This window comes from Burkholderia sp. Leaf177, assembly GCF_001424345.1.
Classification (GTDB): Bacteria; Pseudomonadota; Gammaproteobacteria; order Burkholderiales; family Burkholderiaceae; genus Caballeronia.
Genome location: NZ_LMPF01000025.1, coordinates 286504 through 401846 on the forward strand (window position 1 = coordinate 286504; position 115343 = coordinate 401846).

General features: G+C 60.0%; 91 protein-coding genes and 2 pseudogenes (2 of these 93 only partly in view). 39 read left to right on the plus strand and 54 right to left on the minus strand.

Annotation, left to right across the window (positions count from 1 at the left end):
* The 3 genes from kaiC to ASG35_RS27980 form a co-directional block, all read left to right on the plus strand.
* Nucleotides 1-1415 carry the 3' portion of a circadian clock protein KaiC gene (gene kaiC / locus ASG35_RS27970; RefSeq protein ID WP_056365408.1) on the plus strand. 268 nt of this gene lie to the left of the window's left edge, so only the last 1415 of its 1683 coding nucleotides appear in the window; its start codon lies beyond the left edge, outside the window; the stop codon is at nt 1413-1415.
* A 112-nt stretch (nt 1416-1527) separates the two neighbouring features.
* Nucleotides 1528-1878, plus strand: a complete 351-nt coding sequence (locus ASG35_RS27975) for a circadian clock KaiB family protein (protein WP_082508646.1) — start codon at nt 1528-1530, stop codon at nt 1876-1878.
* A gap of 5 nt (nt 1879-1883) precedes the next feature.
* A complete protein-coding gene (locus ASG35_RS27980; RefSeq protein WP_056365411.1) occupies nt 1884-3545 on the plus strand; it encodes a PAS domain-containing sensor histidine kinase in 1662 nt (553 codons plus the stop codon).
* Nucleotides 3546-3549: 4 nt separating this feature from the next.
* On the opposite strand, the gene ASG35_RS27985 is transcribed toward ASG35_RS27980, so the two are convergent.
* The 3 genes from ASG35_RS27985 to ASG35_RS27995 all read right to left on the minus strand — a co-directional run bounded on the left by ASG35_RS27985 (nt 3550) and on the right by ASG35_RS27995 (nt 10386).
* On the minus strand, nt 3550-4431 hold the full coding sequence (locus ASG35_RS27985; protein WP_156393394.1) for a hypothetical protein: 882 nt from the start codon (nt 4429-4431) through the stop codon (nt 3550-3552).
* 289 nt (nt 4432-4720) lie between these two features.
* Nucleotides 4721-5779, minus strand: a complete 1059-nt coding sequence (locus tag ASG35_RS27990) for a helix-turn-helix domain-containing protein (protein ID WP_056365417.1) — start codon at nt 5777-5779, stop codon at nt 4721-4723.
* Nucleotides 5780-6045: 266 nt separating this feature from the next.
* Entirely contained in the window at nt 6046-10386 is a 4341-nt protein-coding gene (locus ASG35_RS27995; protein WP_056365419.1) for a DEAD/DEAH box helicase, read from the minus strand.
* Between the two features lie 205 nt (nt 10387-10591).
* Here ASG35_RS27995 and ASG35_RS28000 point away from each other — a divergent pair, with 205 nt between their 5' ends.
* The 4 genes from ASG35_RS28000 to ASG35_RS28015 all read left to right on the plus strand — a co-directional run bounded on the left by ASG35_RS28000 (nt 10592) and on the right by ASG35_RS28015 (nt 14779).
* Nucleotides 10592-11587, plus strand: a complete 996-nt coding sequence (locus ASG35_RS28000; RefSeq protein WP_056366097.1) for a 2-keto-3-deoxygluconate permease — start codon at nt 10592-10594, stop codon at nt 11585-11587.
* A complete protein-coding gene (locus ASG35_RS28005; RefSeq protein ID WP_056365423.1) occupies nt 11584-12864 on the plus strand; it encodes a four-carbon acid sugar kinase family protein in 1281 nt (426 codons plus the stop codon). Before ASG35_RS28000 ends, ASG35_RS28005 begins: the two co-directional genes overlap by 4 nt.
* An 80-nt stretch (nt 12865-12944) precedes the next feature.
* On the plus strand, nt 12945-13946 hold the full coding sequence (gene pdxA, locus ASG35_RS28010) for a 4-hydroxythreonine-4-phosphate dehydrogenase PdxA (RefSeq protein WP_056365425.1): 1002 nt from the start codon (nt 12945-12947) through the stop codon (nt 13944-13946).
* A gap of 59 nt (nt 13947-14005) precedes the next feature.
* Nucleotides 14006-14779: a DeoR/GlpR family DNA-binding transcription regulator gene (locus ASG35_RS28015; protein ID WP_056365429.1), complete on the plus strand. Its 774-nt coding sequence runs from the start codon at nt 14006-14008 to the stop codon at nt 14777-14779.
* Nucleotides 14780-14894: 115 nt separating this feature from the next.
* Here the strand turns inward: ASG35_RS28015 and ASG35_RS28020 are convergent, their stop codons facing one another.
* From ASG35_RS28020 to ASG35_RS28075, 12 genes are all read right to left on the minus strand, one after another.
* Nucleotides 14895-18554, minus strand: coding sequence for an ImcF-related family protein (locus ASG35_RS28020; RefSeq protein WP_056365430.1), 3660 nt, complete (start codon nt 18552-18554; stop codon nt 14895-14897).
* Nucleotides 18555-18619: 65 nt separating this feature from the next.
* Nucleotides 18620-20002, minus strand: coding sequence for a hypothetical protein (locus ASG35_RS28025; protein ID WP_056365432.1), 1383 nt, complete (start codon nt 20000-20002; stop codon nt 18620-18622).
* Nucleotides 19999-20256, minus strand: a complete 258-nt coding sequence (locus ASG35_RS28030; RefSeq protein WP_056365434.1) for a PAAR domain-containing protein — start codon at nt 20254-20256, stop codon at nt 19999-20001. Before ASG35_RS28030 ends, ASG35_RS28025 begins: the two co-directional genes overlap by 4 nt.
* A 37-nt stretch (nt 20257-20293) precedes the next feature.
* Nucleotides 20294-21016, minus strand: a complete 723-nt coding sequence (locus ASG35_RS28035) for a T6SS immunity protein Tli3 family protein (RefSeq protein ID WP_156393396.1) — start codon at nt 21014-21016, stop codon at nt 20294-20296.
* A 17-nt stretch (nt 21017-21033) separates the two neighbouring features.
* Nucleotides 21034-21756 carry a T6SS immunity protein Tli3 family protein gene (locus ASG35_RS28040; protein ID WP_156393398.1) on the minus strand — a complete coding sequence of 241 codons (723 nt, stop codon included), beginning with the start codon at nt 21754-21756 and terminating at the stop codon, nt 21034-21036.
* A gap of 17 nt (nt 21757-21773) precedes the next feature.
* A complete protein-coding gene (locus ASG35_RS28045) occupies nt 21774-22505 on the minus strand; it encodes a T6SS immunity protein Tli3 family protein (RefSeq protein WP_156393400.1) in 732 nt (243 codons plus the stop codon).
* Nucleotides 22502-24469, minus strand: a complete 1968-nt coding sequence (locus tag ASG35_RS28050) for a T6SS effector phospholipase Tle3 domain-containing protein (RefSeq protein WP_056365446.1) — start codon at nt 24467-24469, stop codon at nt 22502-22504. Before ASG35_RS28050 ends, ASG35_RS28045 begins: the two co-directional genes overlap by 4 nt.
* Nucleotide 24470: 1 nt before the next feature.
* A complete protein-coding gene (locus tag ASG35_RS28055; RefSeq protein ID WP_082508647.1) occupies nt 24471-26948 on the minus strand; it encodes a type VI secretion system Vgr family protein in 2478 nt (825 codons plus the stop codon).
* 376 nt (nt 26949-27324) lie between these two features.
* Nucleotides 27325-28641 carry an RNA polymerase sigma factor gene (locus ASG35_RS28060; RefSeq protein WP_056366100.1) on the minus strand — a complete coding sequence of 439 codons (1317 nt, stop codon included), beginning with the start codon at nt 28639-28641 and terminating at the stop codon, nt 27325-27327.
* Nucleotides 28638-29045: a VOC family protein gene (locus ASG35_RS28065; RefSeq protein ID WP_056365449.1), complete on the minus strand. Its 408-nt coding sequence runs from the start codon at nt 29043-29045 to the stop codon at nt 28638-28640. The genes ASG35_RS28060 and ASG35_RS28065 overlap by 4 nt, the downstream gene beginning before the upstream one ends.
* 38 nt (nt 29046-29083) lie before the next feature.
* A complete protein-coding gene (locus tag ASG35_RS28070) occupies nt 29084-29497 on the minus strand; it encodes a YciI family protein (RefSeq protein ID WP_056365451.1) in 414 nt (137 codons plus the stop codon).
* A 127-nt stretch (nt 29498-29624) separates the two neighbouring features.
* Entirely contained in the window at nt 29625-29972 is a 348-nt protein-coding gene (locus tag ASG35_RS28075) for a YciI family protein (RefSeq protein ID WP_056365453.1), read from the minus strand.
* A 178-nt stretch (nt 29973-30150) separates the two neighbouring features.
* Between ASG35_RS28075 and ASG35_RS28080 the strand changes: the two genes are divergently transcribed.
* From ASG35_RS28080 to ASG35_RS28115, 8 genes are all read left to right on the plus strand, one after another.
* Nucleotides 30151-30582 carry a YqaA family protein gene (locus tag ASG35_RS28080; protein WP_056365456.1) on the plus strand — a complete coding sequence of 144 codons (432 nt, stop codon included), beginning with the start codon at nt 30151-30153 and terminating at the stop codon, nt 30580-30582.
* 459 nt (nt 30583-31041) lie between these two features.
* Nucleotides 31042-31497, plus strand: coding sequence for a cellulose biosynthesis protein BcsD (bcsD, locus tag ASG35_RS28085; protein ID WP_056365458.1), 456 nt, complete (start codon nt 31042-31044; stop codon nt 31495-31497).
* Between the two features lie 196 nt (nt 31498-31693).
* Nucleotides 31694-32620 (plus strand): cellulose biosynthesis protein BcsP, encoded by a 927-nt coding sequence (gene bcsP / locus ASG35_RS28090; protein ID WP_056365463.1) that lies wholly within the window; start codon nt 31694-31696, stop codon nt 32618-32620.
* On the plus strand, nt 32617-33405 hold the full coding sequence (gene bcsQ / locus ASG35_RS28095; RefSeq protein ID WP_056366104.1) for a cellulose biosynthesis protein BcsQ: 789 nt from the start codon (nt 32617-32619) through the stop codon (nt 33403-33405). Before bcsP ends, bcsQ begins: the two co-directional genes overlap by 4 nt.
* The gene (bcsA, locus tag ASG35_RS28100; RefSeq protein ID WP_056365467.1) at nt 33402-35612 is read left to right on the plus strand and encodes a UDP-forming cellulose synthase catalytic subunit; all 2211 of its coding nucleotides are present in this window, start codon (nt 33402-33404) and stop codon (nt 35610-35612) included. The genes bcsQ and bcsA overlap by 4 nt, the downstream gene beginning before the upstream one ends.
* Nucleotide 35613: 1 nt before the next feature.
* Entirely contained in the window at nt 35614-38193 is a 2580-nt protein-coding gene (bcsB, locus tag ASG35_RS28105; protein WP_082508648.1) for a cellulose biosynthesis cyclic di-GMP-binding regulatory protein BcsB, read from the plus strand.
* 1 nt (nt 38194) lies between these two features.
* Nucleotides 38195-39382, plus strand: coding sequence for a cellulose synthase complex periplasmic endoglucanase BcsZ (gene bcsZ / locus ASG35_RS28110; RefSeq protein WP_056365470.1), 1188 nt, complete (start codon nt 38195-38197; stop codon nt 39380-39382).
* A complete protein-coding gene (locus ASG35_RS28115; RefSeq protein ID WP_056366109.1) occupies nt 39376-44208 on the plus strand; it encodes a cellulose biosynthesis protein BcsC in 4833 nt (1610 codons plus the stop codon). The genes bcsZ and ASG35_RS28115 overlap by 7 nt, the downstream gene beginning before the upstream one ends.
* Before the next feature lie 233 nt (nt 44209-44441).
* Here ASG35_RS28115 and ASG35_RS32355 read toward each other — a convergent pair.
* The 4 genes and pseudogenes from ASG35_RS32355 to ASG35_RS32370 form a co-directional block, all read right to left on the minus strand.
* A partial coding sequence (locus ASG35_RS32355) for a YceI family protein (RefSeq protein ID WP_235527747.1) occupies nt 44442-44699 on the minus strand: 258 nt, incomplete at its 5' end.
* A gap of 1 nt (nt 44700) precedes the next feature.
* Nucleotides 44701-45134: pseudogene (locus tag ASG35_RS32360) on the minus strand (YceI family protein); the annotation flags it as partial.
* Between the two features lie 30 nt (nt 45135-45164).
* Nucleotides 45165-45557 (minus strand): YceI family protein (locus tag ASG35_RS32365; RefSeq protein ID WP_235527748.1); only part of this gene is annotated, 393 nt, incomplete at its 5' end.
* Nucleotide 45558: 1 nt separating this feature from the next.
* Nucleotides 45559-45825, minus strand: a pseudogene (locus ASG35_RS32370) (YceI family protein); the annotation flags it as partial.
* Nucleotides 45826-46186: 361 nt separating this feature from the next.
* Here ASG35_RS32370 and ASG35_RS28130 point away from each other — a divergent pair.
* A complete protein-coding gene (locus ASG35_RS28130) occupies nt 46187-46369 on the plus strand; it encodes a hypothetical protein (protein ID WP_156393402.1) in 183 nt (60 codons plus the stop codon).
* A gap of 52 nt (nt 46370-46421) precedes the next feature.
* Here the strand turns inward: ASG35_RS28130 and ASG35_RS28135 are convergent, their stop codons facing one another.
* The 7 genes from ASG35_RS28135 to norR all read right to left on the minus strand — a co-directional run bounded on the left by ASG35_RS28135 (nt 46422) and on the right by norR (nt 53502).
* On the minus strand, nt 46422-47228 hold the full coding sequence (locus ASG35_RS28135; protein WP_056365476.1) for a c-type cytochrome: 807 nt from the start codon (nt 47226-47228) through the stop codon (nt 46422-46424).
* The gene (locus ASG35_RS28140; protein ID WP_056365479.1) at nt 47225-48853 is read right to left on the minus strand and encodes a b(o/a)3-type cytochrome-c oxidase subunit 1; all 1629 of its coding nucleotides are present in this window, start codon (nt 48851-48853) and stop codon (nt 47225-47227) included. Before ASG35_RS28140 ends, ASG35_RS28135 begins: the two co-directional genes overlap by 4 nt.
* A complete protein-coding gene (locus ASG35_RS28145; RefSeq protein WP_056365482.1) occupies nt 48843-49412 on the minus strand; it encodes a cytochrome c oxidase subunit II in 570 nt (189 codons plus the stop codon). The genes ASG35_RS28140 and ASG35_RS28145 overlap by 11 nt, the downstream gene beginning before the upstream one ends.
* Entirely contained in the window at nt 49409-49567 is a 159-nt protein-coding gene (locus ASG35_RS32010) for a hypothetical protein (protein ID WP_156393404.1), read from the minus strand. Before ASG35_RS32010 ends, ASG35_RS28145 begins: the two co-directional genes overlap by 4 nt.
* A 7-nt stretch (nt 49568-49574) precedes the next feature.
* Nucleotides 49575-50789: a cytochrome c gene (locus tag ASG35_RS28150; protein ID WP_082508649.1), complete on the minus strand. Its 1215-nt coding sequence runs from the start codon at nt 50787-50789 to the stop codon at nt 49575-49577.
* Between the two features lie 36 nt (nt 50790-50825).
* Entirely contained in the window at nt 50826-51440 is a 615-nt protein-coding gene (locus tag ASG35_RS28155; protein WP_056366112.1) for a c-type cytochrome, read from the minus strand.
* A gap of 472 nt (nt 51441-51912) precedes the next feature.
* Nucleotides 51913-53502, minus strand: coding sequence for a nitric oxide reductase transcriptional regulator NorR (norR, locus tag ASG35_RS28160; RefSeq protein WP_056365488.1), 1590 nt, complete (start codon nt 53500-53502; stop codon nt 51913-51915).
* 115 nt (nt 53503-53617) lie between these two features.
* Here norR and hmpA point away from each other — a divergent pair, with 115 nt between their 5' ends.
* The gene (hmpA, locus tag ASG35_RS28165) at nt 53618-54799 is read left to right on the plus strand and encodes an NO-inducible flavohemoprotein (protein WP_056365491.1); all 1182 of its coding nucleotides are present in this window, start codon (nt 53618-53620) and stop codon (nt 54797-54799) included.
* Between the two features lie 160 nt (nt 54800-54959).
* On the opposite strand, the gene ASG35_RS28170 is transcribed toward hmpA, so the two are convergent.
* Nucleotides 54960-55301, minus strand: a complete 342-nt coding sequence (locus tag ASG35_RS28170) for a DUF4148 domain-containing protein (RefSeq protein WP_056365494.1) — start codon at nt 55299-55301, stop codon at nt 54960-54962.
* A 351-nt stretch (nt 55302-55652) separates the two neighbouring features.
* Between ASG35_RS28170 and ASG35_RS28175 the strand changes: the two genes are divergently transcribed.
* The 3 genes from ASG35_RS28175 to ASG35_RS28185 are packed head-to-tail and all read left to right on the plus strand — an operon-like array spanning nt 55653 to nt 59630.
* Complete coding sequence (locus ASG35_RS28175) at nt 55653-56108, plus strand: (2Fe-2S)-binding protein (RefSeq protein WP_056365497.1); 456 nt, start codon at nt 55653-55655, stop codon at nt 56106-56108.
* A 1-nt stretch (nt 56109) separates the two neighbouring features.
* Nucleotides 56110-58344, plus strand: coding sequence for a xanthine dehydrogenase family protein molybdopterin-binding subunit (locus ASG35_RS28180; RefSeq protein ID WP_056365499.1), 2235 nt, complete (start codon nt 56110-56112; stop codon nt 58342-58344).
* 11 nt (nt 58345-58355) lie between these two features.
* Complete coding sequence (locus ASG35_RS28185) at nt 58356-59630, plus strand: cytochrome c (protein ID WP_056365502.1); 1275 nt, start codon at nt 58356-58358, stop codon at nt 59628-59630.
* A 48-nt stretch (nt 59631-59678) separates the two neighbouring features.
* On the opposite strand, the gene msrA is transcribed toward ASG35_RS28185, so the two are convergent.
* Both msrA and ASG35_RS28195 read right to left on the minus strand, forming a co-directional pair.
* Nucleotides 59679-60410, minus strand: coding sequence for a peptide-methionine (S)-S-oxide reductase MsrA (gene msrA / locus ASG35_RS28190; RefSeq protein WP_056365505.1), 732 nt, complete (start codon nt 60408-60410; stop codon nt 59679-59681).
* A 156-nt stretch (nt 60411-60566) separates the two neighbouring features.
* Complete coding sequence (locus tag ASG35_RS28195) at nt 60567-61805, minus strand: ArgE/DapE family deacylase (RefSeq protein WP_056365508.1); 1239 nt, start codon at nt 61803-61805, stop codon at nt 60567-60569.
* Between the two features lie 281 nt (nt 61806-62086).
* Here ASG35_RS28195 and kynU point away from each other — a divergent pair, with 281 nt between their 5' ends.
* The 4 genes from kynU (at nt 62087) to ASG35_RS28215 (ending at nt 66321) form a co-directional block, all read left to right on the plus strand.
* Nucleotides 62087-63349, plus strand: coding sequence for a kynureninase (gene kynU, locus ASG35_RS28200; RefSeq protein ID WP_056365510.1), 1263 nt, complete (start codon nt 62087-62089; stop codon nt 63347-63349).
* 62 nt (nt 63350-63411) lie between these two features.
* Complete coding sequence (kynA, locus tag ASG35_RS28205; RefSeq protein WP_235527769.1) at nt 63412-64260, plus strand: tryptophan 2,3-dioxygenase; 849 nt, start codon at nt 63412-63414, stop codon at nt 64258-64260.
* Between the two features lie 81 nt (nt 64261-64341).
* Nucleotides 64342-65184, plus strand: coding sequence for a class I SAM-dependent methyltransferase (locus ASG35_RS28210; protein WP_156393405.1), 843 nt, complete (start codon nt 64342-64344; stop codon nt 65182-65184).
* Nucleotides 65185-65325: 141 nt separating this feature from the next.
* Complete coding sequence (locus tag ASG35_RS28215) at nt 65326-66321, plus strand: MBL fold metallo-hydrolase (protein WP_235527749.1); 996 nt, start codon at nt 65326-65328, stop codon at nt 66319-66321.
* A 14-nt stretch (nt 66322-66335) separates the two neighbouring features.
* On the opposite strand, the gene ASG35_RS28220 is transcribed toward ASG35_RS28215, so the two are convergent.
* Together ASG35_RS28220 and ASG35_RS28225 are read right to left on the minus strand one after the other, a co-directional pair.
* Complete coding sequence (locus ASG35_RS28220) at nt 66336-67028, minus strand: Pr6Pr family membrane protein (protein ID WP_056365520.1); 693 nt, start codon at nt 67026-67028, stop codon at nt 66336-66338.
* 61 nt (nt 67029-67089) lie between these two features.
* Nucleotides 67090-67341: a DUF1488 domain-containing protein gene (locus ASG35_RS28225; protein ID WP_056365523.1), complete on the minus strand. Its 252-nt coding sequence runs from the start codon at nt 67339-67341 to the stop codon at nt 67090-67092.
* Between the two features lie 170 nt (nt 67342-67511).
* Here ASG35_RS28225 and ASG35_RS28230 point away from each other — a divergent pair, with 170 nt between their 5' ends.
* Nucleotides 67512-68927, plus strand: coding sequence for an MFS transporter (locus ASG35_RS28230; protein WP_056365527.1), 1416 nt, complete (start codon nt 67512-67514; stop codon nt 68925-68927).
* A gap of 9 nt (nt 68928-68936) precedes the next feature.
* Here ASG35_RS28230 and ASG35_RS28235 read toward each other — a convergent pair whose 3' ends face one another.
* Both ASG35_RS28235 and ASG35_RS28240 read right to left on the minus strand, forming a co-directional pair.
* Nucleotides 68937-70058, minus strand: a complete 1122-nt coding sequence (locus ASG35_RS28235) for a succinylglutamate desuccinylase/aspartoacylase family protein (protein WP_056365530.1) — start codon at nt 70056-70058, stop codon at nt 68937-68939.
* Between the two features lie 65 nt (nt 70059-70123).
* A complete protein-coding gene (locus tag ASG35_RS28240) occupies nt 70124-70909 on the minus strand; it encodes a transporter substrate-binding domain-containing protein (protein ID WP_056365533.1) in 786 nt (261 codons plus the stop codon).
* Between the two features lie 138 nt (nt 70910-71047).
* Here ASG35_RS28240 and ASG35_RS28245 point away from each other — a divergent pair, with 138 nt between their 5' ends.
* Together ASG35_RS28245 and ASG35_RS28250 are read left to right on the plus strand one after the other, a co-directional pair.
* Nucleotides 71048-71962 carry a LysR substrate-binding domain-containing protein gene (locus ASG35_RS28245; protein WP_235527750.1) on the plus strand — a complete coding sequence of 305 codons (915 nt, stop codon included), beginning with the start codon at nt 71048-71050 and terminating at the stop codon, nt 71960-71962.
* Nucleotides 71963-72029: 67 nt separating this feature from the next.
* Nucleotides 72030-72614, plus strand: a complete 585-nt coding sequence (locus ASG35_RS28250) for a MarR family winged helix-turn-helix transcriptional regulator (protein WP_056365539.1) — start codon at nt 72030-72032, stop codon at nt 72612-72614.
* An 18-nt stretch (nt 72615-72632) separates the two neighbouring features.
* Here the strand turns inward: ASG35_RS28250 and ASG35_RS28255 are convergent, their stop codons facing one another.
* From ASG35_RS28255 to ASG35_RS28265, 3 genes are all read right to left on the minus strand, one after another.
* Nucleotides 72633-73658 (minus strand): aldo/keto reductase, encoded by a 1026-nt coding sequence (locus ASG35_RS28255; RefSeq protein ID WP_056365542.1) that lies wholly within the window; start codon nt 73656-73658, stop codon nt 72633-72635.
* Nucleotides 73659-73727: 69 nt separating this feature from the next.
* Nucleotides 73728-74582 carry an oxidoreductase gene (locus ASG35_RS28260; RefSeq protein WP_056365545.1) on the minus strand — a complete coding sequence of 285 codons (855 nt, stop codon included), beginning with the start codon at nt 74580-74582 and terminating at the stop codon, nt 73728-73730.
* 286 nt (nt 74583-74868) lie between these two features.
* A complete protein-coding gene (locus ASG35_RS28265) occupies nt 74869-75678 on the minus strand; it encodes an EAL domain-containing protein (RefSeq protein ID WP_082508650.1) in 810 nt (269 codons plus the stop codon).
* 671 nt (nt 75679-76349) lie between these two features.
* Between ASG35_RS28265 and ASG35_RS28270 the strand changes: the two genes are divergently transcribed.
* Both ASG35_RS28270 and ASG35_RS28275 read left to right on the plus strand, forming a co-directional pair.
* The gene (locus ASG35_RS28270) at nt 76350-77414 is read left to right on the plus strand and encodes a hypothetical protein (protein ID WP_156393409.1); all 1065 of its coding nucleotides are present in this window, start codon (nt 76350-76352) and stop codon (nt 77412-77414) included.
* Between the two features lie 130 nt (nt 77415-77544).
* Complete coding sequence (locus ASG35_RS28275; protein ID WP_056365551.1) at nt 77545-77760, plus strand: DUF2945 domain-containing protein; 216 nt, start codon at nt 77545-77547, stop codon at nt 77758-77760.
* A 31-nt stretch (nt 77761-77791) separates the two neighbouring features.
* On the opposite strand, the gene ASG35_RS28280 is transcribed toward ASG35_RS28275, so the two are convergent.
* The 9 genes from ASG35_RS28280 to ASG35_RS28320 all read right to left on the minus strand — a co-directional run bounded on the left by ASG35_RS28280 (nt 77792) and on the right by ASG35_RS28320 (nt 87891).
* A complete protein-coding gene (locus ASG35_RS28280) occupies nt 77792-79405 on the minus strand; it encodes an ABC transporter ATP-binding protein (protein ID WP_056365555.1) in 1614 nt (537 codons plus the stop codon).
* Nucleotides 79402-80523 (minus strand): ABC transporter permease, encoded by a 1122-nt coding sequence (locus tag ASG35_RS28285; RefSeq protein ID WP_056365558.1) that lies wholly within the window; start codon nt 80521-80523, stop codon nt 79402-79404. The genes ASG35_RS28280 and ASG35_RS28285 overlap by 4 nt, the downstream gene beginning before the upstream one ends.
* Nucleotides 80477-81526 carry a microcin C ABC transporter permease YejB gene (locus ASG35_RS28290; protein WP_056365560.1) on the minus strand — a complete coding sequence of 350 codons (1050 nt, stop codon included), beginning with the start codon at nt 81524-81526 and terminating at the stop codon, nt 80477-80479. Before ASG35_RS28290 ends, ASG35_RS28285 begins: the two co-directional genes overlap by 47 nt.
* Before the next feature lie 7 nt (nt 81527-81533).
* The gene (locus ASG35_RS28295; RefSeq protein ID WP_082508651.1) at nt 81534-83372 is read right to left on the minus strand and encodes an extracellular solute-binding protein; all 1839 of its coding nucleotides are present in this window, start codon (nt 83370-83372) and stop codon (nt 81534-81536) included.
* Nucleotides 83365-84123, minus strand: coding sequence for an energy transducer TonB (locus ASG35_RS28300; protein ID WP_056365563.1), 759 nt, complete (start codon nt 84121-84123; stop codon nt 83365-83367). Before ASG35_RS28300 ends, ASG35_RS28295 begins: the two co-directional genes overlap by 8 nt.
* Before the next feature lie 13 nt (nt 84124-84136).
* Complete coding sequence (locus ASG35_RS28305; RefSeq protein WP_056365566.1) at nt 84137-85789, minus strand: peptide ABC transporter substrate-binding protein; 1653 nt, start codon at nt 85787-85789, stop codon at nt 84137-84139.
* A 156-nt stretch (nt 85790-85945) separates the two neighbouring features.
* Nucleotides 85946-86728, minus strand: a complete 783-nt coding sequence (locus ASG35_RS28310; RefSeq protein WP_056365569.1) for an energy transducer TonB — start codon at nt 86726-86728, stop codon at nt 85946-85948.
* The gene (locus tag ASG35_RS28315) at nt 86725-87147 is read right to left on the minus strand and encodes an ExbD/TolR family protein (protein ID WP_056365572.1); all 423 of its coding nucleotides are present in this window, start codon (nt 87145-87147) and stop codon (nt 86725-86727) included. The genes ASG35_RS28310 and ASG35_RS28315 overlap by 4 nt, the downstream gene beginning before the upstream one ends.
* Before the next feature lie 90 nt (nt 87148-87237).
* Entirely contained in the window at nt 87238-87891 is a 654-nt protein-coding gene (locus ASG35_RS28320; protein WP_056365575.1) for a MotA/TolQ/ExbB proton channel family protein, read from the minus strand.
* 1018 nt (nt 87892-88909) lie between these two features.
* Here ASG35_RS28320 and ASG35_RS28330 point away from each other — a divergent pair.
* Together ASG35_RS28330 and ASG35_RS28335 are read left to right on the plus strand one after the other, a co-directional pair.
* The gene (locus tag ASG35_RS28330) at nt 88910-91618 is read left to right on the plus strand and encodes a TonB-dependent receptor plug domain-containing protein (RefSeq protein WP_056365580.1); all 2709 of its coding nucleotides are present in this window, start codon (nt 88910-88912) and stop codon (nt 91616-91618) included.
* A gap of 356 nt (nt 91619-91974) precedes the next feature.
* Nucleotides 91975-93903 carry a hypothetical protein gene (locus ASG35_RS28335; protein ID WP_056365581.1) on the plus strand — a complete coding sequence of 643 codons (1929 nt, stop codon included), beginning with the start codon at nt 91975-91977 and terminating at the stop codon, nt 93901-93903.
* 15 nt (nt 93904-93918) lie between these two features.
* Here ASG35_RS28335 and ASG35_RS28340 read toward each other — a convergent pair whose 3' ends face one another.
* From ASG35_RS28340 to ASG35_RS28350, 3 genes are all read right to left on the minus strand, one after another.
* Nucleotides 93919-94986 carry a hypothetical protein gene (locus tag ASG35_RS28340; RefSeq protein WP_056365588.1) on the minus strand — a complete coding sequence of 356 codons (1068 nt, stop codon included), beginning with the start codon at nt 94984-94986 and terminating at the stop codon, nt 93919-93921.
* A 106-nt stretch (nt 94987-95092) separates the two neighbouring features.
* Nucleotides 95093-95377 (minus strand): DUF4148 domain-containing protein, encoded by a 285-nt coding sequence (locus ASG35_RS28345; RefSeq protein WP_268761143.1) that lies wholly within the window; start codon nt 95375-95377, stop codon nt 95093-95095.
* 74 nt (nt 95378-95451) lie between these two features.
* Nucleotides 95452-96135 (minus strand): DJ-1/PfpI family protein, encoded by a 684-nt coding sequence (locus tag ASG35_RS28350; protein ID WP_056365597.1) that lies wholly within the window; start codon nt 96133-96135, stop codon nt 95452-95454.
* Nucleotides 96136-96268: 133 nt separating this feature from the next.
* Here ASG35_RS28350 and ASG35_RS28355 point away from each other — a divergent pair, with 133 nt between their 5' ends.
* The 4 genes from ASG35_RS28355 (at nt 96269) to ASG35_RS28370 (ending at nt 102820) form a co-directional block, all read left to right on the plus strand.
* Nucleotides 96269-97273: a GlxA family transcriptional regulator gene (locus tag ASG35_RS28355; protein ID WP_200945792.1), complete on the plus strand. Its 1005-nt coding sequence runs from the start codon at nt 96269-96271 to the stop codon at nt 97271-97273.
* A 120-nt stretch (nt 97274-97393) separates the two neighbouring features.
* Entirely contained in the window at nt 97394-98620 is a 1227-nt protein-coding gene (locus ASG35_RS28360) for an MFS transporter (RefSeq protein WP_056365599.1), read from the plus strand.
* Between the two features lie 356 nt (nt 98621-98976).
* Complete coding sequence (locus ASG35_RS28365) at nt 98977-101898, plus strand: sensor domain-containing phosphodiesterase (RefSeq protein WP_056365602.1); 2922 nt, start codon at nt 98977-98979, stop codon at nt 101896-101898.
* 4 nt (nt 101899-101902) lie between these two features.
* Nucleotides 101903-102820, plus strand: a complete 918-nt coding sequence (locus tag ASG35_RS28370; RefSeq protein ID WP_082508652.1) for an aldo/keto reductase — start codon at nt 101903-101905, stop codon at nt 102818-102820.
* A 20-nt stretch (nt 102821-102840) separates the two neighbouring features.
* Here ASG35_RS28370 and ASG35_RS28375 read toward each other — a convergent pair whose 3' ends face one another.
* Together ASG35_RS28375 and ASG35_RS28380 are read right to left on the minus strand one after the other, a co-directional pair.
* Nucleotides 102841-104667 (minus strand): FUSC family protein, encoded by a 1827-nt coding sequence (locus tag ASG35_RS28375; RefSeq protein ID WP_056365605.1) that lies wholly within the window; start codon nt 104665-104667, stop codon nt 102841-102843.
* 224 nt (nt 104668-104891) lie between these two features.
* Nucleotides 104892-105329, minus strand: coding sequence for a hypothetical protein (locus ASG35_RS28380; protein ID WP_156393411.1), 438 nt, complete (start codon nt 105327-105329; stop codon nt 104892-104894).
* Nucleotides 105330-105649: 320 nt separating this feature from the next.
* Here ASG35_RS28380 and ASG35_RS28385 point away from each other — a divergent pair, with 320 nt between their 5' ends.
* Entirely contained in the window at nt 105650-106012 is a 363-nt protein-coding gene (locus ASG35_RS28385; protein ID WP_056366125.1) for a glyoxalase superfamily protein, read from the plus strand.
* A 55-nt stretch (nt 106013-106067) separates the two neighbouring features.
* On the opposite strand, the gene ASG35_RS28390 is transcribed toward ASG35_RS28385, so the two are convergent.
* A complete protein-coding gene (locus ASG35_RS28390) occupies nt 106068-107174 on the minus strand; it encodes a catalase family protein (protein WP_056365610.1) in 1107 nt (368 codons plus the stop codon).
* A gap of 599 nt (nt 107175-107773) precedes the next feature.
* Here ASG35_RS28390 and ASG35_RS28395 point away from each other — a divergent pair.
* Entirely contained in the window at nt 107774-109879 is a 2106-nt protein-coding gene (locus ASG35_RS28395) for a phosphocholine-specific phospholipase C (RefSeq protein ID WP_056365613.1), read from the plus strand.
* Nucleotides 109880-110213: 334 nt separating this feature from the next.
* Here the strand turns inward: ASG35_RS28395 and ASG35_RS28400 are convergent, their stop codons facing one another.
* Nucleotides 110214-111974: a hypothetical protein gene (locus ASG35_RS28400; RefSeq protein WP_235527751.1), complete on the minus strand. Its 1761-nt coding sequence runs from the start codon at nt 111972-111974 to the stop codon at nt 110214-110216.
* Between ASG35_RS28400 and ASG35_RS32375 the strand changes: the two genes are divergently transcribed.
* Both ASG35_RS32375 and ASG35_RS28405 read left to right on the plus strand, forming a co-directional pair.
* Nucleotides 111967-112230, plus strand: a complete 264-nt coding sequence (locus tag ASG35_RS32375) for a hypothetical protein (protein WP_235527752.1) — start codon at nt 111967-111969, stop codon at nt 112228-112230. The genes ASG35_RS28400 and ASG35_RS32375 overlap by 8 nt on opposite strands.
* 854 nt (nt 112231-113084) lie before the next feature.
* Complete coding sequence (locus ASG35_RS28405; protein ID WP_056365619.1) at nt 113085-113936, plus strand: PA4780 family RIO1-like protein kinase; 852 nt, start codon at nt 113085-113087, stop codon at nt 113934-113936.
* On the opposite strand, the gene ASG35_RS28410 is transcribed toward ASG35_RS28405, so the two are convergent.
* Both ASG35_RS28410 and ASG35_RS28415 read right to left on the minus strand, forming a co-directional pair.
* A complete protein-coding gene (locus tag ASG35_RS28410) occupies nt 113937-114794 on the minus strand; it encodes an NAD-dependent protein deacetylase (RefSeq protein ID WP_056365622.1) in 858 nt (285 codons plus the stop codon).
* A 203-nt stretch (nt 114795-114997) separates the two neighbouring features.
* Nucleotides 114998-115343, minus strand: the final stretch of a protein-coding gene (locus ASG35_RS28415; RefSeq protein WP_056365625.1) for an MFS transporter. 929 nt of this gene lie beyond the right edge of the window; only the last 346 of its 1275 coding nucleotides appear in the window; its start codon lies off the right edge, out of view; its stop codon occupies nt 114998-115000.

A 115343-nucleotide genomic window follows, 5' to 3' on the forward strand; every position in this document is an offset into this window, starting at 1 on the left:
AACTTGCCATCGATCACGTCAGGATCGACCCGACTGTCATCGAGGAAACCGGCGAATACGATCTGGAAGGCCTGTTCGTGCGCCTCGATTTCGCCATCAGGAGCGTGAACGCCAAGCGAGTCGTGCTCGACACACTCGAAGCGCTGTTTGCAACCTTTCCGAACCCGGACTTGCTGCGCGCGGAATTGCGGCGCCTGTTCGACTGGCTGAAGGAACGCGGTGTCACGGCAATCGTCACGGCGGAACGCGGCGCGGGCGGCCCGGGCCAGCTTACGCGCCATGGCATCGAAGAATACGTGTCCGACTGCGTGATCCTGCTCGACAACCGCGTTGAAAACCAGGTCAGCACGCGGCGCTTGAGGATCGTCAAATATCGCGGGTCGGCGCACGGGACGAACGAATACCCCTTTCTCATCGATACCACCGGCATCAGCGTCCTGCCCATCACATCGGCGGGTCTGTCGCACATCACGTCGAACGAAACCACGTCCACGGGAATCGACGATCTCGACGCCATGCTGGGCGCCGGCGGCTATTTCGTCGGGTCGAGCGTGCTCGTATCGGGGCTCGCCGGAACCGGCAAGACGACCTTCGCAGCCAAGTTCGTGGAAGCACGCTGCGCGCTCGGCGAGCGAACGCTTTGGTTCGCGTTCGAGGAATCGCCGGAGCAGATCGCGCGGAACATGCGCTCGGTGGGCGTGGAACTTGCGCAATACCTGGGAGGTTTGCTCAGGATCGAATCGACGCGACCCAGCTTTTTCGGCCTCGAAATGCATCTGGCGCGCATGGCCCGGGAAATCGGCGAGTTCAAACCGACTGCCGTAGTTATCGATCCGATCTCGTCGCTGCGCGGCGTTGAATCCGAGGTGCACGCCACGTTGCTGCGGCTCGTGGACCTGCTGAAGGCGCATGGCATCACCGCAGTCTTTACCAGTTTGACGAGCACCGATCAGGCATCGAGCATCAATGACCGCAGCATTTCGTCGCTGATGGACACATGGATTTCGCTGTCGCATGTGGAAACGAACGGCGAGCGCAACCGGCTCGTGTACGTGCTGAAATCGCGCGGCATGGATCACTCCAATCAGGTACGCGAATATGAAATCAGCAAGGAAGGAATCGCCATGGTGCCGGCCTACGTGGGCGCGCGCGGCGTGCTGACCGGATCGGCGCGGCTCGCGCAGGAAGTGCAGGAACGCGATGAACTCGTCGCGCGGGAAGAAGCCGTGCAGCAGAAAATGCGCGAGCTTGCACGGCGGCGCAAGGTGGTCGAGTTGCAAGTTGCTGAACTGCAATCGACGCTGGAAGCAGAAGCCACCGACCTCGAGGCATTGATCGCGCAACGCGACGAACACCAACGCACCCGCGACGCTGACCGCGTCGACATGGCTCGCATCAGGCGGTCAAAACAATGACCAGTCACAAATCGTATTTGCTCTGCTTGCCCGGGCCGTTCAGGAAAATCATCGGGGTTCGTTTCGATTTTGAAGCCGCACTCGCCGGGCGCTTTCGCTCCGGGATTCAATCATGAGCGCCCAACCCGTGGACGTGGACAGCGGGCTTTCGTCGCAGGAGCAGCCTTCTGATCTGCTCGTGCTGCGGCTCTACGTAACCGGAAACACGCACAGGTCCACGCGCGCCGTGGAAAACGCCCGGCGCCTGCTCGAAAGCGTGGCGGCAGGACGCTTCAAGCTTGAAGTCATCGATATCTATTTGCATCCTGAAGCTGCCATCGCCGCGCAGATCATCGCTGCACCGACGCTGGTGAAGCTCAATCCCGGACCGCTGCGGCGAGTGATCGGCGACTTGTCGGATTCGGACAAGGTTATCGCCGCGCTCGGCCTGAACGCGCTCGAACGCTTTTTCTCCAAACCCTGACGCGCATGCCAGATCAATTCCGCGACCCGTCTGTCCTGTCGTCACTGGAAACCGCGTCCATCGATGAACTGCGCGAGCGGCTGCGCGAAGCGGAGGACACGCTCGACGCCATTCGCAGCGGCGCGGTGGATGCGGTCGTGGTGGGCAGCAACGAAGACAGCCGCATCTACACGCTCGAAAGCGCGGACCGGCCGTATCGCGTGCTGGTCGAGCAGATGCAGGAAGGTGCGGTCATGCTCTCCAGCGACGGCACGATCCTCTACGCGAACGAACGCGCCGTGCAGTTGCTCGACCGCGAAGTGGCGCATGTCGTCGGCCGGGCGTTCAGCGCGTTCGTGCTCGAAGGACAACATGATCGCCTGGCCGAACTGCTGCACGAGAGTGCGACTGGCACCGCGCGCGATGAACTCACGCTGTTGTCCGCAGGCAGCGAGACGCCGGTGTATTGCAGCTTCAAGGCGCTCGATGCCGAACGCAATCGCGACCGCCTTATCTGCGGCGTGATTTCCGATCTGTCGCAGCAACGGCAAATGGAAGCGCGTTTGCATCAGGCGCAGAAGATGGAAGCAGTCGGCCAGTTGACAGGCGGGCTCGCGCACGACTTCAACAACTTGCTGCAAGCCATTCACGGCAACCTGGAACTGATCAAGCGCATGCCGGCCGACTCCGGGCGCGTGCTCGGCTGGACCGGCAACGCCATGCGCGCGGTCAGCCGCGGCGCCAAGCTGACCGCGCAATTGCTCGCGTTTTCCCGCTCGCAGAAACTCGAACTGAAGGCTGTGGCCGTGGCGCAACTCGTGCACGGCATGGCGGATCTTTTCGATCGCACGCTGGGGGCATCGGTCGATTTGCGGTTGGAACTCACCGACGAAACCGCGCTCGTGATCGCCGATGCAACCCAGCTCGAACTCGCGCTCCTCAACCTCGCGATCAACGCACGCGATGCCATGCCATCGGGCGGCGTGCTGCGCATCGGCTCGGTATCGAGGACGATTACGGACGACGCCGATCTCGAAGATGGCGACTACGTGGAACTCAGCGTGACCGATACGGGCACTGGCATGCCCGCCGATATCGCCTCGCGTGCTTTCGAGCCGTTTTTCACGACGAAGGAACTCGGCGCGGGTACCGGTCTCGGACTCGCCCAGGTGTACGGAATCTGCCGGCAGGCAGGCGGCCATGCGCGCATCGAGAGCAGTCCGCAGGGCACGCGCGTGTCGCTGTTTCTGCGCCGTTCGCCGGAAGTGCCGGCATCGCAGGATCCATCCGCGATACTGGTGGTCAGCGCGAACAAAAAAAGCGCGCCGTACATCCTGGTGGTCGACGACGATCCCGATGTGCGCGCGTTCATGGTCGAAACGCTGGTTTCGCTGGGGTATCGGGTGGAATCGGCGGCGAGCGGCCGCGCGGCGCTGCACATGATGGCCGAAACGCAGCCCGACTTGCTGGTGCTCGATTTCGCGATGCCGCATCTCGACGGCGCCGCGGTCGCGAAGCTCGCGCGCTCGAACGGTCATGCAATGCCGATCGTGTTTGCGAGCGGCTACGCAGACAGCTCGGCGCTCGATGCCGCGATGGGCACGAACATATCGCTGTTGCGCAAACCGTTTTCGATCGCGCGCTTGTCGGCGGCGGTCGCAGCGGCTTTATCGGCGGAAGAGCAATAAAGCCTTACCAGCGGCGCGAGGCCGAAGGCGAAGGCTGGCCCGCTTTCGCGAGCACGGGTGCAAGCGTTTCTTCGGCCGGAACCTCGCCCCGTCGCCGCGTCTGCTCGGACTCTTCGGCAAGCCGGTTCGTTTCCCAGTCGCGTTGCCACGCCTCGACTTCCTGACGCCGTTCGATTGCGAGCCGCGCGTCCTCTTCCTCGTCGATCCACGCGGAGAACGTGGAGAACGCACGCTGCACTTCTTCGTATTGATCGGCCGGACCGGAAACCGTGAACAGCAAACGCTCGCCGTGTCCTGGATGAGCCCAGTAAAACGCGATCTCGTGTTCGGTCGCGGCGACGGCTTTTGTGTAAGGCACGACGTACGGACTCGATGCAGTTTTAGCTGGCGATACCGGCGCGAAATCGCTCCAGCGCATCATCTCTTCTTTGGACGCTTCGAACTTGGGCGCTTCCGGTTCGACGTCGCGCGGCGTCCGTTCTTTCGTCACGATCTTGACCGGCCATTCGAAGCTCCCTGAACGCAGGCGCTGGAATTCGCCGGGGGCATCGCTGGAAATGAATTCCTTCGATACCCGGTTCACGTTCAGCGTGCGCGAAGCCAGTCGCAGCACCAGATCGACGCCGCCGCCGATCATGCGGATACGGCGTTCGTCGGCCCGGATCTCGGCCACGCATCGCGACGACACCGGCGACTCGCGCCGGTCGTCCATATATCCATGGACCCAGAGCAACGCCAGCACGAGCAACGAAACCGCGACCGCGACATCGGTCTGCGGCGCGAGTACGAGCCCGGCAAAAAGCATGACGATGGACACAGCGAACGCGCTGATCTTGATCACCCGCCCAAAAGCGGTCTCAGCATGGAAGAAAGCAAGCAACCACATGATTTTCCCGGATCTTTTTCTTTGTTTTAACTTTATCTCGCGGCCGGCATGCGCGAAGGTCTGATTCGCCCGGCTTGCGAAATGCACGATGCCTCGCATAACACTCGATAAAACAAGGAAACGCTGCGGAAACCCCCGTTACCGCAGCGCCCCTTTCTCCCACACACGACCCCACAAGTTTCAGCAATGATGCGCGCGGCGCAAAGCATCGCCCTCTCAAAACGTCCGCCTTTTCCGCCCATTCCGTTTGCGACATTCAATGCACGCTTACAAGATATTGCAGGCCCGATCACGCCCGCAGTTCGCGCACGCGCGCAGCCGTTTCCGCCCCAATGCTGCGGGCATTGCGCACCAGGCGCGAATTTGCCGCTGTGCGCAGACTCGTCACGCCGCTGGCAAAACGCCGGGCGCGTGCTTCCGTCGGCGTGCAGCCAAAGCGTTCCTTGAATGCGCGGTTGAACGTCGATTCGCTCATGAAGCCGACCGCGCACGCAATCGCGCCGATCAGGTCGCGCGTATGCATCGGCGATTCGAGGCGGCGCATGGCTTCATCGAGCCGGCGCGCGCGAACGTATTCGGCCACGCCGCCCATCGGCTCGAAGACTTCGTACAAGGCCGTGCGCGATACCTTCAACGTTTCCCGCAAGCGCGCCGGCCCGATACCAGGATCGGCGAGATTGCCTTCTATATAACTAAGCGCTTGCGCACGGACCATCGGCGTCAGGCGCGGATCGCCCGATTCCTCGCGGCGCTCGGCGCGGCGCAGCACGCACGCGGCCAGGAAATCGAGCGTGGCTTCGCCGGCGACGCCGGATTCTTCGTCGTCCATCGATGTCGCCACGTTTGCAAGACTGCGCATGTGCGCGGCGACCAGCCGCCCGATGGGATCCGTCGCTTCCCACGACAAACCGTGCATTTGCAGCAGGCCGCCTGTACGCCGGTCGATCGCCTGACGCGGAATCATCAGCGTCAGCATGGGTGCGTCGCGGCTGACGCCGGTGTTTTCGACCGCCAGGTCGCGCACGACCACGGAGCCGAGCGACACCTCGTGTGTATCGCGGCCGAACGTGGACATCAACCTGCCGTCGAGCAGGCAATGAACGAGATAGTGGTCAACACCAGATGTCGCGATCTTGCGCTTCGTGCGCTGGAACGCGACTTCGCCGTGCGTGATGTGAGAAGTCAGCAGCATGCCGCCCAGCGCCCAGCTTTCCTGGCTCGCCCGGAACGGCGCGGACGAGTTCCTGGGGCGCTGGATCTCGAACATGGCGTCGAGCCCTTCGCGCCAGATTTCCTCGGCATCGTTTTCCGCGAATTCGGCGCTGTCGAACTTGAGGATCAATGGCATCGCTTTACTCTGCCCTTTTCAATAAACCGCGCTAATTTTCGAATTGTCTTTCGAGTCGAATTTATATACTCGAATGATGTCGATTTCGAAATAAAGCTGATTACCGGATGTTTCCCTTCATTCAGGATCGTTACTTGGGAACTCTGGACTTAATATCGGCTTTCATTCGTCGAACTTTAGCGCTCGTTTAAAACGGCGCGACGACGGAAACGCCACGCGGCGTGGCGCCTGGAAAATGCAGGAGAATAAATCAGGGCCGAATCTGGTCAGCGTCCAGATAAAACCGGCACTCGATCAAAACTGCGCCGCACGAGATGCCAGCGGACGCGTTCTTGCGATTCTTTATCGAGTTCCGTCAGAAAGCGCGTTTTCCCCGCGATAACAGCGCCCACCGGCACGCCATCACAATAAAGCACGCGATTACCCGGTATTGCGGGGACTTTTTCTCCCGGCAATAACGTTCCCGCCAGATTCAGCGGATCGACAGCGCTGATTGCGATCAAGCTGTTATCAGCGGGACGGTTGCGCATGTCGCGCAGAAGCGGCACGGCTTCGGGCAATGCGAACTGCTCGCCCGACAATCCGGCTACAAACCGTCCGCCGCGGATTTCGCCGCGTGCTTCCAGCCGATGAAAGACGCGCAGCAAGTCGCGCCACGGCGGCAGCCAGTCGGCTTCGCGTTCCAGCAGGCGCCAGAAAACGACGCCGTATCGGCGCAGCAAGGTCATGGCGACGTGTTCCAGGGCATCGGCCGGAGCGCCTTCGGTTTGCGCGCGGCGCAGCAACGCCCAGCGGCCGGCGTCGTCCATTCCGCCTATAAAACGCCCGCCGCGCCTTGGCCGGCGGCTGCCGAATGCGTTGCGCCGGGAAGCCGGCGCGAGCAACGCGCGCAGGCCCGCGAAGCTATCGGCGTTGACTAGTCCCATCGATACCAGTTCGCCCAGCGCCGTTTCAAGCTCGGTATCGAGCAGACGCACGTCGGCGCGCAGTTCGTCGAAGAACATCGCGCCGTGCGTGGTCAGGGCGTCGAACACCATTTGTGCGCGCGAAGACGGCTCGGGCGGCTGAGCCGGCTGCATCAGCGCGTTCCACGCGGGCAAATTGCGCCGCGGTAATAACACGATTGGCGTGGTGCGCACCGGGCCGCCGGAACTGCGCGAGCGCGCGCCCGCCCTGCTCCAGACGACCTTGCCGGCGCGGCAGATATCGTCGAGCGTGGACATTGAATATTCGCCGAGCCGCGCGGGCAGGATTTCGTCTTCCCACGCCACCGCCGGCGCTTCGTAACCCTCGAGCTGCTCGATGACCGCCATCAGCGCGTCATGACCATCCGCGTGCGGATCGGCCTTGGAATCCGCGCTCAAATGCTGCCAGTCGAACTGGAAGCGCATGAAGTCCTGCAACTCGACTGGTTCGATTTCGCGGCGCAAACGGCGCACGGTGTATCGATGAATACGGGCAAGAAGATGTCGTTCGCACCATTCTTCTTCCAGCGCGCCCGGGCTGAAGCGGCCGCGCATGACGTAACCCTCGGCTTCGAGGCGCGTTAGCGCGAGCGCCACGGAAGACGCCGGGACCACCAACGCGCGCGCGATTGCCGATACAGGCAACGGCCCGAAACCGCTCAACCGGGCGCGCACGATTTCTACCAGGGCATCGTCTTCGTTCCACGCTTCGTCGAAACCTGCGAGCGGCTTTAAAAGTGGCTGCATGCGTGCAACCGGATGGATGGCGCGCACACACGTGAGGCGTTCGAGCGGCACCCACAAACCTTCATTCGATGCCACCAGCAAACGCGTCGCGCGTCCCGAATTCGCCAACGCGGCGAGCCATTCGGGCCAGCGGTCATTGGCTTGCGCCTCGGCGTCGGTCATGCAGGCGAGCGTTGACAACGCTTCGTGCATTTCGTCGGCGTTACGCACCGACGGCCACGCTTCCTCGCGCACGCCCGCGATGGCGTCGGCGTCGAGCGCGCCGAGATCATCGGCGGATTCCGGGTCGGTCCAGCGCCGCGCCAAAACCGCTTGCGTGCGGCGTTCCTCGATGGGGGCATCGTCGAGAAAAGCGTAGGGACGCGCCGATAAAACCTCCGCCGCCAACGGCGACGGCGCCGGCAGATCGCGCGTGACCAGCTTGATATCGCCACTTTCCATTCGGCGCAACAGCGCGAGCCACGCGTCGCAATCCATGGCGTCGTGCAGACAGTCATCGATAGTCTGGTCCACCAGCGGATGACGCGGCACCTCGCGCTCGCCCACCACGTTTTCGACGCACGCAACCTGATCCGGGAACACGGCCGCCAGCAGGTCCTCGCTTTTCATGCGCTGCAATTGCGGTGCGACGCGCCGTCCTCCGGCATAACGCGGCAAGGCGAGCGCGTTGGTCGCGTTCCAGCGCCATCGCACGCCGAAAAGCGGCGCGTCGAGCAAGGCCTGGATCAGCACGTGTTCTGCCGTTGCCGAGCGGAGGTAACGCCAGACTTCATCGAGCGGAAAACTGTGACTGCCCGTCAGCGACAGAACAATCGCGTCTTCAGTCGCCGCGGCCTGCAACTCGAAGTTGAACGTGCGGCAAAAGCGCTTTCTCAGCGCCAGGCCCCACGCGCGATTGACGCGGCTGCCGAACGGCGTGTGAATGACGAGCTGCGTGCCGCCGGAGGCGTCGAAAAAACGCTCCATCACGAGCGTATCCTGCGTTGGCAAGACGGAAAGCGCAGCACGCGAGCGCGCCAGATATTCAACGATCTGCCGCGCGGCGGGTTCGCCAATACCGGTGGTTTCATCGAGTTTCGCGATCGTTTCGTCGACCGTGAATGCACCGAGCCACGCGTCCACATGCTGATGCAAACGCGCGATCGCAGCTGATAATTCGTCGCTGCGGCCGGGCGCCTCGCCGAGCCAGAACGGAATGTTCGGCGGCTGGCCGTGCGCATCTTCCACCCGCACCCGGCCGCCCTCCACGCGCATGATCTTGTACGACGCATTGCCAAGCTGGAACACATCGCCGGCAAGGCTTTCGACTGCAAAATCCTCGTTGACCGTGCCGATCTGCAAACCTTGCGGTTCGAGCAGGACGGCAAAGTCGGCATTGTCCGGAATGGCGCCGCCCGATGTCACAGCGGTCAGTCGCCCGCCGCGCCGGCCTCGCAGCGTGTGCGTCACCGCATCCCGATGCACATAAGCACCGCGCACGCCGGTTCTTCCCGTATAGCCTTCGGCGAGCATCCGCAAAACCGCGTCGTATGGCGCGCGTTCGAGCGCGGCGTACGGCATCGCGCGGCGCACGAGCGCGAACAGCGCGTCCTCGTGCCATTCGCGGCTCGCCACTTCGGCCGCGATCTGCTGCGCGAGGACATCGAGTGGCGCGTTCGGAATGTGCAGTGCGTCCAGTTCACCGCGCGCGACGCAATCGAGCAACGCCGCGCATTCGATCAGATCGTCGCGCGATTCGGGAAAGAGCCGCCCTTTCGGCGTGCCGCCGACCTGATGCCCCGAGCGCCCGACGCGCTGCAAAAAGCCGCCGATCGATCCCGGCGAACCAAGCTGGCAAACAAGCTCCACGTCGCCAATATCGATGCCCAGTTCCAGCGACGCTGTCGCGATCAGCACCTGCAATTCCCCGCGTTTGAGACGCTGTTCGGCGTCGAGCCGCTGCTCTTTTGCAAGACTGCCGTGATGCGCGGCGACCGCGGACTTGCCGAGGCGTTCCGTGAGATGGCGCGCGACGCGCTCGGCCATGCGACGCGTGTTCACAAACACGAGCGTGGTGCTGTGCATAGCGACCAGTTCGGCGAGCCGGTCATAGACACGCTCGCGCACATCGTTGGACATGATCGCGTCGAGCGGCACGGGTGGCAGTTCGAGCGCGAGATCGCGTGTGCGGATATGGCCGACATCGACGATCGAACACGGACGGTTGCCGGTCAGGAACTGCGCCACCCGTTCTATTGGCTTTTGCGTCGCCGATAACCCCACGCGCACCGGCGTTTCCTGAAGCCGTGCCAGACACAACGCGTCTAGCCGTTCGAGGCTGAGCGAGAGATGCGCGCCGCGTTTGTTCCCGGCGACGGCATGGATTTCATCGATGATCACCGTGCGCACGGTGGACAACATCGCGCGGCCGGAATCGGAACTCAGCAGCACATAAAGCGATTCCGGCGTGGTGACGAGAATATGCGGCGGACGCTTTTTAACGGCGTTGCGCTCCTTTTGCGTGGTGTCGCCGGTGCGCACGGCGGCACGGATTTCAACGGGCGGCAATCCGAGCCGCTCGAGTTCGGCCGAAACGCCGGCGAGCGGTTCTTCAAGGTTGACGCGAATATCGTTGGATAGCGCCTTCAATGGCGAGACGTAGACCACGCTGGTTTCATCGGGCAACGGCTGCTTCACGCTTTCATGCACAAGCTGGTCGATAGCCGCGAGAAACGCCGTCAGCGTCTTGCCCGAACCCGTGGGCGCTGCGACGAGCGTCGAACGGCCGGCTTTGAGCAACGGCCAGGCGCGCGCCTGCGCTTCGGTGGGCGCGGCGAAATGCTGGTCGAACCAGTTCACGACGGCGGGATGGAAGCCATCGAACGGTTTTGATATCGACTTTCTGGTTGCGGTCATTCGCCTAGTTTATTAGCGGCCGGGAAAACGCGTTCGCTGTCCATCGCTTGATTGAAGATGATCGAAACGATCAATCGAATGCGCGATTTGCGCATCTTGAAAATACGGACTACACTCCAACTTGATCATTCCAATCATTTATGTGATCGATTCGAGCATTCGACTCGAAGTCGCCCCTCAGACAGGCATCAAACCGGAGACCCGCATGGCCCAATTACCTATCAAGCGCTCGATCGAGCGCGTTCCTGGCGGCATGATGATCGTGCCCTTGCTGATTGGATCGCTGATCGCGACCTTTCTGCCCGGCATGCCGAAGTTCTTCGGCTCCTTCACGAACGCGCTCTTCACGGGCGCGTTGCCTATTCTTGCCGTGTTTTATGTGTGTATGGGCGCGAGCATCGATGTCAAGGCCACGCCGTATCTCGTCAAGAAAGGCGGCGCGCTGTTCGCAGCGAAGATCGGCTCGGCGATCGTGGTCGGGATCGTGCTCGGGCATTTTCTGGGCGAGCAACCGGTGTCATCGGGGATCTTCGCGGGAATTTCGACGCTGGCCGTGGTCGCTGCAATGAACGATACCAACGGCGGCCTCTACATGGCGCTGATGGGCCAATACGGCCGTTCGGAAGACGTGGGCGCGTACACGATCATGTCGCTGGAATCGGGCCCTTTCCTCACGATGGTCACGCTCGGCGTGGCAGGGTTGTCGGCGTTTCCGTGGCCGACGCTCGTGGGCAGTATCCTGCCGCTGGCGGTCGGCATGCTGCTGGGTAATCTGGACCGAGAAATGCGCGACTTTCTCGCGCGCGCCGTGCCCGTGATGATTCCGTTTTTCGCTCTGGCGCTCGGCGCGAGCCTCGACTTGCATAAAGTCTGGCAAGCCGGCTTGCTCGGCATCGGCCTTGGACTGGCTGTGGTGATCGTGACGGGCATTCCGCTTTATTTCACCGATCGCATGACGGGCGGAACTGGCGTGGCAGGCGTCGCGGCAGCGAACACCGCGGGCAATGCGGCTGCCGTTCCGGCCTTGATCGCGGCGGCGAATCCGGTCTATAACGAGGCCGCGAAAAGCGCCACACTGCTGGTTGCGGCGTGCGTGGTCGTGACGGCGATCGTGTCGCCCATCCTGACCGCGGCCATCGCCAAACGCGCGAACGCCCGGGCCGAGGAGCGTCGCGTCCTGAACAAAGAGGCCACGCGATGAACGCGACGAACATCCGCCGCAGCATCCTGATCATTGCCGACGACCTGTCCGGCGCCGCCGATTGCGCGATCGCGTTCGCCGGCGCGGGGCGGCGCACCATAGTCACGCTGGATGCATCGAGTGCGGTCAAGGCTGATTCGGACGCACATCCCATTGACGTAATCGCCGCCGATACCGACACCCGCCGCTTCGCGCCGCCAGCCGCTGCGCGCCGGACCGCCGAAGCGCTCAACACGCTGAATGCGCCCGGGCGCCGTGTGTACAAGAAGATCGATTCGACCTTGCGCGGCAATTGGGCCGCCGAAGTCGCGGCGCTGCAGCCGCACGCAGGTCTCGCGATCGTCGCGCCCGCATTTCCCGCGACTGGCCGCACGACGCACCGCGCGCGCGTGCTCGTGCATGGCGAACCGCTGGAAAGCACCGATACATGGAAGCTCGAAAACGCCGACCGTCCGGCGAACGTGCAGGCAATGCTTGAAGACGCCGGTCTGCGCTGCGATTCAATCGATGTGGACACGCTACGAGGAGACGCCGAGATCCTGCGCCAGCGCATTCGTGCAACGACGAAGGATCGTATCGATGCGCTGATCGTCGATGCTCACACCGGCGACGATCTCAAGCGCCTCGCCGAGATTACGTCGCAACTCGATCATGAGCTTTTCTGGGTTGGATCGGGCGGACTTGCGCGCGAACTGGCGACGCTGCCTGATCTCTTCAGCAGCGCGCCGGGCGAAGCGCCTGTTCACGAGAAACAGGAAGGCTCGATCCTCGTGCTGGTCGGCAGTCTGTCGGCAGTTTCAGAGCGCCAGTGTGCGATGCTGCGCGAGCGCGCTGGCATCGCTGAAATGATCGTGCCGCCAGCCGTATTACGCGCCGGCGATCGACACGCCGACTGGCGCGAATGGCAATCGAAGATCGGCGATTTTCTCGTGAGGCACATCGATTTGCTGGTTCGCATTGGTCGCGACGACGCTTTCGATCCCGCCGAAGGTGCGCATCTGTCGAACGCACTGGCCGCGTTGGTCGCGCCGCATTTCGGGCACGTTGGCGGTTTGATCGCGACCGGCGGCGAAACCGCCCGCGCGATGCTTTCTACCGCGGGCATCGGCAGCCTCGACTTGCTGGCCGAAGTCGAAGCCGGCGTCGCGGTAGCGCGACCTTCGGCGCCGCTGCCGTCGCGGCCCGCCATTGTCACCAAGGCCGGCGCCTTCGGCAGCGAGCACGCGCTGTTCGGCGCGTGGGAACACCTGCAGCGTCTGCCGCTGAATACGCACTGAAGACGCGTTGAATACGCATTGAATCCAGGCGCGCGCGAGTTAAACAAAGCGCCTCACATACACGGAGCAACACCAAGACCATGAGCAACTACCTTCCCGTAATCGGCATCACGATGGGCGATGCAACCGGCGTCGGTCCCGAAATCGTCGTCAAAAGCCTGACGCACGACGTGGTCTACGCGCAATGCCGCCCGCTCGTGATCGGCGACGCACGACGCCTCGAACAAGCCAACAAGATCGTCAACGGCACCGCGAAGATCCGCCGCATCAAGGACGCGACCGAAGCCAGATACGAGCCGGGCACGATCGACTGTATCGACCTCGACCTGATCCCCGACGACCTGCCTTTCGGCAAGCTCTCGCCGATCGCGGGCAATGCCGCGTACCAGTACATCGCGCGTGCGGTCGAGCTGGCGGAATCGAAGCAGATCGACGCCATCTGCACCGCGCCGCTCAACAAGGAAGCGCTGCACGCGGGCGGTCACAAGTATCCCGGTCACACCGAAATGCTCGCGCATCTGACGGGCGTGAAAGAAGTGTCGATGATGCTCGTCGCGCCGCAATTGCGCGTGATTCACGTGACCACCCATATCGGCATTATCGATGCGATCAAGAAGATCGAACCCGGTCTCGTGCAGCGCACAATCGAGCGCGGCAACGCGACGCTCATCAAGGCGGGAATCGCAAAGCCGCGTATTGGCGTGTGCGGCATCAATCCGCACGCCGGCGAGAACGGCTTGTTCGGCTATGGCGAGGAAGAGGAAAAGATCATCCCCGCTGTGAAGGTGCTGCAGGAACAGGGACTCGATGTAACCGGCCCGCTTCCCGCCGATACGCTCTTTTTCCGCGCCGGGCGTGGCGACTTCGATCTCGTGGTCGCGATGTATCACGATCAGGGACATGGTCCGGTGAAAGTGCTGGGTCTCGAAGCCGGCGTGAACGTGACGGTCGGGCTGGAAGTGATCCGGACGTCGGTGGATCACGGCACGGCATTCGATATCGCAGGCAAAGGTATTGCCGACGAACGCAGCCTTCTCGAAGCCTTGCGTCAGGGCGCGGAACTTGCCACGCGCCGCGGCTGAGCCAATGGACTTCGGTCGTGTAACATCGGCGGCCTTGTTCACTGCATGAGCCCCTCACGATGAAAGCCGCCGACCGTCACCGCGCCATCCTCGATCTCGTCCTCACGCGCGACGCCAACGTCGAGCAGCTGAGCGAAGCGCTGGGGGTATCGGAGGCGACGGTGCGGCGCGACCTGACTATGCTCGCGAAGGAGCGGCGCCTCGTTCGCACTTACGGCGGCGCGACGGCGCTGGTCGGCTCGCACGAGCCGGAGGCGTCGCTGGAAGAGCGCAAGTCGGCGCAGCGCGAGCAGAAGGAAGCGATCGCGCAAGCAGCGGCGCTGCATGTCCAGGACGGCGACACTGTTTTACTCGATGGCGGCACGACCTGCGCCGCGCTCGCGCGCCAGTTGAGCGCGCATCATGACTTGCATGTGGTGTCGAACAATTTGCTTGCTGTGATGACGCTCGCGAATGCGCCGGGTGTGCGGATCACGCTGATTGGCGGAGACCTGCGGGCAACGAGCATGAGCACGCTCGGGCCGCTTGCCGAGTTGGTGCTGAGCCGCTTGAGCGTGGATGTCGCGTTCCTCGGCGCCGATGGCGTGGCAGCGGATTTCGGGTTGTGCGAAGCGACGGCGGAGCAGGCTTATCTGAAGGATTGCATCATCCGGCGCGCGGCAAAGGTAGTCGTTCTCGCCGATGCCGACAAGCTCGGGCGCGCGAGGCAGCAACACTGGACGCCGCTCGAACGGGACTGGACGTTGATCACCACGGATCTTGCCGGGAAGGAGAGGCTTGCGCCGTTTGAAGCGTTGAAGGGGGTTGTGGTTCAGGTGGTGGCGATGTCGTGATTCTCCTCAAGACGCCAGCTCACGGGGTGCTCCAACCGGTCCAAGATCGTCGAATATCCACATTAAGCAATTCCGAAAAATCTCACCATCACGCCCCGTGGAGACGAGCACGACTTCATAACTGATGCCCGATGTCGCCACCCGGTAGCGGCGTGACAGCCTGTTTTGCGGCTTCGCGCGCGGCTTTTGGCAAGGGCGGCGGGCTTGCACTGCTGCCCTGCGATACCACGCGTTGTCTATCGATGAACATGCGGTTTGGCAACGTAAATCCTTTCAGAGCGAGCAGTTCCAGCGGTCCTTTGCCCACATCCGTGCGCATAAAATAACTCAGCGGATACGTCAGGCTCGCAGGCGCAGCGGTGAGCGGCGGTTGCATCACGAGGCTGTCGAGTGACCCATGTCCGCGCGATGCGTCCTGTTCCACACCGCTCCAATCGTCTGCCGCCGGGTGCGACGTAGCCTGCGAATTTTTGCGCGAAGACGCGTCGATAGCCGTGGTGGCAGCCAACGCCATCCTTGTATCCGGCGTGGCTTGCCAGGTCAGTTGAAACGTCGCGCCATCGATGGGTTCGACCTTCGCGCGCTCCAGCATCCGCACGAAAGCCCAACGCCCGCCAAACTCGAAGTTCTTGCTCGTGCCCGCCGTTTCGGTTTGCCATTGCAGGCGCGTACCCGCGACCTGCGGATCGTTCGATGGCCACTGCAACCCGTACCATCGTTCCCGCTGGTTGTAGTAATGCAGCTTCTGCGCGTCGAGCGTCAGCACGGTATCCGTTATGCCCGGTGTGGGAATGGGCTTGAAGTCAAATCGATATTGCGGCTCGCCCTGCGGCATCAAATGCCCCGCGATGCGTTGCAATGTATTCACTGCTTTCAGAAACGCCGGATCGAACTGCAATCCGCCGCCGCCCGTGTTGACTTCTACCCACTGGTCTCCTTGCAATTCCAGCACGCCCGCAAGTTGCGAACCGAGAAACGACGCGATCAACCCGCCTTGCGGCCTGATGAACCGGGTCAATTCGGGGATCGATGCGTCGTTGTCGGTGTTGTCGAACGGATAGCGTCCCGCGAACGACTTATTCCAGTTGACCACGATGGACCGATGCCAGGTATCGTCGAGACTCGCTTTTGCCGGTTGCAAAACGATCTGCGTGGCTTGCGCGACCGGTCGCACGAACAATGCATCGCCCATTCCGGACCATTGCGCGCCAAGGCTCGCTGCGACCAGTTGTGCGTAGGCTTGGGTATCGGCGAGTTCGGAAGCTTTGCCTTGAAACAACGCTTGCGCGAGTTGGCGGGCTTGCGCGTCGGCATCCGTGCCGTTGCTGATCTGCTGAAACTTCAAACGCAGCGCCGTCACGCGTTCAAGGTAGCGTTGCATGCTGACGTCGCCGGCTACCGCTGTCCTTGCTGTTGCCGAATCGCTGACCTGTCCCATAAGCCTCAGCACTGGACCGAACGATACAGCCAGCGGCCCGGCAGCGCTCGTATTGGACATCGCTGTCATGTCCTCTTTCTTGCCAAACATGTTCTGTGCTTTCGCGACCAACGTATCGGATAGCGACGCCTGTCGCAAACCCGCGTTACCTTGATAATCGAGAGATTTCATCAAAGCGATCACCGGCGACTGACGCGCATCGGCAAGCAGTTTCATTTGCTCGATGGCGCCGGGAATGTTCGAGGCACTCTGCCATTGCAGCGCATTCATGAAACCCTGCCAGTGCTCGGCGTAGTCGTTGAAGTATTGCGTTGTCAGGGCTAGTTCGAGCGCATCCGTGGATGATTCAGGTAGTGCTCGTTCGACGGTATTGGAAAGAACCCAATCCCGCGTCACATCCCGGCTCTTCGCTGCCTCGGTAATCGCCGCTGCGACGTAACCTTCATAAGCTTGGCGCGTGTAAACGCCAGGGACTGTCGCGCTGGTGCGAATCAATCCCCGCGTGTCGGTGCCTGCTGTGAGCGTTGCGAGTGTTTGATCCGGGTATTTGTTGCCGGCGCCGGCAAGCACGCTTTGATAAACGGTGTCCTCCGAATTGCGCACGCCGATCACTGAGAGCAATGTTTGCCGCGCGGCATTCACAAGTTCCGCGTGCGGCTGGATGCGCCAGGCGTCGTGCGCTTTGAGATGTTCCGCATAAAACGCAAGAAGGCGTTCCGAGATATCCAGCTTCGCGCCGGGGGAAATATTCGCGCTTGTGGACCAGTAATGCATCAGTTGCGGCGCAATGAAATCAACCTCGACCCGGTTCGGCTCTGCCAGCATGAGGTAAGTTTTAAGCGCTTTATGCCCGTCCTGAGCGGCCGCGTTCGCGTGGTCATCGAGCGTGTCAGTTGGCATCTGGCTCAGGTCCACGAGTGAGGCTTCGAGGTTTTGCTGAATGGGTGCCACCAGCAACGAACGACTGGCCTTTGTGTAGTGCGGCCACAGCGCAGCGAGAATCGCGGCGTCCTGATTCAGTCCGAAGCGCGACCATAACGGCGGCTGATGCGCGACGCGCTTTTCATAGGTGCCAAGTGTCTGTTGCAACGCGAGCAAGGCTTGCAGTCGGGCGGCGGGATCGGTTGCTGTCTCGAGTGTCTGGATCGTCTGCCGGGCCTCTACAACTTCGCGCCCGTTTGTCATTCCCGACACAAACATACCCGCGATCCATACGCAAGTGACGCCAAGAGCCATGACCGAAAACACCGTCACAGGATGCCCGTTCATGCGTTTTCCGTGCGCCTTGCGCGAGATCTCGCCGAGGTGCTTCCAAAGCGGTAGATCGGCGGCTGTCAGCGCATCGCGGTCGGCCTCTTCAATATTGACGGTCACGGGGTACGGTGCAAAAAAAGCGCTCCTTACCGGTTGGTGCCGGGCGTGGCGGCCTGCTAACGACGCAATCAATGCCGCCAGTGGCGCGCTGCGCTTATCGAGCCGCTGAGACAGAACCGCCCCATACGTGTCTTTGGTATTTCGAATCAGTTGCGCAATGCTGTTATGGCCAATCCGGCTACGCAGTGCGAGCAGCGCCGATTCGATCGAACGCGCATTGGCGTCGGCCTGAAACTCACAGCCGATGAGCGCGGTGCGTCCGTCGTTGACCTCGTCAGTCTGCGCCACGTCGAGCGCATACACCGGCGCGGACCAATGCAGGATATCGGTAATGCGCGTGAGGGTCACGCTGTTGCTGTTAGTACCACGACGCGGCAACGTGGTGTCGGCGTTGCCGTCGAGCGTCAGGATCACGGCATCGATCGGGCGGCGTCGCCGCAGCGTGTAAATCTGCCTGAGCCATGTGGTATCGGGACGGCCGTCTGTGTCGGGTGCGCTCCAGAGCAATAACGCATCGCCCGTGCTTAACCAGCCTTGTGAGGTCAGCTCAGGCATCAATCGGCGAACTACAGCGTAATCGCCCGTTATGAGCAGTCTGGGTTGGCGACGCAACGCACGTTCACGCAAAGCGAACTTTAGGCTGTCGAATTGGGATGCCTTTTGTTTCTCTGCTAACTTCGCGTCTTCCTGATCGAATTGATCGGGCGCGGCGTCGGTATTCATCGCTTCGCGAGGCACTGTGTCATAGCGCGCGGCATCGCGCGTCAGCGCACTCCAGGCGCTCGCAACGGGACCGCGAAACACGATTAGCAGTGCGCAGACAGCGCCGATCAGCACAAAAAGCGCGCTACGTTCCGAGATCAGTGATGCGCCCGGTGCGCTGCTGAAATACACAGCCGATGCCGCAAGCGCGCCAACGGCCACAATGATCGCGGCGTATTTCACGCTGAGACGGGTAGTCATTTAATGATTCACTTTATTCTTTATGATCCAGCGCATGGTGCGAGTAATGCCATGCACCGGATATATCAGCGCGCTTCGTAGGCGAAGGCGCGCGAGGTTCGTTTGAGCGTCCAGATTTCAGCGCCGACCTGAATCGCTACCAGTACAGGAATCGCGCCAAGCATCGCGATCTTCAGCGTGTCGCTCAGGCCATTGGGCAACAAGATCAAAAACAGGCACGCGACGAATGCAACAACCATCGCGAGAAACGGCCATGAAAAATAGCGAATGGGCGGATGCGCCGGACGTGATATCGGTGTCGGGTCAGATGCCAACAAATTCCATGCAACACCGTTCGCATGCGGGACCGCGACAAGTTGCGCGCCCTGTCCGTGCTGAACCATTTCAGAGGCTAACGCCTGAGCAAGCCAGCGGTTCGCCGGGCCGCCTTTGCCAATTGCCTTGTCAATGTCGTGATGCTCGATCTTCAACCCTGAGTCGTTCAGGGCAGCAGCGACCGAGTGTGCGGTGATCTTGTTCAGGTGGCTCGACCAGACGTGACGAAGTTTGCCCACCGGCGTCTGTTCGGCGCTTAAAAGCGTTGTTAATGCCTGCTCCGCGGTGCTGAAATCGGCGGTGATCGGCCTGAAGATCAAGGCTTGCGGTCTGATCTTCGTTCTCGCGGCGAATTTCGCCGAGGTCAACAGCAAGGCGACTGCCACTTCGGAAAACTCGGCGGCGACGTCGGGTGCATGCAACTGGCACGCTAAAACGATGCGGCACTCGGGCGGGCGCACGGCGAACCACGGGCCGTTCAACGGTGATATTGCGTGGGGTGCAAGCCACTGGAACGTGGGCGTGTGCGGCAAGCTGAGACGGCCCCATGCCGCACGCAGATGAACGATGTCATTCTCGCGATCGGTTTGGTAGACAATTTCCAGTTGCTCTGCGCGTTTCATGCGGGTCAATGCGGGGACAAGCGGCGTGAGGAGTTGATCGAAGACCGATTGAAGTCGTGAGCCGCCTTGCCGCACTTCCGGTTCTGGCAACAACAGCGCTTTGCCCGGATTGTCCGGAAGCGTTCCCTCAAGTTTAAGCATGCGCTCGGCGAGTTCAGGTTCAGGCGACAGCACGACGCTATCGACCACAATGATCCGCGTCTGAGTCCATTGCCGCCAGCCGGTTTCGTGCTCGTCGGAAAGGTAGTTCCACCAAATGGCGCGGTTCTGGTCCTGCAAATACGCGAAAAACAACGCGCCGCACACGCCGAACCAGAAGAGCCACGGAATCACGATCAGGCCGATCAAGAAGTCCGGCACCAACGCGGGCTGCCCCTTCGGCCACGTATAGATGCGCGTTGCAGCGCCGATTGCCTGGACAAGAATAAACAGCGCAGCCAGCAACCACCCAGGGGGCGGTAGCGCATCCGCTTGACGCGGCACGCCAGATAAATACCAACGACGGTTCATGCGATCGTCACGCCCGGATTGCGTGCAATGACCACGCTGCCGCATTGTGTGCGACAGCCGTCGACCACGAGGTTTCGACCATGAAAGCTGAAGCCCGGTCCATCTTCGACGATCGGGTTGTCGCCGTGCTCGGGGCACGACACAATATCGCCTTTGACCGCGGCCTTGCGTCCGTTCAGATTGAACGCTGACGAAGCGGATTTGACCTTGCCGCCGTGACTTGTGTCGTCGCCTTCGCAGACTGGTTTTTTCATGGGTTCTCGCAGTAGAGTTGGTTGCGCTTGATTTGTTTTACGGCGTTTTCGGCTGTCCGGCCGAACGGATAGAAGCGTCGCAGGTAAAGCGGTCTTGGCCTGAAGGGGAACGGAGTTCCGAGAGGACCAATGGCCGGCGCGACGCAGTAAAGTTGCCGCCAAACACGCCGGGAGGATAGGTTTTTTCAAGCTCGATATCTCGCACAAGAGGAAACCCTTTCACGTAGGCATCATCCTGTATTGTCTCGGCCACATACAATTTATCTTTTGTTACCGCAATCAAAAACTTCTTTGAATCATCCGAGGGTCGACTGGAGTATTTCAAATAGTCGAGCCATCGAAAGGTACGTCCAGAATCGGTCGAATACGCGAAATAGCTAGTGCAACCTCGATCACCGCATGATCTGTTTTCAGCCGTCGGAAGCACAACGTTTGCGCCGGATGGGTCGTCAATGACTACACGTCCTCTATAGCCTGTCGGATCTCCAGTCCAGACCTTTTCATGAATCCCCAGCGCGGTGTTGTTGAAGTAGTTATCGCCGTAGCAGCGATCGTAGTTTTCCAAAGTCATGAACCGATGAGCATCAATGCGGTAAGTTACCTGGATCGGCGCGTTCGGATCTGGCTTGAAAGTGTAGGACCTCCGCGCACGGCTACTATATGCGGCGTGTTCAGCCGCAGTCATATCCTCATAATCAGTCTGGCACCCAGCCAGCGCCGGGACCGCAATCAATAAGCTCGCCATTGCAATGCACTTCATGCTCCTCTCCATTGTTCTCATGGCGTTTTCGGCTGTCCAGCGGAACGGATGGATGCGTCGCAAGTAAAGCGGTCTTGGCCAGAAGGTGTGCGTACCTGAACCATAAAAGTCGGTCTACTCGACGCACTGAAACCGTCGCCCTTAACTCCCGGCGGATAGGGCTTGCTGATGTCGATACCGGGAATCAAGGGATACTGTTTCACGTAGGAATTGCTTAAAATCTTCTCAATAACATATAGTTTCTGGGCGGCAACCGCGATTGTGAAATTCGCGGAATCCTCGGATGCAAGTGAGCTGTACTCCTTATAGTCGAGCCATCGAAAGGTACGTCCAGAATCGGTCGAATACGCGAAATAGCTGGTGCAACCTCGATCACCGCACGACGAATTCCTCGCTGTAGGGACAACGACGTTCATGCCTGATGGATCATCGATTACTACCCGCCCTTTGTAGCCCGTTGGTTTTCCGGTCCAGATTTTTTGATGGATGCCGAGACGAGTGTTGTTGTAATAGTTGTCGCCATAGCAGTTATCGTAGTTTTCCAAAGTCATGAACCGGTGGTCATCGATGCGGTATGTCATCTGGATTGGAGCATTGGGGTCTGGTTTATAAGAGTAGATGCTACGGGCATGGCGGCTATATTCAATGTGTTGCGCGGCTGTCATATCCTCATAATCAGTCCGGCATCCAGCCAGCGTTAAGACCGCAACTAGCAAGCCCACCGTTGCAATGCACTTCATGCTCCTCTCCATTATTCTCATGGCGTTTTCGGCTGTCCAGCCGAACGGATAGAAGCGTCGCAGGTGAAGCGGTCCTGGCCTGAAGGGGAACGTAGTCCGGCAGGAAATTGAGGAGCCTTGTCGCCCGTTTCCCACAGCCCTTTTGTGCCATCCAAGTGCGTCAGGTCCACCATCGAGTACAGCGGTCCTTTTCTTACGTAGGCGCCTTTGCTTTGCTCCAAATTAGGAGCATCTGCTTTGACGATGTAAAGGGCGTTTGTAGTTACCGCGATCTTGTACTTTTCCGACGCCTCTGAAGGCCGACTGGAATATTTCAAATAGTCAAGCCAATGGAACGTGCGCCCGGCATCGGTCGAATAGGCGAGCGAGTTAGTGCAACCCCGCTCGCCGCATGTCGTATTTTCGGATGTAGGAAGTACGATATTTGAGCCCGAAGGATCATCAATTACTAAGCGCCCTCGGTAGTCGGTTGGCGAACCCGTCCAGACTTTTTGGTGTATGCCTAGCTGTGTGTCGTTGTAATAGTTGTCGCCATAGCATTTATCATAATTTTCTAGCGAGACGAACCGGTGGTCATCAATGCGATATGTCACTTGTACGGGTGCGTTTGGATCTGGTTTATAAGAGTACGTGCTACCGACCTGGCTGTACGCGGCGCGTTGATCCGCTGTCATATCCTCGTAATTGGTCTGGCATCCGGCCAGCGCTAAGACCGCGATTAGCAGGCTCACCGTTGCTATGCGTTTCATGCTCCCCTCCATGCTTGGTTTTCTTGATCTATTTTGGTAACGACTTCAGAGACGGTCTCCGTGTCGATCATGGACGGCATTGGCGGCGTAAATAGCGCACCATCGCTGTAATACGGGTCGGCCATTTGAGTCCAGTCAGCCTCTCGTATCAGGTCATACCAAAAGTCTTTTGATATGTCGTAGGCATCGCAAAAACCAATCGGCAGATCGTATGCGACTACGCGGCTCATAAACGCACGATGCTTGGGAAGCGTGCTGTGATTAGTTGGCATCGGTTGGTAGTTAGCGACGCGATTGTGACGCTCTTCCTCCGTTTCAAGCTCGCGACGCTTGCCCGTGTTTGCATACACGTCTTCTCGTTCCATCCAGAGCTGGCGGTCGTAGACCGAGTCGAGGTAAACGTATCCGTCGTCTAAATACTTGCCTTTCGAATCTTTCGCGGCCAGCATGTTTTGGTCCCTGCGCGATTCGTCAAAGTACACCTGCCTGTCGTTTTTTCCCGTTGCCGTCATCACCGGGGTTTGCACTGACTGCGACATCTCTTCCGCCGTAATCGGATCAGGTACCTTTTCGGCGTTAATCGCCACCTTTTGGCTTCGTTTTGGTACCGCCCACAGCAGCGTCCCGAGCACACGACGATTACCGTTCCAAAAGTCATTCGGGTCTACGCCCGCTTCGGGATCAACTATGGGCGGAAGCGTGCCAAAATTCTGCACGCCCGGCTCATCGCCACAAGGGGTACCGCGCGCCAACATTCTTTGCTTGACCGTATCGCCCAGTTCGGCCAGCAGTTCATCATCCACGCCTTGCCAGCCGATGCTCTGGAGCGGCGCGGAACCCATCACCCGGTCATGCGGATTGAAGTAGACATAGAACCGCCCGTGGTTATCGCGCTCAGGCAAACCGTAGTGCATTTTCAAATCAGGCCGCCAGAAATTCATGTCTTCGCTTGCCCCAACCTGCAATTGCTGCATAAGCTCTTCGGTATAAACGCGTTTATCCTCTTTGATACGTTGAGCGACGGCCTTGAAGGTGCGAACCCGCGCGCCGGTGGTAGGCCGTTCATTGCCACACGTAAGCGAATCCGTGAACTTGTCTTTTAGCGCGAACGGCGAATTCATCACGATCAACGCATCGGGCGCACGCGTCTTGCACAGCAAGGTCGCGGCCATTGCGACCATCGTCCCCTGACTGTGAGACATGATCGTGATGGTGTCGCGTGGCGAGTTCTCACGGATTTTGTCGATCAAATCCGCGAGTCGTTGCGCGGCCCAAACGCCATAGGTGCGCGGCGGAGCATCGTGAATTTCACGGTCCCATTCGGTGTTGAACGCCTGCAGGTTGATGCCTGCCACGTGCTTGCGAAATCCTGTTTTGCCCCACATCTGCTGCAGGTTGTTCGTTCCATTTTGGAAGGGCCCACCGCCCCATTGCCACGGCCCGCGATCGTCTTCCTTTTTCTTCCAGAAGTCGGCTCCCCACACGTTGCGCATGGGGATTCGCCATTCCTTCTCATCGCCATCTTTAGCGCGATAGCCCCAGTAGAAGCGAATAACCGGTGAATAATTCGCCTTATCCAGGCGTCGCTTGATAACGCTGTTACCGTCTGCGCCGGTCGTTGTATATTCGTTCGCCTTAAGATCATTGCGGTTTAACCGCTTGTTCAGCCCTTCACACAATGCGATCTCCGCGTCGTCATACCATTCGCCCTGCGAATTCACGCCATGCACGAAGATAACAATGCCGGGTAGGTGCGGCGGAATACGCGCTTCTGCGCGCACCTCAAAACTGGCTGGCGTATGAAAGGATTCCCAATACATTCTTCCAAACGCATCGTGTTTCATGGGCACAACACGTGTAGCGTGCTGGTGCTTATAGCGGCTACCTTCGGCGGGCGCTCCCGCAGCGTCTGCGTCTGCGTTGTTGTCTGCCGGTGTATTGGGTTGGTTTGAATCGTCGCTCATATCAACCTTTCTTGAATTGGGTCAAAAGCTTCATGCCTTGCGCAATATCGGCCTTCGAAAGCGACGTTTTACCGTCGTCGCCAGTAACGCCTTCAACGGTTTTTCCGTCTGCAAGCTGTATCTTGTAGGGACGCTTCACGAGCGGACGTCCGGTCACTGCGTCACTGAGGGTGAACATCTCGTCGTGGGAAACATCCAGTTGTTCGAATTTCGGCAATGGCAGGGACAAGCCGCCTGGACCCACCAACACCACTTCGGTGAAATGCAAATACAGCTTCCCCGCGCCGCCCATATGAACGTCGTCGGCCAGTATCTTTTCGTATGCCGTGCCGCCTCCACCAAGCACCACGCCGTTCGCCGCGTTCGCGGTCAGCGTGCCTTCGGCGCTGCTCAGGTGCATGTCCTTCGCAGCCACCATTTCAATGGCATCTGACTGCGCCTGAATCAAGACCTTCCCGCGTGCCGCGAACAACTTGATGCCGAGCTTATAGGCAAAGAGAGACAACACGTCGGCGGCCACGATCGCCACATTTCGCAGCGCACTGATCCCAACGCCAGCGCTTGTCGTCAACGTCACGTCCTTACCGGCTGCCACCGAAATACGATCGGGCGTTGCCACTGCAATTCCAGCGGGAGCCGACAGCACCATGACTGCCTGCTTTAACTCAGCAACGTTCTCCTTGAGCCACTGACTCTCGGCCTTGAGCGCGGCGATCTCGGCCTTTGCAACCGCAGCAGCGTCAGCGAGCCCTTGCGCCTGGGCATTGGATACCTGCAATTGCCCGATTGCCGGACTCATATCGATCTGCTTGCCCTGAGCCTTGGGCTGCATATCGGCGGAGAGGAACAGTCCCTTGCCTGCGCGCACGGCGCCGTATTCGTCGGTACGCAACTCGAAGCCGCCACCGCGTTCTTCGCGCTTGGCATTGACCATATGGCCTAGCGTCAATTGCGATTTGCCATACTCGGTCGCCGTCTTGATGTGCTCTTGGCCCTTCCAGTCCTCCATCCGAAACTTGTTATTAGACTGCGTGCGCAGGACGTTGCGCGACATCCACCGTTCCTGATTGTGGATCAGGTCGGATTGAATGCTGTTGTGGTGGAACTGCGAGATGAAGAGCTTATCCGGGTCGCCGTCGCGCGCCATGATGACGGCTTCCGTGCCATCGAGTACGGGGAAGTGGAAGCCGGTTTGCAGCGCCCCGGCGAACGGTTTAGCCATGCGCAGCGGCACGCTTTCGCCACCCGGATTCCATTTGTCGAAATCAAGGTCGAGACGCACCGGGTAATGCCCGGCCTTGGTCAGGTATGCATAGGGATATTTGTTCGGCGATGTGACGCGCGCGCTGAGCGCACCCCATATCCTGGGCCACTTTTTCTCGTCAATTTCTAGGCGAAAACGCCGGTTTGACGGGATCGCCTTGTATGAGTTGCTGTAGGCCACACCCCGGCCACCGGAATGATTCACCTCGATGATCACCTGGCCGCTCGGCGCATCAGGCAACTCTTCGTCAATGCGAAGAATGCGACCCGGTCGCAACTCCAGCACATTGCTCTGTCCGTGATACACGACTTGCCACGCGATTGCGGCTTCGTGCCGTAACTGCGCTTCCCACTGCGCGTCTTTCTGACTAAGGTGATTCGTGCCATACACGTAGGGCCGACCGTAGGTGGTCGTATCATCGATCGCGACGTTCGCTTCGTCCTTGAAACGCTCCCATGCGGCCAGCGGATTGTAGTCGGCGACCATGACCGACTTCGGCACCACTTCGGCGTGTGTCTCAAGCGCAAACACCGCTTCGATTCCTGCCTCGAACCCTGCATTCTCGCGATACGGCACCTTCAGTTCGGGCGTATAAACGTAGTGGTCGATATCGTCACCGAACACGACCACGTCACCGTGCCTGCCTTGCTCAATGTAGAAATAAATGCCGGCCTTTTCACATAGAAGCTTGATGTAATCGAAGTCCGACATCTGGTACTGCAAGCGAAAGTCGTGGACGGGATATTCGCGGCGCAGCTTGAATACAAACTGGTGATCCATGAATTCGCGAAGCATCATCGAATTGATGATTTGTGGCGTGCTCTGGTGCTGGTAGACGCGGCTTGCATGCAGCAGTCGCATTCGCGCCATCTGCGCCTCGACAACGAGCGTGTACCGGAAATAATCTTTGGTTTTCTTGATCCGCTTGAACCCCGTGACAACGCCACGATAAACACGTGGCTGTGTGCTGTCTTCGGCGGTGATCGTGAAGTGACCGTCGCGTCCCAGGTAGTCGGCGCGAGAAAGCTGTTCGGGATGTGTCAGCTCGATCGTGATCTGGTAAGGCGAGGCCATGCCTTCGCGTGCTTGATACGAGATGACCGATATGTCCCTGGCGTTCGCTGCACTCGGCACATCAAGGTGGTACGCCTGCCGTCCCGTCACGGGTCTGTTATTCGATTGGTACGCGTCGGCGTACTCATGAGTGTCCCGCATGTTTGAAGCCTTGATCTCTCAGATGAACCGTGACCAACTGATATTGCCGATTCTTTTATTGGAACAATCGTCCTAGTCGTTTCAAAAACAAGACGGAATCGTGAATGATCAGCCAACGTTGCTCGAGAGTGCAAGGGGCGAGAGCGGCAACCGTGAGAGATTCGGATTTATCTGAGAGAGGTTTCGACTTAGGACGTATCAGCCGCGTCGGGAATACGATAATCAACACGTTGTAGCGTGTACTTTTTTAAGTTTCGACGTGAGTAAAGGACTCTCGTCTTCTACGCATCTTCCGTAGACCATCAGGTTTGCCAACGAATAACGCGCTAGGCACCCAGACGCTAAATCTTTCCTGGAATTAGCCCAACAGCAAAAATTATTTCATCGAACTTCGCCGTTCGCGCTCCGCCCGCTCCAGCAACAACTCCTTCTCCCTCGCGTTCCGGGTCATCGAAGCAGCCTGCTCGAACTCCTTGCGCGCTTCCTCAAACCGCCCGAGCTTTGCCAGCAAGTCGCCCCGGACGCTTGGCAGCCAGTGATAATTCGCGAGCGCTGCATTTTCGACAAGTCCATCGACGATCTCCAGACCCGCCGCCGCACCGAACGCCATGCCGACGGCCACCGCGCGGTTCAACGCGACCACAGGCGTTGGCGCGAGCACCGCTAACGCGTCGTACAAAGCGACCATCCGTTCCCAGTCCGTATCTTCCGCCCGCCGCGCCCGTGCGTGACAGGCAGCCAACGCGCCCTGCAACGCATAAGGCCCGAGCGTTCCGTCCAACGCCTCGGAACGCGCAAGCGCCGCCAGGCCGCGCCGGATCAGCAAAGGGTCCCATCGGGCGCGATCCTGGTCCATCAGCAAAATCGCGCGGCCGCCGGCGTCGGTGCGCGCGTGGATCCGCGATGCCTGGATTTCCATGAGCGCAACCAGCCCGTGAACCTCGCTTTCATCGGGCGCGAGGCCGGCGAGAATCCGTCCAAGACGCAACGCGTCATCGCACAAGGATGGCCGCATCCAGTCGTCGCCGGCAGTGGCGGAATAACCTTCGTTGAAGATCAGGTAAATCACTTCGAGAACCGATGCCAGCCGTGCCGCGCGGTCATCGGCTTTCGGCACTTCGAACGGCACGCGCGCCGCCGATAACGTCCGTTTCGCCCGCACGATCCGCTGCGCGATAGTCGGCTCGGGCTGCAGGAAAGCGCGCGCGATTTCGTCGGTGGTGAGGCCGCCAAGCAAGCGCAAGGTCAGCGCGACGCGTGCATCGAGCGACAAAACCGGATGGCACGCAATGAACACGAGCCGCAACAGGTCGTCGCCTATTTCGTCTTCGCGCGCGGCGCCGAGGGCATCGACGAAATCCGGCGTCACGTGTTCCTCGCGCGCATCCATGTCGAGCCCCAGTTCCTCGTGCTTGCGGGCGTGCAACGCATCCTGGCGCAGACGGTCGAGCGCACGATGCTTTGCGGTGGTCATGAGCCACGCGCCCGGATTGTCCGGCACGCCATCCACCCGCCAATGCTCGAGCGCGGCGATCAGCGCGTCCTGCGCAAATTCCTCGGCAAGCGACACGTCCCGCACCAGCCGCGTGACGACCGCAATGACCTTCGCCGATTCCAGCCGCCACACGGCTTCGATTGCACGATGCGTGACTTGATCGTGATTTTGATCGTGATCGCCCGGCGCTTCGCTCACGGCGCGCCCGCCGCGTCCGGATTCATGTGCACCAACTCCCACGTATGGCCGTCGATATCGTCAAAACCATGGCTGTACATGAAGCCGTAATCCTGAACCGGACGCGGTGTGGTCGCGCCGGCGCGCACCGCTTTCGCAACGATCTCGTCCACTTCGGCGCGGCTTTCGCACGACAGGCATGTGAGCGTTTCCACATGCGTCCTTGCATCGATGATCGTCTTCGCCGTGAAGCCCTGGAAGAACGGTCGCCCGAGCAACATGACGAAAATGTTCTCGCCGACGATCATGGCCGCGGCTTTATCGTTGGTAAAACGCGGCTCGAAGGTGAAACCCAGTTCGCTAAAAAAATGTTTCGACTTGATCAGTTCGGCGACCGGCAGGTTCACGTAGATTTGCTTGTGCATTTCAAAAGGTCCTTAACGTGTTCGGTTGACCCCAGCTTTCAGCGCCGCGCGGGCAGCAGTTCGCGAAAGCGATCGAACGCTTCGCCGGAGCCGAGTTCATCGAGTTCGTACAGTTGCCGCACTTCTATTTCGCCGCGTTCGTGCTCGCCCATCGGCGCGGGAAATCGGCGCACCCATTCCATGGCTTCCTCGCGCGAACGGACCTCGATCAGCGTGTACCCGGCAATCAACTCCTTGGTCTCGGCGAAAGGTCCGTCCGTGACCGTGCGCCGGCCGTTCTCGTAACGCACTCGCCAGCCCTTGGCGGTGGGATGGAAACCGCTTGCATCGAGTAAAACGCCGGCTTTCGAGAGTTCCTCGTGATACGCGCCCATTGCGCTCAACAACGCATTGTCCGGAAGAACGCCTGCTTCGGAAGTTTCAGTCGCCTTGACCATGATGATGAATCGCATCGCCGTTCTCCTCGGGATCGGAATAAGAACGCGCCGTGCGCCCTCATCCCCACGACGATTCACGTTTCATCGCATCGACATTTTTCCGGGGATATTCGCGGAAGTCGGGTAAACGCTGGCCGAATAATCAAACCCAGCACGGCGCGATCTTGCGGACTTCGACTTCGCACCATTCGGCTGCCGGACACGCCGATGCAATCTCGACCGCTTCCTTCTCGGTCTCGCACGTGAGCATGTAGAAGCCGCCGATCATTTCCTTGGCTTCGGCGAAAGGCCCGTCGATCACACTCGCCCGGCCGTCGCGTTTTTTGACCCGCAAGCCATCCGACGCCAGAGATTCACTGGTTACGAGCAGTCCGCGCTCTTTCAGGCCGGCGCCGAATTCGACCATGCGGTCATAAAGCAAGCGGCCTTCTGCTTCCGTGCGTTCGGCGCGCTGACCAACCGGCTCGGCGATGAGCAGCATGTAGGGCATGTCGTCTCCTGATGGTGGTTCGTGAAGGCTCAAGGTAACAAGTACGGTGCGCGCTTTCAATCCGTTCATTACCTTGCGTGGATCGCTTTGTGAATGTCTTTGTGAATCGCTTCATGAAGCACAAACCCGTTAAGCTGTCGGCCTTTCAACCGCCGCGCGCCTCGCCAAGTATTTATCCATGGTCGATTTTTCTGTTTATGCCGGCCTCTTCGCGGTCGCACTCGTCGCCGCGACGCTCTTTCCGCTTCAGTCCGAAGCGTTGCTCGCGGGATTATTGATTGCCCAAAAGCAACCAGTCTGGATGCTCGTCGCGGTCGCGAGCGTGGGAAATGTAGTGGGATCGACGATTAACTGGGCGCTCGGGCGTTCTATCGAAAAGCTGCGCGACAAACGCTGGTTCCCGATCAAGGGCCGCGCGCTCGATCGCGCCGAGAACTGGTACAAGCGTTTCGGCCGATGGACGCTGCTGCTCAGCTGGACGCCCGTCATTGGCGATCCGCTGACGATGATTGCAGGCGTGCTGCGTGAACCCTTGTGGTCGTTTCTGCTGATCGTGACGATTGCAAAAACCGCGCGTTACGTCGTGATCGCGGCTTTGATAGCGATGTAGAGAACGAGACGTTGCCAAAGTCGTAAGCCAGGTTATCTTGGGGCCGGACCATCGCAGCGCAGTAAAACCGTCAGAAGATTCGCCTATAGTGATTAATGCTGGTTTACGCTGACATCCGAATCGCGAGTTCGAACGTACCTAATCCAGACTAGCCATTTCCAGCTGATTAAACTGACGAAAGAAATCAATGCTTTAACGTTTGCGCGTTTCACGCCATCCTACATAAGCTGAACAAGGCGGTCTTTTTGCCTCTTATTTGCGGCTTAAACCACAAAAGTTTTTGCTAAGGTGCGTTAAGTGGCAAAAACAAATCGCCTTGAAGTAGACTCCCCGCTTAATGGGTAAGCCGTACTGAAAACGTTGCTCGTTGCAGTGCAAAAACGTGTAATTAATACTGATCTACGGCGAGCTTCGAGAACAACACTTTCGACTGACTCTTCGCTGCATTCTCCCGACACCATGGCTATGACTCTGGACTATCTGCTGGACCGGCAAATTTCCTCGCAATGGCGCGGAGTGCTTGTCGCGCTCGCCGAAGAGTTCGACACGCAAATTGGCCGCGACGAACTCCGTCAGCTGATGCAGCGCGTCGGTCGCCGATTTGCAGCCGCTCATCCGCTTCCGCCTTGCGGCAATACGCCCGAACTGAGCGCTGCATTGAATGCGGTCTGGAATGGCATGGACTGGGGTTTTGTAGAACTAGCCGATGAAGCGGAATACCTGCGCATCGTCCATTGCTGCCCGCCATTGCTCGCATTCGGCGCGAACGCATTGCCATGGACGCCGGCATTCTTAGAAGGTGCTTATCAGGAATGGCTAAGTGCGCTCGGCGCCGACGGGCTTGCGGTCGTGCAGGCGGGAGAATTCGATGAAACCGCTGCAGTCGAGTTCAGACTCGGACGTTATACAAATTGAGGCGAAGGTTAGTCAGTTACTCAGTTAGTCACTTAGTTGTTTAAAGCAGCGCAGTCGTAAAGATCTTAGGCAGGACCACGATAACGCAGTCGATCAGGCATTACCCATATAAAGCGCCATAGGCGCACAGGTCACTGGCCAGTGATCCGCAAGGGTAAAAGTCCAAAGTAAAACCAAGAGTACGAGGAAGCAGCACATGAACCCTTCGCGCGACATTGAAAAGCTGTTCGATCAGTTTGGCGGCGATGCCGGCAATTACCAGGAAATCGGCCGGGAAAACGAGGCGAGCCATGCGCGCACGCGCTGGCCGCTGCTCGCGACGCTCGACTTGTCGCAGCCGTCGATTCCCAACATCGCTCCGATTCGCGATTCGCTGCTTTCTCCGGTTCAGGGCCGGTCCGCGGAAACGCGCAAGAAGGCTTGGGGTGCGCCCGCTGAGACCGCGCCGGCCGATGACCTGGCTGCGTCGGGCACGCTAGCAAACGCTCCGGCCAATCCGCCTTTCACGCGCGATACACGCCCTCGCCTTTTTTCGCGCCCAAACCGCAAGACCATTCCGCCGGTCGCGAACATCGCGCTGCCGGGGTCGACGGTTGGCGCGGAGCGGTTCTCGGCGCTCGTGGATGCGGTCGAAGGTGCATCGAATGTCGAAGACACGCCGGCCGTAGCCGCGCCCGAGCAGATCGCGCGGGTTCAGACTCCGGCTCATTCTGCCGCTCATTCAGTTGCTCATTCTGCCGCTCAAGCGCCCCAACAGCAGACGCAGCCTCAGCGGCCCACATTGCCGCGCACGCAGCCGCTCGCCACGCCCGGACAACTGCCGGGTTTCGCGAGCGCGTTCCAGGTGCAGCGTCCGTTACCCGCTGCAAAGCCGTCCTTGCCGCGCATCCAGCCGGCGCAGACGGCATCCGACACCGGGTCGCAATCGATCCTCGGGCAGCTGTTCCGTGCGCAAGGTGGAAGCCAGTCCGGAACCAGTCAGAAAGGCAGCGTACCGCGCACCGACTCGCTCCAGTCGATGTTCCAGCGTCTGCGCGAACCGGCGGCGGCTGCATCGCCGGCGTCGGAGGACGATGTACCCGCCGCAGGCTCGTGGCTCGCGAAGCGCGCGTCACGGTCATGAAAGTCATCACCGTGGTATCCGCCAAAGGCGGCGTAGGTAAAACCACGCTCGCCGCAAACCTCGCCTCGGTGCTGGCCGCGCGCGGGCGTCGCGTGATCGCGCTCGACCTCGATCCGCAAAACGCGTTGCGCCTGCACTTCGGCATTCCGCTCGACAGCATAGACGGCCTGTCCCGCGCGACGCTCGCCAACGACGCATGGCAAACCGTGATGTTCGATGGCGTCGACGGCGTCACCGTCCTGCCCTACGGCGCGGTCCTCGAAGACGATCGCCGGCGCTTCGAGGCGTATATCGACCGGGAGCCGCAATGGCTCGCGCAATCGCTGGACACGCTGAAGCTCGATAGCAACGACATCGTCATTGTCGATACCCCTCCCGGTTCTTCCGTCTACACGCGCACCGCGCTGACCGCCGCGAACTTCGCGCTGAACGTGGTGCTGGCCGACGCTGCATCGTACGCGGCCATCCCGCAGATGGAACGCATGATCGAGGTCTACGCCACGCCGCGCGCCGACTTCGCGGGTACGGGCTACGTGGTGAACCAGGTGGACCAGACGCGCCAGTTGACCAAGGACGTGCTCAAGGTGCTGCGCAACATGCTGGGCGGCAAGATGTTTTCGGGCGTGATCCACCTCGACGAAGGCGTGAGCGAATCGCTCGCGTGCGACACGACGCTCATCCATTACGACCCGTTGAGCCAGGCGACCGCCGATCTCCGCGCGTGCGGCGAATGGCTTCTGAATTCTGTCGATGCCATGCCGGTCTCACCGAGGAACGTCGCATGAACAAGCCGCGCGCACGAGGCCTTTCCGAAGCCGACGCCGTCCCTTCGCGCATCGAGCGCGTGGTCGATTCGGGCATCTGGAACAGCCGTATCTTCACCGTCCTTCTGACCATATTCGCCATCGCGACGATGTACTTAGTCTGGACGGTGCCGTTGGTCGCGACCCAGCAACTGATCTTCGCGTGCTGCTGTTTCGGTTTCGCGATGGCGTTTCGCCGTCTGCGCGGCCAGTACGCCACGCTCGTGATGATCATGTTGTCGGTGACGGTCACCGGGCGCTATATGTACTGGCGGCTGACCGAGACGACCTATTGGGAACGTCCGCTCGACGCCGCATGGGGTTTGCTGCTGGTCGCAGCCGAAGTGTATTCGGCGATCGTGCTGATGCTCGGTTATTTCCAGACCGCGTGGCCGCTGCAAAGAAAGCCGATGCCGCTGCCGAAGAACCGCGACGAATGGCCGACTGTCGACGTCTTCATTCCGACCTATAACGAGCCGCTCGGCGTGGTGAAGCCGACCATCTACGCGGCGCTCGCGATGGATTACCCGAAGGACAAGATCTCGATTCATGTCCTCGATGACGGCCGTCGTCCGGAATTCAAGGCCTTTTGCGAAGAAGTCGGCGTGACGTGGACCATCCGCACGCACAACCGGCATGCGAAGGCCGGCAATATCAATGAAGCGCTGAAGACGACTAGCGGCGAATATCTCGCGATCTTCGATTGCGATCACATTCCCACGCGCTCGTTCCTGCAGATCGGCCTTGGCTGGTTCCTGAAAGACAAGCTTCTTTCAATGCTGCAAACGCCGCACCACTTTTTCTCGCCCGATCCGTTCGAACGCAATCTCGGCACCTTCCGAAAGGTTCCCAACGAAGGCGAGTTGTTCTACGGCCTCGTGCAGGACGGCAACGACCTGTGGAACGCGACCTTTTTCTGCGGCTCGTGCGCGCTGTTGCGCCGGACCATGGTCGAGGAGATCGGCGGTATCGCGGTGGAGACCGTGACGGAAGATGCGCATACGGCGTTGAAGCTGCATCGGCTGGGATATACGACGGCGTATCTCGCGATCCCGCAGGCAGCAGGCCTCGCGACTGAAAGCCTGTCGGGTCATATCGGGCAGCGGATTCGCTGGGCGCGCGGCATGACGCAGATTTTCCGTATCGATAATCCGCTGACGGGCAAGGGTCTCAAGCTCGGCCAGCGGCTCTGTTATCTGAACGGCATGATGCACTTCTTCTACGGCATCCCGCGCCTCGTGTTCCTTACCGCGCCGCTGTCGTATCTGTTTTTCGGCGCGCATGTGATCCAGGCGGCGGCGGGCACGATCGCGATCTACGCGTTGCCGCACATGATGCACGCGAGCATCACGAACTCGCGCATGCAACGTCAGTTCCGCCATTCGTTCTGGGCCGAGGTGTATGAGTCGGTGCTGGCGTCGTACATCACGGCACCGACCTTGCTGGCCATGATCAACCCGAAGCTCGGCAAGTTCAACGTGACGGCCAAGGGCGGACAGATCGCGAAGGCTTATTTCGACTACAGCATCTCGCGGCCTTACCTGTTCCTGCTGGTGCTGAACCTACTCGGGTTTATCGCGGGGATCGTGAACATCTACATTCACTGGGACGTGAAGAGCGAAGTGAACACGGTGCTGCTGAACCTCGCGTGGACCACGTACAACATGCTGATCCTCGGCGCGAGCGTGGCGGCTGCGAGCGAACGCAAGCAGGTTCGCTCGACGCATCGCGTGGAAATGAAGATGCCCGTGATGCTCAAGTTCTCGACCGGCCGCACGCTCGCTTGCGAAACCATGGACTACTCGGAAGGCGGCGTGGGCGTGAAGCTGCCGGGCGACCTGCAAGTGCCGCTGCACGAGAAGGTCACCGTATCGCTGTTTCGTGGAGACGAGGAATATGCGTTCCCCGCAACCGTCGGCTTCAGCGCTGTCGGCCGCGTCGGCCTGCGTTTCTCGGCGTTGACGCGCGAGCAGGAATTCGAGTTCGTGAAGACCACTTTTGCCCGCGCCGACGCCTGGACCCATTGGGCCGAAGGCCGCACGCCGGACGCGCCGCTGCGCGGACTGCGCCACGTGCTGACGGTGGGCGTGGGCGGTATCGGCGCGTTGTTCGAGCATCTTTTCATTGACGCGCGGACGTGGCTCGTGACGCGTGCCCCGGGCGCCAAAAACCTGAAGACCAAAGACTGACATGCGTAAGGGAATCACGATGCTGCGCCCGGGTAACGGCCGAGGCGAACACGATCTGGCTGTGCCCGCGCCGCTGCGCGCCCGCCCGATCGCCCGTGCGCTGATGCGCTCACTAGCTTGCTGGATGGCGTTGCAGACCGCATTGGCCGTGCCGCTGGCATCGCTCGCAAGTGCTGCTGCCGCTTCGAGCGCCAGAGAAGCTTCGGCTGCGGCAACTCCGGCTGCAACCCCGGCCGCACTCGCGCCGAGCGCCACTGGCGGCGTGCCGCAGCCCGGACCCGCCGCGCCCTATAACAAGCTGACCATCGAACAACCGCCGCTCGCGGTCGCCGTGCCCGCATTCGGGCAAGCGGCATCCGGTGCGGTGAGTGCATCGGCGGCGCCGGCTGTCAAAACGCTGGCATCGAAAACGCCGACGACCGCCGAACCCGGCACGCTGGTTCCCGGAGGCCGCCGCCAGACGCTGACCTTCGCCGATCTCGGTGCGCTCGATCCGCTGCAACTTCGGGGCACCGACGGCCAGAACGGCGTGCCGTTCTCCGTGCGCGGCGACGAAGTCGTGACTGGCGCGGTGCTGCATCTGATCTATAGCTATTCGCCGTCTCTGTTGCCATCGATTTCGCAATTGAAGGTTTTGGTCAACGGCGAAGTCGCCGCGACCTTGCCGGTGCCGCGCGATCAGGCAGGGATCCTGGTGGCGCGCGATGTCTCCATCGACCCGCGTTTCATTACCGAATTCAATCACTTGAACGTGCAGTTGATCGGCCATTACACGCAGCAGTGCGAGGACCCGTCGAACTCCACGTTGTGGGCGACCGTCAGCAACGCAAGTTCGCTCGACCTGACGTATGCGTCGCTTGAGAGCAAGCCGGATCTCGCCGCGCTGCCCGCTCCTTTTTTCGATAGACGCGATGTCCGCCGCCTCGAACTGCCGTTCGTCTTCGCGCAAAAACCGACACCCGCCGTGCTCGAAGCTGCCGGCACGGTTGCGTCGTGGTTCGGCTCGCTGGCGGGTTATCGCGGCGCGGTGTTTCCGGCGCAGATCGAGAACGTGCCGCTTTCGGGCAACGTCGTGGTGTTCGCCACGCCCGACCAGCATCCCGCCGGCGTGCAGATTCCCGATATCACCGGCCCGACCATCGCCGTGCGCGACCGTGAAGGCGGCGCACGCGGACGCATTTTGCTCGTGATGGGACGCAACGACGCCGAGCTCAAGACCGCCGCGAAGGCGCTGGGGATCGGACAGAACTCGTTCTCCGGACCGAGCGTGACGATCACGCAACTCAACGACTTCGCGCCGCGCAAACCCTACGACGCGCCCAACTGGCTGCCGACCGACCGCCCGGTGCGCTTCGGCGAACTGGCCGAAGCACGCGACCTGACGGTGACGGGTTACAACGCGGACGCCGTGCGCGTCAACTTGCGCGTGCCACCCGACTTGTTCATGTGGCAAACCAAGGGCGTGCCAATCGACCTCGGTTACCGATACACCGTGCGCCCGGCGCTCGACCGTTCCACGCTGAACATCAACGTGAACGACGGCTTCGTGCAATCGCTGCGCATCCCGGCCGTGGCGACATCCACGTTCGATCTCGGCCGCTACTTCAATCGCGTGCTCCCCGATAAAACCGCTGCCGCGCGCCATCAGATCTACCTGCCGCCGCTGTTGCTCACGCCGCGCTCGCAGTTGCGCCTGCACTTCTATTACGACTATCCGAAGACCGGCGAATGCCAGGGACGCATTCTGGACAACGTGGTCGGCGCAATCGATCCGAATTCGACCATCGATCTGTCGGGATTCCCGCATTACATGGCGCTGCCCGATCTCGCCGCGTTCGCGAACGGCGGTTTCCCGTTCACGCGCATGGCCGACTTGTCGCAGACGGCGGTGATCATGCCCGACGATCCCAGCTCGGCCGACTACAGCTTGTTCCTGCTGGAAATGGGCCGCATGGGGGCATCGACGGGATATCCCACGGCTGGCGTGACCGTCGCGCAGGCCGATCAAGTCGACAATTTCGCCGACAAGGACCTGCTGATCCTGGGTTCACCCGGCCGCCAACCGCTCTTGCAGCGCTGGTCGAAAAACATGCCCTTCTCGGGCGACGCCGACTCGCGCAATTTCGAACTTTCCGATGTCGCGTTCAAGGTCGTCGACTGGTGGCACGGCGAACGCGGCGTGGAACGTCTGCCGGCACGTGCCGACCTCACGCTCGTGAGCTCGAACGGCGATGCGCTCATTACCGGCTTCAAGTCTCCGTTAAAAGGCGAGCGCAGCGCGGTCGCGTTGATCAGCGCGGCGGGACAATCGGACGCGGACCTGCAGTCGGCCTTGCTCGACAACGACATCCTTCCCGAGATCCAGGGCGCCATGGCCGTGATCCACGGTCGGGACGTGACGGTGACATCGAATGGCCAGGCGTATTACGTCGGCCACTTGTCGCCCTTCGAATACATGCGCTGGGCGTTGTCATCGCATCCGCTCCTGCTCGTCTTGAGCGGCTTGCTCGCGGCCATCATCATCGCGGCACTGTTCTACCGTGCACTGCGCGCTGTCGCTGCGCGCCGTTTGAGGGATTGATATGCAGGCTGGTTTCAAGCGTGGATCGAAGACCGCGGTAATGGCGCTGGCGTTGTTCAGCATGGGGTTCGCGACCGGCGCCCGGGCTTCCGGGGCGGCCTCGAAAGAATGCACGGACTGGAATGCATACCGGACTTTCGCGTCGCGCTTCATCCAGGCCGATGGCCGCGTGGTCGACTATTCCACGCCGGCGCAGCAGACCACGTCCGAAGGACAGTCTTACGCGTTGTTCTTTGCGCTGGTCGCCAACGATCGCGCCATGTTCGAGCGCTTGTTGAACTGGACGCGCGCGAACCTCGCCGCCAACCAGTTCGATGCAGGCAACGTGCGGCTGCCATCGTGGCAATGGGGCCGCAAAGCGGACGGCTCGTTCGGCGTGCTGGATCCGAATTCCGCCGCCGATTCCGATGTCTGGATTGCCTACGATCTGTTGCAGGCCGGGCGCCTCTGGAACGAACCGCGTTATACGCACTTGGGCGAAGCGCTCGCCGCGCAAATCGTGAAGCATGAAGTGGCGAGCCTGAGCGGTATAGGACCCATGTTGCTGCCGGGTCCACAGGGCTTTCAGACCGGCGATGTGACGCGTCTCAATCCGAGTTATTCGCCGCTGCCGGTGTTGCGCGGTCTCGCGAACGCCATGCCGAAGGGTCCGTGGAATGCGCTCGCGGAAAACGGTTACAAGCTGGTGTCGGTGACATCGCCGCGTGGCTTTACGCCCGACTGGGCGGCATACAAAGGCGGCCAGTTCGTCGTCGATCCGCAAAGCGGAGATACCGGCAGCTATGACGCGATCCGCGTGTACTTGTGGGCGGGCATGGCGTCGAGCGCCGATCCGCTCAGCAAGCCCTGGCTCAATGCGCTCGGCGGCATGCGTCAGGCCGTCGCGCAGACGGGGATTCCGCCGGAGCGCGTGGCGGTATCCACGGGCGTGGGCAGCGGTGAAGGACCGCTGAGCTACTGGGCGTCGCTCGCGCCCTACTTCAAGGCGCTCGGCGACGAACGTGGTCTCGGCCTCGCACGCGCGCGGCTGGCCGTGCTCGACGCACCTCCCGGCTCGCCTGCCGCCGCGAACCACGAGCCGGTGTATTACGACCGGGTGCTGGGCTTGTTCGGCGCCGGATTCATAGAAGGCCGATACCGCTTCGACGAAGCCGGCCGACTCGTCCCGAGTTGGAGAAGTGCATGTTGAAACGGTCTCTCTTTCCTTTGCCGACGAACGTTAGTGCGCGCGCAATCGCGCTGAGCGTGGCCGCTGGATGCGTCGCGAACGTGCCGTTGACGGCGTTCGCGCAAGCGGCGAGCAGCGCCGCCGACACCACCACGAACGCCAATGCTCCTTTGACCGTGTTGATCGACCAGGGGCGCTACTGGCAATCGCACCGGCGCGGCGACCTGGCCGAACAGGCTTGGCTAAAGGTGTTGCGTATCGACCCGAAACAGCCCGACGCGCTTTACGGCATGGGCATCATTCTCGCGGATCGCAAGGACGGCAGCGGCGCGCAGCAATATCTGTCGCGCTTGCGGCAGGCGGCGCCGCAGTATCCGAATATCGATGAACTCGGCCGGCGGCTCGGCGAAACCAGTCCGCGCGACCAGACCGTCAACGACGCGCGGCGTCTTGCGCAAAGCGGCCAAAGTGCTTCGGCGGTGCAAGAATATCAGCGCGCTTTGAGCGGCAAGCCCGCCACGCCCGAACTCACGCTCGAGTATTACCAGGCGCTCGCCGCCACGCCGCAAGGCTGGGATCAGGCGCGCGCGGGCCTCACGCAGCTTGCGAAACAGAACCCGAACGATCCGCGTTATGCGCTCGCGCTGGCCCAGCACCTGACCTACCGCGATACCACGCGGCGCGACGGCATCGCGCGTCTGGCGCAGTTGAGCAGCGACAGCACGGTCGGCGATCAGGCCAAGAAAAGCTGGCGTCAGGCCTTGTTGTGGCTGGGCGCGCGGGCCTCGGACGCGCCTTTGTATCAGGCGTATCTGCAGGCATCGCCGGATGATCCCGCCGTCAAGGCCCGTTTCGATTCCATGGTCCAGCAGGACAAAGAGTCGCAAGAACGCTCGCAGGCCAGTGCCGCAACCGATGCACGCGGACGCGTCGTCGCCGAAGGTTTTGCCGCGCTGGATCGTGGGGATATCGTCACGGGACGCGCACGTTTTTCAGCGGTGCTCGCGCAAAGCCCGAATGACGCCGATGCGCTCGGCGGCATGGGTATCGCTGCGTTGAAGCAGGAAAAATTCGATGAAGCGCGCACGTATCTCGAACGTGCATCGCGCGCCGGGAATGCAGCGCGCTGGAAAGACGCGCTGACGAGCGCCACTTACTGGAGCTACACGAGCGCGGGAATTGGCGCGCGCAGCAACGGCGAAACCGCGAAAGCAAGATCGATGTTCGAGCGCGCGATCGCGTTGAATCCATCCGATACCACCGCGCAAACCCTGCTCGGCGAAACGTTGCTCGGCAGCGGCGACCCGCGCGGCGCGGAACAGGCGTACCGCATGGCGTTGCGCCGTCAGGCCGACAACCCCGATGCAATCCGCGGTCTCGTTGGCGCACTCGCCGCGCAAGGCCGCGGCGAAGAAGCGCTGGTGTTTGCGAATCAGCTGAACGCGGAGCAGCAGGCGAAGGCCGGCGGCATCAACAAGCTGCGCGGCGAGGCGCAAGCGGCGCAAGCCCGCGCGGCCGAAGCGCGTGGCGATCTCGGCGCGGCCCGCAGTCTCTTCGAAGATGCGCTCCTGAACAATCCCGACGATGTCTGGATGCGCCTCGACCTCGCGCGCATCTACGTGCGCCAGGGCGCGGTTGGCAATGCGCGCAGCATGATGGACGGGTTGCTCGCCGCGCACCCCGACATGACCGACGCACTGTATGCAAGCGCGTTGCTGTCCGCCGAGACGCAGGACTGGGCGACGGGTTTGTCGCAACTCGATCGCATTCCGGCCGCGCAACGCACGCCGGCGATGACCACGTTGCAGCATCGTTTATGGGTTCATGTTCAAGCCGATACCGCAAGCCGCATGGCGCGTGCCGGTCAGACGCAGCAGGCAATCGCAGTGTTGCAGGCCGCCACGCCCGTCGCGCAGAACAGCCCCGAACTGATCGGCGTGCTTGCAACCGCATATCTCCAGGCAGGCGACACCGGCCGCGCGTTGGCGCTCGTTCGTAGCGCGATGGCCGCCGCCCCCGCCGATACCGGTTTGTTGCTGCAATACGCAGGCATCCTGACGGCTGTTCCCGTGGCGCCGGGGCAAACCAATCCGCAGCAGGACGCCGAGTTGAGCGCCGTGATGCGCAGGCTCGCTGCGTCGCCGCTCACGCCGGCCCAACGTATCGACTTCAACAATCTGAATATCGGCATCGTGGTGAAACAAGCCGATACCGTGCGTCAACGCGGCGACCTCGCTGGCGCGTATGAAGTGATCGCGCCGTGGCTTGCCGCAACGCCCGATAACGCCGACCTGCAAGCCGCGCTCGCGCGTCTCTACACCTCGGCCGGTGACGATAAAAGCGCGCTCGCGAGTTATCGTGCGGCATTGGCGCGCCGTCCCGACGACGTCAATCTGCAGGTTGCGGCGATCGGCGCGGCGTCGGGCGCGAAGGATTTTTCTTTTGCGGAAACGACGGCGAAGCAGGCATTGCTCGCATCGCCCGACGATCCGCGCGTGCTCGCCGCCGCCGGGCGCATGTATCACGCGGAGGGCAACCTGTCGCTGGCATCGCGTTATCTGCAACAGGCGTTGATTGCCGCGAACACGCCGGTGGGTCAGACGCCGCGCGCGCAACAAAGCGGTCAACCCGCGGTGCCGCGCGGTTGGGAAACCGCAATGCAGCGCATTGGTTCGGCGCCGTTGCCGGGGACCAATCCGTTTGAAGGCAAGACCGCCGTCGATACCGCCACGAGCCCCGGCGGTGCAGCGACAGGCCCGCTCGCCGGATTGTTCTCGCGTTCTTCGGATCCGGCGCCGGGATTGCCGGGGTATCAGCAATCTCCGCAATATCGGCAGCAGCAGTCCTATTCGCAGCCTCGCACGCAGCAATACTCCCAGCCCAATTCACCGACGCAAAACGTGCCGAATTATTTGCCTCCACCGCAGCCCGCGTCGTATTCAACGCCTTACGTAGCGCCCAGTCCGGCTCCGTATCCCGCGCCTTATCGCGCGCCGGCCAATGGTGCGCGTCCCGTAGCGGGCAGCGGCGGTTATGGTCCGGATACCTACGGTTCGAGCCAGTCGGGCGCTCCATCGGCAGCGCCGTTGCAGCCGTATCCGGGGCAAGGACCTGCACAGGATGCCGGCCAATATCAGGCGCAATATCAACAGCAACCGTATCAGCAGCAGACGTATCAACAACAGCAGCCCTACCCGCAGCAGCAGGCGTATCCGGCGCAGCAGCAGTACCAGCCGCAGCCGTATCAACAGCAATATCAGCAACCGTATCAGCAACAAGATCCGGCGATGAGCGCGCCCTGGCCCATGTCGCCCGCCGCACAGGAAGCGCAAGCCAACGCTCAGGCTTCGCAGCGCGTGTATTCGAGCGCGCCAGCCACGAAGGCAAAACGCACGGCGACGACGCCAGCGACCCGTACGACGCAACATGCCTCGCGTCAGACGACACGCCGTTACGCGCCTCCCGCCGACGAAACCAACTACGCGCAACAGCAGCCTTACGCGTATCCGCCGCAGCAACAGCAGCAGCCGTATTACTCGAACCAGCCGTACATTCCGCAGCCGCCCGCGGGTTACGCGCAGGCGTACGTCCCGTCGCCGACGGCGCAAGTCACGCAGCCGGGCCAGCAGACGTATCAGGGCAATATCGCAAACGCGCAGACGCTCGGTGTCGCCGATGAACTCGCGCAAATCAATCGCGCGCAGTCGAGCACGGTATCGGGCGGCGTAGTGTTTCGCAGCCGCACGGGCGAAGACGGGTTGTCGAATTTGACGGATATCGAAGCGCCTGTCGAAGGACGGATTCGCGCGGGCAATGGCCATGTCGTGGTCACGGCGACGCCTGTCACGCTCGATGCCGGCACCGCCCAGGAAACCGCCGACACCCTCAAGCGTTTCGGCTCGGGACTCGGTGCGCGTAACGTATCGAATCAGTACGGCAACCAGACGGCGACTGGCGTGGGTTTATCGGTGGGATACGAAACGAACAGCGTGAAACTCGATGTCGGCACCACGCCGCTCGGTTTTCGCGAAGAGAACGTGGTCGGCGGCGCGCAGTACAACGGCGCCGTTACCGACAAGGTCTCGTACTCCGTGGCGGTCGCGCGCCGTGCGGTCACCGACAGCTTGCTGTCTTACGCAGGCGCACGCGATGCGCAAGCCGGCATTACCTGGGGCGGCGTGACATCGAATGGCGGACGCTTCGACCTCGGCTGGGACGACGGCACGAACGGCGTGTATTTGAACGCATCGTTCCAGTACTACGACGGCAAAAACGTCGCGAGCAATACGGCGGAAAAAGGCGGCGGCGGGTTCTACACGCGCCTTTATTCCGATGCCAACCAGACCCTCACCGCCGGCGTGAACACCACGCTGATGCACTACGACAAGAACCTCTCGTTCTTCACATACGGCCAGGGCGGTTATTTCAGCCCGCAACAGTACGTGATCCTGAACTTGCCGGTCGAATACATGGGACGCAGCGGCGCTTTCACGTACGACATGAAAGGCTCGATTGGCGTGCAGCATTATCGGCAGGATGCGTCGGATTATTTCCCGACCAACGGCAACGTGCAGCCGGTCGGCGGCACCGGCATCACGCCAACGAACGGCGGAACCTACGGCAGCCAGACGAAGACAGGAATCTCGTACTCGTTCAGCGCGACGGGCGAGTATCAGCTTGCACCGCAATTGACGGTAGGCGCCACGGCGTCGCTTGGGAACGCGTATCAGTATCGCGAGTATCTGGCGGCGGTTTATATCCGCTACAGTTTCACGAAGCAGAACATGGTGCAGCCGTCGTTCCCGCCTTCGCCGGTCAGTTCGCCATACGTGTCGATGTCGAACTAAAAAACGAAGCCCCGGAGCGTTGTCAGCCCGGGGCTTCGTGTTTCAAACCAGCACAGTTCCGTTGTCCGCCACGAAGGTCTGGCCTGTTGCAAACCGGCTTTCCATCAGGAATAGATACGCCGCGACCATGTCGATTACTGGCGCACGCCTTCAGCCTGGATATGCAGCGTCGTCTTCATCTTGAAGCCGTATGCCTTGCCGTAGTCCACGCCGAAATCACCGCGATCGAACNATTACTGGCGCACGCCTTCAGCCTGGATATGCAGCGTCGTCTTCATCTTGAAGCCGTATGCCTTGCCGTAGTCCACGCCGAAATCACCGCGATCGAACGTCGCCGTCGATTCCGTGCCGCACACTTCCTTCTTCAGCATTGGGTTCGTGAAGCACTTGAACGATTCGATCTTCAGGTTCACCGGCTTCGTCACGCCGTGAAACGTCAGCTCGCCGATCACTTCCACCGGTACATCGCCCTTGAACTTCATCGACGTGCCNCACTTGAACGATTCGATCTTCAGGTTCACCGGCTTCGTCACGCCGTGAAACGTCAGCTCGCCGATCACTTCCACCGGTACATCGCCCTTGAACTTCATCGACGTGCCCTTGTAGGTCGCCGTCGGGAATTTTTCGGTATCGAAGAATTGCGCGCTCTTCAATTCGCCGTCGAGCTTCTCGTTGCCAATGTTGATCGACGTCATGTCGATGGTCGCCTCGAGCGTGCCTTTCTTCGCTTCGCGATCGATCGTCACCGACCCGCTGCTCTTGTTGAACTTGCCGCGCCACACCGAAATGCCGCCGAAGTGGTCGGTCTCGAAGCTCGGGTACGTGTGGTTCGGATCGAGTTGATACGTGACTTCGGCTGCCATTGCGTTAACCGATGCCGCCACGAACAACGCGCCGGCTGCCGCGATCAAAAGGTTCTTTTTCATGTGATTTCCTGAGTAAGTTTGGAGACGAGATTATTTCTTGACCGCGACGAGATGGAACTTGATCACGACTTCATCGGCGACGACCGATGTGTCTTTCCACTCGCCCGAACCAACATCGAACTGCGTGCGTTTGATAGGCAACGCGCCATCGAAAATTTGCGTCGCGCCTTGCTGCGTGACGGTCACCGGCACCGTCACGTTCTGCGATTTACCCTTGATGGTCAGCTTGCCGGCGACGTTGTATTTGTTGCCGCCGGCTGGCGCAATCGATGTCGAGGCGAACGTGGCGTTCGGGAAATGCGCGACATCGAACCAGTCCTTGTCTTGCGCCTGCTTGTTGTAGCTGTCGTCGCCGAGATCGTAGCTCGATGTATCGATATTGATGCTCGCGTTGCCGGCAGTCGGCTTGGCGGGATCGAAGTCNTTGCGCCTGCTTGTTGTAGCTGTCGTCGCCGAGATCGTAGCTCGATGTATCGATATTGATGCTCGCGTTGCCGGCAGTCGGCTTGGCGGGATCGAAGTCGAGCGTTGCGGTGAACTTCTTGAACTTGCCATCGACGGGCACGTTCATCTGCTTGGACGTCGCCGTGACCGTGCTTTTGGCGGTATCGACCTGGGCTTGAGCGGTGGTCGTAAAGAGCGCGGCGGCTGCGGTGGCGGCAAGCAGCCATCTGGACATGGGCGTGTGCATAGCGGGCGGAGGTGAAAATTGCGTTTCGGTACGGCATGGTAGGTGAGCGCGCACGCGACACAAAGCCGCGTGGGAACAACACATTGTTCTATCTGTGAGGTTAATCGGGGAAGGAAAAGCATGCCGAGTGCATGTTTCAATATGAGGCCGACATGACTGAATGTAGCGCTTGGTTTGCCGCGAAACCGGCGTCATGGGGCATGTGTAAAGAGCGCGCGGCGGACCGGTTGGGCCGCTGTCTTGCAGGTAAAGGGGGAATATTTTGACTACACGAAAGCCTAGAGGCGTGTTAATCACGTTCGACGAAGACAATCAGAGCTTCAATATATGCACCGTGCCGCGAACGTCTGTTGACGCCCTTATGAGTCAGGCGTTTGTGAATCCGTGGCCGCTCGCGGATTCGAACTTCAGGCTCGATGACGAAGTAGCCCGGAGTATCGGCGGCCTGGTATTTCGCCTTCTTGCAACCGAACAACCAACGCTTACGCCGCTGATCTCGGTAACCAAGCACGTGGACGCACAAGACCCGCCACCGAGCGATTGACGTTTGAAGTCGCATCACTGGCCCGCCTTTATTGCCGGCGGCATGACATGCGTTAAGGCCGAGCACCCGCGTAAAACCTCGCCGCTGCATCGATCTCATCCGGCGTCATATTCCGCGCGACGTTGCGCATTTGTTCGCTGATATCGTTATGACGAGAACCATCGGCGAACGCCTGCAATTGCGCTTTCGTGTAAGCGTAAGGCATGCCCTCCAGCCAGGGCGTTCCAGCCTTGTGATCGATCCCACCATGACACGAAGCACACGCAGCAATATTGCGCATCGGCGATCCAATCGCCACGATATCGGGAACATCAATAGCCGCTAGCGCGTTAGCGCGCGATGCTATCGGCTTGGGCAAATTCGCGTAGTACGCACCGAGATCACGCATCTCCTGATCGCTAAGGTTGGCAACCATCGGCGACATGACCGCATTGCTTCGCGCTCCTGACTGAAAGTCGAGCAACTGCTTGTAGATCACGGAAGAAAACTGGCCCGCAAGATTGGGGGTGTTGGCATCGCTTACGCCCATTGCGCCATGACACATCGTGCATCGCATGGCCAAGGTCGCGCCCCGGCCAATTGAAGCGCTGCTCGGTGCTGAAAGCAATTGCGGCGTCATTGCAACCAGGCTCGTTTGCGTCAAAGGCACGGGCGTTGCCGTGGTGATGCGCAGCCATTGTTGCGGCACGCCCGCCGCGCTGCAGATTGCATTCCAGATTCCCTGAAACGGCTGATCCTTCTGCGCGGACGGCAACACGATAAATCCTACCGCGGCCGCGAACAAGGCCAGCGCCAGCGTGCCGCCAACCGTGACGGTGAACCAGCGGTTGCGTAACGAGAACAGGCGTTCTTCGCTCATCGCTGCGGCCCTCCAATTGGAATTGCCGGCACGGAAGTATCCGAGCGCGACACCAGCGACGCAATCGGATAACCGTAATTGAAAAGCGTCAGCCCGATCATCAATGCAAGCCACAAACCGAAGCTGTTCAACGCGACAGGAATGGTCTTCGATTCATGTACTGCCGTGCTAAAGCGATACTCTTCGACCACCACGCGCGGCCCCCGATGCGCGCGAATCAGCACGATAAAAAACATCACCGCCGACACCACCAGAATCAGCCCGCCGATAGTCGAAATGATCACCGACATGGCCTGTGCAGCGAGTTCCGGATTGGTGTAATCGAAGAAAGCCATGCGTCGCGGCATGCCGAGAATGCCGGTGAAATGCCAGGGAAAAGTCAGCACGATCATGCCGATGAACCACAGCCACAACTGCCAGCGCATCAGCTTCCATTGCGTCATTGCGCGGCCCGTCAGATGCGGCCACAGATCGTACGCAATCGCGAAGTACATGATGACGATCGCGCCCGCGAAGATCAGATGAAAGTGGCCCGTGACCCACTGCGTGTTGTGGACCGACGAGTCGAGCTGGTAACTCATGTTGATGATGCCACCCGCGCCGCCGAAACCCAGCATCACGAACGAGAATGCGAGGGCGAGCATCATCGGGTTTTGCCAGGGCAGCGCCTTGAGCCAGCCGAAGGTGCCTCGCCCACCGCGCAAACGCGCAGCGATCTCGACCGATGCACAGATGGTGAACACTGTCAGCATGGTCGGCACGGCGACGAGCGCTGTGAAAACCGAATGCATGAACTTGAAGCCGGACCCGACTTGCGGATCGGCGAACAGATGGTGAAGGCCGATTGGCATCGACACCACGAGAAACAGGATGAACGAGATTCGCGCCATGGAATCGCTGTACAACCGGCCGCCGATCGCGCGCGGCATGATCGTGTAATACGCAATATAAGCGGGCATCAGCCAGAAATAGACGATGGCGTGCAGCGTCCACGAAAAGAAAACGCGAGCGAGACCGGCGTCGATGGTCGTCTTAAAACCAAGAGCCACCGGCAGAATCTGGAACAGGATCTCGATGGCCGCGCCCACTGCCGTCCATCCCCACAGGTACGCGCCGGCCACGCTTGCAAACATGGCAAGCGGCACGGGCACGCCGCGATTCTCGCGCTTCCATGCAATCAGGTTGACCGACATGAGGCCGACCCAAATCCACGATCCAACCACCACCAGCACAATGCCGATATAAAAGAACGCGTTGCCGATCATCGGCGGATAAAACGTGTAGAGCACGGACGCGAGACCCATCGCGACAGGCACCATGGCGGTGACGGTGCCCACTGCAACGAGAATGAAACCGGCCCATGCCCAGCGCACGCCGATCAACGTTTTTTTCAGCGAGAGTTCGATCACTGCATAACCGAAGCCCATCGCAATCAACGTGGGAAATACATAGCCCATCGCCGAGCCGTGTGCGGTGACCGAGCGATAGTAGATTTCCGGATTCTGCAGCCACGGATGCAGCGGACTGCGCACCCACATCTGCCATGCACCGAGCAGCAAGGCGCCACCGAAGCTGATGAAGCCAAGCCAGAAATGCGCGAGAACGAGTCGCTTGCTATTTAACACAGCTGAGTCTCCGCGAACCGTTAGCGTTTGCCATCTGAAGGAAAGCGTTTTTATCGATGACCTTCACGTGCGCCCACATGCCTTGATGCCCCGTGCCGCAAAACTCGTGGCACGGCATCAGATGGTCGGCCGGCTGCGTGAAGGTCGTCTTGAACGTCGAGATATAACCAGGCTCGAGCATTGAATTGATGTTCGTGTTCGTGATCAGGAAACCGTGCACAACGTCAGCGCTGGTGGCGCGAAATGTGATGGGTGTATCGGTTGGAATCAGCAGGCATTGCGGCGTGAACGAATACTGTTGCGCGACCACACGCACCGTCACCGAACCATCCGCCTCGACCGCGCTGCCAAGATTGCTCTCGACGAATTCGCCGCTGACGTTGAGCGTATCGGGGCGTACCGTCTCCACCCGCGAGGGCGGCATCATGGCCCAATGAAGGGCCGTGAAAATCGTCATGGCGACGAGCACGCACAGAATGATCGCCACAAGCAGCGCCCATTTGCGCTCGATACGCGCGGCCATGTCCGCCGATGCATGCGACTGGTGTTCGTTGCTCATTGGATGACGCCACGGGGCAGGAAGACCAGGAAATAAAACGCGAACCACAAGCCAATCACAATGGCCGTTGAAATGCCGGCGAGCGCAATGGCGCCGTGCGGTCCATCGCGCACGATTTCATCGACGGCAACATCTTCGTTTTCTGAATCAGTCATGACGTTCTCAATAAAGTGGCGCGGAGCGCAGCACGTTGACATCTTTCGCGCTGACAGGCGTGCCGTGATTGCCCCACGCGGTGCGGATATAGGTGACCACGGCCGCGACTTCTACATCTGAGAGCGATTGCGCGAAAGGCGGCATGCCGTAGGGCATGGGGTTTTTCTTCGTGCCCGGCGCATAACCACCGTTGAGCACCATGCGGATCGGGTTCACCGACGACGTCATCTGGATGGACTGGTTCGCTGCGAGCGGCGGAAAATGCGGCAGCTTGCCCTGCCCTTCTGCTGCGTGACAGACAGCACATTGCGCGTCGTAGATCTTTTTGCCGAGCGGCGACATGGTGTTCTTTTCTTCCGCGAGCGCCGGCGTGGGCGGCGTGATTTTCTCCCCGGCGCGCGAGGGAAGCGTCTTCAGATAGACGGCTACGGAACGGATGTCTTCATCGGACAGATACTGGAAACTTTCGTACACGACTTCTGCCATCGGGCCGTACACCGCACCGCGATTCGATACCCCCGCTTGCAGCAAATCCCCAATGTCTTCGATGCTCCAGTCGCCGAGCCCCGCTTCCTTATTCGATGTCAGAGACGGCGCATACCAGTTCTGGATCGGGATCAAACCGCCTTCGAAACGCCTGGACGTGGAGTTGCCACCGAGCGCATTGATCGCCGTGTGGCACATGGTGCAATGACCGAGTCCTTCGACCAGATACGCACCGCGATTCCATTCGACCGACTGCGTGGTATCCGGCTGGTATTCTCCCGCGCGGAAATACAAGGCGCGCCAGCCGTATAACAACGAGCGTTGATTGAACGGAAAGCGTAACTCGTGCGCACGGTTAGGCTGGGCAATGGGCGGCGTGGACAGCAGAAACGCGAAGATCGCATCGGAATCTGCGCGCGTTACTTTGGTGTACGACGCAAACGGCATCGCTGGATAAAGCAGTTCGCCGGTGCGCGACTTACCCGTGTGCATCATGTTGTAGAACTCCGCGGCACTCCACTTGCCGATACCGCTTTCTTTATCCGACGAAATGTTGGGCGTGTAAAGCGTGCCGAACGGCGTTTCCATGGGCCGGCCGCCACCAAAAAGCTTGCCGGCGGGAACGGTATGACATGCGATGCAATCGCCCGCGCGCGCGAGGTACTCGCCACGGGAAACGACTGACGGATCGGCTGCTTGCGCATTCGACGCCACAACAAACATGCAAAGAAGCATGAGGGCCCGGAAACTGAACACGTATATTTCCTCGCCTTATGGATTAGGTACGGTGCCGCAAGCAAGCGGCATCTTGAGAGAGCCGGCAGCAACCGGAACGGGATCAGCGGGAGCAGGCAACGACGCCAAGTAAGCGGCTATAGCCGTGATGTCACGCTCGGCCAGCCGGGTGCTAACTTCATGCATGCAATCGGATGCAAGCGTCTTGCGCGTGCCGTAACGCCACGCGCCCAATTGCGCACTGATGTAGTCGGCATGCAAACCAAGCAAGCCCGGAATGGCAGGCTCCATTCCGGTAAGCGCTGCGCCATGACAGGCAGCGCACGCCGGGACCTTGCGTGACGGCGCGCCGTTATTGACAAGCGATTTGCCCAGCGCGAGTGTTGCCGCATTAGCGGTTACGGGCGCAAGCTCGGGAAATGGCGGGCGCTCGCCAGCGAAATGTTCGGCGATCTGTTTCAAATAAGCGTCCGGGAGATAAGCCAATAAATAATTCATTGGCGGGTATTGCCGGCGACCATCCCTGAAGGCAAGCAACTGGTTGTACAGATAACCCGCGGGCTTGCCCGATAGCCGCGGATAATAATCGTTGCTCGTACCTTCGCCTTGCGCGCCATGACATGCTGCGCAAGCGAGAACGCGCGCCTGCATGGTGTCTGGCGCCTTTTCAACAGGCGAAGCGCCGGCGGCGAACGCACCCGCGCTTGATAGCGCGAACAGCACTAGTGAAATGACAACGCTGCGAATGCCCACCGTTGTGTCCTCGATCGGTTTTTGTATCTGTAGTCGTGCGCTACAGCGAATTGTTATACGACGCTATTGTGTTGGCTTTGGACTTTGAAAAGCGCGTTGAGTGCGGCATGAGCGAAGCTTAAAGCACTTAATGGATTTTGCCGAGAGCCAACATTCACACGACGTCGCGAATTATTAATCATTTGAGTAATGATTCAAAAGCCCGAAATAAAGAGCTTCAACGTTCAATGATCGAGATCAATGAAGGCGCGGAATTTCGCTAAGCGCAGATAATTTTCTAAAGTAGTTTCTTAGCGAAATAACGCTTAGCCGAAATTGGAAAAATCGCTTGGGCGCTTAAGCGCAAGCGATCTTCCATATGACTAAATCTTTACTTAAGGCCCAAGCGCTTGGCGAGCCGGTTGAGGTTCGCGCGGTCCAGTTGCAGTTCACGCGCGGTCGATGCCCAGTTCTCGGTATTACGCGTCAACGCATCCTGAAGAAGCGTTCGCTCGAACGAAGTGACAGCGCTACGAAAATCCTGGACCGCCGTTTTCGGTGTCGATGCATCCGGGTTTATGTTTTCCTCTTGTGTATCGTTCAGCCCGAGATGCGCGGCGGTCAGGCTCAGAATGCGCGGATGCTCGGCTTGAGCCGCGAGCGCTTTCAACGCACTGCGGCCAATCAGGTGTTCGAGTTCGCGCACATTGCCGGGCCATGCGTAACCGGGCAGCGCGGCTTGTGCATCGCTTGAAAGACGCAAGCTCGCTAGGCCCAGCCGCGAGCGGTTTTCCTCGAGGAAGCTTCCTGCCAGCATCAATACATCACGGCCACGCTCGCGCAACGGCGGAACCCGCAGCGGATAAACACTTAGCCGATGATAAAAATCCGTCCGCAACCGCCCCGCCCTGACCTCTTCCACGAGGTCGCGATTGGTTGCGGCAATCACGCGGACATCGACCGTATGATCGCGATCCGAACCTAAACGCTGAAGCTGCCCGTTCTGCAGCACACGCAACAGCTTTGCCTGCACGCCGAGCGAAAGTTCGCCGACCTCGTCGAGAAACAGCGTGCCGCCATCGGCTAGCTCGAACTTGCCGCGACGATCCGACGACGCGCCCGAAAATGCGCCGCGCACATGACCGAACAATTCGCTTTCGACCAGGGTGTCCGGTAGCGCCGCGCAATTCAGGCTGATCAGCGGCTTGTTCGCGCGTGGTGATGCCGCATGAATCGCGTTGGCAACGAGTTCCTTGCCGACGCCTGTCTCGCCGGTGATCAGCACGGTCAGGTCGCTGCCGGCCACGATCCCGATCTCCTGGACCATGCGCTTATGTGCCTTGCTGTTGCCGATCATCGTGCGATGGCCCTGGCCGTGTGCTTGCCGGTACGCGTCGGCACGGCGCCGTTCTTCTTCGCTCGTGCGAGCCAGCGTATCGATGCGTTCCACCACGCTGACAGTGGCGGCCGCCAGACTCAGGAACGCGCTGAGCGACGACATGTCGATGCTGTCAAAGCGTTCCGGGTCGAGCGCGTCGAGCGTCAGCAGACCCCATGGCCGGCCGTTGATGACAAGTGGGCAACCGAGGCAATCGTGTACTTCGAGATCGCCGGATATTGCCTGCACGAGGCCATCGTAGGGATCGGGTAGATCGGAATCCGAAGCAAACCGCGTCGGCCCGGCGTTGGCGAGCAGTTGCACGAAACGCGGATGGTCAGCCACACGAAAGCGCCGCCCGAGCGTATCCATGCTCAAGCCCTCAATGGCAAGCGGCACCAGCGTATCGCCTTCCAGCCGCAATAGCGCGGCGGCATCTGCCGGGAACAGCGCGCGCATGGTTTGCAATAGCCGCCGATACCGCTCGGCATCGGTGAGGTCGCGCGACAGATCCTGCATGAGCGGCACTAATGCATCGAGCAGGAACCGTGGAGTCATTTTGACTTCGCAACGAGTCTGTTCGACCAGAGTCTTTTTAACCATTCAACTTTGCAAGCCATTGATTTCAATAGGATGCGAGTGTGGCACGAAACTTGGATTAACAGGTATAGCGACCGCTAGTTTTTGCTCCGCTCAACTGACCATAAGGAATCTCGCCATGCTATCCGCAGAACATCGTGCCATCGTCAAGTCCACCGTCCCACTTCTCGAAAGCGGCGGCGAAGCGTTGACCACGCACGTTTACGGGCTGTTGATGACCGAACACCCCGAGGTGCGTCCGTATTTCAACCAGGCGCATCAGGCGAGCGGCGCCCAGCCGCGGGCACTCGCGAACAGCGTGTTGATGTACGCAAAGCATATCGATCGGCTCGAACAGCTCGGCGACCTGGTTTCGCAAATCGTCAACAAGCACGTGGCGCTCGATATCCTGCCCGAGCACTATCCGCTCGTGGGCTCGTGCCTGCTTCGGTCCATTCGTGAAGTGCTGGGTGCCGAGATCGCGACCGATGCCGTGATCGAGGCGTGGGCTGCCGCGTATGGGCAACTCGCGGATTTGCTGATCGGTCTCGAAGAATCGATGTACTCCGAACGTGAAAATGCACCAGGCGGCTGGCGCGGCCTGCGCCTGTTCCGCGTCGCGCGCCGGGTGGTGGAAAGCGACGAAATCACGTCGTTCTATTTGCGCCCGGACGACGGCGGAGAACTGCTCGCCTTTCAACCCGGGCAATACATTGGCATGCGGCTGGTTCTGGATGGCGAAGAAGTCCGCCGCAATTATTCGTTATCGGCGGCGGCGAACGGGCGCGAATATCGCATCAGTGTGAAGCGCGAGCCTGACGGCCGGGTATCGAAGCATCTGCATGCGAATCTCAAGGAGAATGACGCCATTGAACTGCTTGCGCCCGCGGGTAACTTTAAACTTGAACCCAGCGACAAACCGCTCGTGCTTATTACGGGCGGTGTTGGCATCACGCCGGCGCTGGCGATGCTCGAAACCGCGCTGCAAACCGAACGTCCGGTGTATTTCATTCACGCCGCCCGAAACAGCGGGGTTCATGCATTCCGCGATTTCGTTGATGCACACGCTGAAAAACATCCACGCCTGAAGCGCTTCTACTGCTATTCCGAAGCACGCCATGGCGATTTGCCGGCTCATGGCACCGGTTACCTGGATCAAGCGCGGCTTGCACAGTGGTTGCCCGAAACGCGTGATGTAGACGCCTATTTCCTTGGACCACTTCCTTTCATGAAAGCGTTGAAGCAGACGCTAAAAGCACTTGGTGTCCCGGAAGCGCAAACTCACCATGAATTTTTCGGCCCGGCAGCGGCGCTCGAATAAGGATGACTTGCATGCAATAACGATGTCGTGCGTTCGTTAGCAACTTGATGTTCGCTCGACTCTCGCTTAGGCGAATGCGATTGATTGTTTAGCGTATCTGCATTCGCTTTAAGCGGAGTGCCTTGCTTTTTTATTGCCCCGACTTTAAACAGCGTGGTAATTACGAACCTGCATAGATATTGCAGAAGCTGACGGGACCCACGCACGTGTTTTGCCCTTGCGTACCCGGCATTGCCATGCGCGGTGCACTCACGCTGGAACCCGACGCAACACCGCCATAAGAGGCAGAACTTTCCTGACGGTTAGCGAACTGGCTTTGGAATGCCGGGCTGATATCCGGATACGATGCGTCAGTCACGTACTCCGAACCATTTTGTTGTGCTTCAACGAGTTGCTGGCGAACTTCAGCACGAGTAAGTCCTTGTGCAAACGCGCTCGGGGCGAAAGCGCTAGCCGAAACGATTGCAGCAACGGACAAGGTAAGCAGGGCAAGCTTTTTCATTATCGACTCCAGTAGATTGAGGGTAACCAACGCAACGTGTTGCGGTTGGTACAAGGGCTAACCCATCGATCACCGCTTTTATTCCTGCGATATCCATAAATTATTTGGCCTTCATTCGTTTGTTCGAAGATGCCTGGAAAAACACGCGTTCTTTGGTGCAAGCCGGTCGCTTCATTCCGATCGGTAAGCTAATTGGAAGCTCGGCCATCGGACGGTTTATCCAATAAAAAATTGCCAGGCGCGAATACGATTTATGGACTTATGTGAATTCAGCACGAATCGTCGTAATCTTGTATAAGGACTTGCGGTACGAGAGACCAAAAAATATCCCCACGACAACTGGAGTTGCAGATGACGACCCTTTCCATAAACGGCGAATCTCACACGGTCGACGCCCCGCCTGACATGCCCCTGCTCTGGGTACTTCGCGATCTCGTAGGTCTGACAGGGACAAAATTCGGCTGCGGCATCGCCCAATGCGGTGCCTGCACCGTGCACCTCGATGGCGTTGCCGTACGTTCCTGCGTGCTTCCGGTTGCAGCAGTCGGCAGTCGCAAGGTCACGACTATCGAAGCAGTCAATGCCACGCCCGCCGGCAAGAAAGTGCAGGACGCGTGGGTCGCGCTAGACGTTGTGCAGTGCGGTTACTGTCAGTCGGGCCAAGTGATGTCGGCGGCGTCGCTCATTGCGTCCAACCCCGATCCCTCCGACGCCGAGATAGACGCCGCCATGGCCGGCAACATCTGCCGCTGCGGCACGTACAACCGCATTCGCGCCGCGGTCAAGCACGCCGCCAAGGGGGCGTGACATGTCGCGAGGACTGCTGGAAGCACAAAATCGCCGCGCACCTGCCGGCGTGAACCGGCGTTCATTTTTGAAGCTGGGGGTATCGGTTGGCGCAGCCGTGGGCGGCGGCCTGATGCTCGGCTTCAGCCTCCCGGCTGCGAGCCAGGGCGAGGCGCCCAAGGGCAAATCAGTGATCGGCGGCGACGCCAGCGAAGCGCCGCAAAGCGGCGTATTCGAACCGAATGCATTCATCCAGATCGATGCGACCGGCAAGGTGACGCTGGTGATTCCCAAAGTCGAAATGGGCCAGGGAATCTACACGTCGATACCGATGTTGATCGCGGAAGAACTCGAAGTGCCGCTTGATAGCGTTGTGATCGATCACGCGCCGCCGAACGAAAAGCTCTTCACAGATCCATTGCTCGGTGGTCAGCTCACGGGCGGCTCGACGTCCATTCGCTATGCGTGGGAGCCCATGCGCAAGGCAGGCGCGACTGCGCGCACGCTGCTGATTTCTGCTGCGGCACAGCAATGGCAGGTCGAGCCCGCAACGTGTCACGCCGAACGCGGTGAAGTGGTGCATATGGCAACGAGCCGGCGTATTGGCTACGGACAACTCGTGGATGCCGCATCGAAACTTCCCGCACCGCAAAACGTAACGCTCAAGGATCCTAAGGATTTCAAACTGATCGGCACGGCGCACAAACGCCTGGATTCGCCGGAGAAAGTCGACGGCACTGCCGTGTTCGGTCTGGACGTGCGCGTGCCCGGCATGGTGTACGCGGCAATCGTGAACAGTCCGGTGTTCGGCGGCAAGCTGGTTTCGGTCGACGACACCAACGCGAAAAAGATTCCGGGCGTGCGTCAGGTGATTCGTTTCGATAACGGCGTGGCCGTCGTCGGCGACCATACGTGGGCCGCCAAACGCGGCGCGGCAGCGCTTGAACTAACATGGAACGAAGGCCGCGGCGCGGACTTTTCCACGGCGAAAGTCGTGCAGCAACTCGCGGATGCATCGAAGAAAGACGGCGCTGTCGCCCGCAAGGACGGCGACACGAAAAAGGCCTTCAACGACGCCAAGACACGCGTCGATGCCGTGTACCAGCAACCGTTCCTGGCACACGCGACCATGGAGCCGGTGAACTGCACGGTGTCGGTACGCGGCGATGGCTGTGACATCTGGGTCGGCACGCAGGTTCCGACACGCGCCGTCGATACCGCCATGAAGATCACCGGCCTCCCCGCCAACAAGATCACTGTCCACAACCATTTGCTCGGCGGTGGTTTCGGGCGGCGGCTTGAGACGGATTTCATCGAGCAGGCGCTGAAGATAGGCAAGCAGGTCGGCACGCCCGTGAAGGTTACGTACACGCGCGAGGAGGACGTCCAGCACGACATGTATCGCCCGTATTACTACGACGTGATTTCGGCCGGCCTCGATGCAAACGGAAAGCCGATCGCGTGGCAACACAGGATCGTGGGCTCGTCGGTGATGGCGCGCTTCGCGCCGCCTGCTTTCAAGAACGGACTCGATCCCGACGCGGTGGAAGTCGCTGCCGATTTGCCCTACGACTTGCCGAATCAGTTTATCGACTACGTGCGCCAGGAACCGATGGACATTCCCACCGCGTTCTGGCGCGGCGTAGGTCCGACGCGCGGCACCTTCGTGGTCGAAAGCTTCATGGATGAACTCGCGGCGCAGGCCAAGATCGATCCGGTGAAGTATCGCCATGACCTGCTCGGAAAAACGCCGCGCGCGCAGAACGTGCTCGACGTGGCCGCGCAGAAAGCCGGCTGGGGTAATACGCCGCCCAAGGGTCAGGGGCGCGGTGTATCGGTCATGCACGCGTTTGGCAGCTTCTTCGGAATGGTGGTCGACGTGACCGTGAACGGCGACGGCGAAGTCGCGGTCAACCGCGTGGTGTGCGCGGTCGATTGCGGCATGGTCGTGAATCCGAATACCGTGGAGGCGCAGATTCAGGGCGGCATTATCTTCGGCATCACGGCCGCACTTTATAGCGAGATCACGATCAAGGACGGCCGCGTGGAACAGGCGAATTTCACGGACTACCGCATGCTGCGGATCGATCAGACACCGCCAATCGAGGTGCATATAGTCAAGAGCAGCGAAGCGCCCGGCGGGATCGGCGAACCGGGTACGGCGGCACTTGCGCCCGCTCTGACCAACGCCATCTACGCCGCCACCGGCAAGCGCCTGCGGCAGTTGCCCGTGGGCCGTCAACTGCTGAGCGCGTGAGGGAACACACAATGATCAAACAACTCGTTTCCGCAATCGCGCTCACGTTCAGCCTGCCGATGCTTTCACAAGCAGCCGCGCCTGCCGACGATCCGCTCGTCGCCCGTGGCGCATATCTCGCGAAAGCCGGCGATTGCGTGGCCTGCCATTCCGCGCCCAAGGGCAAACCGTTCGCCGGCGGCCTGCCGATGAACACGCCCATGGGGAAGATCTACACGACCAATATCACGCCGGACCCTGAGACGGGTATCGGCAAATGGACCGAGGAGGATTTCGAAAAGGCGGTGCGTCAGGGGGTATCGAAGGATGGACACAATCTCTATCCCGCCATGCCTTATCCGTCCTACACCAAGGTTCGCGATGACGACGTGAAAGCCCTCTACGCGTACTTCATGAAAGGCGTGGCGCCGGTCAATCAGGCGAATCGCGCAGCCGATATTCCGTTCCCGCTCAACATGCGCTGGCCGCTCAAATTCTGGAACATGGTGTTCCTGGACAAAGGCGTTTATCGCGACAAGGACGGCAAGGACGTTGCATGGAATCGCGGTGCGTACCTGATCCAGGGTCTCGGCCATTGCGGCTCGTGCCATACGCCGCGCGGTATCGCGTTCCAGGAGAAGGCGCTCGACGAAAGCGGCGGCGCATGGCTCACGGGCGGCGTGCTCGATGGCTGGTTTGCGTCGAACCTGACAGGCGAGCAGAACGTAGGATTAGGGCGATGGTCGGACGCTGACCTGACGCAATTCCTGAAGACTGGAGCGAACGCGCATGCAACGGCGTTCGGGTCCATGACCGACGTCATCAATCACAGTACGCAGGGCATGAATGATCAGGATCTGGCTGCCATGTCCACGTACCTGAAGTCGTTGCAGCCGGCGGGTGGCACGAACGCGCCGGCCTATGCGTACGATCCGAAGGCGACCACGGCATTGCTCGCGCATCCCGCCAACGATGCAGGCGCGAAGGTCTACACCGCTTACTGCATGCACTGCCACGGTGTGGACGGCAAGGCGTTCGCCCCGCTGCTTGCGCCGCTCGCGGGTAATCCCAACTTGCTCGAGAAAGATGCATCGTCGCTCATCAACGTGACGCTGAACGGCACGCAGGATCTCGTGATCCAGGGCATTCCGGCTGCGTATCCGATGCCGAAATACGCGCCCGTGCTGAACGACCAGCAAATCGCCGATGTGCTGACGTTCATTCGTGCAGGCTGGAACAACGGCGCGCCGGCCGTTGCAGCGGGTGATGTTGCAAAGCTGAGGAAGTCGACACAAGCAGCGCAATAAAAAACGGCGGCGGATTGAGGTCCGCCGCCGTTTTTTTACTCCAGTTCCTTATTCCGATGCGACCTTCAACAACACCGGCTGATCCCGGTAAAACGTTGGGTACAAACGCTTGAGGTTTTCCACCTTGGGCAAATCGTTGATTGCGATGTAAGGCGCATCCGGATGCAATGTCAGGTAATTCTGGTGATATGACTCAGCTGGATAAAAGCCTTTGAGCGCGTCCGTCTTGGTCACGATCGGCGCCGGAAATACGTGCGCCTTGTTCAGTTGCGCAATATAGCTTTGCGCTACGTGCTTCTGCGTATCGTTGGCCGGGAAAATCGCCGAACGATATTGCGTGCCGCTATCAGGACCTTGCCGGTTGAGTTCGGTTGGATCGTGGGCGACCGAGAAGTAGATCTGCAGTAGCTGGCCGTAAGTCACTTTCGTCGGGTCGTACGTGATTTGCACCGACTCGGCATGGCCGGTTTGACCGCCGCTCACCGTTTCGTATTGCGCGGTATCGGGCTGACCACCGGCGTATCCAGAGACCACTTTCGTCACACCATTGACGTGTTGAAACACGCCCTGCACGCCCCAGAAACAGCCGCCTGCGAGCACCGCTGTTTCCTGATGCGCGGCGCCGACAGGTTCATCGACTGCGGGCGGCGCCAGAACGACCACGGCTTCTGAGGAATGCGCAACGTGCATCGACAAGAACAGGACGGTCGCGCCCAGGCTGATTGCGCTAAGCAAGCCGGCGCCGCGCGAGCGCAAGGATTTTTGGTTCGGGAAATTCATGGATAAGCCTCCGGGTTTCGGGAGGTTTTATGCACGACGCCAGCCGCGCACAAAGCCCCTTTCGACTTATGTTAGCGCGCCCGGAAGACAATAAATGCTTGATGACAAAGATGTAATCAAGAGGTCATAGAAGGCTCGGCTAGCTTAAGGCGGAATTCACGCCGGACTTAGCAAATCGGCTAGCGCAATTGCGACGGTTTTGGTCGCGATCTTGAGGTCTTCGAGCGCCACCCGTTCATCCGCGCGATGTCCATTCGCCTCGAGCAAAGTCCGCGGCCCCGCTCCATAAATGACGGTTGGAACGCCGGCCTCGCAATACAAGCGCGCGTCGGTGTAAAGCGGAACGCCTTCCGTTGGAATGTCGTGCTGCAAGGTGATAATGGCCGCGCGTTGCAAGGCCTGCGACAAGCGCTCGGCGCCTTCGAGAAAACGCAGCGGAGAAGTGACGAGAATTTCCTCGATATCGACATCGATTCCCTGCAAATCCTTGACCGCGCCCGCGATCAGCGCCTTGAGCGCACGCAACACGTCCTCGGGATTTTCTTCGGGCACGACCCGCCTATCGAGCCGCAAAGTGACTTTATCGGGCACCACATTCGTATTGATACCGCCCTTGATCAAGCCGACCACCAGCGTTGGATGGTCGATTCCCAGCGTATTCGACCGAATATCACGTAATGCCGCGCGATGCGCATACAACGCGTTGAGCACCGCCGTCGCCGCTTCCAGCGCGTCGTGTCCGGTATCGGGACGCGCGGCATGCGCCGACTTCCCGCGCACCGTTACTTCGAGGTGGATTGCACCGTTGTGAGCGGTCGTGATCGCGTAAGAAAAGCCAGCGCAAATTGCGTAATCCGGCTTGACGATGCCCTCTTTCAGCAACCAGCCCGGCCCGATCAACCCGCCGGTTTCCTCGTCGTAGGTGAGATGCAGCTCTACGGTTCCGTCCAGTTCCGCGCCGCTGTCGATCAAGGCTTTCAACGCAAAAGCATAGGTCGCGAAATCCGACTTCGATACCGCCGCCCCGCGCCCATACATGAAGCCATCGCGGATTTCTGCGCCGTATGGATCGGCGGTCCAGCCGTCGCCGGGCGGGACCACATCGCCGTGCGCGTTCAGCGCAATGACCGGCCCCGCCCCGAAGCGATGCCGAATCACCAGGTTCGTCGCGCTGATCATACCGGCGCGTCGCACGTCGTTCGCGGGAACCGCGTGGCGCTCGACTTCGAAGCCCGTTTGTTCAAGCCATTTAGCGGCCATCTCGGCATGGTCTGCACAGTCGCCCGGCGGATTGTCCGACGGCTTTTGTACAAGCGCGGAAAGGAACGCGACTTCCTGGTCGAACTGGCTGTCGACGCGAGCCATCAGGTTTGCGGCAAGTGCGGTATGGGTCATGGGCTTGGGCCTAATGTCGATACAAAGCATGGTAATGGCGAACGCCTGGACTAGGCGAACTCGCGCCAAATAACCGCCAGCTTAGCGGACGCGAGACACGGCTAGCTAAGCGCCGCCAAATTCCGTGCATAACGAATCGCGTTAAATTTCTCTTCAATCTGCAATGGTTTGATCGAATATTGTTGCTAAGGATGCCCAAGGCCGCATTACTTTTGCAATCATTTGACGAACGTTCTCAGCTAAGCTTTACGCACCTTCACCAGGATTCAACGAGCACTTCAATGAGCACTTCAAAGAACAACCGCGACGATGCGGCAATCCTCGACCGCGACGACCCGTTGAGCCGTTTGCGCGAACAATTCGCGCTGCACGACGACGTGATTTACCTCGACGGCAATTCGCTCGGCGTGCCGCCTAAAGCCGCGGCCTCGCGTGCGGCGGAAATCATTACGAGTGAATGGGGCGATGGCCTCATCCGCTCCTGGAATACCGCCGGATGGTTCGCTTTGCCCAAACGTCTAGGCAATAAGCTCGCGCCGTTGATAGGCGCCGGGCAAGACGAAGTGGTTGTCACGGACACCATTTCCAGCAATCTCTTCAAGATTCTGTCCGCGGCATTGCGCGTTGCAAACGAACGCGATCCCAGGCGTCGCGTGATTGTTTCGGAACGCTCGAATTTCCCGACGGACCTTTATATAGCGCAGGGTTTGATAGAACAACTGGATCGCGGATATGAATTGCGCCTGGTCGATCATGCGTCGGAACTTCCCGGCGCGATCGATGAAAACACGGCGCTCGCCATGATCACGCACGTGAACTACCGTACGGGCGCGATGCACGACATGGCTGCGCTCACGCAGCACATTCACGACAAAGGCGCACTCGCTGTCTGGGATCTCGCGCATTCGGCCGGCGCGGTTCCGGTCGACCTGAATGGCGCGAACGCGGATTATGCGGTCGGCTGCACGTATAAATATCTCAATGGCGGACCCGGATCGCCCGCCTTTATCTGGGTTCCCAAGCGTCTTCAGGACGCGTTCTCACAACCGCTGTCCGGCTGGTGGGGCCACAAGAAACCGTTCGACATGGTTCCCGAATATCGTCCGGATAACGGCATCGGCCGCTTTTTGTGCGGCACGCAACCCATCATTTCGATGGGCCTGATCGAATGCGGCCTCGACGTCTTCGCGCAAACCGACATGGCCGCGTTGCGGCGCAAGTCGCTCGCGCTCAGCGATCTTTTTATCGAACTGGTCGAGACGCGATGCGCAGAATTCCCGTTGAAACTCGTGACGCCGCGAACGCATGCGGAACGCGGATCACAGGCGAGCTTCGAGCATCCGCACGGTTATGAAGTCATGCAGGCGTTGATTGCGCGAAACGTGATTGGCGATTATCGCGAGCCGCGTATCTTGCGTTTTGGGTTCACGCCGCTTTACACACGATACGTCGACGTATGGGACGCCGTCGAGGCCTTGCGCGACGTGCTCGAAACCGAGTCGTGGCGCAAAGCCGAATACGCCGAACGTGGCGCGGTAACCTGATCGAGCAAGGAGAACGCGCGATGACACGACAAGACGAAAACGAAAGTCCCGGCGCTTGCCCGATGGGTTACGGCGCGTCTGCCGAAAAGCCGGAAGGCTGGCACAACGCCCAGCTCGACTTCACGGATTCAATGAGCTACGGCGATTACCTGTCGCTCGGCACCTTGCTCTCGGCGCAGCATCCGTTGTCGCCGGATCACAACGAGATGTTGTTCATCGTGCAGCATCAGACCAGCGAGTTGTGGATGAAACTCGCGCTCTATGAATTGCATGCCGCGCTTGCCGCCGTGCGCCGCGATGAACTGCCGCCCGCCTTCAAGATGCTCGCGCGCGTGTCGCGAATCCTCGACCAGCTTGTGCAGGCGTGGAGCGTTCTTGCAACCATGACGCCATCGGAATACACCGCCATGCGGCCTTATCTGGGTGCATCGTCGGGATTCCAGTCGCATCAGTACCGGCAGATCGAGTTCATGCTGGGCAACAAGAATGCGCACATGCTCAAGGCTCACGCTCACAAGCCCGAGATTTTCGCTGAGGTAAAAGCGACGCTCGACGCTCCTTCTTTCTACGATGAAGTCATCCGCTTGCTGGCGCGCCGTGGTTTTCCGATTGCAGCGGAAAGGCTTGAACGCGACTGGACCCAGCCGACCACGCACGATGCAACCGTGGAAGCCGCATGGCTCGAGATTTATCGTAATCCGGGCGAGCATTGGGAACTGTACGAGATGGCGGAAGAACTCGTCGATCTCGAAGATTCATTCCGGCAATGGCGCTTTCGGCATGTGACTACGGTCGAGCGAATTATCGGTTTCAAGCAAGGCACCGGCGGCACGAACGGTGCGCCGTATTTGCGGAAGATGCTCGATGTGGTGCTGTTTCCAGAACTTTGGCACGTGAGGACCTTGCTGTAGCAGCTCAATGAAATATCATGCGGTGATTCACGGTTCCGGCACGCGCAGCGCGTTGCGCCACTTTCCCCGATAATGACCCGCATGAAAACACTCCCACCGCCCTCCACCGTCCGGCGCCTGTTGCTCGCGCTGCCCGCAGCGTTGCTGCTAGCGTCTTGCGCGATGCCCGCCGCGCAGGAATCGACTTCGCTCGATGCCGCCATTGCCGCGCCTTATCGCGGTCAGAAAGCACAGGCTCGCGATGTCTACCGGCACCCTAAGGAAACCCTGGCATTCTTTGGCATTGCGCCTACGCAAAGCGTGCTGGAAATTGCGCCGGGCGGCGGCTGGTACACGGATATTCTCGGGCCTTATCTAAAAGATCGCGGCACCTTGTACGAGGCTGAATACGTAGGCGTTGCAGGATCGCTACCGGCAGCCGAAGCCCGAAGCAACGCGGCGTTCCAGCAAAAAATCGCATCAAATCCATCCATATACGGCAAGGTTCCGTTCGGCACGCTGCAGTCGGGACAGTTCGTTGGCTTGCCTGCGGGCTTGCAGGTCGATCGCGTCCTGACCTTCCGCAATATCCACAACTGGATTGAAGATGGCCAGATCGATGCCAACTTGCGCGCGTTCTATTCCGTGCTGAAACCCGGTGGCGTACTCGGTGTTGAAGAACATCGCGCGAAGCCGGGAACGCCGCTGCAACAGATGATAGATACCGGTTATCTCACCGAAGCCTACGTCATCCAGCATGCGCAAGCTGCCGGTTTCAAGCTCGTTGCAAGCAGCGCGATCAATGACAACCCGCGCGACACCAAGGATTATCCGAACGGCGTCTGGTCGTTGCCACCGACCTACCGCGGCGGCGATGTGGATCGCGCGCGCTTTGCGGCTATCGGCGAATCGGATCGCATGACGCTGCGATTCGTCAAACCTTAAGCGGCGGCCCGCCTCATGCCAACTGCATTCCAATGGCCCATGTCTGTCCGTTCGAAACGGGCACTGCTCACGCTCGTAGCGGTTCTGTCAGTGGCGGGATGTACGACGAAGACTCAATCCGCCGAACCTCAAGGCTCAAGCATGACTCATCATACGGCTGACGGTTACGAGAACAATTATTCGCCGCTGCCCCGTGCATCGCTTTTGAAATGGCAATGGGAACGCCTGGTCAACGGCTTGCCGAAGCCGCCGGCGAACGGCTATCACTTCCCCGTCGATCATCCGGATGTTGCATGGATCAAGGCCAATCGCACTGAAACAACGCTGACGTGGGTGGGCCATGCAACCGCGCTATTGCAGATGAACGGCGTCAACATCATTACCGATCCCATGTTCTCCAGGCGCGCGTCGCCGTTCCAGTTCATCGGTCCGGAACGCAAGGTGCCGCCCGGTCTGGCGCTTGCCGATCTGCCGCATATCGATATCGTGCTGATCTCGCACAATCACTACGATCATCTCGATACCGCGAGCGTCGAGCAGTTGAACAAGCAACCCGGCGGGCCGCCGCTTTTCCTGGTTCCTTTAGGCATCAAATCATGGATGCACGACAAAGGCATCGACAACGTGCAGGAACTCGACTGGTGGAACGAGACGCGCGCGTCCGGACTCGATGTGTATTTCGTCCCTAGCCGGCACTGGTCGGCGCGCGGAATCGGCGATCGGCAAAAAACGCTTTGGGGCGGCTGGGTCGTGAAAACGCCGCAAGGCAACGCGCGTCCGTTCTCGTTTTATTTTGCCGGCGACACGGGTTATTCGCCGGACTTCAAGGACATAGGCAACCGCTTCGGCAGCTTCGATCTATCGCTGATCCCAATTGGCGCTTACGCGCCCGAATGGTTCATGCGCCCTCAACACGTGAATCCGTTCGAGGCCGTGCAGATTCACGAAGACGTTCATTCGAAGAAATCGATAGGCATTCACTGGGGCACGTTCGAACTGGCCGATGACCCGCTCGACGAACCACCGCGTTTGCTAAAGCAAGCCGTGAAGGAAGCTGGTTTGCCAGACGATGCGTTCGTGGTGTTGCGTCATGGACAGATGATCAAGCTTGGCGCCGCTAAACCGTCGGAACAGTAGCGCGATGCAGCGCTTCAATGCGGACGCCGATGATTCAGCCCAATAAACACCGCCATCAAGATCAGGAATGCCACCACCAGCAAACTCGCGTTGAGCAGCACATGCGGATAACCCAGCTCGCCGACATCTATAAAAGGATACGGGTAAAAATCCGACGTGCTGCCGCGCCACAGCGTGATGCACAAATAACCTAGCGGATAGATCAGCCAGAGCAGCGTCTTGTGCACGGTCAGGTGAAAACGCGGCACGAACAGCACCCAATAAAGCGCCGATAAAACCGGCACTACGGTATGCAGGCATTCGTTGAGCACCGCTCGATATCCCGACGGCGTCCATAGATATCGCAGCAACAGGTTGTATGCAAGGCCCACGAAAACGATATAAACCACGACGGCGGTAACCACCGGAGGCTTGCGAAAAAAACGCCCGACAGGCGAACCCGCGCGCGCCGCCACGCATGAAAAACAGATGGCAACTGCAAAGATCGTCAGGTTGGTCAGATAACTGCTCAACCGTTCGATGCCATCGAATACGCCCAGGCCACGCGCGAGCATTCGGTGAACGGTGATATCGGTTTGCGCCGCGAGCGCGAGCCACGCAATGGTCGCAATGGAGGCTGCCAGCAGCAGGGACGCGGTGCTCGGCGTATGCAGGGGCAACTCGTGCTCGACCGCTTGCTGGCTTTTGGAGGAAACGGGCTTTGACATGCCACGATTTTATACGCGGCAAGAATACGCTGCAGGCGAAGAACCAAAGCTAAAAAATCGATCAGGATATCTTGAAGATGTTTTGCGAGCCCCGAACGTAAAGGCTTTCGGCTTTCAACAGAATACGTTCACGATACAGATCGAATGCCGCAAGCACGGCGGATTCGTCCGATCCCATTTGTGGATTGAAGCTGGAAAGCGCGGCATCGTCGATCTGGAAAGAGATCTCGCGCGAACCGTCGTACCCCCAAAAGCACACGCAGTGCCGGGAGGTATCGTAGGAACGGCTGGGATTGGGGAAATTGAGTTTCATGCGCCATCGTAGTCCTATTCCGGCAAACGGCGCGATGCCCACGGTGATAGTAATTACCCTTAGCGTGTTTTTTCTTCTAAGTCGTACGCCATTTGTAATGCAGCGGCCAACGCCGCGCTTCGCGTAGACTTTGGTCCCACGCATTCGATTGAACCCAAGACGCGCCGCCCTTGAAACCAGTCAACTTCCGCCTTACCGCTGCAATCGTTGCAAGCGCCCTCTTTATGCAGAACATGGATGGCACCATCGTCGCTACGGCGCTGCCTTCCATGGCACGCGACCTGGGCGTCGATCCGGTCCATTTGAGCAGCGCAATCACGGCCTATCTCGTCGCGCTGACCGTCTTTATTCCGGCGAGCGGATGGGTCGCCGATCGCTTCGGCGCAAAACGCGTGTTCATGTGGGCGATCGCGTTGTTCACCGTGTCTTCGGTTGCATGCGCGGCGGCGGTGAACTTGCCGGAACTGATCGGCGCGCGCATCGTGCAAGGGCTCGGCGGTGCAATGATGGTTCCCGTTGGTCGGCTGATTTTGTTTCGCGGCGTAAAACGCGAAGAGCTTTTGCAGGCCACCACGTGGCTCACCATGCCCGCGCTCATCGGACCATTGATGGGACCGCCGCTAGGCGGATTTCTCACCGATGCTTTGTCGTGGCGCAGCATCTTCTGGGTCAACGTGCCGGTGGGAATCGTGGGGATCTTGCTGACATGGAAGCTACTGCCAGCCTCGCCTGCTGAACGTCCCGTGCCGCCCGACTTGCGCGGCATGACGATGATCGGCGGCTCGCTGACGCTTTTTATGATCGGAATTGAATGCGCCGGACGCAACGTGCTGCCGCCATTCGCGGCGCCCGCTTGCATTGCTGCGGGCGTACTGATTTTCTGGCTGGCCGTGAAGCATTGCCGTCGTGTACCCGATCCCGCCGTTGATTTTTCGCTGCTCGCCATTCCGACGTTTCATGCAGCCACCGTGGCGGGAAGTCTCTTTCGCGCAGGCGCCGGCGCGTTGCCGTTTCTGGTGCCGCTGACCTTGCAAACCGGATTCGGTTATAGCGCGTCCGCCAGCGGACTCGTCACGTTCGCAAGCGCGCTGGGATCGTTTTGCATGCGGCCGATGACATCCACCGCGTTGCGGCATTTCTCTGTACGCACGGTCTTGTGCGCGGGCAGCGTTTCGTTTGCCGCCATGTTGATTGCGTGCTCGTTCATGTCGCAAAGCTGGCCCGCTGCCGCCATATTCGTGTTGCTGCTGTTTGGCGGCCTTTCACGCTCGCTCGGCTTCGCGACCATGGGCGCGCTGGCTTTCGCCGATGTCCCCAAAAGCAAGCTTGCATCGGCGACGTCGTTTCAGGGAACCGCGCAGCAATTGATGAAAGCGGTCGGCGTGACGGTTGCCGCCGGGACCATCCAGGTCACGCTGATCGTGTCGCCGGGCGCGCATGCGCAACGCTGGCAACTGGCGGCGGCGTTTATCGTCACGGCCATGGTCGTGCTTGCGTCTTATCCGATGTTCGCACGCATGCCGCCCGAAGCAGGCGAAGGCATTTCGGCCGCACGCGGACGCGGCGCTGCGGCAGAGATGAAATGACTCGGCGCATCACGCGCCGATCAGCACGCCTGTCCTGAACGGAATCGCTCCCGTCACGCGGCCGAGCGGCGCGCCGGCAATTACGAAGCGGATTGCGCGGCGCATGTAGAAGATGCCGTCGTTTTTCGTGCAGAGCGTGGTGACTTCGTCGGTGATCGGATCGACGATATCGAAGACCGGATCGCCCGCCTTCAGATACGCGCCGACCGCCGCACGATGCACCAGCACGCCGCTAACTGGCGCAATGAACTGTTCGCTGCCCGCAAGCGGCGTTGCGGGATGATTGAGCGGCGGCAGCGCGCGTGCTTCGCCTTCTATCACGCCGCGATGTGTCAGGTAATCGATGATCCCCTCCGCGTCCTGCTCCGCGAACTCGTACGTCACGTCGCGCTGTCCACGATGCTCGACCGTCAGTGCGACGTTGGGCGCGGCGAGCGGCGCGGTATCGCCGAGAAGATCACGCACCTCGTTCCACAACTGCGTGTGAACTTCATCGAATGACTGCCCGCCCGAATCCGCCGCCAGCAACACGCCGCTTGCGCCCAGATAACGCGCGAGCGGTTCGACCGACGGCCAGCTCGCCGGGCTCGTGTACAAGTGCATGGTGGCTTCGAGCGAACAGTGCAGGTCGATGATCAGATCCGCGTCGGCGGCCATGAGCATCATCTCGCGGCGCAGCGACTCGAACTCGTTCTTCGGCTTCACTTCAGCAAGCATTTCGCAAACGGCGCGACGCAGCAAACGCGTGTTGCTCTTGGCATCTTGCGTCCATTTCGTGCCGATACGCTCCATCAGCGCGGCGGCAGACGGCAACGGAAAACTGCGGTTGAAATTGTGTCCGCTGTTCAGTTCGAAACGTCCGAGGAATTGTCCCAGCACGTGCTGCGAAAGTCCGATCGGATTGGCAACCGGCACGAGGATCACCTCGCCCTTGATGCGCCCTGCGCTCTCCAGTTCCTTCAAGCGATGCTTCAGGCGCCACGCGGTGAGCATGGCGGGCGTTTCGTCGGCATGCAGCGACGCTTGCATATAGACCTTCTCTCCTGCACCGGGCGTGCCGAAGTGAAAGCTGACGAACTCGCGATGAGTGCCGATGGAAGTCGAAACCAGCGGCGTGTGCTGAATGTGCATCGAATACTCCTGCTGAATCTTTAAAATACGGCTTGGTTGCGGCTTGGTTGCCGCTTGGTTGCCACTCAGTTTCCGTACACGTCGAAGTCGAAATACTTATGCGAGATCTTCTGATACGTGCCGTCCGCACGCATGCTCGTGATCGCCTGGTCGATCTTCGCCTTCAGCACCGCGTCGTCCTTGCGCATGCCGATACCCGTACCGTGATCGCCCATCTCCAGCGGGCCGCCGACGAAATCGAAACCCTTCCCGCGCGGCGTCTTAAGGAAACCGTGCTCGGCTTCAACCGATCCGAGCAGCGCTGCGTCGAGTCGACCCGATGTCAGGTCGTTGAACACGCCTTCCTGACTCTGGTACGCAACGATCTCCGCGCCGCCCGGCTGCCAGTTTTTCTGCGCGTAAGTTTCGAACTGCGTGCCGGTCTGCACACCAATGCGCTTGCCGCGCAAACCGTCGGCGCTGACCGCCATGGGCGCGCCGGACTTTGCGATCAGACGCGACTTGAACTGGAACAGCTTGGTCGAAAACGCGATCTGCTGCATGCGTTTTTCGGTGATCGCCATCGACGAAATGATCGCGTCGATCTTGCGTGCCTGCAGCGCCGGGATCATGCCGGAGAACTCCATTTCGACCCACTCGCAATGCATGGCAATGCGGCGGCAGATTTCATCGGCGAGATCGACATCGAAACCCGCGACCTTGCCGTCGGGCAACTTCACGTCCATCGGCGGATAAGTCGGGTCGATGCCGAGCCGCAACACGTTCGCATCTTTCGCCATGACCGGCGCGGCGAAGATCATCGCTGCGGCCATTGCAATCGCGGCGGCTCGTGCGGGGAAGGAGGGTTTCATCGGCGCTCACTCAAAAGTGGTTGTCAGTTTGTACGGCCTTTTTCGAATAGTAAGAGTGCAAAATGCGCTCAAACAGGGCCGATTTACTTATCATGATCACTTTTACATATCACCCGGGTGGCACGTGTGGAACTGACATTGACCCAACTTCGCGTATTCGTCGCGGTCGCTCAAGCGGGTAGTTTGCGTGCGGCCGCGCGTCGCCTGGGCATTGCACAAAGCGGCGTGACGCAGCAGCTGAGAAAACTCGAAATCACCGCAGGCGGTCCTTTGTTCGAGCGCGGTCATCGCGGGGCACGGCTGACATCGACTGGAGAGCGGCTCAGGATTCGCGCCGACGTCATTCTTGGCGAGTGCGCAAGGACCGAAGAAGAAATGCGCCAGTTGCGCGGCGAACTTTTTGGGCAGGTCTCGCTCGGCGTCGCGGCCGAAGCGATGATGCGCCTCTTCCCCGCGCTGCTCGCGAGCTTTCGCGAACGATGTCCGCGTATAGATGTGCATCTGACGAGCGCGACGTCGCGCGTGCTGACGGCGTGGGTGCGCGACGGCAGTCTGGATTTCGCGCTCGCGCTGGTCTCGGAAGAGGCCGATATCCACGATCTCGATGCAACCACGCTGTTCGAATCGACGGTCGCGGTGATCGCGCGGCGTGATCATCCGCTGGTGAAATCGAAGTCCTTGCGGGCGTTGCGGCATTGCGACTGGGTGAGCACGCGGCCGCGTCATGCAGGCGATGTGGCCAATCGCCTGTCCATCTTGTTCGACAATGCAGGGTTCGAACCGCCGCGCATTGCAGCCACGACGGAAGCCGTATTCGACACGCTGCATTGCGTGGCCAACAGCGATTATTTGTCGCTCGAACCGGTGCGTCTCGCGCAACATCCGTTCTTTCGCGAGCATGTATCCGTGGTACCGATCAGGGAACGCGTGCCGGGCACGCGCGTTTGCCTCTTGAGGCGAGCCGGTGTTCCACTCACGCCGGTGGCGCAAGAGCTTGCTTCGATGGCGGTATCGTTTGCACGCATGATGCCGGACTCTGGCGCCACGGCCTGACGAATGCCCGGCGTTTTAACGGCTATCATGTTGATCCAGGCGACACCTCCAGCATTTGGACACTTTCATGACAGACAAGAAATCAGCAGACGCCGCGCCACGCGAGACCGCGGCGATGCTGCGCCACTGGCACGACACCGTGCCGAACGATCGCCTGGCTCACCTCGTCAAGGACGCAACGCGAGCGATGGTGCGGGCCATGCAATTGCGTCTGGCCGAACATGCCGTGTCGTACGGACACTGGACCTTCTTGCGGATACTCTGGGAAACCGACGGCCTGACGCAGCGCGAACTGAGCACGCAGGCAGGCGTGATGGAACCGACCACATTCGCCGCGGTGCGGGCAATGGAAGCAATGGGTTTTGTCGAGCGCCAGCAGATGCCCGACAACAAGAAGAACGTGCATGTCTTCCTGACCGAACAAGGCCGCGCGCTGAAGGCCAAGCTCGTGCCGCTCGCCGAGGAAGTCAACGAGATCAGCGTGGCGGGAATGAGCGAACGCGATATCAAAACGGCGCGCAAGGTGCTTCTCGCCGTGATCGAAAACCTGGCGGAAGATGAACTCGGTTCGACCAATCCGCGTCGACGTGTGCTGTCGACGCGGGAACTCGGGCGGATGGTTGCCGAGCGTGGTGAGGCGGTCGAAGACTAAACGTCCGACCGCTTTGCGTTATACCGGCGCCGGGTTGCGTTCGGTAAATCCGCTTTGGTGCCAGTACGGATATGACAGCGTGGTTGCACTGGCTTTATCGAGCGCTGCGATTTGTTCCGCGCTCAGCGACCATCCAATGCTGCCCAGATTCTCGCGGAACTGCGCTTCATCTCGCGCGCCGACAATCACGTTTGCCACCGTAGGACGCTGAAGCAGCCAGTTCAGCGCAATCTGCGGCACGCTCTTGCCAGTTTCCTTCGCAACGGCATCGAGCGCATCGACCACGTTGAACAGGTATTCATCTGCAACCGGCGGCCCCTTGTCCGCTGTCACGTGCAGACGGCTGTTCGCAGGCAAAGGCGTTCCGCGACGGATCTTGCCGGTGAGCCGGCCCCAACCCAACGGACTCCATACGATCGTGGATACCTTCTGATCGATTCCGAGCGGCATGAGTTCCTGTTCGAAATCGCGGCCGATCAGCGAGTAATAAGCCTGGTGCGCCGAATGTCGCACGAGTCCTTCGCGATCCGACGCCGACAGCGATTTCATCAGATGCCAGCCCGAAAAATTCGAGCAACCGATCACGCGAATCTTCCCGGCGCGCACGAAGTCGTCGAGCGTGCGCAGCGTCTCTTCCACGCGCGTCATCGCGTCGAAAGCGTGTAGCTGATACACGTCGATGTAATCCGTGTTCAGGCGCTTCAGACTGCCGTTGATGGCCTCGGTCAGATGATGCCGCGTCGAGCCCACGTCGTTCACGCCGGTGCCGAAACGGAACGTGCCCTTGGTGGAAACGATCACCTCCGAGCGACGCCCGGAAATCGCCTTGCCGAGGATTTCTTCAGCCATGCCGTCGGAATAGATGTCGGCGCTGTCGAACATTGAAACGCCGGCATCGAGCGCGATGTCGACAAGACGGCGCGCGCCTTCGGCATCCGTGCTGCCCCAGGCCTTGAAAAAGTCGTTGCTGCCGCCGAACGTGCCTGTGCCGAGACTCAGCACCGGCACCTTGAAACCCGATTCACCTAACAAGCGATATTCCATTTTCCGTTGATTCCTTTCCATTTGAAGGGAGATAAGGCGCCACGACTCAGTGCGCCGTGGCGATGCAGATTACTTCGAGCTTTCCGGGAAATCGGCGCCGACGGTCGTCTTCTCCCATGTATCGAAGTCATGCTTGAGCAGATCGACTTTCTTGCGCGCGAGTTCCAGCGCAGCCTTGCCGAGCAGCAAGCGCAACGGCGGCGTGTCGGACAAAGCGGCGTCGATGATCGCCTGCGCCGCGCGAACCGGATCGCCCGCCTGGTTGCCGCTGCGCGCCTCGGTTTGCTTGCGGCGCTCGCCGGCAGTTTGATCGTATGCGTCGATACGTGTCGCCGATTGCTTGATCGACGGACCCGCCCAGTTGGTGCGGAACGGTCCCGGCTCGACAATCAATACGTCGATACCCAGCGGTTTCACTTCGAGCGCCAGCGACTCGGAGATGCCCTCCACTGCGTACTTGGTGCCGTGGTAATAACCGGTGGCCGCAAAGCTGGTGATGCCGCCGATCGATGAAATGTTCACGATAAGACCGCTCTTCTGGTCGCGCATGATGGGCAGCACGGCCTTGGTGGTATCGACCAGACCAAACACATTGGTCTCGAACATTGCGCGCACGGCATCGTCTTCGCCCTCTTCAATCGCTGCAAGATAACCGTAGCCGGCGTTGTTCACGAGTGCGTCGATACGGCCGAACTTCTGCCGGGATTGCGCGACGACATCTTCGATCTGCTTGCGGTTGGTGACATCGAGTTGTAGAGCGAGCGCGTGTTCCGGATAGCCTTCGGTCAGGTCCTTGAGCATCGACGGATCACGCGCGGTGACCACGGCGCGCCAGCCGCGCGCGAGCACGAGCTTCGCGAGTTCACGGCCAAAACCTGTCGAGCAGCCGGTGATCAGCCATACGGGGTTGTCGCGATTCATCATGGAAAGCTCCTGTTCATATGTCAGAAAGTGGGTTGAATCAATGCGGGGAATTTCGCCGGGACGTAGGGCAGCAAACCGCACGGCAAGTCGCCTGGCGAAGCAAAGTTATCTGCGTGGATGCGCGAGTTGCGCTGATCGCGCCGCCAGAACCGTGCCCAGAAATGGACGCCCGGCTAAAGCTTACTCGCGATGCACGATTGCAGCACGAGCGGCCCGAACGTGCCGGGCGCGAAAGGAAAAGGTAAGTACAGACGCAGGACGTGGCGATGCCGCCCCGCGATGTGATTCAGGCGCTGACGAGTTCCAGATGCCGCACGGACGCACGTTTGCAGCCGGGCAGATTCGCAAGTCCGAACGTCGGGCGGCCGTAATAGAAACCTTGCGTCAACACGTGCGGCCATTGCGCGAGCCACTTCGCTTGCGCCTCGGTTTCAACGCCTTCCACCACGACCGTAAGGCGCAAGGTCTGAAGCAGATTCAGCATTGCGGACACCACTGCGCATGCACGCGGGCACGCCGGCACTTCAACGAGCAACTCCTTGGCGAGCTTCACGACATCTATGTCCATTGCGCTCAACATGGCAAGCGACGAGTAGCCGGTGCCGAAATCGTCTATAGCGATCTGCACGCCGAGCTCGCGCAACCCGGCCATCAACCCCTTCGACGCCAGCACGCGCGTGGCGTCTTCCGCTTCCGACAACTCGATCTGCAGCAGCCCCGGTGTAATCCCGTTGGAACGCGCAATACGTTCGACGTGCTGCGTGAAATGCTCGCTCATGGCAACCGACGGCGGCACGTTGACCGCAATCGGGAAAACGGGACGCCCCTCGCGCTGCCACTGCCCGAGTTGGCGGCACACGCTCTTGATGACGAAATACGTCATGTCGCTTGCGACCTTGGGGTCTTCGACCGTGCAGATAAACGCGTCGGGCAACAAGGTGCCGTATTCCGGATGCAGCCATCGGATCAGCGCTTCGGCGCTCGCTAGCGCACCCGTCTTGATGTGATAAACGCCCTGAAATGCCAGAGCAAATTCTCCTGCACGCAATCCCCTTCGAACCCGCTGACACAACTCGTCTTTTTCTGTGGTTTTCATGATGGCCCCCGTCTGCTGCGCAATCTGACTGATAAGCGACGTCGCCCTTTACGCCGCGTCCGGTCTGCCTTATGAACAATTTTTATGGGCGAAAAATCTACAGACCGCGGCCATTTATGCACAAGCCGTGCCAACGCATTATCCTGGTAGATAACGGACATATATAACTCGCGAGACCCGCGTATTAAACCGACAGTGCTGCCATTCGCAGCTGTGACCCGCGACTCTCAGATAATTAGGCCTTCATTAGATCATCAATGTTACGTAGCGTTTTCTTCCCGTTACGGCGAACACGAATATGCGGCGCACCACATAGCGCCTTTACCGTGGCAGATGCCTGATCCACAAGGGAATGGTTCAACCCTTATTACCTCGGACGCTGACGACTAATACAAATGCATTAATCAGTCAGCTTTACGACACCCGCTGTCCAATCAGTATCTCTTGCGACATTCGCGTCGCGTTCTCCGACATGCGTGGCCGATTATGCGTAGTCGTCACCGCGCATTAATAAAACCGTACAGATTTATCGGCGGATGGCTCTCTTGTCGGACATTTTGGCGGACACATAGTATTTGTATCTCCCACGATGCTAATAACGCAGGCCAATTAATGCGGCCTAATTCAAATCAGCAACAAATTCTCAGGTTCTCGATTTGGCTGACAAAACAATGGAAATTTTTCCTTGTACGCTGGTCTTCGTTGATGTCGAAGCGACGGCCAGTCCTAATAGCACAAGTAAAGATCCGCTCTCCTATGCACGTCAGGCCGTGTGCCTGAACAAGAGTCTGCTGCGCGCAGGCATGCCGCGCCTCACCCTTTTCACCAATGCCCAGGATCTCGTCGAATCGTTTTGCGCTTCCGAGCCCGCAGCAGAGCGCCCGCATGTGGTCGAGCTGATCACGAGTCTCAACGTCCCGAGGAACACGGAGTTTTACGGCGCGCATTTCAAGCTGGATCTGCTCGAACAGGTTGCAAACATGCTGCGGCCAGACACGCTGCTCATGCTGCTGGATTCGGATATCGTCGCAATGCGGCCACTCGATCAGGAGTTGCTTCAGCGTTGCGCGAACGTAGGCGTGGGCGCGTTCGACATATCCGACCAGGTCTTTCCTGCGTATGGCAGCGACTGCGTGATCAAGGACCTGGAGATTGTCGCGGGCAGGCGTTTGCTCAATCCGCGCTGGTTCGGCGGCGAGTTTCTGATCGCGACTGCTGCGTTTCTCAAGACGCTGGTGCCGCGTGCGCGCGCGTTATGCGAACGATACGTCGATAACATCGCGCGTCTTCAGCACCATGGCGATGAATCGTTCGTTTCGGCAGCGCTCAATACACTCGCCGACGAAGGCCAGCACATTGTGGAACTCGGCGCGTATCAGGCTATAGGCAGGCACTGGACCGGTAATACGCATCGCGATCTGCGATGGTTCCAGCATTGCGCGTTCGTGCATCTGCCCGATGGCAAGTCCCTGATCGAGCGCGAGTCACGACACGCGAGCTTTAGTCCGGACCGGTTCTGGCGGGCGGTATCGAGAGCGCACTTGTTGAACCGCGCGCGCTTTGGAATCAAGCTCTGTTTTACGGCAACGTCCGTGGCGCCGCGGCTTCGCAAGATGATCAGCCGCAGCAAGCCAGCGCCTGCCCCTGTAGAAGTTGCTGCGCCTTCCACAGATGCGTTTGCACCACGTGCTGTTTCGCAGCGCGTGGAAGAAAGCAGCAAGGAGCCGGTCTCGTGATGAACGTTTGATGCTTGCGCGTTTCCCGACTGCGCGTCCACGACAAACTTCATACCGATTCATCGAGTATTTTCGAGCCGAGGCACACGGGTTGCATCCGTGATGCCGTACACAACGCGAGGAGATACCCATGAGTCAGACATTCAAGGTCAAGGATCACGTGAGCTGGAATAGCCCGCAAGGCGAAACCAGCGGACATGTCACGCGCGTGATCAAGGAACATACGAAGGTAGACGGACACGTTGTCAACGGCTCGGCGGACGATCCGAGTTACGAGGTCGAAAGCGAGAAAAGCGGCAAGCGGGCGGTGCATAAAGGCAGCGCGCTGCATAAAGTGAAAGGCTGAAAAACATTCATGCTACGTACGGCGGCCCGGTTCAGGCCGCCGCGCTTGCAACCAGTGAGGCTGCAAGCAACGCCTGGGTGTACGGATGCGCGGGCGCTTGCAAAACCTGCATCGTCTCTCCTATCTCCACGATCTTCCCTGCTTTCATCACGACAACCCGATGCGCCATTGCGCGCACCACAGCCAGGTCATGCGTGATGAACAGGTAACTCAGCGTGTACTTTTTCTGCAAGCGAGTGAGGAGGTTGAGCACTTGCTGTTGTATGGAAACGTCCAGCGCGCTGGTGGGTTCATCGAGCAGGAGTAGTTCCGGCTCGACCGCAAGCGCCCTGGCAATGGCGATCCGTTGCCGCTGTCCGCCGGAAAATTCCTGCGGGTAACGCGGCAGGACGTCCGCCGGCAAACCCACTTCTTCGAGCAATTCCACGATCCGCCTACGCCGTGCCGCCGCATCTACCTGAGGCCGATGCAGCGCAATACCCTCGCCCACGATCTGCTCGATCGTCATGCGCGGCGAAAGCGATCCATACGGGTCCTGAAACACAACCTGCAGCCGCGACGAAATCATGCGTCGCGAATTGGCGCTTTTGAGCGTGGACATGGGCTGCCCATCCATATGTATGCCGCCCAGCGCCGGGCGCTGCAAACCAAGAATGGTTGCTGCCAACGTCGATTTGCCCGATCCCGATTCGCCGACCACGCCAAGCGTTTCACCACGACGCAACGTGATGTCGATATCCTGCAAGGCCCTGAACGATGACTGCGTGAACGCCGAGCGCCAGCCCTTCGCCGGAGCGCGGTAATCGACCGCGAGCCCCTGCACTTCCAGCAATCTCCTGGCGTTCGGCGCAACAGGTTCTATACCGCGCTGCGGCTCGCTGTCGAGCAGGCGGCGTGTATAAGGATGCTGCGGGTTTGCGAATAGCGCAGCGGTCGTGTTGGTCTCGACGAGCACGCCCTTCTCCATCACCGCGACGCGTTGCGCGAAGCGCTTCACCAGATTCAGGTCATGCGTGATGAGCAGAACCGCCATGCCGCGCTCGGCCGCTTCCTGTTCCTGCAGGCCGATGAGCAGATCCACTATTTGCTGGCGCACGGTGACGTCGAGCGCGGTTGTGGGTTCATCGGCGAGAAGGAGCCTGGGGCGGCACGCGAGCGCCATGGCGATCATCGCGCGTTGCCGCTGCCCACCGGATAATTGATGCGGATAACTATCTATCCGGCGCTCCGGCTCCGGAATTCCAGTTCGCCTCAATGATTCAATGCCGCGTTCGCGCGCCGCATTCGGCCGCAATCCTTCGTGAAGACGCAAGCTCTCCGCAATCTGCTTGCCGATGGTGAACAGCGGATTGAGCGCGGTCATCGGTTCCTGGAACACCATGGCGATATCGCGGCCGCGAATGCCGCGCATCTGCTGCTCGGTCTTTTGCAGGAGGTCGTCCCCGTCGAGCAAGATGCGTCCGGTCTGGCGCGCGTTTTCAACGAGCCCAAGTATGGACAACGCGGTCACGCTTTTGCCCGACCCCGATTCGCCGACGAGCGCAACACGTTCGCCGCGCGCGATTGAAAGGCTCAGGTCCTGGACGACGGTTTTATCGCCGAAACCAATGGAAAGGCGATCGAGTTGCAACAGCGGCGTGGTCATTTCTGCGCGCCTCCAAAAGCCGAGCCGCGCGTGCGCGTATCGAGGGCATTGCGCAACGCGTCGCCCATGAAGGTCAGGAGCAGCAACGTGATCACCAGCGCGCCGAAAGCCGCGCCCGAGATCCACCATGCATCGAGATTGTTCTTGCCTTCGGCGAGCAGTTCGCCGAGGCTCGGCGTGGGCGCGGGAACGCCGAGGCCGAGGAAATCGAGACTCGTCAGCGCAAGAATGGCCGCGCTCATGCGAAACGGCAGGAACGTGATCACGGGCGTGAGGCTGTTCGGCAGCACATGACGCCACATGATCTGCCAGTTCGAAAGACCCATCGTACGAGCCGCGCGCACGTAATCGAGCGAACGGTTGCGCAGGAATTCCGCGCGTACATAGTCCGAAAGCGTGAGCCACCCGAACGCCGACAACAAGATGAAAAGCAGCCACAAGGTCGGCTCGAATATGGATGCAAAGATGATCAGCAAATAGAGGTCCGGCATGGAGCTCCAGATTTCGATCAGGCGCTGGCCGATCAAATCGGTTCGCCCGCCATAGAAACCCTGCACTGCGCCCGCCAGAACGCCCAGCACGACGCCCGAGATGGTCAGTGCGATTGCCATGAGGACGGAGAGCCGGAAACCGTACAGCAGCCGCGAAAACACGTCGCGCCCGAACTGGTCCGTGCCGATCCAGTTTTTCGCCGATGGCGGCGCGGGATTCGGCCGTGTTGCGAAGTAGTCGACGGTATCGTAGTGAAAATGGATCGGCGGATAGATTGCGAAGTTACCCTTCGACTCCAGCCGGTCGCGGATATACGGGTCGAGATAGTTTGTGCGTGCGGGGAAATCGCCGCCGAAAAGTTTCTCCGAATAGTCTTTCACCACCGGGAAATAATAATGGCCCTCATAACGCACGATCAGCGGCCTGTCGTTCGCGAGCACTTCGCCGAGCAAGCTGATTGCGAACAACACCACGAACACGATGGTGCTCCAGTAACCCAGCCGCTGGGACTTGAAACGCAGCCATACGCGCCGTCCGGGGGAAACTGGACGCGCGGTTTCCGGCAGCGCGGTCACGCTCTCACCGGTCCAGCCGGTCGAACTGGATACGGGGGTCGACGAGGACATAACAGACGTCTGCAATGAGCTTGGTCACGAGACCAATCAGGGTGAACAGGAACAGCGACCCGAGCACGACCGGATAGTCGCGGCGGATCACTGAATCGTAGGAAAGCTGGCCCATGCCATCGAGAGAAAAAAGCGTTTCGATCAACAGATTGCCGTTGAGGAACGCACCCACGAAAGCAGCGGGCAAGCCGGTCAGAAGCGGGATCATCGCGTTGCGCAAAACGTGTTTCCATAGCACGTCGCGTTGCGGCGCGCCTTTCGCGCGCGCGGTCAGCACGTATTGCCGCCCGATCTCTTCGAGGAAGGTGTTCTTCGTGAGGATGGTGACGATCGCAAAATTGCCGACCACCGAAGCCGTGACCGGCAAAGCGATATGCCACAGATAATCGAGCACTTTGCCAGCTACGCTGAGTTGCTCGAAATCATCCGATGTCAGCCCGCGCATGGGGAACACTTGCCACATGGAGCCGCCGCCGAACAGCATCAGCAGCAACACGCCGAGCACGAATCCGGGGATCGCGTAGCCGGCGAGGACCACGATGCTGGTGGCGGTATCGAAGCGCGATCCGTTGCGTATGGCCTTCGAGATTCCAAGCGGCACTGCAATCAGGTAAGTCAGCACGACTGTCCATAGTCCAAGCGTTATGGAGACAGGCAGTTTGGAACGAATCACCGCCCACACACTTTGATGCTGGTAGTAAGACTGACCAAGGTCGAACGTCGCGTAATGCTTCAACATGATGAAGTAGCGTTCTATCGGCGGTTTGTCGAAGCCGAATTGTTTTTTCAATTGCTCGACTTGCTGCGGGTCCACGCCTTGGCCGCCGTGATAACCGCCGCCTCCGCCCGCTTCGCCGCCATGGTTCACGCCGTGACGCAACTGGCTCATGATCTGTTCGACCGGACCACCCGGCACGAACTGCGTGACCACGAAAGTAAGCGTGACCACGCCGATCAGCGTGGGAATCATCAGCAACAGACGTCTCAGGATATAAGCAGCCACGGCGCTCTCAATGTATAGGTGCGTTCGCGGCCGGCGCGGGCTTCACGAACCAGTAATCGATCAGCCAGTCCTCGGCGTAATACGACTTCGGCAGGACCTTCGGATAACCCATCCGCGCCTTGTAACCCACCCGCACATTCGGCGCGTAGTACTCGGGCACGATGTAAAAGCCGTTGATCAGGATGCGGTCGAGCGCGTGCGTTGCCGTTTGCAGATCGGCGAGCGTATTGGCTTTGAGCGCAGCGTCGATCATGGCGTCGGCGGCCTTCGATCTCACGCCGGGAAAATTCTCCGACCCCGGTTGCGATGCCGCCGCGCTGCCGAACCGCCGCGTCAGTTCGCCACCCGGAATGGTCACCGGGGAATAGATGTACGTGGTCATATCGAAATCGAATGCGTCCATGCGCTTGCCGTAGAGCGCGCTGTCGAGTTCACGCATATGCGCCTGGATGCCGAGCGTTTGCAGTTGCTGCACGAACGGCATGACCACGCCGTCCATGCCGGGTTGATCGTCCATGATTTCAACCGACATGGGCGTGCCGTTTGCATCGCGCAATGCACCGTCGCGATAAGTCCATCCTGCCTCGTTGAGCAGCGCCTGCGCCTCGCGCAAGTTCGCGCGTATGGAATGCGGCGGCGTGGTGTCGGGTTGCTTAAGCATGGGGCCGAATACGGTTGCTGGAAGTTCCGATTCATAAGGTTCGAGCAGCGCCAGTTCCTTTGCATCCGGCACGCCCGTGGCGCCGAAAGGACTGTCCTGGAAGTAACTGCCCGTGCGCCGGTACTGGCCGTAGAACGTCAGGCGATTCAGCCACTCGTAGTCGAACGCGAGCGTCAGCGCATGGCGTATGCGAGGATCGGCGAACTGAGGCCTGCGTGTGTTCATGAAGATGCCCTGCATCTGCGCGGGGCCATCGGGGAAAAGACCTCGCTTCAGCGATCCGTTCGCGATGTTCTTGCCGACGTATTTACGCGCCCACGTACCCGACGAATATTCCACGCGCAGATCCGTATGTCCCGCCTTGAAGTCTTCGAGCGACGTGTAGTGATCCGTAAAAAGGCGGAACGTGATGCGCTTGAAGCGATACATGCCGCGCCGCGAAGGCAGATCCGCGGCCCAGTAATCGGGATTGCGCACGTAGGTGATCTGCTTGTCGTTCTTGCGCTGCTCGATCAGATAAGCGCCGCTTGCAATCGGAAGATCGCTTGCGATCTTGTCGAACGATGGACGCGTGCCGTCCGGCTTCATGCCCCACTTCGGCGAGAACACCCATAGGTCGCCGGCGGTCAGCGGCGCATCGCGGCGTGCTTCCTTGAAATCGAAACGCACCGTCAGGCGATCGATCACCGTCGCCTTCGTGATGTTGGCGAACTGCGAGTTGTAGATGGGCGAAACCTGGCCGCTCGAAAGCGTGTCGTATGAATATTTGACGTCGGCTGCGGTGATCGGATCGCCGTTCGAGAACCGTGCTTTTGGATTGATGTGAAACGTCGCGGACCTGCCGTCGGGCGCGATGGTGACATTGTCGGCTATCAACGGATACTCCGATGCCAGTTCGTCCCAGCTTCGCTGCATCAGCGTATCGAACATGAGGTTCTTGAGGTCGGGCGCAGGCGCGCCGCGAACCAGGAACGGATTCATGGAATCGTAGCTTTGCAATTCGTCGTAGTTCTGGAAGTTCATGTCGCCGTCGTTCGGCGCGTCGGGCTCCGCGTAGTCGAAGTGCGTGAAGTCAGCCGGATATCTGGGCTCGTCGTATTGCGCTATCGATGGACGGGCAAACGTCTCCTGCGCCACGAACAACACGCCGAGCGCGAAAATCAAAAGCTTTACCGCTTTACTCATCGTCGCTCGCGGTGGTCTTGAACGAGAACTGCACTTCGCCCACGTAGGGCTCCGGATTCTTCTCGCATTTATAACCCTTGCCGGCTGCGATCACCGCGTCATTGAAGACGGATGTTGGCGGCGAGACGCGCATGATCTTGACGTCGCTGACCTGGCCGTCGGTTCCAATCGACAGGCGCGCCGTCACGGTCGCCGAGATGCCGTCCTGCAGCGCCTTGCGCGGAATCTGCGGCTGCACGGACTGGCAATGACCGCGGCCATCGACCACGCCATGAAGCCCAGGCGCCGGCGCGGGAGCAGGTGCGGCCGCTGCGGCAACGGGCGCGGCAGGCGTGGTGTTGGCCGGGGCCGTTGCGAGCGCGGGTGCGTTCGGCGCCGGATTGGCCGCGGCCGGAATGTTCGCTTCCTTCGGCGCGGGCGCAGGTTTCGCGGGCGGCGGTTTAGGGGTCGGCAACGGCTTGGGCTTGACTGGCGTCGGCTTTGGTTTTTCCACTGGCGTGGGCGCGGGCGGCGGCTCGATCTTCTTCACTTCGGGAGGCGGAGGCGGCGGTGGAGGCGGCGGCGCCATGGTCACGCGCATCTCCTTGGGCGGCGTTTGCACGGGCGCAAAGTTCACGTGCGTGAGGCCGTAGATCAACAGCACCGTCACGACGACCGCCGCCGCGACGAACACGCCCATCGGCTGGTGCCGGTGTTGCGCGTGCGCGGACGCCCACAGCGCGCCCTTCAAAGGTTCATGCGAATCGTTCATGAGGGGATCGGGCTCAGTGCTTGATGATGTACAGGTCTTCGCTGCGGTAGTGGTCCATCGGATTTTTCGTGGAGTAACCGCCCACGTAGCTCTTCACAAGACGCACGAGCGTGTATTGCAGAAGCGGCAGCATCGGGTAGTCTTCCATTGCAACCTTGCCGGCTTCAGTTTGCAGTTTCAGGCGCGTGGCCGGGTCCGTGGAGTTGGATGCTTCATGCATCAGCGCATCGGCTTTTGGATTGCAGGCCTGGTTGTCGTTCTGTTCCGAGCCGCATTGAACCAGCGTGAGGAAGGTGCTGGCGTCGTTGTAATCGGCGACCCAGCCGTTGCGCGCAATCTGATAATCGCCGTCATGGCGCTTTTTCAGCAAGACCTTGAATTCCATTGCCTGAATGTCGGTGTCGAGCCCGAGCTTGCTCTTCCATTCCGATGCCGCGAAGATCGCCATTTTCTTGTGATACTCGCTGGTGTTCATCGCGAACTGCAGCTTGGTGCCCGGCTTCACACCCGCTTCGGCCAGCAGTTTTTTGGCCTCCTCCACGCGCTTCGCCATGGGCCATGAGGCCCAGTCGTAGGCACTCACGTCCGCGCCCTTCACGCCTTTCACAATCACGCCATACGCGGGAATCTGGCCATCGGCGGTGACGCGCTGGGCGAGAATGTCGCGATCGATGACCATCGACAAAGCCTTGCGCACCCGCACATCCTTCAGCAACGGGTCCTTGTTGTTGAACGAGTAATAGCGCAATCCGAGCATGGGTGCCGCGCGCATCTCGTTCGGATACTCCTGCTTGTAGCGCGCGAACGTGCCCGACGGCAATTGATAAACCCAGTCGTTGCCGCCCGACTCGTACTGCTTCACGTCGGTGTTTTCATCTTCGATAGGCAGGTACGTCACCTGGTTGAGCTGCACGTAGCCCGCGTTCCAGTAATTCGGGTTTTTCGCGAGCACGAGCCGGTTGTTCACTTGCCAGTCTTTCAGCATGAACGCGCCGTTGCTGACCAGCTTGCCGGGCTTGGTCCAGTCCTTGCCGTTCTTCTCCATCGCAGCTTTGTTGATGGGGCCGAAATTCGTGTTCGTCATCAGGTCGGGCAGGAACGGCACGGGGTAAGGGGTCTTGATTTGCAGCGTATTCGCGTCGATAGCCGTCACGCCGAGCGATGCAACCGGCTTCTTGCCCGCGACGATTTCCGTGCCGTTTAGCAGGAACATGCCGTAGGTATTTGCATACGGCGATGCCGTTTTTGGATCGACCAGCCGCTGGGAACTGAAGACAAAATCCGCTGCGGTGACAGGTTCGCCATTGGACCACTTCGCGTTCTTCCGCAGATGAAAGATCCACGTGGTCGGGTCTTTCATCTCCCACTTTTCTGCGACGCCAGGTACCGTTTCGCCATCGGAACGAACGGCGGTCAGGCCTTCGAAAAGATCACGCGTGACATTGTTCGCCGGCACGGATTCGGCGACGTTCGGATCGAGCGTCTCCACTTCGCTGCCATTGTTGCGCACCAGTTCCTGCTTCGCGGCGAGTTGCGTGCCCGGAGCAATGATGGCTGCGCTGGCGAGATCGGGGAGGATTGCGGCGCTTACGAGACACGCGGCCAATAATGCGGAGGATCGGCGCGAAGAACGAACAGACGAAGAAGCGAGCGAAGCGAAAAACATCGAGGAAACTCCCGGAATTCATTACTTGCCGCAAATGGACAACGGCCACTTGCGGTTACATCGGCCTTCGACATGTCTCACACACTGAGCGAGACATGCCGAAGGTTTGGTTCAAGGTTGTGGTGGATCAGCACCGGCGAACACGCATGAAGCGCGTCATTCGTCGTCGCTGCTCGGGGCGGTCTTGAACGAGAACGTCACCTCGCCAACATACGGTTCGGCGTTTTTCTCGCACTTGTAGGCCTTCGCGGCGGTGGTTACGGCTTCGTTGAAGACCGAAGTCGGCGGTGTAGTCCTGACGATTTTGACCGCGCCCACACTGCCGTCCGGGTTGATCGTCAGATGCGCGATCACGTCGGCTGAGATGCCGTCCTGCAACGCCTTGCGCGGAATCTGCGGCTGCACGGACTGGCAGTGACCACGGCCGTCGACCACGCCAGGCAGCGCAGGCGGCGCGACCGGCGCTGCGCCTGTTGCCGCCACCGGCGGACTGGGCGGCGAATTCGACGGCGTCGTTGCCACGGCCGGCGCATTGGCGGACGGATTTGCCGCGGCCGGAATCTGCGCTTCCTTGGGCGCCGCCGATGGTTTGGCCGGCGGCGGTTTGGGCGTAGGCAACGGCTTCGGCTCGACCTTCTTCGCCACGGGCTTTTGCGGCGTGGGCGCGGGCGGCGGTTCGAGCTTCTTCACCTCGGGCGGCGGCGGAGGCGGAGGCGGCGGAGGCGCCATGCGCACGCGCAATTCTTTTGGAGGCGGCGGCGCGTCGGGCGTGAAGTTCACGTGCGAGAGACCGGCAATCAGCAACAACTCGACGAGCAACGCGGCGCCGACCGCGACTTTCATCGATAACTTGCCGTCCTTCGATGCTCCCTTCGACGCCCACAGCGCTCCGTCCAGAGGCACGCGAGGCGCGCTGACCAGATGTACGGGAGCGGTCATGTAGTCGGATTCGTCGCCAGTGCCACGGAGCTGATGCCGGCCGCGCGCACCAGGTCCATCACGTGGATGATGTTCTTGTAGCTCGTGCCCTCGTCGCCGGAAATGGCGACGTCGACCTTCTTCGAATCGCTCACGAGACCTTTGAGGTGCGTGGTGAGTTCGTCAGGCGTGATGGGTTTGGCATCGAGGTAAAGCTCGTCGGTCTTCGTCACGCCGATCGATACCTTGATGGTCTGCTGCAACGCCTCAGCGGTGCTGGATTGCGGCAGGTCCAGCTTGATGCCCGCGCCCTGGATCATCTTCAGCGTGGCGAGCATGAAGAAGACCAGCAGGAACATCATGATGTCGATCATCGGGATGATCTCGATGCGTGCCTTCTCTTCCGCGCCCAGATAATGACTGCGGTGATTTCTACTCATCTCGTACCTCTTCTCTTCTATTTCCAAACGGCATGGGTGCAGGCGCGGCAAACGGCGAGAGCCGGTTTTTGCAGCAACTCATGCTGCAACTCATGCTGCGATTTCAGGGCGCACTTCGGCGTTGCGGCGAACCGGCGCGGAGAAACGCGAGACCAGCAGCGACTTGATCAGGTCGAACTGATTGACCGTCATGCGAATGCGTTTGTTGAAGTAGTTGAGAAAGATCACGCAGATGATGGCGATGACAAGGCCGCAAGCCGTGGCCGTCAGCGCATGTCCAATGCCGCCAGTCACGCCGTTGGGATTTGCGGTGCCGCTTGCGCCCAGTACATTGAACGACTCCACCATGCCGATGATCGTGCCGAGCAGGCCGAGCAGCGGTCCGAGCGTCACGGCGGTATCGAGCACCCACAGGTTGCGGTCGAGGCGCGGCATCTGGAACATGATCGCTTCTTCCACTTCACGCTCGACCACGGCTTCGTCGCGGCCATTGACCTTCATGGCGGTCTTCACGAGTTCGGCCTGAACGGTCGAGTCGTAATGCTTCACGAGCTTCGCGGCATCTTCCGGATGGTTGGCCTTGAGAAGCTTCAGATCGTGCTCGATGGTCTTGCCCGCGCGCACGGCTCTCGCGAAGAACACCAGACGCTCGATGATCACGGCCATGCCCAGCAGGAAAATGACGCCGAGAAGAGGAATGAGGCCCATCGACTGGACCGAATAATTAATGAGGGTATTCAGCACTGCGGACTCCGGTTAGGACAAACGACGCTAATCATTTTGTGGATGACAGTATTTCTTTATGCGGCCGACTTCGTTTTGGACGCCGCCCGTAAAAGCGCGACTCTATAAGCAACGGTTATGCCAAGAAATAAGCATCTAGTTGTCCAACGCTGCTCGAAGCATGCGCGACACGTTGATATTACGGCGAATTTCTCGGTTTAGAGCAATGCATGGTTCGTTGCCTTAGATTCTATTCGATGCCGCACGGACAATACCAACCACTGGAATCAAGCTTGAATCCCGCAGACCGGCGTCTCTTCCAGAATAAACCCATTCTTTGTGCACCATATGATTATGATGGTGCTTATGAAAGCGATTAGTAATATATATGCGCCGGTCATCTTTTTGATTATGACGAGTTCGGGATGCTCCAAAACCCTGACCTTCTTGATCGGCCTCAACCCCGCCATGGCAAAGACTTTACGCGGGGGTATTACAAAAACGCATTGGTTATGTTTATACTGTGCACACACGCCGTGATAACGCCTCTTCCCGGCTTTCAAACCGTAATGCACATTGTGATGCAGCTTGCTCCCTTTCAAGGTGCAGGGATTGCACCACTATATCTAGAATAAATCCTCTAACTCACCTTACAAACAACAGCGCATCAAAATAAAGGGTGTTATCCCGATTCCATAATACTGTTTAACATTAACTCCTAAACAGTAATCATCGATAAAAAATAAAACGCATTCATTTCAAATTCTTACTGCAGAAATAAATGGCCGTATCCGGCTCTCCTGTTTATTCCTTTTAGCAAATTGGCATAGCTCGTGCTCTTGGTGCAGCCGCTTATCAACGGCGCCTTTCAACACGATTGAGATTGCGCCTTGACTGACGATGTTCAAACGACGCAACCCGCGTTTAGCGCGCCCCGCAATAAAAAGCGTCGACAAACATCGCATGACCGGTCCGTGCAACTCGCACGAGCCGGCCGGTTGGTTCGATCAAATATGCTCACTGACAAGAGGGAGAGCACGTGAAACAGAAGAGATTGGTAACGGCGATCAAGGGCATCATTGGCGCCGAACTTGTGCTGAGCGCTGCATTCATTCCGATGGCGCACGCACAGACCGCCGACCAGAGCGGCACAGGCGGCGCGTCGGGTACGACTTCCACAACGGCCACGACACCCGCTGCGTCGACGTCCACGGCTCCGACCAAACTTGAAAAAGTGGAAGTCACGGGCTCGCTGATCCGCACATCGGACAAGGTAGGCAACACAGAAGTCCAGACTGTGACAGCGAAGGAGATCGAACAAAGCGGCTACACCACCGTCGCCGATTTCCTGCGCGGCGTGTCGGCGAACTCCGCCAGCAGCTGGTCGCAATCGACAATGAACAGCACCGCTCCGGGCGGCGCCGGCATTGCGTTGCGCGGCCTCTCCGAGAAATACACGCTGGTGCTCGTCGATGGCCAGCGCGTGGCGAACTACGCACAAGCGGTGAACTTCACCGACACCTTTTTCGACATCAACACGATCCCGCTGAACACCATCGACCGGATCGAAATCGTGAAGACGGGCGCGGTATCGCAATACGGTTCGGACGCCATTGCAGGCGTGGTCAACATCATCACGAAGAAGAATTTCCAGGGCTTCCAGATCGACAGCCAGCTCGGCAAGGCGCAACATCCGGGCGACGCACAAGGCAGCTTCAGCGTGCTCGGCGGCTTCGGCAATCTCGCGACCGACCGCTTCAACGTCACGGGTTCGGCGAGCTGGTTTCGCGATTCGGGCTCGACCCTCGCCGACCGCGACATGACGAGCAGCCAGGACTTCACGCGCTTCGGCGGCAACAACTTGCCGGCCGGCAACAACCAGCAGAGCTTCTGGACCCAGCCCGACGGCACCAACGTTCCGCTCAACCCCTGCCCGCCGAACACCACGACGGGACGCACCGCCGGCAGCACGTGTACCTACAACACGGCGCATGACTACTCGCTGGTTCCGTCGACTACGCGGTTGAACGCCAAGGTTCGCGGCACGTTCCAGATCAACGACGACATGCAGGCGTACGCCGAGTTCTGGGGCAGCCGCGACGAGACCGTGCAGTACGGCGGCCTGCAGTCGGCGAGCAGCTTGTCGAACGTGTACAACCCGCAGACCAACAGCATCACGCCGCTCAATCGCACCGTGCCGGGCGGCAATCCGTTCAACCCGTTCGGTGTCGATACTCCGATCAACTACACGTTCCCGACAGCAGGCGTGGGCGTGGATACCGTCTCGACGTTCTGGAAGGCATCGACCGGGATCAAGGGATCGTTCACCACGCCGAAGCTGGGCGACTGGGACTGGTCCGTCGATGCAGGCCATTCGCAAAGCACGGTGGACAGCCACTTCTACAACTCGCTGGACGTAGCAGGCTGGCAGAACGTGCTGCAAAACGGCTCGTATAACTTCCTGAATCCGGGCTCCACGCCGAACGGTCTGGACGGCGTGTTCCGTGACGACTTCCAGCAAGCCATCACGAAGCTCGATACGGTCAGCGCGAAAACCTCGACATCGAACCTGTTCACGCTGCCTACAGGCAACGTGGGGCTCGGCCTCGGCACCGAGTTCCGTCATGAGAGCTCGATCATCAACCCGCGCACGTATTCGTCGGAGGGCATTGTGTCGCCGGCGCAGATCCAGACGGTGGACGGCTCGCGCAACGTGGCGGCCGTGTTCTACCAGGTCGAGATTCCGATCATCCGTGCATTGACGTTCACGCAGTCGGGCCGCTATGACCATTACAGCGACTTCGGCGGCGCGTTCTCGCCGAGCTTCGCGTTGCGCTATCAGCCGGTGCAGGCGTTCACCACCTACGCCTCGTTCAGCCGCGGTTTCCGTGCGCCGACGCTGGTCGAAAACTCGCAGGCTTCGTACACCGGTCACCAGAACCTGACCGACCCGTACGATCCGCGCGGCCCGACCAAAGCCTTCACGACCGAGTTCACGAACGGCAACCCGAACCTTCAGCCTGAGCACACGAAGAACTACAACATCGGCTTCCAGTTGTCGCCGGACGCAACGACCGACGTTGGCGCGGGCTTTTACAAGGTTCGCATCGACGGTGTGATCGGCACGCCGGATCCGGTGGCGGTGCTTGCAGCCAACGACCCGACCCAGGTGATTCGCAACCCGGACGGCACGCTGCGCTACATCAACTCGCAGTTCATCAACCTGGGTTCGCTCGATACCGACGGCTTCGACTTCAACTGGCGCAAGACGGTCGGAACGCCAGTGGGTTCGTTCACGCTGTCCGGCGACTGGGCCTATGTGTGGCACTTCAAGCTGCACAGCCCGGGCGCGGCGACGGCGGATTTCGCCGGCAACAACCTGGCGTTGAACCAGCCGTTCGGTGCATCGAATCCGCGCTGGAAAGGCAATACGGACCTGACCTGGGATTACCGCAAGTTCACCACCACGCTGACCTGGCAGTACACGGGTCCGTACACGAACGCGATTGCGGATATCAACGGAGACACGCCTTTGTCGGTGGCATCGTATAGCCAGTTCAACCTGTTCACGAGCTATCGCGGCTTCAAGAACTGGACTATCTATGCAGGCATCAACAACCTGTTCGATAAAAAACCGCCGTTCGATGCCGAATGGACCTCGGGTGCGGATCTGACCGGTTACGACCAGTCGCTGTACACGGACGTTGGCCGCTTCTTCCAGATCGGCGCGACGTACCGGTTCAAGTAAGGTGCTTTAAAGCTCGCGGGTATCACAGCCCGGACCTGTCCGGGACACGGAAGTCTTTCGTGTCCCGGACAGTGCGTTTACGGATCGGCACTTCCAGCGCTCTTGCAGATAAAGGTTCGGATGCCGAAGTACTCGCTGTTATCGGACAGTGGCGCATCACTATCGGCCACGCTATGTGCGCTAGCCCACATAGCCCGTGATGCCGCCCCATGAAAGTGTCGCCGATGCGCATCAATGCGGCCTGGAAAACATACCCGGGTACTAACTTCTGAACTAATTGCACTATTCTTATATGAACAATCCGGCTCGCCTGATCGTTACGGAGCCGGCAAGACATCTGCCCAGGGGGCTTCGGCATGAGCCTGTTATCTTTTCGCGCGCCCGTCCTGTACGCGGCGTGCCATCGCTGCGGCAATGCGCTGACTCAAGGCGAAGACGAATGTCCGCATTGCGGCACGAACCAGTCGCGCGCATTACGCGTGCTGGGCGCAGCCAATACGGTCGACTACCGCAATAACGTGGTGCTGATGCCTGGCCGCATGCTCGTGCCGTATCCGAGCGTGCCGGAAGAAATCGATACCGCGATGAACATCGCGCGTGAAAGAAAACGCGTGCTGAAACGCGTGGCGTTTTATCTGGCAAGCGGCGGAATGCTGGCAATGGCGCTGGGGCTGGCTTACGCACCGGCGTTGCGGTCGCCGGTCGTGCAGCGGCTGGCGGCGTTGCCGGAGCCCGCAATGCGCCGGGCGGTGGTTGCGCCGGTTGTTCCGATGGCGCCGGAGGACAATGCAGAGGTCGCCGTTGCGGCCAGCGCGACGGTGCTTGCGGCTGCAAGTTCCACGAACGTGCGCGATGTGGCGCCTGCGCCCCAAGTGATTGTGAAGACAGCCCCGCCCGTGAGTGTGACGTCAAACCAGGCGAGCCAGCCTCTTGTCCCGCACGTTGTGAAGCAGGCCGCTGCCGATAAACCCGCAGCCGTCGCTCCGCCCGTTGTCGTGGCTGCAAAGCCCGTTGCGCCCCCGGTTGTAGCGGTTGCATCGGCTGAGACTCCCACTACCGCCGAAAAGGCCGCCGAGGCTTATGCGTCTGCATCCGCCATGGCAAGCAACGCGCTTGCATCGGTGGAAACGCAGGCCCGCGCATTCAACGATAAAGTCGCGAACACGTACAACACGCTGTTGGCGCTGGCTGCATCGACGATCCATCCGGCACCGGCGGAAGCGTCCGCTCAGGCCGAGGCGACGCCCGATGTTTCCAGCCCTGCGCCAATCGCAAGCAAACCTGCGACCGTTGCGAAGGCTGCACCTCCCGCACACACGAACACGGCAAACACCCCGACAGCAATCGTCCAGCAAGCCAAGCCCCGCGTCGAAACCACGGTGGCGACCCAATCAGTGCCAGTCATGGCGCCGCCCGTGCCCGTTGTGACGACTACTACGGCAGCAGTCCCCAACCCGACCGCTACCGCCGATGTCCCGATCGCGAGCCATGCTCCAGAGCCCTCCGCGCTGACTGAAAACGGCTTGCCGCGCATGTCGATGGCGCCGATCTCGCCGGCCATGACCGCCGAGCGTCCGCCTGCCGGAAGTCCCGGCGAGACGCTGTACATCGCGCGCCTGGCGCTGCTTACGAACGACCTGAGCGCCGCTCGCAAGAATCTCGCGGAGGTTCCATCGTCGCTTGCCAACGATGTCGAAGCCAAACGAATTCGCGAAGAACTGGCGCAACGTGAAAGCGCACGCGATACCGCCATGCAACGCGCACGCGCCTGCGACGCCGCTTCGTCCTGGCGTTGCGCGCGTCGTTACGCAAAAGAGGCGATAACGATCGATACCAGCTATCCCGATTCGCGCGTTCTGCTCAAGCGAGTCAATTTCAAGGCGGCGCAGGCGAAGAAAGCCGCCGATGCCGCCGCGCTCCAGGCCGCGAACAACGCAGCGCACGCGCCCGTGCATTCGGCGCCGATCCGCGAAGCGGTCGCGGTTTCTGCAGTTCCACGTGCCGTGAACACGACGCCGAGCGCGCCGCAACAGGGCGCCTACATTGCGCCTCAAGCGCCATCGAACAACACCAGCGCACCGCATTTGTTCGCCACGCCACCCGTGCGCGCAACGCACGAATCGCACGTGATTCATGACGTACGGGAAACACGTCCTATCACCGAAACACGCGAACCGATTGTCGTCGCGCCGCCAGTTAAAGCACCCGAGCCGGAAGAGTCGCAAACACGTGTCTTCGGCGGCGGCGTACCGATCCGTCCACCCGGCCGCGGCGACGCACATTGATGTTCTACGGAGACGCTAATTCGCCGGAATCGTCACGATCGGCGTCTTCGCGTCCTGATTGGACTCCGCAAGCGCCATCAGCATCTGCACCACGGTGAACGCGTATTTCGAATCGAAATCCCGCCGGTCGATCCAGTATTGCGACGGCCCGTATTTAATATCGATATACGCGTCTTCCGGCGGTTTCTCGCCGACGTGGACCACGATCGTCGGCCGCGTTTCCACCCCGATCAAACCGATGGTCGGTTTCGTCGACCCGTGCGCCACGAGATCTTCCGGTACATCGACCTGCGCGCCGAGGTCGGTGAGAATGCCAAGCACGGAACGCGTGACCATTGGAATGCGTTCGCCGCGCAAGGCGGATTGTCCGTAGACCACCTCGTACGTTTTTGTTTTCGGCGACAACTTCAGCAACCGGCGCACGAGCATCAGATCCTTCGATGTCTCCGCATTCTCCCCGCTCGTGGTCGCGCCGAGCGTGATGTACACGCGGCTCGCGTGGTCCTCGTCGCGCATTTCCACGTTCAACTGGCCTGCAAGTTGAAGCCGCCGGAACGCTTGGATCAGTTCGAAGAAACCGACGCTGCCATTTGCATTCGGTCCGCCCATCGCGTTCGCGTTCTGCAAGCCGCCTATCGATTGCGCGGTGATACGCAACAACAGGTCGATGGGAATCGCGCTCTCGGCGAGCGGGAGCACCAGCCCAGGCGCGAGCGGACGAATGTAGGCCGTCGCGAAGGCCTGGCCCGTCGTCGGCGTGAAGGTGAACGTGGGATGGTTCGAGTAGGACACGCTGCCGGTCGCGGCGGCGAAGTTCTGCGTGGTGTCGCCGGCGCTGAAGGTCGAACCGGCGGTGGCATCGAAGGTATAAGCCGCGATGATCTGGCTTACGCTCAGGAACGCCGGCGAATCAGCGAATCGGATGCCGACGAGCGCTGCGAGTATCTCGCGCTTTTTGGCTTCACCGAGCGCTCTCGCGTAATCGACCTGATCGGCCTTGAGCCGTTTTGGACCGATGGCGGAGCAGCCCCCGGCGGTAATGCAGACGCACAACATGGCGGACAGGAGGGCTTTTCTTCGCATTCAGCGGGACCACGGTAATGCGGGCAGCACAGCGCCGCCCGGCGAACCGCTGCCGTTGCAACTTCCGTTCCCCGACGCGCATTCCTCTGCGGAAATCTCGCGCAGGCTATTGCGGCGTCGAAGGAGTTTTAGCCTTATTCGGACTTGTCGCACCCGTTGCGCCGGAGCCGTATGCCGCCTTTTCGGCATTCTGGATATCGTTCGGATAGTTGGGATCATTGGCCGTAGGCCGATAGCCATGCGCTTCGAGGTTCTTCAGATCGGCCTTCTCGGATGCCCGCGTAGGCGGCGAATTATTCGGCTGCGCCGTTTGCGCCTGAGCGGACTGGGCGAATGTGAATGCCATCGTCGCGGCTACAAAAACGGTGCGTACAAGGTGAAATTTCGACATGCTGACCTCCGGGCTGTTGTTATATCGATAAATGCCGTTACGCATCGCGCATGCCCGGCCGACTGGCGAGCTCGTCATGGATTCAATCGTGCGGCGGCGCGTTTGACTATCTCCGTGCGAACCGCACGCCCTGCTTCGCTACGATTCCACACGAGGTCGGTTACGGCCTTTGGCGCGGTATCGGGCGTGCCTGAATCGAAGGGCGGCGCGGGCGCATATTCTAGTTGAAGCTGGATGGCTTGCGCCTCGGTTTCGCCAATCAAATCAGTCAGCAGCGTCAGCGCAAAATCGATGCCCGCCGTCACGCCTCCTCCGGTCATGAGGTTGCCGTCCTGCACCACGCGCGCTTTGACGGGAATTGCGCCGAACTGATCCAGCAGATGATGAGCCGCCCAATGCGTCGTCGCGCGACGGCCGCGTAGCAGACCTGCTGCACCGAGCACCAGCGCGCCCGTGCAAACCGACGTCACGAAGCGTGCGCTCGCCGCCTGCTTCTTGATGAAACTCAGCGCAAGTTCGTCCTCCATCAATTCACCCACGCCGATGCCGCCCGGAACGCACAGCACGTCGAGCTGCGGGCAGTCGTCATAGGTGATGGACGGTGTCAGCGACAAACCGCTACTCGACTTGACGGGTTCGAGCGTGCTGTTGACGAGATAGACCTTTGCGCCGGCGACGGACGCGAAGACGTCGTGGGGACCGGTCAGATCGAGTTGCTGGACGCCGGGGAAAACGAGGAAACCAATATGCAGAGTCATTGATAAATCGCCTCACGGAAGGTAGATAACTGGAACTGGACGACTTGAAGATACGCCGTTAGTCTTTGGCGAGATTGTCGATTGACCCTCGTTTCACGCCAATATTTTATTTTCGATCAAAGCAAGTCCGAACATGATCCACGCGCCTCGCCGTATTCATATTTTTGCTTTCCCCGATGTCCAGTTGCTCGACGTCTCCGGTCCGCTGCAGGTTTTTGCATCGGCGAACGAACTGTCGATCGCGGCGGGGCTCGACGCGCCTTACGAGCCACGGGTCTTCGCGGCGATCTCCGGCGAGGTCCAAAGCACCGCCGGCCTCGGATTGTTCGCGCATCCCTTGCCGACGGAGCGCGAAATCACGGATACGTTGATCATCGCGGGCGGCAGAGGCGTGCACGCGGCCTCGAAGGACGCAGCGCAGGTCGCGTGGGTCAGGGAACGCGCGCCGCGAGCACGACGGGTGGCATCGGTATGTACGGGCGCATTTCTGCTCGCCGCCGCTGGTCTGCTCGACAAACGCCGCGCCGTCACGCACTGGGCGCATTGCGATCTGCTCGGCGACCGCTTCCCGGATGTGCGCGTAGACCCCGCGCCCATTTTCATCCGCGACGGCGCGGTATGGACTTCGGCGGGCGTAACGGCCGGTATCGACCTCGCGCTTGCGCTCGTGGAAGACGATCTCGGCCGCGCGCTCGCACTCGATGTCGCCCGCGAACTCGTGGTTTTCCTGAAACGTCCCGGCGGCCAGGCGCAATTCAGCGCGACGTTATCGCTGCAAAAAGCAGGCGATCGTTTTGCGGATTTGCACGCGTGGATTGCCGAAAACATGGCCGCGGATTTATCGATCGCGATGCTCGCCGAACGCGCCGGCATGAGCGAGCGCAGCTTCGTGCGGCACTATCGGGCGCAAACCGGCATCACGCCCGCGCGTGCAATCGACCGGTTGCGGCTGGAAGCGGCAAGGCGGCTGCTCGGCGACACCGCGTTTCCCATCAAGCGCGTGGCGGCACGCTGCGGGTTTGGATCGGAGGAAACCATGCGGCGAAGTTTTTTGCGCGCGACAGGCGTTTCGCCGCAAGCGTATCGCGAACGATTTTCGGCCTCGAACCAAGAAGCGGATATAGGGACGCAGTCGTGACGCAACGCGGCGGCGCAGCAAATCGCTCGGGCTAAATATTTTGGGCCTTGCGCCATGTCAAAGGCGGAAATTTTCGGGATAATGCTGCATTGCGCACGGCATATCCACATTTCCCGCCTTATGTCCATTATCGATATCCCCAACGATCCTCTCGGGCGCGTCGTCGCTCCTTATGGCGCCGGCCCGGCCGAGGTCGCGCTTGCCGTAGGCGGACTGGCGATCGGCACAGGCGAATTCGCTTCCATGACCATCCTGCCGATCATCGCGCACGGTCTGGACACGTCGCTGCCCACCATGGGCCATATCATCAGCGCCTACGCGCTCGGGGTCGTGATCGGCGCGCCGCTGATCACCATCTTCTTTGCGAAGATCCCGCGCCGCGCCATGCTGATCGGTTTGATGCTGATGTTCGCGTTCGGCAACCTGCTGAGCGCGCTCGCACCCAATTACACGCTGCTGCTGATCGCGCGCTTTATCTCAGGCGTGCCGCACGGTGCGTATTTCGGCGTGGCCGCGTTGACGGCGGCGTCGCTGGTGCCGCCCGACCGGCGTGCGCGGGCGGTCGGACGCGTGATGCTGGGTTTGACCATCGCGAATATTTTCGGCGTGCCGCTCGCAACGTGGCTCGGACAATGGCTCGGCTGGCGCGCGGATTTCCTGCTCGTCGGCACGCTCGGCATCCTCACGATGATCGGCGTGCGCATTTTCCTGCCGCCCATTCACGCGGGCGGCGCCACGCCCCGGCGCGAACTCGGCGTGTTCCGCCGCGCGCAGGTCTGGCTGACGCTTTCGGTGATCGCGGTCGGTTTCGGCGGTCTGTTCGCGGTCTACACCTACATCACGCCTACGCTGCTGAACGTGACCCACGTCGCGCCATGGCGAGTGCCGTTGCTGCTCGGCGCGCTCGGTGTCGGCATGACGGCGGGCAGCCTGTTTGGCGGTGTTCTCGCCGATAAATCCCGCCTCTGGACCATCTTCGGCATGCTGATCTGGAACGCGGCGGCGCTGGCGGCGTTTGCGTATTCATCGGCTAACGAATGGACCGCGACGCTCAATCTCTTCGCGATGGGACTCGGCATTGCAGTCGTCCCCGCCGTGCAGACGCGCCTGATGGACGTAGCCGGCGACGCGCAGACCGTGGCGGCAGCGCTCAACCATTCGGCCTTCAACATTGCGAACGCACTGGGCGCGTGGGCCGGCGGCGTGGTGGTCGCGCTCGGTTACGGCCTCGAAGCGACTGGCTGGACGGGCGCCGTCCTCGCTTGCGGTGGCATCGTGCTGCTGGGCGTTTCCGTTGCGGTCGAGCGGCGCTCTTTGCTGGCCGGCCTGCGCACGGCTCGCGCATAAGCGGAATAAATCAGAGCCGTATCCAACTCCTTTTGCACGTCGCATAATGCGGCTTTCTACGCTAGCCGGATCGCCGGTACTCCGGATCGCCGGATCGCCGGAGCGCCGGTACTCCGGATCGCCGGATCGCCGGATCGCCGGATCGCCGGATCGCCGGATCGCCGGATCGCCACGCGAATAATAATCCGGCGACGATTCCGAATGGAATCCCTCAAGCCGGAAGCCGCATTTGCCGTTATTACAAATAGGGCTGGCCAATAAAAGGGCTGTGAGAGACACCCGCCGCGCCTGTTGTGAACGCCGACATCGAACAAAAGTGAGTCAAGAGCCGCATTCGCCGTCGGCTCGGAGCGCCGATGAACGTCTATTCCGGAAACCCGGCCACGCACGTGGCGGATCAAAGTCACGATGAGTCTGTCGCGGCTTTCGCACGTCCGGCGTCCGATGCGCCCTGGCGCGCGGATGCGGATACCTGCATCGATTCGCTGTTGCGCAATGCCGCCACCCTCGCCGATACCGCCTGCTGGGCGTGGTATCAGCCCGGCGCGGGACTGCATCTCGCGGCGCAGGGTTCGCTCGACGATACCTGGCCCGCCGTCCTCTCCGTCGATGAATTCCATGCTTATTGCACGACGCATCGGCTGTGTCTCTGGCCGACCGGCAGCGGCGAAAACATTCTCGGATGGTTGCTCGCGCCCGCGGCCGAAGCGGCGAACCGCACGCTTGCCGACCTCGCCCGAAGCCTCGGCGAAGCGTTGCAAACCGATGCCCTCGCGCGTGCGCAAACCACGCAGCGCGTGCTCTACGAGATCGCTTATCTCGCGAGTTCCGTGCGCGATCGTTTCGACTTCCTGCTCGGCGTGCATCGGCAACTTGCCACGCTGATCGACGCGGAAAACTTCTATCTCGCGCTCTACGATCCGTCGAACAACGAAATAACCTATCCCTATTATGTGGATGTGATCGACACGTGCGCGCTCGATCCGGCCGCTTACGACACGCTGGATTTATCGTGCCTGTCGCTGACAGGTCAGGTGCTGACGACTGGACAGCCGCTATTGATCGATGCCACCGGAATCGCCGCCGCGGAAGCCGAAGGCCGTTTCTTTTGCGTTGGCGACCGCCCGGAATTCTGGATGGGCGCGCCGCTGAAAAACGCGTCCGACGAAGTGTTCGGCATGATTGCAATGCAGGTCTACGACGTCGCGCGGGTGTATAGCGTCGAGGATCGCGCGCTATTTTTGGTCGTCGCGCGGCACGTGGCAATGGCGCTCGACCGCATCTTGCATCGGGCGGATCTGGAGGAAACGGTGTCGCGCCGGACCGCCGAATTGTCGGAAGTGAATCGCGCGCTGCGGCTTGAAATCGCAGAACGAAAACGCGCCGAGCATTTGCAAGGCGCGCTGTTCCAGATCGCCGAATTGTCGAGCCGGCACGGCGACATGGTGGAGTTTTTCCGCAGCCTGCACGGCATTGTCGGCGAGTTGCTGTACGCGCGAAATTTCTACGTGGCGCTCGTCGATATTGCTTCGGAGAACGTGTCGTTCCCCTATTACGTCGATGAACTCGTGAACGCGTCCCCGGTTCCGCGACGCGGCCGGCGCGGCCTCACCGAGTACGTGATTCGCGAACGCCGTCCGTGCCTGGTCGATCTCGCGGAAGCGACGCGGCTGGTGGAAACGGGCGAGATAGAAGGCGCGAGCGAAAGCATCAAGATGCGTTCGTGGCTCGGCATTCCGTTGTTCGACGGCGACGAAGTGCGTGGCGTGCTCGCCGTGCAAAGCTATTCGTCGCGCGTGCGTTACTCGAAGCGCGATCAGGAATTGCTGACCTTCGTATCGCGTCATATCGATACCGCGCTGTCACGGCGCAGCGCCGCCGAGGCCTTGCACGCGGCGAACCTCGAACTCGAGCAACGCGTGCAGAATCGCACGCGCGAACTCGACGACGCAAACGCGCGCCTGCAACACGAGAATTCGCACGATGCGCTGACCGGCCTCCCGAACCGCAGCCACATGCTGCAACGGCTGCAGCAAGCGTGGCGCGATCATCATCGCGACGGCGAACAACTGGCGGTAATGTTCATCGACCTGGACCGCTTCAAGGTCGTGAACGACAGCCTCGGCCATCATTTCGGCGACATGCTGCTGGTGCAGGCGGCGAGTCGTCTGCGCGGCTGTTTGCGGGACACCGACCTGCTTGCACGTCTGGGGGGCGATGAGTTCGCGGTGCTGTCGCCGGGTGCGTCGCTTGAAACCGCCGTGGACATTGCCGAAAGGATTTTGGCCGCGTTCGACCTGCCGTTTCATATCGATGAACACCGGGTGTTTTCATCGTGCAGCATTGGCATTGTGAGTCCCGACGAGCAATTTCATAAGGAACCGGCCGACCTTCTTCGCGACGCCGATACCGCCATGTATCGCGTAAAAAATGGCGGACGTGACAGCTTCGTGGTGTTCAACCATGAGCTTCGGCGCGAGGTATCGGACCAGGTCGAACGCGAAGGGGCGCTGCGCAATGCACTCAAGCGCGACGACGAACTCGTGCCGTATTTCCAGCCTATCGTCTGCGCAAACTCGGGGCAACTGGTCGCGCTCGAAGCATTGATTCGATGGCGTCAGCCCGACGGCAGCGTGATCCCGCCCGGCGAGTTCCTGCCGGCCGTCGAAGGGCTGCGCCTGATCGGGCGGCTCGATTTGTACATGCTCACGCGCGTGGCGATCATTCTCGCGCAACCCGAACATGCGGACTGGCCGCCGGTCCATGTGAACTGTTCGAGCTACAGCATGACGCGCGCCGAATTTGCCGACGATGTCCTCGCCCTGCTCTCGCGCTACGCCGTCTCGCCCTCGCGCATCTGCCTGGAACTCACGGAAGGCGCGCTCGTCGCCGAACCTGACCTTGCAAGGCGGACGATGCAGCGTCTGGCCGATCACGGCATGTCGGTCGTGCTCGATGACTTCGGCGCGGGTTTTTCATCGCTGAGTTATGTGCATCAATACCGGTTCAGCGGCTTGAAGATCGACCGCTCGTTTATCTTCGAACTGACCACGAGCCCGCGCAGCCGCGCGATAGTGCGGGCCATCGTGCGCATGGCGGAATCGCTCGACCTAACGGTGGTGGCCGAAGGCGTGGAAGATGCCGCGACGCTTGCCGTGCTGTGTGAAATGGGCGCGGCCCAGGCGCAGGGTTATTACTTCGCGCGCCCAATGCCGCTGGAAGACCTCTTGCTCACCACGCTCCTGCCCCGTTTGCAGGTGCTGGCGCAGGAGCCCTGAGCGCATGCAAGTCGATGCCCTGCGCCGACAGTTATTGTTGCTCGCCGCGAGCGGCGCATTGCTGCCCTTCGCGGCCCGCGAGGCCTTCGCGCAGGCACCTTCCATGAACAAACGCGCGATTCCATCGACGGGAGAAATGCTGCCCGTGGTCGGCTGCGGCACATGGCGAACCTTCGACGTTGGCAACGACGCCGCCGCTCAGGCACGGCTCGCCGACGTGCTGCAAATTCTCTTCGATAACGGCGGCTCGGTCATCGATTCATCGCCGATGTATGGATCGTCGGAAGCGGTCGCCGGTTCGGTGCTGACGCGCATGAACGCGCACAAGCGCGCGTTCGTGGCAACCAAGGTCTGGACGAGTGGACGCGATGCCGGCATTGCGCAGATGGAGAACTCGCTGCGCCTCTGGCAACAGCCGCGCATCGACCTGATGCAGATCCACAATCTGCTGGACTGGCAGACGCAGCTCGCCACCTTGCGTGACTGGAAAGCGCGTGGACGGATCCGGTATATCGGCGTGACGCATTACACGTCGAGCGCATTTGGCGAAGTGGAAGCCGTCATGCGTTCGGAGAAAATCGATTTCGTGCAGATCAACTACGCCGCCGATGACCGCGTCGCCGAAGAGACCTTGTTGCCTTTGGCGAAGGAACGAGGCATTGGCGTGATCGTGAACCAGCCTTTTGGTGGCGGCGGTTTGCTTGGCCGGCTGAAAGACAAACCCGTGCCCGAATGGAGCAAGGACATTGGATGCACGACCTGGGCGCAGCTGTTGCTCAAATTCGTGCTGTCGCATCCAGCGGTGACATGCGTCATTCCCGGAACCGGCCGGCCCGAATACATGCGCGACAACGTGCGCGCGGGATTCGGTAGTTATCCGGATGAATCGATGAGAAAGCAAATTGCAGCGGCGGTGAGTTGACGCGGTGCGGCTGCGGCAGCTCACACGACTGAAACCGCACGCGCTCCACTCTCATGATTCATCGAAGACGCCACGGCACGCCCCGAGCGCAACGCGAACAATGATATTGCACCTGTCAGACGGACGCGAGCTTCACTGAAGGCATGGGTTTGATTGGCCCCGCGCGCCGTCATTCCAGTCAGTTCCCTTGCTGTCTGCACGCACGCAAAGAGCGGTCCAATAGCGAGCTCCATTTGCGTATTCCACGCAAACACACGCTGCGTGCGTAAGGGCCTTAGCGCAACCTGCAACTCGTGCCAGCGACGGTCGAGCATACGCATGGATGCAATGCTTGCGTGCGCATCGAATGATGTCTCGCTCAGGCGCCTGATCTCGTCGAGTGCGGCGAGCACGCCTTGCACTTTGGTTTCAATGTGATGCGATGTGCGCAGCGGCATCATCAACACAGCGACCGCGACCGACACCACGCAGCCCACGAACACCTCTTCCACACGCATCTCGACGAGCGGTCCAATCGCGAAGCCCAGTTCGCCGTAGATAAGCCCGACGAGCACGGTGATAAAAAATACACCTTGCGCGTAAGAAGTCAGGATGAAATAGGCCCATCCAGAAACGCATACGATCATCGCGATGACGATCAAGACCGGCATGCCGTGAAGCGTTGCCACGAGCATTGCGCCGACTGCAACACCGGCCAATGTGCCGAGGACACGTTCGCCCGTCTTGCGGATCGTGTCGCCGCGTGAACGTGTACCGAGGAACACCACGAACGTGGTAATGACTGCCCAAAACCAGCGTTCCGGCGATACCGAATGCCCGATCATCATGGCGATCAGCGCGGCTGTCGTTGCCCTGCTTGCAGGCAGCCAGGAAAGAAGCCCGCGCCAGGAAACCACGGACGTCCTGGCTGCGTTGGCGCGTTTGGCCGCGCTCCCTGCATCGCGGCCCGCGCGTGCGAGACGTCTCAAGGCGATCCGCAAGCGCTCGCCGGTTTGATCGGTGAGCGCGCCTTCCGCACGTTCGCCTGCATGCATGGACGCGGCGACTTCCACATCGATCAATCTCGCGCGTAGTCGCGGCGCGCCAGAGAAGTCGAGCAGATCGAGTTGCTCTTCAACCGCCAGCGCCGCTTCGTTCAGCGACGATAAATGTGCGATCGCTTGCGCTTCGTCCGCGCGACGATCGGCGAGTACAAGCGCGGCGCGCTGCGCAACGGTACTGAGCGCGCGTTCCAACGTAGCGCGCGCTCGGGTGGGCACAAGTACGCGTCCAGTGAACACCACAATGCCAACGCCTGCCATCGATAAACCCAGCGTCGTGCACACATGGGAAAAACCCGGATGCAGATACAGCCCGAGGTAAAACGCGACCACAGCGGTCATTGCACTGCCGAGCGCACGCGGTCCACATGCCTGCACCAGCATGCCTGTGAAGAGCACCGCGAGAAACGCGGCATCGGCGGCGAGCGGCCACGCAGCAAGCGCACTTGCGACTACGAAACTCACACAGCCGGCGCCGTAGATTGCAGCGAGAGATTTCAACCAGCCGCGCCATCCTGCATCGCGAAGAAACAGCGGCGCGATCATCGCGAGCAATAACGCAAATGCGGCGAGTGTCGGCGGTTGATGCGTGGCTACGGTCCAGCTAATCGTCACGATCCCGGTCAGCAAGCACGCAAGCGCGCTTCGTAACGCGGTATGAAAACGCAACAAGCCGGGATCGGATCCGAGAAGCAGAGACAGCAAGCGGGACGACGGAACGGGTGTATTGAACGCATGGGCCGCGCGGGCGGCAGGCCGATGACGTTGCGCGCGATGAAAAATCTGCGCGATGGTGGCAATGGACATGTGTAATACCCGGGGCAAGTGCCGGCTACGGCTTGTGGCCGCTTCCGATACGACGAGTTCACTGCATATCGATCAGAAGAAATGCGGCGAACCCTCCTGTTTGCGTCGGGCAAAAAATTCAGCCGGGATCACCGAGTGAACGTCTTGCCAAAGAACGCGTACGAAACGTTGCACGCTTCGCGTATACCCGAATACTATCGCGTCAAAAATCCGTGCTCCAGGGTTTACCCGATTTGTTCCGGTCGACGCATTTCATCGACGGCCTCGCAAGCCTCCGATACCACCTGCGCGAGATCGACGAGTTCTTCCTCAGCCGTCGATGTCGCCTCGGCAAGCGAGGCAACCGCCGCGTCCAGCTCGCCAGCAGTGCCGCTTTCGCTCGAAAAATATTTGAGCGGCAAACTCGCGAGCGCTTCCGCATTTGCCGACGCTTCGTCGGTCAGCGCGCATAAACGCACCAGGTTTTCGCACAACAACTCGAGCGCCTGCGTTGCGCACTCGCACAGCGCCGGGTCGAATGCCGGATCATGCGCCATGAGATCGAGGATGCCTCGCGAGCGCTCTACCTCGCGTGCCAATGCGTAGCTCCGGTCGCGTGCGGTGCCGAGCCGCCTTGCATAGTCGCCGAGATGCAAGACTTGCTGCGCCGTATCGGTTGCCATCATCTTCTCCGTGCTCTCTGCGTGGCCGCGAACACGCGCTGCGAAAGCACGTATCAAAGTGGCCGGACCGCGATATTGTTTTATGGTCAGTCCGCGTTCGGCCTTATTTGCGGCCCCCGGTGCGAACTCGCAGCGGCGCTTGCAAGCTACCGCCGACAACGCCTTTACGGCATGTAAGGGAGAAGCTTTAACGAATTCTTCATATCTGAATACCGAGGCAAAATGGCATCGATTTGCACACGAGCCACGGCTCCAACCGATGGCCAAGCGCGTCGGTCTGCGGCATGATTTATCGTTTCCGAAACGCGTTGGAGAATGCTTTGAAACTCTCGGCCGCCATCCCGATCTTCCGCATCTTTTCAGTCGATAAAGCCAGGGAGTTCTACGTCGATTTTCTTGGTTTCAGGTGGGAATGGGAGCACCGGTTTGCAGAAGACGCTCCGCTCTACGCCCAGGTTTCGCGAGATGCAACGACGCTGCATCTGAGCGAACATTTCGGCGATGCCACGCCCGGATCGGCGCTGTTCGTTCCTGTCGAAAACATAGATGAACTGCATGCCGAACTCACGCAAAAGAATTATCGGCACGCGCGGGCGGGCGTCGAGACCATGCCTTGGGGACGTGTGCTAGCGGTATCCGATCCGTTCGGTAACCGCATCAGTTTCTGCGAGCGCGCCAAATGAAAAACGCCCGGTTCACAACATGCGAACCGGGCGCTCCATAAAATCAAATCAATGATCAGTCGGGCAAGCGATCGAGCGACTTCGGCTCGTGCATCGGGCAGCCATTGAACTGGCCGCGAAAGCCCGACGACATTTCGTAAGCCGGCTTGCGCGAGCGCTGCACGCCTCCAATTGGCCGATGCGCGCTAAGACCATGCCACGGGCTGAACGCAAGGCCATCATCCACTGCCGCGGAGCGAGCGTCGGTCCACGCGGGCTGCGCCGCCACGCGAATGCGCGCCACTGTCACGAACGGGCTTTCGTCCTCGGGCCATTGTTTAGATGCATCCTCAACCGGCATCTTCTCGATATCGGTCGCGAGCTGCACCCGGACTTCCCACTCGCCGCCCGTGGTCGCGAAGAAGTCGTTTACCGCTTCGCGCAAGCCATTGGGTTTGTCATCGAGATCGACGGGCGCATCTTTAAGCGCAGCGAGTTCCGGCGATACCGGCACGATCGCGATCTTCCCGTAGTACGAGCCATACAAAACGGGCACCACGGTGGAATACGTCTCGCCGAGCAGATTGGTTTTCGGATGACCGCCCAGGCTCTTCAGCGTGCCGCTCTCGCCGCCTAAGGCTTCGACTGCCGCTTCGGTCCCCCGCAACACAGCGGATAACGCCTGCTTCATGCCTGGCGCCTTGTCCGTCGTTTTGGCGAGCGCCTTGAGCGTGGTGAGAAATGCCTTTGGCGTTGCGGCGGTGAAAGCCAACGCGTTTTGCATCACGAAGTCTTGCGTCACTTGTCCTTCGGCGCCGGGCAATCGTTCCCCTTCCACGCCGATAATCTTCAACGCGAGTCCACGTGGCGTGGAGACCTTGTCATCGAGGATATCGCCAGGGTTCGTCGAGAAGCGCATGACGACCGGGAGGCTGCCCGCCTTGGCAAATGCGCCTTGCGCGAGTTCAAGCGGCAAACCTTCCGGCACGATCAATTCGCCCTGCAGCAAGCCGTGACTTTTCGCGTGAACGCTACGTACCGCGTGACCGTAATCAGCCGACGTGGTTTCGAGAATGCCTCGCAATGTAGCGACCAAGTCTTGCGTGGTCTCGGCTTCGTCGGCAGGGATTTGCTCGAAGGTGGAATCGAACGGCAAAGGGCGAATGCTTAGCGGTGTAGACATGTGGGACTCCAGGGGATTTATATGAACTTAACTAGCCAGCTAAAGAACGTTTCGTGCAATCGCCGTTCCCGGGAGCTTACGTTTCAAGCAATACGAAGCCTACTTTCATCAAACACCTTTATTACTTAAGTATTACGCTTAGCAAGTAATTTCCTTTATTTAATAATTCCTACACGTGTAATTTCTATCCTCTCGCTAGTTCATTTGGCGTCGTGCGTTCGCGCGTGACAACGTCTGTCTATCGTCAAGAGGACGCTTGTGTTCAACAGATCCGTCACCATCGCCTGGATGCTTTGCGCGATGCTTTTTTGTTCGATGCTCGCCGCCTGCGGCGATCACGATGCACCTTCCTCGTCCGTTTCGCCTTCGTTACCGCAAGCCGATATTTCCGCACCACTCCCGGCTAGTTCGTCGGATATCCAGAATTGGGCAATGCAGCAGACGCAGCCATCCACGGCTGTAGCGCGCCTCGCCCCACCGAAAGAATCACCCGCCTCGCCTGCGTCCGATCCCCTGCTGCCTCCCGTGATTCACGAGGCGGAGTGATATCGATGTACGACCCGCAAACTCTCATCCCCCACCCCGACTGACAAAAACCCATGACCTTAAAAAGCCGACGTGACTTTCTCAAGGCTGCCGTACAGGCCGCCGGTTCTGCAACTGCAATGGGCGTCGTGCCCGCAGGCATTCGCAACGCACTTGCCATCCCCGCCAACAACGTGCACGGCAGCATTCAGGACGTCGAGCATATTGTCGTGCTGATGCAGGAAAACCGTTCGTTCGATCATTACTTCGGCACACTGCAAGGCGTTCGCGGTTTCGGCGATACGCGCGCGGTCACGCTGCCCAACGGCAAGCCGGTTTTCAATCAGCCGCTGGCTGCGGGACTGGGCGAGGTGCTGCCGTTCCGTCCCAGCGCGCCCGATCTCGGCAACCAGTTCATCCAGGATTTGCCGCATGACTGGAAGTCCGGCAAAGGCGCCTATGACGACGGCCGATACGACCAGTGGGTGCCGTACAAAGGCACGACGACCATGGCGTACCTCACGCGCGAAGACATTCCGTTTCACTACCAGCTCGCCGACGCCTTCACGATCTGCGATGCGTACCACTGTTCGATCAATTCATCGACGGATCCGAACCGCTATTACATGTGGACCGGCTGGGTTGGCAACGACGGCAACGGCGGCGGTCCTGTCATCGACAACGCGGAGGTGGGCTATAGCTGGGGGTCGTATCCGGAAGTGCTGGAGAAAGCGAATATCTCGTGGAAGATCTATCAGGACGCGGGCACGGGACTCGACGCCAACGGATCGTGGGGCTGGACCAACGATCCGTACATTGGCAACTATGGCGACAACGCGCTGCTTTACCTGAATCAGTATCGCAATGCGCAGCCAGGTAGCGCGCTGTATCAGAAGGCGCGTACCGGCACGAACGCGCAAGCAGGCGACGGTTACTTCGATATCCTCAAGCGCGACGTTCAGAACAACGCGTTGCCGCAGGTCTCGTGGATCGTCGCGCCGGAAGCGTTCTCGGAACATCCGAACTGGCCGGCGAACTATGGCGCGTGGTATGTCGACCAGGTGCTGCAGATCCTGACCTCGAATCCGGAAGTCTGGAGCAAGACGGTTCTGCTCATCAACTACGACGAGAACGATGGTTTCTTCGATCACGTCGTGCCGCCGTTCCCGCCGACGTCCAAGGCTAACGGCAAGTCTACGGTCAGCACTGTCAACGAGATTTTCCCGGGCAACTCGACCTATCAAAGCGGCGCATACGGCCTTGGAACACGCGTGCCGATGCTGGTCGTTTCCCCGTGGTCGAAAGGCGGGTTTGTGTGCTCGGAAGTTTTCGATCATACGTCGGTGATTCAATTCATCGAAAAGCGTTTTGGTTCGCGCCCGAACGTCACCGAGTCGAATATCACGCCGTGGCGCCGCGCGATTTGCGGCGATTTGACGTCCGCGTTCAACTTCAAGAATCCGAACGCAGCGGTTCCGACGTTGCCGGATACGAGCAGCTATGCACCTGTGCAGAAAGTTCGTCATCCCGACTATGTTCCCATTCCGCCGGCTATTCAGGCAGTTCCGAAGCAGGAACCCGGTGTTCGCCAGGCGCGCGCGTTGCCTTATGAGTTGTTCGTTCACGCACATGCAGGCACGACCAACGGCGTCACGTTCGATTTCATCAACACGGGTAGTGTGGGCGCGACGTTCCTTGTCTTTACCGCGAACAGCACGACAGCGCCGAGCTGCTATACGGTTGGCGCCGGGGATCGTTTGCGTGACGAGCTGCCTTTAGGCGCTTCCAACGCATACGACTACGTGATTCACGGACCCAACGGTTTCCTCCGGCGCTTTGCCGGGAAGGCCGTCGAGCAGCATTGGTGGAGCGACAATCAGGCGATTGCGGAAGTGGTCGAAGGCTACGATGTCGCTAATGGCAATCTTCAGTTGCGCCTGAAGAATCTTGGGACCGGGAAGTGCAACTTCAAGATTGTTAGCGCTTATGAATCCGGCGCCAAGATCAAGCAGCCAATTCGCGGCGGCGGGACGGAGACGGTGTATCTGGACTTGCGTGACTCGTTCGGGTGGTATGACTTCACGATTACCATCGATACGGATAGCTCGTTCGTGCGGCGTTTCGCCGGGCATGTGGAGACGGGTAAGAGCAGTATGACGGATCCTGCACTGGGAGGTTGAGGCCTTTGATGCCCGAAGGCGCCGGACGGGCTGGTCGTTTGGCGTTTTCGGGCTTGGGGTTGGGGTGGTGCGGGGTTGGTGTTGGGTTCCTGCTGCTTATGTCTTCGCGGGTTTCGTTCTAGATGTTCTCTTGATCACTGTTAGCCACTGTCCGTGGCGGGACTTCATTTCTTTGTCCAACGGCGACAAAGAAACGAAGCAAAGAAAACGCCTCCCAACCGCTAATTCTTAACCCTACCCCTCCGTACCCCTACATCCACACGCTTCGCCACCAGTGCTCTCGGGCTAGTTCAAACGCTCCTGGCATTTGATGTTTCTTTTTTTTCTTTTGTCTTTACATGCCGGCATAACCCGCTGGTCGTGTTGAGTTTGCCTTCGCTACATCAGTGTTCTTCGATACCACGTACAACGGCGCTTCAGTCAGATTGAGTGACACCACGCCGTTGCTGTACGCAACGCTCGATGCATTGCCCATCCAGTCCAGAACCTGAACAGTGCCGCTCGTTCCCGGGGCATCCACAGCAAGCGTGTAAGCCACACTGTATGTCTGGCTGAAACCGCCGCTCGCACTCCACACCGCATTGTTGTGCGTCCACAAGGCGGTAACCGCGTTGCCGGTTCCGCGCTGCTCGAACGCGTAGGCGTAGACGCCCGACGGAACGCCGTTGACGGGTCCGAGCGTGGTCGTGCCGTCGAGCACGCGCGTCATCGTGGCAACCGCCAGCGCGGCCGGCTTCGGGCTGACGTGGCTCGCGCCAAACGATCCCTGCGCGTTCGATAAATCGAAGAAGGTGCCATAACCGGTTTCGCCCGGGTAATCCGCGCCATAGAACACGTAGGTCTGGTCCGCACCCTCACCAAGCAAAATGATGTGCGTGCGCGCAACGATCGCACCCTGCGCAAACAGCACGTTGGATGTCGGGTAGTCGGGTCCGTACGATGTCCCCAGGTCATAACTGATGCCCGTTTCCGTTACGAACAACTTCATGCCCGGCTTGTAATCCGCCTGCATCTCCTGCCGCAAATTGCGCATCTCGTTCGTCAACGCGTTCGCAGCATTGGCCAAGTTTGGATCGGTTGCCTGGCGCTCCGGCGGATGCGACGGCGATGTGCCGGCATCGTAATATCCATGCGTTGCAATGCCATCGAGGTATTGCGCAAACCCAAGCCGCGCCATCTTTTTCAGACGCTTGGTCGTCAGCGACGGAAACGCTCCCGTTGGCCCCATCACGACGGCGTTAGGGTCCGTTGCATGAAGACCCAAGTAGGCGAGCTTGTACAGCGCCACGAAATCGGCATCCGATCCCAGCCACGTCTGGTCCGGCTCCCAGGTGACCTGATAGTAGTTGTTCGACATCGACGGGAAGTACTTCTTCCGCATTAGTTCGGTTTCCGAACCAACCTGGCTCATGTACGTCTGATAACCCGGCTGGTCGTTCGGTAAGTACGAGCTGTCGTTGAATGCACCGGTCGGGCTGTCCCATCCAGGAATCCCGTCGAGACGCACGAGCCGCATGATCTGACTGCTTGCGTAGCCGGTATCCGCGGTCACGGCCGTGGCGGCGAAACTGTTGGGGCCGTTCGGCTCCGTGCTGGATAGCTGGCGGTCATCGATCGTGGATCTGATTCCAAGCGCATCGAGCATCGCAGTCCAGCCGTTGAACCCCTGCATGCCAAAACGATGCTGTTCCTGATGCGCATAGGTGGGAGCGGGGAGTATGGCGGTGACGTCGGGCAACACGCCGAAGGTCGCGAAGCCGGTCGGGCGCGTACCCGCGGTCGGGACGCTTCCACCCGCTTTCGCAAGCGTCGCCGATACCGCGAAATAACCCGCTACCGTCGATGTGCAATCGAGCGTCGTCATACTGCCGCCCGGCGGCGCCGCGAAACTGCCGCTCGCAACGGTCTTGCCGAGCGCGTCGCTTACGGTCCATGCCAGTGTGTCGGCGGCGGGCGGATTAGCCGATATCGCCAGGTGGAAAGCCGAGCCCGATGCAAACAAACGTGTGCCGTCGGCACTGGGGGTATCGACTGAAACCAGTCCGCTGCCCGGCAACGCCGCGCTCGTGACAGGCGACGCGCACGTCATGCGCATCGTCGCGCTTGTGACAGCCGAAGGGGACACGGGAGCCGGCGTCGCTCCTGCCGATACACCCGTGGTTCCACTCGTTCCCGAAGCGCTGCTGGAAGGACTGCCGGACGCCGTTGCAGATGTACCCGAAGCCGCGCCTGAGTTATTTCCGCTCGCCGCAGCCGCCGCGCCGCCGCCGCTGGCGGTGCCGCTGGAACCGTCACCGCCGCCACCTCCACCGCATGCGGCCAATGCAAGCAGGAGTAAATACATTGCATAGCTAAGTATCGCGTTCGTTTTCATTTTCGATGATCGCCCGGTCATAGCGATAAAGCAGAATCAGACACAGCGGTGCCCCCAGGCGCCTCTGAAAAGGAACCCGGCTGATGAGTAAATCGAGGAAAAGACCCGAAAAAATGGCTTATCGCTGAAACGAAAATTCGCGATAGACACGCAACAACGCCTTGAAGGTCTGAACGGATGTTACATAGACGAAACGTTTTGAACCAGTAAAAAAGGCGTAACAAGTTGTAACGTCTCATTATAAATCGGTAAATATATAATCATCATATTTAATAAACAGAGCTCATAAATGTTTTTGCGGCTTCTAATGATTCTTCAGGCAAATAACTGCGCTTTTATCATATGAAATCAATTTGAAGACGAATCAAAAATGAAACCTTTTTGAAGAGCTAGTAGACCCGCCAGGCCATAACCTGCGGTGCTCGTCACCATAAATTGCTTTACCATCTTTTATTTGCTGAACCGGACCAAGTTGACCTGAGACGGCAACCAATAATCCCCATGCGTGGTCACGCGTATCCTTAACTGATTAACGGCCGGCTTTTCGAGAACTTTAGCCTCGCGTTCTCATTCGATAATCCAATGCGTATCGGAAGCGCGAATCCAATTTTTCTGATTCATCTATGGGAAGCGTCTGAAGAAGATCGAAGCAAACCGCCTTATTTCCCACGCTCATCGCGCTCCGGATAAAGCACACCACGTAGCCGCGTCGCCGTTCTCGCCGTGCTTCTCCGCGTTGCCTTTATAATCCGCCATGATTCCAATTTCCCGCCTCCTTGCCTCCCGCCCTCTTCGCGCTCCCTGCGAAGTCCTTTCCTGTGCGGCGGCCTCATGAAAACGCCAAAAAGACTGCTGCCATTGCTGGAAGAAGGACTTATCGACGAGGTCATCGGCCAGTTGATGAGCGGCAAGGAAGCGACCGTCTATGTGGTGCGAAGCGGCGACTCAACGCGTTGCGCGAAGGTCTATAAGGACGCCAAACAGCGCAGCTTTCGTCAGGCCGCGTCGTATCGCGAGGGACGCACGGTGAAGAACAGCCGGCAAGCTCGCGCGATGGAAAAAGGCACGCGCTACGGCCGCCAGATGCAGGAAGAAGCGTGGCAAAACGCCGAGGTCGACGCGCTGTTCCGCCTCGCGAATGCAGGTGTTCGCGTGCCGCAGCCGTACATTTGCACGGACGGCGTGCTGCTGATGGAACTCGTGGTGGACGCACAAGGCGACGTCGCGCCGCGTCTGAACGATGTCGACATGAGCCATGATCGCGCACTCGAATTGCACGACGCTCTGCTGCGCGAAGTCGTGCGCATGTTGTGCGCGGGCATGATTCACGGCGACTTGTCGGAATACAACATCCTGCTTGCATCGGATGGGCCGGTGATCATCGACTTGCCGCAAGCCGTGGATGCCGCCGGCAACAACGAAGCCGCCGCCATGCTGCAGCGTGACGTGGATAACCTCGCCACGTACTTCGGCCAGTTCGCGCCGGAATTGTTGAAGGCGAGCTACGGCAAGGAAATGTGGGCGCTGTATGAAGCGGGTTTGCTCACCGTCGATACAAAACTCACAGGCCACGTAGAAGTCGATACAACCCCGGTCGATCTGGAAGCCGTGATGCAGGAAATCGAGGATATCCGGCTGGAAGAAGAAGCCCGTATTCGCCGCGAGCAGGAAGCCGGCGACTGACTAGCGGTTGCCTTCGAGCGCATCGGCCAGTGCCGACAACACCGGCCCGCATTGCGCCTCCACCTTGAATTGCAGGAGCGCATCCGCCCGGGTGTGCCCGAGATTGACCGCGGCGATGGGCTTGCCTGCACGCGTGGCCCACTCGCAAAATCGAAAGCCCGAATACACCATCAAGGAAGAGCCGAGCACGAGCATTGCATCGGCTTGATCGAGCGCGAGTGCAGCGGCGTCAACGCGCGTGCGCGGCACGCCTTCGCCAAAGAACACCACATCTGGCTTCAACATTCCGCCGCAGCGCGCGCAATGCGGCACGCTGACCGCGTTGAAGTCGTAGCCTTCGAGTTGTGCATCGCCGTCAGCAACCGGCAACGCTGCCAGTCCGACGAAGCCGGGGTTATCGGCAATGAGCCGTTGCTGGAGTGCGGCACGCGGGGTTTCGTCGCTGCAATCCATACAGCGCACGCGGCCTATGTTGCCATGCAGTTCAATCACGTCCGTATTGCCCGCGCTCGTATGCAAGCCGTCGACGTTCTGCGTCACGAGCCGATGAAACACGCCGAGCCGTTCCAGCCGCGCCACCGCCAGATGCGCCGCATTTGGCGCGGCGCCTGCGAGCATGGGCCAGCCGATCATGCTGCGTGCCCAATAGCGTTTGCGTGCGAATTCGGAGCCGAGAAAATCCTTCAGCAGAATAGGCGCCCGTCCGGTTCGCTGCCCTTCCTTGTCACGATAGCAAGGTATTCCGGATTCCGTACTAATTCCCGCGCCGGTCAATACAAACAGTCGCGGATACCGTTCGACGAACGCATGAAGCGGATCGGAGAGCGCGGCAGACGCGCTGGCGTAGGAAGTATTCATTGCCGAAATAGTAACGGCAATGCGTTTTGTTTGCTGAGAGAGCCGGCGGAACTTCACTCTCTCGCAAGCAAAAGAGGCATATTTCAAGGCAGCGCCCTGCCCGGCAAATACTTGCTGACGCCGCTCACGTGAAAAACGCGTCGTCACCCGTTATCACCGCGATATCGATTGATCGAAGCAAGCGTTCATACGAATGTACATTCTCACGTCTTGACGGGTTTCGGAAACAGCGGATAAGCAAGCAGCGCGCACGCGGCCGCAACCAGCCAGACCACGCCCCATGATCCGGCCGCGAGCAAATGCGGAATCGACAATGGCGTGATGAACAAACCTGCATATACAGCCGTGTTCGTCATCCCAAGCGCGGTTCCTGCGCGATCCTTGCCGCTCAGCGTGGCAAGTTCGGTATAAGCCACGCCATGCCACGCGGACACGCAAATCCCCGCGAACACAATGAAGCCTATCAGCCAGCCGGCCGGCAACCCGCACCCCGTCGCCGCTGCAAGCGCGACGAACGCCGCCACCGCGATCAACGTGGAGATCTTCGTA

Coding starts and splice junctions, on each gene's coding strand:
- ASG35_RS27975 (WP_082508646.1), top strand. CDS start 1,528: ATGAGCGCCCAACCCGTGGACGTGGACAGCGGGCTTTCGTCGCAGGAG.
- ASG35_RS27980 (WP_056365411.1), top strand. CDS start 1,884: ATGCCAGATCAATTCCGCGACCCGTCTGTCCTGTCGTCACTGGAAACC.
- ASG35_RS27985 (WP_156393394.1), bottom strand. CDS start 4,431: ATGTGGTTGCTTGCTTTCTTCCATGCTGAGACCGCTTTTGGGCGGGTG.
- ASG35_RS27990 (WP_056365417.1), bottom strand. CDS start 5,779: ATGCCATTGATCCTCAAGTTCGACAGCGCCGAATTCGCGGAAAACGAT.
- ASG35_RS27995 (WP_056365419.1), bottom strand. CDS start 10,386: ATGACCGCAACCAGAAAGTCGATATCAAAACCGTTCGATGGCTTCCAT.
- ASG35_RS28000 (WP_056366097.1), top strand. CDS start 10,592: ATGGCCCAATTACCTATCAAGCGCTCGATCGAGCGCGTTCCTGGCGGC.
- ASG35_RS28005 (WP_056365423.1), top strand. CDS start 11,584: ATGAACGCGACGAACATCCGCCGCAGCATCCTGATCATTGCCGACGAC.
- pdxA (WP_056365425.1), top strand. CDS start 12,945: ATGAGCAACTACCTTCCCGTAATCGGCATCACGATGGGCGATGCAACC.
- ASG35_RS28015 (WP_056365429.1), top strand. CDS start 14,006: ATGAAAGCCGCCGACCGTCACCGCGCCATCCTCGATCTCGTCCTCACG.
- ASG35_RS28020 (WP_056365430.1), bottom strand. CDS start 18,554: ATGACTACCCGTCTCAGCGTGAAATACGCCGCGATCATTGTGGCCGTT.
- ASG35_RS28025 (WP_056365432.1), bottom strand. CDS start 20,002: ATGAACCGTCGTTGGTATTTATCTGGCGTGCCGCGTCAAGCGGATGCG.
- ASG35_RS28030 (WP_056365434.1), bottom strand. CDS start 20,256: ATGAAAAAACCAGTCTGCGAAGGCGACGACACAAGTCACGGCGGCAAG.
- ASG35_RS28035 (WP_156393396.1), bottom strand. CDS start 21,016: ATGAAGTGCATTGCAATGGCGAGCTTATTGATTGCGGTCCCGGCGCTG.
- ASG35_RS28040 (WP_156393398.1), bottom strand. CDS start 21,756: ATGAAGTGCATTGCAACGGTGGGCTTGCTAGTTGCGGTCTTAACGCTG.
- ASG35_RS28045 (WP_156393400.1), bottom strand. CDS start 22,505: ATGAAACGCATAGCAACGGTGAGCCTGCTAATCGCGGTCTTAGCGCTG.
- ASG35_RS28050 (WP_056365446.1), bottom strand. CDS start 24,469: ATGAGCGACGATTCAAACCAACCCAATACACCGGCAGACAACAACGCA.
- ASG35_RS28055 (WP_082508647.1), bottom strand. CDS start 26,948: ATGCGGGACACTCATGAGTACGCCGACGCGTACCAATCGAATAACAGA.
- ASG35_RS28065 (WP_056365449.1), bottom strand. CDS start 29,045: ATGCACAAGCAAATCTACGTGAACCTGCCGGTCGCCGAACTGATCAAG.
- ASG35_RS28070 (WP_056365451.1), bottom strand. CDS start 29,497: ATGCGATTCATCATCATGGTCAAGGCGACTGAAACTTCCGAAGCAGGC.
- ASG35_RS28075 (WP_056365453.1), bottom strand. CDS start 29,972: ATGCCCTACATGCTGCTCATCGCCGAGCCGGTTGGTCAGCGCGCCGAA.
- ASG35_RS28080 (WP_056365456.1), top strand. CDS start 30,151: ATGGTCGATTTTTCTGTTTATGCCGGCCTCTTCGCGGTCGCACTCGTC.
- bcsD (WP_056365458.1), top strand. CDS start 31,042: ATGGCTATGACTCTGGACTATCTGCTGGACCGGCAAATTTCCTCGCAA.
- bcsP (WP_056365463.1), top strand. CDS start 31,694: ATGAACCCTTCGCGCGACATTGAAAAGCTGTTCGATCAGTTTGGCGGC.
- bcsQ (WP_056366104.1), top strand. CDS start 32,617: ATGAAAGTCATCACCGTGGTATCCGCCAAAGGCGGCGTAGGTAAAACC.
- bcsA (WP_056365467.1), top strand. CDS start 33,402: ATGAACAAGCCGCGCGCACGAGGCCTTTCCGAAGCCGACGCCGTCCCT.
- bcsB (WP_082508648.1), top strand. CDS start 35,614: ATGCGTAAGGGAATCACGATGCTGCGCCCGGGTAACGGCCGAGGCGAA.
- bcsZ (WP_056365470.1), top strand. CDS start 38,195: ATGCAGGCTGGTTTCAAGCGTGGATCGAAGACCGCGGTAATGGCGCTG.
- ASG35_RS28115 (WP_056366109.1), top strand. CDS start 39,376: ATGTTGAAACGGTCTCTCTTTCCTTTGCCGACGAACGTTAGTGCGCGC.
- ASG35_RS28130 (WP_156393402.1), top strand. CDS start 46,187: ATGAGTCAGGCGTTTGTGAATCCGTGGCCGCTCGCGGATTCGAACTTC.
- ASG35_RS28135 (WP_056365476.1), bottom strand. CDS start 47,228: ATGAGCGAAGAACGCCTGTTCTCGTTACGCAACCGCTGGTTCACCGTC.
- ASG35_RS28145 (WP_056365482.1), bottom strand. CDS start 49,412: ATGAGCAACGAACACCAGTCGCATGCATCGGCGGACATGGCCGCGCGT.
- ASG35_RS32010 (WP_156393404.1), bottom strand. CDS start 49,567: ATGACTGATTCAGAAAACGAAGATGTTGCCGTCGATGAAATCGTGCGC.
- ASG35_RS28150 (WP_082508649.1), bottom strand. CDS start 50,789: ATGCTTCTTTGCATGTTTGTTGTGGCGTCGAATGCGCAAGCAGCCGAT.
- ASG35_RS28155 (WP_056366112.1), bottom strand. CDS start 51,440: ATGCAGGCGCGCGTTCTCGCTTGCGCAGCATGTCATGGCGCGCAAGGC.
- norR (WP_056365488.1), bottom strand. CDS start 53,502: ATGGTTAAAAAGACTCTGGTCGAACAGACTCGTTGCGAAGTCAAAATG.
- hmpA (WP_056365491.1), top strand. CDS start 53,618: ATGCTATCCGCAGAACATCGTGCCATCGTCAAGTCCACCGTCCCACTT.
- ASG35_RS28170 (WP_056365494.1), bottom strand. CDS start 55,301: ATGAAAAAGCTTGCCCTGCTTACCTTGTCCGTTGCTGCAATCGTTTCG.
- ASG35_RS28175 (WP_056365497.1), top strand. CDS start 55,653: ATGACGACCCTTTCCATAAACGGCGAATCTCACACGGTCGACGCCCCG.
- ASG35_RS28180 (WP_056365499.1), top strand. CDS start 56,110: ATGTCGCGAGGACTGCTGGAAGCACAAAATCGCCGCGCACCTGCCGGC.
- ASG35_RS28185 (WP_056365502.1), top strand. CDS start 58,356: ATGATCAAACAACTCGTTTCCGCAATCGCGCTCACGTTCAGCCTGCCG.
- msrA (WP_056365505.1), bottom strand. CDS start 60,410: ATGAATTTCCCGAACCAAAAATCCTTGCGCTCGCGCGGCGCCGGCTTG.
- ASG35_RS28195 (WP_056365508.1), bottom strand. CDS start 61,805: ATGACCCATACCGCACTTGCCGCAAACCTGATGGCTCGCGTCGACAGC.
- kynU (WP_056365510.1), top strand. CDS start 62,087: ATGAGCACTTCAAAGAACAACCGCGACGATGCGGCAATCCTCGACCGC.
- kynA (WP_235527769.1), top strand. CDS start 63,412: ATGGGTTACGGCGCGTCTGCCGAAAAGCCGGAAGGCTGGCACAACGCC.
- ASG35_RS28210 (WP_156393405.1), top strand. CDS start 64,342: ATGAAAACACTCCCACCGCCCTCCACCGTCCGGCGCCTGTTGCTCGCG.
- ASG35_RS28215 (WP_235527749.1), top strand. CDS start 65,326: ATGACTCATCATACGGCTGACGGTTACGAGAACAATTATTCGCCGCTG.
- ASG35_RS28220 (WP_056365520.1), bottom strand. CDS start 67,028: ATGTCAAAGCCCGTTTCCTCCAAAAGCCAGCAAGCGGTCGAGCACGAG.
- ASG35_RS28225 (WP_056365523.1), bottom strand. CDS start 67,341: ATGAAACTCAATTTCCCCAATCCCAGCCGTTCCTACGATACCTCCCGG.
- ASG35_RS28235 (WP_056365530.1), bottom strand. CDS start 70,058: ATGCACATTCAGCACACGCCGCTGGTTTCGACTTCCATCGGCACTCAT.
- ASG35_RS28240 (WP_056365533.1), bottom strand. CDS start 70,909: ATGAAACCCTCCTTCCCCGCACGAGCCGCCGCGATTGCAATGGCCGCA.
- ASG35_RS28250 (WP_056365539.1), top strand. CDS start 72,030: ATGACAGACAAGAAATCAGCAGACGCCGCGCCACGCGAGACCGCGGCG.
- ASG35_RS28255 (WP_056365542.1), bottom strand. CDS start 73,658: ATGGAATATCGCTTGTTAGGTGAATCGGGTTTCAAGGTGCCGGTGCTG.
- ASG35_RS28260 (WP_056365545.1), bottom strand. CDS start 74,582: ATGATGAATCGCGACAACCCCGTATGGCTGATCACCGGCTGCTCGACA.
- ASG35_RS28265 (WP_082508650.1), bottom strand. CDS start 75,678: ATGAAAACCACAGAAAAAGACGAGTTGTGTCAGCGGGTTCGAAGGGGA.
- ASG35_RS28270 (WP_156393409.1), top strand. CDS start 76,350: ATGGAAATTTTTCCTTGTACGCTGGTCTTCGTTGATGTCGAAGCGACG.
- ASG35_RS28275 (WP_056365551.1), top strand. CDS start 77,545: ATGAGTCAGACATTCAAGGTCAAGGATCACGTGAGCTGGAATAGCCCG.
- ASG35_RS28280 (WP_056365555.1), bottom strand. CDS start 79,405: ATGACCACGCCGCTGTTGCAACTCGATCGCCTTTCCATTGGTTTCGGC.
- ASG35_RS28285 (WP_056365558.1), bottom strand. CDS start 80,523: ATGTCCTCGTCGACCCCCGTATCCAGTTCGACCGGCTGGACCGGTGAG.
- ASG35_RS28295 (WP_082508651.1), bottom strand. CDS start 83,372: ATGAGTAAAGCGGTAAAGCTTTTGATTTTCGCGCTCGGCGTGTTGTTC.
- ASG35_RS28300 (WP_056365563.1), bottom strand. CDS start 84,123: ATGAACGATTCGCATGAACCTTTGAAGGGCGCGCTGTGGGCGTCCGCG.
- ASG35_RS28305 (WP_056365566.1), bottom strand. CDS start 85,789: ATGTTTTTCGCTTCGCTCGCTTCTTCGTCTGTTCGTTCTTCGCGCCGA.
- ASG35_RS28310 (WP_056365569.1), bottom strand. CDS start 86,728: ATGACCGCTCCCGTACATCTGGTCAGCGCGCCTCGCGTGCCTCTGGAC.
- ASG35_RS28315 (WP_056365572.1), bottom strand. CDS start 87,147: ATGAGTAGAAATCACCGCAGTCATTATCTGGGCGCGGAAGAGAAGGCA.
- ASG35_RS28335 (WP_056365581.1), top strand. CDS start 91,975: ATGAGCCTGTTATCTTTTCGCGCGCCCGTCCTGTACGCGGCGTGCCAT.
- ASG35_RS28340 (WP_056365588.1), bottom strand. CDS start 94,986: ATGCGAAGAAAAGCCCTCCTGTCCGCCATGTTGTGCGTCTGCATTACC.
- ASG35_RS28345 (WP_268761143.1), bottom strand. CDS start 95,377: ATGTCGAAATTTCACCTTGTACGCACCGTTTTTGTAGCCGCGACGATG.
- ASG35_RS28350 (WP_056365597.1), bottom strand. CDS start 96,135: ATGACTCTGCATATTGGTTTCCTCGTTTTCCCCGGCGTCCAGCAACTC.
- ASG35_RS28355 (WP_200945792.1), top strand. CDS start 96,269: ATGATCCACGCGCCTCGCCGTATTCATATTTTTGCTTTCCCCGATGTC.
- ASG35_RS28360 (WP_056365599.1), top strand. CDS start 97,394: ATGTCCATTATCGATATCCCCAACGATCCTCTCGGGCGCGTCGTCGCT.
- ASG35_RS28365 (WP_056365602.1), top strand. CDS start 98,977: ATGAACGTCTATTCCGGAAACCCGGCCACGCACGTGGCGGATCAAAGT.
- ASG35_RS28370 (WP_082508652.1), top strand. CDS start 101,903: ATGCAAGTCGATGCCCTGCGCCGACAGTTATTGTTGCTCGCCGCGAGC.
- ASG35_RS28375 (WP_056365605.1), bottom strand. CDS start 104,667: ATGTCCATTGCCACCATCGCGCAGATTTTTCATCGCGCGCAACGTCAT.
- ASG35_RS28380 (WP_156393411.1), bottom strand. CDS start 105,329: ATGGCAACCGATACGGCGCAGCAAGTCTTGCATCTCGGCGACTATGCA.
- ASG35_RS28390 (WP_056365610.1), bottom strand. CDS start 107,174: ATGTCTACACCGCTAAGCATTCGCCCTTTGCCGTTCGATTCCACCTTC.
- ASG35_RS28395 (WP_056365613.1), top strand. CDS start 107,774: ATGACCTTAAAAAGCCGACGTGACTTTCTCAAGGCTGCCGTACAGGCC.
- ASG35_RS32375 (WP_235527752.1), top strand. CDS start 111,967: ATGCGCATCGTCGCGCTTGTGACAGCCGAAGGGGACACGGGAGCCGGC.
- ASG35_RS28400 (WP_235527751.1), bottom strand. CDS start 111,974: ATGCGCATGACGTGCGCGTCGCCTGTCACGAGCGCGGCGTTGCCGGGC.
- ASG35_RS28405 (WP_056365619.1), top strand. CDS start 113,085: ATGAAAACGCCAAAAAGACTGCTGCCATTGCTGGAAGAAGGACTTATC.
- ASG35_RS28410 (WP_056365622.1), bottom strand. CDS start 114,794: ATGAATACTTCCTACGCCAGCGCGTCTGCCGCGCTCTCCGATCCGCTT.